109 protein-coding genes and 2 pseudogenes (1 of these 111 running past the window's edge) are annotated in these 115,343 nt (G+C 44.9%); 53 read left to right on the forward strand and 58 right to left on the reverse strand.

From position 1 onward, the window contains the following. Window positions 1-100 precede the first annotated feature (100 nt). On the forward strand, window positions 101-325 hold the full coding sequence (locus NIES593_RS05960) for a hypothetical protein (protein WP_139253637.1): 225 nt from the start codon (window positions 101-103) through the stop codon (window positions 323-325). 12 nt (window positions 326-337) lie between these two features. On the opposite strand, the gene NIES593_RS05965 is transcribed toward NIES593_RS05960, so the two are convergent. From NIES593_RS05965 to uvrC, 3 genes are all read right to left on the reverse strand, one after another. Then, entirely contained in the window at window positions 338-1,018 is a 681-nt protein-coding gene (locus tag NIES593_RS05965) for a DUF2834 domain-containing protein (protein ID WP_073598714.1), read from the reverse strand. A gap of 91 nt (window positions 1,019-1,109) precedes the next feature. Next, window positions 1,110-1,235, reverse strand: coding sequence for a hypothetical protein (locus NIES593_RS25110; RefSeq protein WP_281250703.1), 126 nt, complete (start codon window positions 1,233-1,235; stop codon window positions 1,110-1,112). Window positions 1,236-1,330: 95 nt separating this feature from the next. Next, on the reverse strand, window positions 1,331-3,238 hold the full coding sequence (gene uvrC, locus NIES593_RS05975) for an excinuclease ABC subunit UvrC (protein ID WP_175561045.1): 1,908 nt from the start codon (window positions 3,236-3,238) through the stop codon (window positions 1,331-1,333). Window positions 3,239-3,490: 252 nt separating this feature from the next. Between uvrC and NIES593_RS05980 the strand changes: the two genes are divergently transcribed. Beyond that, entirely contained in the window at window positions 3,491-4,999 is a 1,509-nt protein-coding gene (locus NIES593_RS05980; RefSeq protein WP_073598715.1) for a hypothetical protein, read from the forward strand. 357 nt (window positions 5,000-5,356) lie between these two features. Here NIES593_RS05980 and NIES593_RS05985 read toward each other — a convergent pair whose 3' ends face one another. Further along, the gene (locus NIES593_RS05985) at window positions 5,357-7,093 is read right to left on the reverse strand and encodes an Rqc2 family fibronectin-binding protein (protein ID WP_073598716.1); all 1,737 of its coding nucleotides are present in this window, start codon (window positions 7,091-7,093) and stop codon (window positions 5,357-5,359) included. 14 nt (window positions 7,094-7,107) lie between these two features. Between NIES593_RS05985 and NIES593_RS05990 the strand changes: the two genes are divergently transcribed. The 5 genes from NIES593_RS05990 (at window position 7,108) to gcvT (ending at window position 13,092) form a co-directional block, all read left to right on the forward strand. After that, window positions 7,108-8,205, forward strand: coding sequence for an AI-2E family transporter (locus NIES593_RS05990; RefSeq protein WP_073598717.1), 1,098 nt, complete (start codon window positions 7,108-7,110; stop codon window positions 8,203-8,205). Between the two features lie 56 nt (window positions 8,206-8,261). Beyond that, window positions 8,262-9,269: a CAP domain-containing protein gene (locus tag NIES593_RS05995; protein ID WP_073598718.1), complete on the forward strand. Its 1,008-nt coding sequence runs from the start codon at window positions 8,262-8,264 to the stop codon at window positions 9,267-9,269. A 12-nt stretch (window positions 9,270-9,281) separates the two neighbouring features. Next, window positions 9,282-9,911, forward strand: a complete 630-nt coding sequence (locus NIES593_RS06000) for a ribonuclease D (protein WP_073598865.1) — start codon at window positions 9,282-9,284, stop codon at window positions 9,909-9,911. A 76-nt stretch (window positions 9,912-9,987) separates the two neighbouring features. Beyond that, window positions 9,988-11,901 carry a serine/threonine-protein kinase gene (locus NIES593_RS06005; RefSeq protein ID WP_073598719.1) on the forward strand — a complete coding sequence of 638 codons (1,914 nt, stop codon included), beginning with the start codon at window positions 9,988-9,990 and terminating at the stop codon, window positions 11,899-11,901. Between the two features lie 63 nt (window positions 11,902-11,964). After that, complete coding sequence (gene gcvT / locus NIES593_RS06010) at window positions 11,965-13,092, forward strand: glycine cleavage system aminomethyltransferase GcvT (RefSeq protein WP_073598720.1); 1,128 nt, start codon at window positions 11,965-11,967, stop codon at window positions 13,090-13,092. Between the two features lie 119 nt (window positions 13,093-13,211). On the opposite strand, the gene NIES593_RS06015 is transcribed toward gcvT, so the two are convergent. From NIES593_RS06015 to NIES593_RS23180, 3 genes and pseudogenes are all read right to left on the reverse strand, one after another. After that, window positions 13,212-14,423, reverse strand: coding sequence for a M20 metallopeptidase family protein (locus tag NIES593_RS06015; protein WP_073598721.1), 1,212 nt, complete (start codon window positions 14,421-14,423; stop codon window positions 13,212-13,214). 403 nt (window positions 14,424-14,826) lie between these two features. After that, complete coding sequence (locus NIES593_RS06020) at window positions 14,827-15,087, reverse strand: hypothetical protein (RefSeq protein ID WP_073598722.1); 261 nt, start codon at window positions 15,085-15,087, stop codon at window positions 14,827-14,829. A gap of 195 nt (window positions 15,088-15,282) precedes the next feature. After that, window positions 15,283-15,582 (reverse strand): annotated as a pseudogene (locus tag NIES593_RS23180) (solute carrier family 23 protein); the annotation flags it as partial. Window positions 15,583-15,647: 65 nt separating this feature from the next. Here NIES593_RS23180 and glcD point away from each other — a divergent pair. Further along, window positions 15,648-17,129, forward strand: a complete 1,482-nt coding sequence (gene glcD / locus NIES593_RS06030) for a glycolate oxidase subunit GlcD (RefSeq protein ID WP_073598723.1) — start codon at window positions 15,648-15,650, stop codon at window positions 17,127-17,129. A gap of 154 nt (window positions 17,130-17,283) precedes the next feature. Here glcD and NIES593_RS06035 read toward each other — a convergent pair whose 3' ends face one another. After that, window positions 17,284-17,964 carry a Crp/Fnr family transcriptional regulator gene (locus tag NIES593_RS06035; protein ID WP_073598724.1) on the reverse strand — a complete coding sequence of 227 codons (681 nt, stop codon included), beginning with the start codon at window positions 17,962-17,964 and terminating at the stop codon, window positions 17,284-17,286. Window positions 17,965-18,112: 148 nt separating this feature from the next. Between NIES593_RS06035 and NIES593_RS06040 the strand changes: the two genes are divergently transcribed. After that, window positions 18,113-19,006 (forward strand): hypothetical protein, encoded by an 894-nt coding sequence (locus NIES593_RS06040; protein WP_083602358.1) that lies wholly within the window; start codon window positions 18,113-18,115, stop codon window positions 19,004-19,006. A 74-nt stretch (window positions 19,007-19,080) separates the two neighbouring features. Then, complete coding sequence (locus tag NIES593_RS06045; RefSeq protein ID WP_073598725.1) at window positions 19,081-19,368, forward strand: DUF2288 domain-containing protein; 288 nt, start codon at window positions 19,081-19,083, stop codon at window positions 19,366-19,368. A gap of 7 nt (window positions 19,369-19,375) precedes the next feature. Here NIES593_RS06045 and NIES593_RS06050 read toward each other — a convergent pair whose 3' ends face one another. The 3 genes from NIES593_RS06050 to purE all read right to left on the reverse strand — a co-directional run bounded on the left by NIES593_RS06050 (window position 19,376) and on the right by purE (window position 21,239). After that, complete coding sequence (locus NIES593_RS06050; RefSeq protein WP_217651831.1) at window positions 19,376-19,804, reverse strand: hypothetical protein; 429 nt, start codon at window positions 19,802-19,804, stop codon at window positions 19,376-19,378. 12 nt (window positions 19,805-19,816) lie between these two features. Next, window positions 19,817-20,626 carry a tetratricopeptide repeat protein gene (locus tag NIES593_RS06055; protein ID WP_073598726.1) on the reverse strand — a complete coding sequence of 270 codons (810 nt, stop codon included), beginning with the start codon at window positions 20,624-20,626 and terminating at the stop codon, window positions 19,817-19,819. A 91-nt stretch (window positions 20,627-20,717) separates the two neighbouring features. Next, window positions 20,718-21,239, reverse strand: a complete 522-nt coding sequence (gene purE, locus NIES593_RS06060) for a 5-(carboxyamino)imidazole ribonucleotide mutase (protein ID WP_073598727.1) — start codon at window positions 21,237-21,239, stop codon at window positions 20,718-20,720. A 14-nt stretch (window positions 21,240-21,253) separates the two neighbouring features. Between purE and NIES593_RS06065 the strand changes: the two genes are divergently transcribed. After that, on the forward strand, window positions 21,254-21,490 hold the full coding sequence (locus NIES593_RS06065) for a hypothetical protein (RefSeq protein WP_073598728.1): 237 nt from the start codon (window positions 21,254-21,256) through the stop codon (window positions 21,488-21,490). Window positions 21,491-21,619: 129 nt separating this feature from the next. Then, window positions 21,620-22,867, forward strand: coding sequence for an N-acetylglucosamine-6-phosphate deacetylase (nagA, locus tag NIES593_RS06070; protein WP_175561046.1), 1,248 nt, complete (start codon window positions 21,620-21,622; stop codon window positions 22,865-22,867). Here nagA and NIES593_RS06075 read toward each other — a convergent pair. Then, window positions 22,855-23,559, reverse strand: a complete 705-nt coding sequence (locus NIES593_RS06075) for a PHP domain-containing protein (protein WP_073598729.1) — start codon at window positions 23,557-23,559, stop codon at window positions 22,855-22,857. The two genes, nagA and NIES593_RS06075, sit on opposite strands and share 13 nt — an antisense overlap. 277 nt (window positions 23,560-23,836) lie before the next feature. Then, entirely contained in the window at window positions 23,837-24,538 is a 702-nt protein-coding gene (locus NIES593_RS06080; protein ID WP_073598730.1) for an HAD family hydrolase, read from the reverse strand. 334 nt (window positions 24,539-24,872) lie between these two features. On the opposite strand from NIES593_RS06080, the gene der reads away from it, so the two are divergent. The 7 genes from der (at window position 24,873) to NIES593_RS06110 (ending at window position 30,809) form a co-directional block, all read left to right on the forward strand. Then, entirely contained in the window at window positions 24,873-26,231 is a 1,359-nt protein-coding gene (gene der / locus NIES593_RS06085; protein WP_073598731.1) for a ribosome biogenesis GTPase Der, read from the forward strand. Between the two features lie 266 nt (window positions 26,232-26,497). Beyond that, a complete protein-coding gene (locus tag NIES593_RS06090; RefSeq protein WP_015142443.1) occupies window positions 26,498-26,809 on the forward strand; it encodes a TIGR03792 family protein in 312 nt (103 codons plus the stop codon). A gap of 109 nt (window positions 26,810-26,918) precedes the next feature. Next, window positions 26,919-27,281, forward strand: coding sequence for a zinc ribbon domain-containing protein (locus NIES593_RS06095; RefSeq protein WP_073598732.1), 363 nt, complete (start codon window positions 26,919-26,921; stop codon window positions 27,279-27,281). 98 nt (window positions 27,282-27,379) lie between these two features. After that, window positions 27,380-27,529, forward strand: a complete 150-nt coding sequence (locus NIES593_RS23950; RefSeq protein WP_175561047.1) for a hypothetical protein — start codon at window positions 27,380-27,382, stop codon at window positions 27,527-27,529. A gap of 170 nt (window positions 27,530-27,699) precedes the next feature. Then, window positions 27,700-28,053, forward strand: a complete 354-nt coding sequence (locus NIES593_RS06100; protein ID WP_073598733.1) for an NfeD family protein — start codon at window positions 27,700-27,702, stop codon at window positions 28,051-28,053. An 81-nt stretch (window positions 28,054-28,134) separates the two neighbouring features. Continuing rightward, window positions 28,135-29,484, forward strand: coding sequence for a flotillin family protein (locus NIES593_RS06105; RefSeq protein ID WP_073598734.1), 1,350 nt, complete (start codon window positions 28,135-28,137; stop codon window positions 29,482-29,484). Window positions 29,485-29,519: 35 nt separating this feature from the next. Next, on the forward strand, window positions 29,520-30,809 hold the full coding sequence (locus tag NIES593_RS06110; RefSeq protein ID WP_073598735.1) for a flotillin family protein: 1,290 nt from the start codon (window positions 29,520-29,522) through the stop codon (window positions 30,807-30,809). Between the two features lie 169 nt (window positions 30,810-30,978). Here NIES593_RS06110 and NIES593_RS06115 read toward each other — a convergent pair whose 3' ends face one another. Further along, the gene (locus NIES593_RS06115) at window positions 30,979-32,778 is read right to left on the reverse strand and encodes a glycosyltransferase family 39 protein (protein ID WP_073598736.1); all 1,800 of its coding nucleotides are present in this window, start codon (window positions 32,776-32,778) and stop codon (window positions 30,979-30,981) included. A 175-nt stretch (window positions 32,779-32,953) separates the two neighbouring features. On the opposite strand from NIES593_RS06115, the gene glgX reads away from it, so the two are divergent. Beyond that, a complete protein-coding gene (gene glgX / locus NIES593_RS06120; protein ID WP_073598737.1) occupies window positions 32,954-35,056 on the forward strand; it encodes a glycogen debranching protein GlgX in 2,103 nt (700 codons plus the stop codon). A gap of 79 nt (window positions 35,057-35,135) precedes the next feature. Then, complete coding sequence (gene eno, locus NIES593_RS06125; protein ID WP_073598738.1) at window positions 35,136-36,431, forward strand: phosphopyruvate hydratase; 1,296 nt, start codon at window positions 35,136-35,138, stop codon at window positions 36,429-36,431. Window positions 36,432-36,882: 451 nt separating this feature from the next. Here the strand turns inward: eno and gatC are convergent, their stop codons facing one another. Together gatC and NIES593_RS06135 are read right to left on the reverse strand one after the other, a co-directional pair. Further along, entirely contained in the window at window positions 36,883-37,179 is a 297-nt protein-coding gene (gene gatC / locus NIES593_RS06130; protein WP_073598739.1) for an Asp-tRNA(Asn)/Glu-tRNA(Gln) amidotransferase subunit GatC, read from the reverse strand. Between the two features lie 59 nt (window positions 37,180-37,238). After that, window positions 37,239-37,760, reverse strand: coding sequence for a photosystem I assembly protein Ycf3 (locus NIES593_RS06135; RefSeq protein WP_073598740.1), 522 nt, complete (start codon window positions 37,758-37,760; stop codon window positions 37,239-37,241). A 102-nt stretch (window positions 37,761-37,862) separates the two neighbouring features. Between NIES593_RS06135 and NIES593_RS06140 the strand changes: the two genes are divergently transcribed. From NIES593_RS06140 to NIES593_RS06160, 5 genes are all read left to right on the forward strand, one after another. Beyond that, entirely contained in the window at window positions 37,863-38,093 is a 231-nt protein-coding gene (locus NIES593_RS06140) for a hypothetical protein (RefSeq protein WP_073598741.1), read from the forward strand. Window positions 38,094-38,100: 7 nt separating this feature from the next. After that, a complete protein-coding gene (locus NIES593_RS06145; RefSeq protein WP_245817327.1) occupies window positions 38,101-39,216 on the forward strand; it encodes an AI-2E family transporter in 1,116 nt (371 codons plus the stop codon). A gap of 57 nt (window positions 39,217-39,273) precedes the next feature. Next, a complete protein-coding gene (locus tag NIES593_RS06150; RefSeq protein WP_073598742.1) occupies window positions 39,274-40,488 on the forward strand; it encodes a homocysteine biosynthesis protein in 1,215 nt (404 codons plus the stop codon). Between the two features lie 179 nt (window positions 40,489-40,667). Further along, the gene (locus NIES593_RS06155; RefSeq protein ID WP_073598743.1) at window positions 40,668-42,035 is read left to right on the forward strand and encodes an AAA family ATPase; all 1,368 of its coding nucleotides are present in this window, start codon (window positions 40,668-40,670) and stop codon (window positions 42,033-42,035) included. Continuing rightward, entirely contained in the window at window positions 42,035-42,832 is a 798-nt protein-coding gene (locus tag NIES593_RS06160) for a hypothetical protein (RefSeq protein WP_073598744.1), read from the forward strand. Before NIES593_RS06155 ends, NIES593_RS06160 begins: the two co-directional genes overlap by 1 nt. A gap of 36 nt (window positions 42,833-42,868) precedes the next feature. On the opposite strand, the gene NIES593_RS06165 is transcribed toward NIES593_RS06160, so the two are convergent. Then, the gene (locus tag NIES593_RS06165) at window positions 42,869-43,705 is read right to left on the reverse strand and encodes a metal ABC transporter permease (protein WP_073598745.1); all 837 of its coding nucleotides are present in this window, start codon (window positions 43,703-43,705) and stop codon (window positions 42,869-42,871) included. A gap of 64 nt (window positions 43,706-43,769) precedes the next feature. Then, the gene (locus tag NIES593_RS06170; RefSeq protein ID WP_073598746.1) at window positions 43,770-44,516 is read right to left on the reverse strand and encodes a metal ABC transporter ATP-binding protein; all 747 of its coding nucleotides are present in this window, start codon (window positions 44,514-44,516) and stop codon (window positions 43,770-43,772) included. Between the two features lie 72 nt (window positions 44,517-44,588). Between NIES593_RS06170 and NIES593_RS06175 the strand changes: the two genes are divergently transcribed. Continuing rightward, complete coding sequence (locus NIES593_RS06175) at window positions 44,589-45,638, forward strand: metal ABC transporter solute-binding protein, Zn/Mn family (protein WP_073598747.1); 1,050 nt, start codon at window positions 44,589-44,591, stop codon at window positions 45,636-45,638. 25 nt (window positions 45,639-45,663) lie between these two features. On the opposite strand, the gene NIES593_RS06180 is transcribed toward NIES593_RS06175, so the two are convergent. Next, a complete protein-coding gene (locus NIES593_RS06180; RefSeq protein WP_073598748.1) occupies window positions 45,664-46,605 on the reverse strand; it encodes an alpha/beta hydrolase in 942 nt (313 codons plus the stop codon). Window positions 46,606-46,628: 23 nt separating this feature from the next. Continuing rightward, entirely contained in the window at window positions 46,629-48,437 is a 1,809-nt protein-coding gene (gene lepA, locus NIES593_RS06185) for a translation elongation factor 4 (protein ID WP_073598749.1), read from the reverse strand. Between the two features lie 195 nt (window positions 48,438-48,632). Between lepA and NIES593_RS06190 the strand changes: the two genes are divergently transcribed. The 3 genes from NIES593_RS06190 to NIES593_RS06200 all read left to right on the forward strand — a co-directional run bounded on the left by NIES593_RS06190 (window position 48,633) and on the right by NIES593_RS06200 (window position 51,212). After that, window positions 48,633-48,860 (forward strand): type II toxin-antitoxin system CcdA family antitoxin, encoded by a 228-nt coding sequence (locus NIES593_RS06190; protein WP_073598750.1) that lies wholly within the window; start codon window positions 48,633-48,635, stop codon window positions 48,858-48,860. 267 nt (window positions 48,861-49,127) lie between these two features. Further along, window positions 49,128-50,867: an ATP-binding protein gene (locus NIES593_RS06195; RefSeq protein WP_073598870.1), complete on the forward strand. Its 1,740-nt coding sequence runs from the start codon at window positions 49,128-49,130 to the stop codon at window positions 50,865-50,867. Window positions 50,868-50,975: 108 nt separating this feature from the next. Further along, window positions 50,976-51,212, forward strand: a complete 237-nt coding sequence (locus NIES593_RS06200) for a NifU family protein (protein ID WP_015142465.1) — start codon at window positions 50,976-50,978, stop codon at window positions 51,210-51,212. A gap of 56 nt (window positions 51,213-51,268) precedes the next feature. On the opposite strand, the gene NIES593_RS06205 is transcribed toward NIES593_RS06200, so the two are convergent. The 8 genes from NIES593_RS06205 to NIES593_RS06240 form a co-directional block, all read right to left on the reverse strand. Continuing rightward, a complete protein-coding gene (locus NIES593_RS06205; RefSeq protein WP_073598871.1) occupies window positions 51,269-52,063 on the reverse strand; it encodes an ion transporter in 795 nt (264 codons plus the stop codon). 103 nt (window positions 52,064-52,166) lie between these two features. Next, window positions 52,167-53,087 (reverse strand): prephenate/arogenate dehydrogenase, encoded by a 921-nt coding sequence (locus NIES593_RS06210; RefSeq protein ID WP_217651833.1) that lies wholly within the window; start codon window positions 53,085-53,087, stop codon window positions 52,167-52,169. Continuing rightward, a complete protein-coding gene (locus NIES593_RS06215; protein WP_073598751.1) occupies window positions 53,080-53,442 on the reverse strand; it encodes a cupin domain-containing protein in 363 nt (120 codons plus the stop codon). The genes NIES593_RS06210 and NIES593_RS06215 overlap by 8 nt, the downstream gene beginning before the upstream one ends. Window positions 53,443-53,741: 299 nt before the next feature. Then, on the reverse strand, window positions 53,742-54,011 hold the full coding sequence (locus NIES593_RS06220) for a hypothetical protein (RefSeq protein ID WP_073598752.1): 270 nt from the start codon (window positions 54,009-54,011) through the stop codon (window positions 53,742-53,744). Between the two features lie 234 nt (window positions 54,012-54,245). Further along, window positions 54,246-55,157, reverse strand: a complete 912-nt coding sequence (locus NIES593_RS06225; protein ID WP_073598873.1) for an Hpt domain-containing protein — start codon at window positions 55,155-55,157, stop codon at window positions 54,246-54,248. Between the two features lie 228 nt (window positions 55,158-55,385). Beyond that, the gene (locus tag NIES593_RS06230; protein ID WP_073598753.1) at window positions 55,386-56,066 is read right to left on the reverse strand and encodes an HAD-IA family hydrolase; all 681 of its coding nucleotides are present in this window, start codon (window positions 56,064-56,066) and stop codon (window positions 55,386-55,388) included. 16 nt (window positions 56,067-56,082) lie between these two features. After that, on the reverse strand, window positions 56,083-57,276 hold the full coding sequence (locus NIES593_RS06235; protein WP_073598754.1) for an NAD(P)/FAD-dependent oxidoreductase: 1,194 nt from the start codon (window positions 57,274-57,276) through the stop codon (window positions 56,083-56,085). Between the two features lie 73 nt (window positions 57,277-57,349). Next, window positions 57,350-57,931 (reverse strand): GUN4 domain-containing protein, encoded by a 582-nt coding sequence (locus NIES593_RS06240; protein ID WP_073598755.1) that lies wholly within the window; start codon window positions 57,929-57,931, stop codon window positions 57,350-57,352. 373 nt (window positions 57,932-58,304) lie between these two features. Between NIES593_RS06240 and NIES593_RS06245 the strand changes: the two genes are divergently transcribed. The 3 genes and pseudogenes from NIES593_RS06245 to NIES593_RS25450 all read left to right on the forward strand — a co-directional run bounded on the left by NIES593_RS06245 (window position 58,305) and on the right by NIES593_RS25450 (window position 62,093). Continuing rightward, on the forward strand, window positions 58,305-59,516 hold the full coding sequence (locus NIES593_RS06245) for a methyltransferase domain-containing protein (RefSeq protein ID WP_175561048.1): 1,212 nt from the start codon (window positions 58,305-58,307) through the stop codon (window positions 59,514-59,516). 117 nt (window positions 59,517-59,633) lie between these two features. Next, the gene (gene arsS / locus NIES593_RS06250; RefSeq protein ID WP_073598756.1) at window positions 59,634-60,647 is read left to right on the forward strand and encodes an arsenosugar biosynthesis radical SAM (seleno)protein ArsS; all 1,014 of its coding nucleotides are present in this window, start codon (window positions 59,634-59,636) and stop codon (window positions 60,645-60,647) included. A 351-nt stretch (window positions 60,648-60,998) separates the two neighbouring features. After that, window positions 60,999-62,093 (forward strand): annotated as a pseudogene (locus NIES593_RS25450) (RNA-guided endonuclease InsQ/TnpB family protein). Between the two features lie 9 nt (window positions 62,094-62,102). Here the strand turns inward: NIES593_RS25450 and NIES593_RS06265 are convergent. From NIES593_RS06265 to NIES593_RS06280, 4 genes are all read right to left on the reverse strand, one after another. Then, window positions 62,103-63,698: an ATP-binding response regulator gene (locus NIES593_RS06265; RefSeq protein ID WP_073598759.1), complete on the reverse strand. Its 1,596-nt coding sequence runs from the start codon at window positions 63,696-63,698 to the stop codon at window positions 62,103-62,105. 67 nt (window positions 63,699-63,765) lie between these two features. Then, a complete protein-coding gene (locus NIES593_RS06270; RefSeq protein ID WP_073598760.1) occupies window positions 63,766-64,248 on the reverse strand; it encodes a response regulator in 483 nt (160 codons plus the stop codon). A 10-nt stretch (window positions 64,249-64,258) separates the two neighbouring features. Next, a complete protein-coding gene (locus tag NIES593_RS06275) occupies window positions 64,259-66,712 on the reverse strand; it encodes a sensor histidine kinase (RefSeq protein WP_217651835.1) in 2,454 nt (817 codons plus the stop codon). Between the two features lie 540 nt (window positions 66,713-67,252). After that, window positions 67,253-68,731 carry a leucyl aminopeptidase gene (locus NIES593_RS06280; protein WP_073598762.1) on the reverse strand — a complete coding sequence of 493 codons (1,479 nt, stop codon included), beginning with the start codon at window positions 68,729-68,731 and terminating at the stop codon, window positions 67,253-67,255. A gap of 594 nt (window positions 68,732-69,325) precedes the next feature. On the opposite strand from NIES593_RS06280, the gene NIES593_RS06285 reads away from it, so the two are divergent. Next, window positions 69,326-69,781: a hypothetical protein gene (locus tag NIES593_RS06285; RefSeq protein WP_073598763.1), complete on the forward strand. Its 456-nt coding sequence runs from the start codon at window positions 69,326-69,328 to the stop codon at window positions 69,779-69,781. Window positions 69,782-69,849: 68 nt separating this feature from the next. Here the strand turns inward: NIES593_RS06285 and NIES593_RS06290 are convergent, their stop codons facing one another. The 3 genes from NIES593_RS06290 to gorA form a co-directional block, all read right to left on the reverse strand. Further along, on the reverse strand, window positions 69,850-70,704 hold the full coding sequence (locus NIES593_RS06290) for a M48 family metallopeptidase (RefSeq protein ID WP_073598764.1): 855 nt from the start codon (window positions 70,702-70,704) through the stop codon (window positions 69,850-69,852). A 133-nt stretch (window positions 70,705-70,837) separates the two neighbouring features. Continuing rightward, complete coding sequence (locus NIES593_RS06295; RefSeq protein ID WP_073598765.1) at window positions 70,838-71,131, reverse strand: hypothetical protein; 294 nt, start codon at window positions 71,129-71,131, stop codon at window positions 70,838-70,840. Window positions 71,132-71,644: 513 nt separating this feature from the next. Continuing rightward, window positions 71,645-72,997, reverse strand: a complete 1,353-nt coding sequence (gene gorA / locus NIES593_RS06300) for a glutathione-disulfide reductase (protein WP_073598766.1) — start codon at window positions 72,995-72,997, stop codon at window positions 71,645-71,647. Between the two features lie 206 nt (window positions 72,998-73,203). Here gorA and NIES593_RS06305 point away from each other — a divergent pair, with 206 nt between their 5' ends. The 5 genes from NIES593_RS06305 (at window position 73,204) to NIES593_RS06325 (ending at window position 80,106) form a co-directional block, all read left to right on the forward strand. Further along, window positions 73,204-75,495, forward strand: coding sequence for a transglutaminase TgpA family protein (locus tag NIES593_RS06305; RefSeq protein ID WP_073598767.1), 2,292 nt, complete (start codon window positions 73,204-73,206; stop codon window positions 75,493-75,495). 124 nt (window positions 75,496-75,619) lie between these two features. After that, on the forward strand, window positions 75,620-76,336 hold the full coding sequence (gene deoC / locus NIES593_RS06310) for a deoxyribose-phosphate aldolase (protein ID WP_073598768.1): 717 nt from the start codon (window positions 75,620-75,622) through the stop codon (window positions 76,334-76,336). 234 nt (window positions 76,337-76,570) lie between these two features. Next, the gene (gene recO, locus NIES593_RS06315; RefSeq protein ID WP_073598769.1) at window positions 76,571-77,428 is read left to right on the forward strand and encodes a DNA repair protein RecO; all 858 of its coding nucleotides are present in this window, start codon (window positions 76,571-76,573) and stop codon (window positions 77,426-77,428) included. Window positions 77,429-77,469: 41 nt separating this feature from the next. Beyond that, window positions 77,470-78,888: an MFS transporter gene (locus NIES593_RS06320; protein ID WP_073598770.1), complete on the forward strand. Its 1,419-nt coding sequence runs from the start codon at window positions 77,470-77,472 to the stop codon at window positions 78,886-78,888. 60 nt (window positions 78,889-78,948) lie between these two features. Beyond that, a complete protein-coding gene (locus NIES593_RS06325; protein ID WP_073598771.1) occupies window positions 78,949-80,106 on the forward strand; it encodes a glycosyltransferase family 4 protein in 1,158 nt (385 codons plus the stop codon). A gap of 201 nt (window positions 80,107-80,307) precedes the next feature. On the opposite strand, the gene NIES593_RS06330 is transcribed toward NIES593_RS06325, so the two are convergent. Next, window positions 80,308-80,532, reverse strand: coding sequence for a riboflavin synthase subunit alpha (locus NIES593_RS06330; protein WP_073598772.1), 225 nt, complete (start codon window positions 80,530-80,532; stop codon window positions 80,308-80,310). Between the two features lie 505 nt (window positions 80,533-81,037). Here NIES593_RS06330 and NIES593_RS06335 point away from each other — a divergent pair. After that, a complete protein-coding gene (locus NIES593_RS06335) occupies window positions 81,038-81,847 on the forward strand; it encodes a squalene/phytoene synthase family protein (protein ID WP_073598773.1) in 810 nt (269 codons plus the stop codon). A gap of 75 nt (window positions 81,848-81,922) precedes the next feature. On the opposite strand, the gene NIES593_RS06340 is transcribed toward NIES593_RS06335, so the two are convergent. The 4 genes from NIES593_RS06340 to lysS all read right to left on the reverse strand — a co-directional run bounded on the left by NIES593_RS06340 (window position 81,923) and on the right by lysS (window position 86,715). Next, on the reverse strand, window positions 81,923-82,498 hold the full coding sequence (locus NIES593_RS06340; RefSeq protein WP_073598774.1) for a hypothetical protein: 576 nt from the start codon (window positions 82,496-82,498) through the stop codon (window positions 81,923-81,925). Window positions 82,499-82,603: 105 nt separating this feature from the next. After that, entirely contained in the window at window positions 82,604-83,695 is a 1,092-nt protein-coding gene (locus NIES593_RS06345; protein WP_073598775.1) for an ABC transporter ATP-binding protein, read from the reverse strand. Between the two features lie 27 nt (window positions 83,696-83,722). Continuing rightward, window positions 83,723-84,805, reverse strand: a complete 1,083-nt coding sequence (locus NIES593_RS06350; RefSeq protein WP_073598776.1) for an ABC transporter substrate-binding protein — start codon at window positions 84,803-84,805, stop codon at window positions 83,723-83,725. Between the two features lie 191 nt (window positions 84,806-84,996). Beyond that, window positions 84,997-86,715, reverse strand: coding sequence for a lysine--tRNA ligase (gene lysS, locus NIES593_RS06355; protein WP_073598777.1), 1,719 nt, complete (start codon window positions 86,713-86,715; stop codon window positions 84,997-84,999). A 240-nt stretch (window positions 86,716-86,955) separates the two neighbouring features. On the opposite strand from lysS, the gene NIES593_RS06360 reads away from it, so the two are divergent. Then, window positions 86,956-87,465 (forward strand): GNAT family N-acetyltransferase, encoded by a 510-nt coding sequence (locus NIES593_RS06360; protein WP_139253639.1) that lies wholly within the window; start codon window positions 86,956-86,958, stop codon window positions 87,463-87,465. A gap of 55 nt (window positions 87,466-87,520) precedes the next feature. Here NIES593_RS06360 and NIES593_RS06365 read toward each other — a convergent pair whose 3' ends face one another. Then, complete coding sequence (locus tag NIES593_RS06365) at window positions 87,521-88,141, reverse strand: DUF938 domain-containing protein (RefSeq protein WP_073598779.1); 621 nt, start codon at window positions 88,139-88,141, stop codon at window positions 87,521-87,523. A 56-nt stretch (window positions 88,142-88,197) separates the two neighbouring features. Here NIES593_RS06365 and NIES593_RS23955 point away from each other — a divergent pair, with 56 nt between their 5' ends. Continuing rightward, on the forward strand, window positions 88,198-88,374 hold the full coding sequence (locus tag NIES593_RS23955; protein WP_175561050.1) for a hypothetical protein: 177 nt from the start codon (window positions 88,198-88,200) through the stop codon (window positions 88,372-88,374). 10 nt (window positions 88,375-88,384) lie between these two features. Then, window positions 88,385-89,221, forward strand: a complete 837-nt coding sequence (locus NIES593_RS06370; RefSeq protein ID WP_073598780.1) for a methyltransferase domain-containing protein — start codon at window positions 88,385-88,387, stop codon at window positions 89,219-89,221. A 442-nt stretch (window positions 89,222-89,663) separates the two neighbouring features. Here NIES593_RS06370 and NIES593_RS06375 read toward each other — a convergent pair whose 3' ends face one another. The 9 genes from NIES593_RS06375 to NIES593_RS06400 all read right to left on the reverse strand — a co-directional run bounded on the left by NIES593_RS06375 (window position 89,664) and on the right by NIES593_RS06400 (window position 96,642). Then, window positions 89,664-91,190 (reverse strand): hypothetical protein, encoded by a 1,527-nt coding sequence (locus NIES593_RS06375; protein WP_073598781.1) that lies wholly within the window; start codon window positions 91,188-91,190, stop codon window positions 89,664-89,666. Between the two features lie 79 nt (window positions 91,191-91,269). Next, the gene (hisS, locus tag NIES593_RS06380; RefSeq protein ID WP_073598782.1) at window positions 91,270-92,550 is read right to left on the reverse strand and encodes a histidine--tRNA ligase; all 1,281 of its coding nucleotides are present in this window, start codon (window positions 92,548-92,550) and stop codon (window positions 91,270-91,272) included. A gap of 65 nt (window positions 92,551-92,615) precedes the next feature. Continuing rightward, complete coding sequence (locus NIES593_RS23960; protein ID WP_175561051.1) at window positions 92,616-92,786, reverse strand: DUF6887 family protein; 171 nt, start codon at window positions 92,784-92,786, stop codon at window positions 92,616-92,618. Then, window positions 92,783-92,878, reverse strand: a complete 96-nt coding sequence (locus NIES593_RS25755; RefSeq protein ID WP_425432531.1) for a DUF6888 family protein — start codon at window positions 92,876-92,878, stop codon at window positions 92,783-92,785. The genes NIES593_RS23960 and NIES593_RS25755 overlap by 4 nt, the downstream gene beginning before the upstream one ends. Further along, window positions 92,835-92,978 (reverse strand): DUF6888 family protein, encoded by a 144-nt coding sequence (locus NIES593_RS25760; RefSeq protein WP_425432532.1) that lies wholly within the window; start codon window positions 92,976-92,978, stop codon window positions 92,835-92,837. The genes NIES593_RS25755 and NIES593_RS25760 overlap by 44 nt, the downstream gene beginning before the upstream one ends. Before the next feature lie 36 nt (window positions 92,979-93,014). After that, window positions 93,015-93,521: a hypothetical protein gene (locus NIES593_RS06385; RefSeq protein WP_083602359.1), complete on the reverse strand. Its 507-nt coding sequence runs from the start codon at window positions 93,519-93,521 to the stop codon at window positions 93,015-93,017. Between the two features lie 5 nt (window positions 93,522-93,526). Continuing rightward, window positions 93,527-94,339, reverse strand: a complete 813-nt coding sequence (thiD, locus tag NIES593_RS06390; protein ID WP_073598783.1) for a bifunctional hydroxymethylpyrimidine kinase/phosphomethylpyrimidine kinase — start codon at window positions 94,337-94,339, stop codon at window positions 93,527-93,529. Window positions 94,340-94,341: 2 nt separating this feature from the next. Beyond that, entirely contained in the window at window positions 94,342-95,592 is a 1,251-nt protein-coding gene (gene ftsZ, locus NIES593_RS06395) for a cell division protein FtsZ (protein WP_073598784.1), read from the reverse strand. A 231-nt stretch (window positions 95,593-95,823) separates the two neighbouring features. After that, window positions 95,824-96,642, reverse strand: coding sequence for a cell division protein FtsQ/DivIB (locus NIES593_RS06400; protein WP_073598785.1), 819 nt, complete (start codon window positions 96,640-96,642; stop codon window positions 95,824-95,826). A 359-nt stretch (window positions 96,643-97,001) separates the two neighbouring features. On the opposite strand from NIES593_RS06400, the gene ctpC reads away from it, so the two are divergent. Continuing rightward, window positions 97,002-98,300 (forward strand): carboxyl-terminal processing protease CtpC, encoded by a 1,299-nt coding sequence (gene ctpC, locus NIES593_RS06405; protein WP_073598786.1) that lies wholly within the window; start codon window positions 97,002-97,004, stop codon window positions 98,298-98,300. 128 nt (window positions 98,301-98,428) lie between these two features. Here ctpC and NIES593_RS06410 read toward each other — a convergent pair whose 3' ends face one another. Next, the gene (locus tag NIES593_RS06410; protein WP_073598876.1) at window positions 98,429-98,698 is read right to left on the reverse strand and encodes a DDE transposase family protein; all 270 of its coding nucleotides are present in this window, start codon (window positions 98,696-98,698) and stop codon (window positions 98,429-98,431) included. Window positions 98,699-98,731: 33 nt separating this feature from the next. Between NIES593_RS06410 and NIES593_RS06415 the strand changes: the two genes are divergently transcribed. After that, complete coding sequence (locus NIES593_RS06415) at window positions 98,732-99,103, forward strand: hypothetical protein (protein ID WP_073598787.1); 372 nt, start codon at window positions 98,732-98,734, stop codon at window positions 99,101-99,103. A gap of 5 nt (window positions 99,104-99,108) precedes the next feature. Here the strand turns inward: NIES593_RS06415 and NIES593_RS06420 are convergent, their stop codons facing one another. Genes NIES593_RS06420 through NIES593_RS06435 form a run of 4 tightly spaced genes read right to left on the reverse strand, consistent with a single transcriptional unit; the run spans window position 99,109 to window position 103,304 of the window. Further along, on the reverse strand, window positions 99,109-99,891 hold the full coding sequence (locus NIES593_RS06420) for an ABC transporter ATP-binding protein (protein ID WP_073598788.1): 783 nt from the start codon (window positions 99,889-99,891) through the stop codon (window positions 99,109-99,111). Window positions 99,892-99,901: 10 nt separating this feature from the next. Further along, window positions 99,902-101,194, reverse strand: coding sequence for a response regulator (locus NIES593_RS06425; protein ID WP_245817329.1), 1,293 nt, complete (start codon window positions 101,192-101,194; stop codon window positions 99,902-99,904). A gap of 31 nt (window positions 101,195-101,225) precedes the next feature. After that, window positions 101,226-101,384, reverse strand: coding sequence for a hypothetical protein (locus NIES593_RS06430; protein ID WP_175561052.1), 159 nt, complete (start codon window positions 101,382-101,384; stop codon window positions 101,226-101,228). 42 nt (window positions 101,385-101,426) lie between these two features. Then, entirely contained in the window at window positions 101,427-103,304 is a 1,878-nt protein-coding gene (locus NIES593_RS06435) for a DNA-directed RNA polymerase subunit gamma (RefSeq protein WP_073598791.1), read from the reverse strand. A gap of 281 nt (window positions 103,305-103,585) precedes the next feature. Here NIES593_RS06435 and NIES593_RS06440 point away from each other — a divergent pair, with 281 nt between their 5' ends. Then, window positions 103,586-104,683 (forward strand): precorrin-8X methylmutase, encoded by a 1,098-nt coding sequence (locus NIES593_RS06440; RefSeq protein WP_073598877.1) that lies wholly within the window; start codon window positions 103,586-103,588, stop codon window positions 104,681-104,683. Between the two features lie 274 nt (window positions 104,684-104,957). Here the strand turns inward: NIES593_RS06440 and NIES593_RS06445 are convergent, their stop codons facing one another. Together NIES593_RS06445 and NIES593_RS06450 are read right to left on the reverse strand one after the other, a co-directional pair. After that, complete coding sequence (locus tag NIES593_RS06445; RefSeq protein ID WP_073598792.1) at window positions 104,958-106,208, reverse strand: FGGY-family carbohydrate kinase; 1,251 nt, start codon at window positions 106,206-106,208, stop codon at window positions 104,958-104,960. 67 nt (window positions 106,209-106,275) lie between these two features. Then, entirely contained in the window at window positions 106,276-106,710 is a 435-nt protein-coding gene (locus NIES593_RS06450; RefSeq protein ID WP_073598793.1) for an NUDIX domain-containing protein, read from the reverse strand. 89 nt (window positions 106,711-106,799) lie between these two features. On the opposite strand from NIES593_RS06450, the gene NIES593_RS06455 reads away from it, so the two are divergent. The 6 genes from NIES593_RS06455 to NIES593_RS06480 all read left to right on the forward strand — a co-directional run bounded on the left by NIES593_RS06455 (window position 106,800) and on the right by NIES593_RS06480 (window position 113,865). Continuing rightward, entirely contained in the window at window positions 106,800-107,744 is a 945-nt protein-coding gene (locus NIES593_RS06455) for an NAD(P)H-dependent glycerol-3-phosphate dehydrogenase (protein ID WP_073598794.1), read from the forward strand. Between the two features lie 136 nt (window positions 107,745-107,880). Further along, window positions 107,881-108,414 carry a rod-capping linker protein CpcD domain-containing protein gene (locus tag NIES593_RS06460; RefSeq protein WP_073598795.1) on the forward strand — a complete coding sequence of 178 codons (534 nt, stop codon included), beginning with the start codon at window positions 107,881-107,883 and terminating at the stop codon, window positions 108,412-108,414. Window positions 108,415-108,466: 52 nt separating this feature from the next. Beyond that, a complete protein-coding gene (locus NIES593_RS06465; RefSeq protein ID WP_073598796.1) occupies window positions 108,467-109,249 on the forward strand; it encodes a hypothetical protein in 783 nt (260 codons plus the stop codon). Between the two features lie 144 nt (window positions 109,250-109,393). Beyond that, entirely contained in the window at window positions 109,394-111,136 is a 1,743-nt protein-coding gene (mutL, locus tag NIES593_RS06470) for a DNA mismatch repair endonuclease MutL (RefSeq protein WP_073598797.1), read from the forward strand. 230 nt (window positions 111,137-111,366) lie between these two features. Beyond that, window positions 111,367-113,421: a DICT sensory domain-containing protein gene (locus NIES593_RS06475; protein WP_073598798.1), complete on the forward strand. Its 2,055-nt coding sequence runs from the start codon at window positions 111,367-111,369 to the stop codon at window positions 113,419-113,421. Window positions 113,422-113,547: 126 nt separating this feature from the next. Next, window positions 113,548-113,865 carry a DUF3067 family protein gene (locus NIES593_RS06480; RefSeq protein ID WP_015142364.1) on the forward strand — a complete coding sequence of 106 codons (318 nt, stop codon included), beginning with the start codon at window positions 113,548-113,550 and terminating at the stop codon, window positions 113,863-113,865. 10 nt (window positions 113,866-113,875) lie between these two features. Here NIES593_RS06480 and tatC read toward each other — a convergent pair whose 3' ends face one another. Further along, entirely contained in the window at window positions 113,876-114,640 is a 765-nt protein-coding gene (gene tatC, locus NIES593_RS06485) for a twin-arginine translocase subunit TatC (protein WP_073598799.1), read from the reverse strand. 255 nt (window positions 114,641-114,895) lie between these two features. Here tatC and NIES593_RS06490 point away from each other — a divergent pair, with 255 nt between their 5' ends. Continuing rightward, window positions 114,896-115,343: the 5' portion of a hypothetical protein gene (locus tag NIES593_RS06490; protein ID WP_073598800.1), read on the forward strand. Its footprint extends 248 nt past the window's final position; the window shows 448 of its 696 coding nt (coding positions 1-448); the start codon lies at window positions 114,896-114,898; its stop codon lies off the right edge, out of view.

A 115,343-nucleotide genomic window follows, 5' to 3' on the forward strand; every position in this document is an offset into this window, starting at 1 on the left:
CTGGCAAGCTTTACAGCCTTAGCGTAAGTTTCTGTACGGTTGCTACCAAAACGCCTCGATCGGCTTGTTAATCTCTATGGCAGAGTTAAGGTTAACAGCTATGGAACTAGAATTCGCTCAGGAGAACAAACCAAGCATCTGCGATCGCAAAAAAGTTGTCGCGCGTCTTTCAGCACTTGGAATATTAACTGGACTCGCCATGGGATCTTGGGCATTTGAGACGACAACCTCAACTAATCAACTGACCGATGCATGTTTTGCGTCTTATGGCAAGCAGGTAGGCGTTATTTCCTTTCATGCAATGAAAGCTTGTCTACTTCGTTAACGCGATCGCAAGTTAATTTCCGGCTGATTGCTGAGTGCTAGGAATCGTTGCGAGACTCTTATCTGGCAATGGAGGACGCAGACATAAATAAACTAATGCTCCCAATAAAGGAATGAGCGAAACTACCCAGAAAATTAGCGGATTTTTAATCTCTCTTCGGGCTAGATCGTCGTTTAATAGAGATGGAAATAATAAACAAAGAAAACAAAAATCCAAACTCATTACATGAATAAATCGACTGGTTTGCCACTGTCGAACAAAATCTCCCCAGTCTCCTTGCGAAAATCCAAAGACAAGTAAAATAACTGTTCCTATAGTCAGTATTATTCCTGTCAAACGAGAGTCTAAAATTTTAATTAACCAGTCTTTTTTTCCAGAAAATTCTGGATTTGAGTTGCGAAGTGCTAAATAGGGCAAAATGGCAAAAGCACCAACACCAAAAGATCCCAGAACAAACGGAAATGCTTTAATTTTTTGTCCTCGTCCGTCGATAAAAAGTAGACAGGCATAAATTAGAGGAAAGATTCCCATTAAGTTAAAAAGTGCAATAATTAGAGGATTAATTCCTTCCCACGCTCCCGTCGAGAGTTTGATAATTAGTTCAAAAGTATTCGGTTGGTTAGGGGGTGCCAGGAAAAATGCATAACCAATCAACCCAACCCATAGCAACCAAAAGCTAATTTTTGCAAACATTGCTTGACAATTAATATAAGGTTTTCATCTTTTTTATAGATTTATCTGCCAATAGTCCTTGAAAAGCCTAAAAGAAAAACTAGCAACTCAACTATTCCTCAGAACCGGATACATCAATTTCTGCTTTTGTGGCAGCAAATCTCTCTCGCCAAGTTCCATGTTTTTTGAGGTAATTAGCAATCGATTGTTCATCAAAAACTTGTCTTGCTAAAGCCAAATATTCTTGCTTTTCTTCATTATTTAACCATCGATCGCCATTAGCAGAGCGATGGGGATCTCCTCCAGATTCTAGGTATCAATGTATTGTTTTTTTTAAGCAGGATGAAAATAGTTATAAATTTCCTGCGCTAACTGCTGACCGATTCCAGAAACTTTCATTAATTGTTCGACAGAAGCTTCGCGAATGTAATCAACGGAATGGAAATGAGCTAAGAGTTGTTTCTGGCGGTGAAAACCCAATCCGGGGATTTCATCCAAACGCGATCGCCTGCTTTTATTTAATCTTTGTTGGCGATGGAAACTAACAGCAAAGCGGTGCGCTTCATCTCTGACTCTTCTGAGTAGTTGCACCCCTGGTTGTTCTGGATCGGTTGGTAAAGGTAGAGATTCTCGAGGAAGAAATATTTCTTCTTTTTGCTTAGCTAAACTGACTACTTTGACATCTTGTAGCAAGTTCATTTCTTGTAGTACCGCTACCACCGAAGAGAGTTGTCCTTTTCCGCCATCTATCATTACTAAATCAGGAAAATCTTCTGCATCTTCGATTGAATTTTCTCCTCCTTGATACTTGCGAAAACGGCGGCGGATGACTTCTGCTAGAGAAGCAAAATCGTCGGAGCGACCGATTCTGACATTTGGATTTTTAATATTGTAATGACGATAGTATTGCTTGGCAGGAATGCCATCGATAAATACAACCTGAGATGCGACGGCATTAGAACCCTGAATGTGAGAAATATCGTATCCTTCAATGCGTTTGGGAAAGTCAGGTAAGTCGAGAATTTCTGCTAAGTCTTGTAGGGATTGCAAATTGCGATCGGCAAAGCGTTGAGTTCGTTCTAATTCATATTTTGCATTGCGTTCCACCATCTCAATTAATTCTGCTTTCATCTGTCTTTGGGGAACGATGATACTGACTTTACGACCCTTTCTTTCACTCAACCAATCTGCTAATATTTCAGCTTCGGGTAATTGGTATTGAACGAGAATTTCGCTGGGAATTTCCACCGGATCTGCCATTTGGTAACGATCTTCTAGCACTCGTTGTAAAATAGCGCCAGGAGTTTGCGATCGCGCATCGGCAAAAAATCCCAAACGACCCACCAATCGACCCGCACGAATTTGAAATAATTGAATGCAGCAGTGTCGATCGTCGCTAGCGAGTGCGATCGCGTCCCTGGAGATGGTATCGTCGGGTAGAGAAACTTTTTGATCGGCATTGAGTGCGTCTAATGCTTTGATGCGATCGCGAATTTCCGCCGCTAACTCAAAATTCATCGCTTGCGCTGCTTTCTCCATCTGAGATGTCAGCGTATCGATCAACTCTCCCGTCCGTCCCTGAAAAACCATGGCGACTTTTTGGACGGTTTGGCGATACTCTTGGGGCGTAATTAACTGCTGGCAAACGCCGGGACAGCGACCGATATCGTAGTTAAGGCAAGGACGGTCTTTAAATAAAGGTCGGGGACGCTGGCGCAGCGGAAAGATGCGCTTGATGGTATGTAAGGTATGGCGCAATAGGCGAGTATCGACATAGGGACCGTAATATTTATCTTTCTCGTTGTCGATGCGTCGCTTGCGCGTAATAAAGATGCGAGGATAATCTTCCGACCAGGTGATGCAGACATAGGGATAGCGTTTGTCATCCTTGAGCAGCACATTAAAGTAAGGTTGGTGCTGTTTGATTAAATTTGCTTCTAGCGCTAGCGATTCCGCTTCCGTATCGGTGACGATAAATTCGATGTCCGCAACCTGCTGCACCATCGTGGCGATGCGAGGACTGAGGGGTTGCGAGTCGCGGAAATAGGAACGAACGCGCGATCGCAATTTCTTTGATTTGCCAATGTAGAGAATATCCCCCTTTTGGTCGCGCATCAAATAAATTCCCGGTTCGGGGGGGATCTCTTTGAGGCGATTTTCTAGTCTTTCTTTGTCTTTAACTAGAGTTAGTGTCTCACTCAAGGTTATTACTGTCGGATTGTAGCTAGCTACTACTACCATGATAAAGTTTCTGCATTCTCTCAACCATCTCACGTACAGTTAGTACTACTTTATACTACAAAAAAGTAGTATAAAGTAGCGATCGCCGAAGACGAAAAATCTAACAGTTAGATACAATTTCCTGGGCAAAACTGGGAACAATAAAATAGCAATGCACGCACCCGAACAAAAGAAAGAATTTAGCGTCAAGACTAGCGCATGCCTATAAGAAAGCCAGAAAAGTTCATCGTTTCTCGTTCTTAAAACAGCGAAATGAACGCTAGCAAAGAGATTTTAATCATTATCGTTATTTTGAGTCTAGCCGCCTTTGCTAGTGCGTTACTCATTACAGTGGACAGTCCTCGCACCAGAATTTTGTGTACTGCCGCGATTGTTTGCATGACGTTGGCTTACAAGCATCCTCGCCTGGGACTGTGGACGTTTCTGATCTATTTACCGTTTGGCGGCACCGTTACCTATGCTGTCGTGGATATCTATAGGGCCGTTCATGGGAGAGTCACCTACAGCAGCGATGCTTTACTGTTTCATTTGGTAAAGGATACGGTTTACTTTCCCGCACTCATTGCTCTAATTGTCTCAAGCCCATCGTTTCAGAAGTTCCAACGAATTGCTAAGCCCTTGATCTTGGCAATTGGTAGCTTGTTGGGAGCATGTTTGTTGACACTGCTATTTGTCAATCTCTCACTTCAGCTAGCGAATCCCCAGAACAACTTTTTGCTCGTAGGCGCAATCGGTTTAAAAAGCCTGATCGGCTATGTTCCTCTGATTCTTTGCGGCTATTATCTAATCCGAGACCAAAAAGACTTATTTTTTCTCAATCGCTTGTTGGTTGCTCTGACCTTAATTTGCTGCGGCTTGTGTTTTGTTCAGTTCTTTTTGCTCTCTCAAGGCATTTGTCCGGGTAATAGTCTGTTACCCGAACCCGCGTCTTCAAAAGCTAGCCTATTAGCTCGATGTTTTGTTGGCGGTTCTCTACTATACAATCCTGCCAAAGGTTTAATTCGCTTGCCAGGGACATTTGTTGCTCCTTGGCAATGGGCTTGGTTTCTTATTGCTAACAGCTTTTTTGTCTTTGGTGCTAGTTTGAGCGATCCTTCACGTTGCTGGCGCTGGTTAGGTTGGACATCGGTAGGCTTGCTTTTGGCTACCACAATTATTTCCGGTCAAAGAGCTGCCCTGCTATGCGTTCCCATTATTTTATTGGTTTTGTTTTTGCTAAGTGAGTCAAACAGAAAACAGCTTGCGCTCAAGTTAGGCATTATGGTCTTTCTCGGTTTTTTAATTTTCAACAGCATCGAGAAAGTTCAGAAAGAATGGCTCGATTTGGTCGGTCGTTGGAATTATTCTCCTCCTCCTCTATTCGTTCTCAATCAATTCCGAAACGTTCTCGAAAACTACAGCGCATGGCTGGGACAGGGTTTGGGTTTGGCGACCAATGCTGCTCGTCGCTTGGGCAACACGGTGCTAATCGAAACGTTCTACGCTAAGTTACTTTATGAAATCGGTTGGATCGGTCTCCTGAGTTTTTTGCTTGTCGTTTCTATGCTCGCGCTACTAACCTTTAGAGCCTATCGATCGCTCGAAAAACCTTCTCTACGACGTTTGGCGTTTTGTTGGTGGACATTTATTTTGTTTATCGGCTATAACACTTATTACTATCCTCTAACTGTCGATCCGGTCGCAGTTTATTTTTGGTTTATTGGCGGAGTCATGCTAAAATTACCGGAACTAGAGCGTCAGAAAAGTTTCGATCCTATCTAGTGGATAGCGATACCATTGCTAAATGCTGACTAATTGATAGTTCGTAATTCGTCATTAAAATATAAAAACATTGAATTCCTAGCTAGAATCCATTTCTATTTCCCAATTGCGAATTGTAAATTGGTCCGACACCGCGATCGCGCTTGCTTTTTCGCTCTCGCGACTTTCAGCACGGGCACCCTACCAAACTGTAAAAAAAGACCAGCGATCTCAGTCGCTGGTATCCTCTAATTTTTGTTGTTGCTCTGTCGAGGAAATCTTAGCTGCGCGTTCCCAATTCGCCAGCTATCAAGACTTCTCTATACAAATTGTAACAGGGTGCGGTTCCCTTTGTAAAAAAAGATAAATTTTTTGAACTTATGCATCTGTCGTTAGATATCGTTTTACTTTATGGGGGTATCCCCAAATTACAGTTTCATGCTTATAGACGACCATCCCTGGTTTAGCGCCTTTGGGTTTATAAACGTACTTGGGTTTGGTGTAGACTACTGGAACGCGATCGCTCTCCCGTGCCTGACTGAAATAAGCTGCCCAATTAGCTGCAAACTGTAAATCGTCTTCGTCAGGAACGGCTCCGGGTTCTAGACGCAACAAAACGTGGCTGCCGGCTATTTCTTGGCTATGCAACCAAAGGTCGTAATCCCCTGCCATGCGAAAGGTAAGGCGATCGTTCTGGCGGTTATTTCTGCCGATCCACACTTCAAATCCAGAGGGCGTGCGATAGCGATAGGGCTTGGATTCGTCGGCAGTGCTGCGGCTACGCTGTTGGCTAGCTCCTAGATAATTTTGTTGAATCAGTTCCTCGCGGATTTCCTCTAGGGTTTGTAAATCTTCTGGGTTGTTATAGCCTTCTAGTTGATGCAAACTTGCTTCTACTTGCTCTAAATACTCGATTTCGGAGCGAACTTCTTGGAGTAAGGGTTCTACCGCACCTCTGGCTCGTTTGAGTTTTTGATGCTGTTTGTAGAGAGCTTGTGCATTCTGCACGCCGTTTTTTTCTGGATTTAGAGAAATGCTGACGGGTTCGCCCGTTTCAAAATCCTCAAGGCTAATCGACGTCATCCCAGGTTGCCAGCGATGTAGATTCGCCATCAGTAAATCGGCTTGTTGGCGATAGGTATCTGCTGCATCGGATTGCTGCAAGCGTTTTTGGAAACTCTCTGCCTTGAGGCGTAGTTTCTGTAGCAAGTTGCTGACTTTTTGGTGCAATTGATGGCGTAATTGTTGAAAAGTTTCCTGTTCCAGTCGAGCCGTGTAATAGCGGTTGAGTAGAGTTTGAACGCTTTCAACAGGTTGAGTCATTCCCCACCCGAGCACCATATAGCCATCCTCCGTCCAACCGGGTTTAAAATTGCCCGTTTCTAGAATTTGCAGCCATTCTTGCCAAAAGTGAAACAGTCTTTGCCAGTCAGAGTCTGCCAACGTTTGCGTGGATCGTTCGGGTTCTAGATTGGCGGCTCGAACCATCGAACGAGCAACGGTAGGACTCAAGCCGCGATAGCTTTTGAGTAATTGCCGCTCAATTGCCCCAGGAATGAGGCTGACTCGTTCTTGCCAGCGCACCTGCGATTCGCTCAAACTCGGTAAATTTCCTGCAAGGGCGGGCGGGAGCTCGTAAGGTTGTCCAGTTTGGATGGTACGGACGCTAGATTGGCTAGCCGTCACTTGATGGGCAGCGGTAACAATCTCTTTGTTAGCATCGGTTAAGATAACATTGCTATATTTTCCCATGATTTCGACATAGAGATGCCACTGAGGAGGATCGCCGGGACGCTTGGCAAATTGCAAATCGACTACCCTCTCCCAAGGCGCGATCGCGTCTATGGCAGTTAGGGCGTAGCCGTTCAATTGATGGCGCAATTGGTCGCTAAAGGTAAACGTATCGGGAATGCGAGGGGGGGCATCTCCAATGCAGATTCTCGCCGCTTGCGGGTGCCAGCAAAGCGTTAACCAGCCTCGCTGCTTGAGAGTACGCAAGGCAAGGGCAACGGTATAGCGATCGCGCTGATAAACCTGTTCGACGCGGGCAGGCAGCCAACGGGTTCTCAGTTCGGCACAAGCAGCCGTTAAAGTAGTAAAGTCAACTGATTGCATAGGGCTTCCTCACAATGAGAGAGGATGGGTTAACGAAGGTACAAAGAGCGGTTAAAGTTCTCGAACGACTGCCTCGCTGGCTAATTTTGGGCTTGGCATTTCCGCTACTCGTTCTCAATGGCTGGGTATTTCTTGTGGTATTTCACTATTTCCAGTCTCTCATTACTATCTTTGTTACTGCCAATCTTTTGGCTTTTGTCTTGAATTATCCGGTCAATTTGCTGACCTCGCGCGGCGCCAAGCGCAATCGCGCGATCCTGTTTGTCGGGTTGTTGGCTGTATTGCTCGTTCTCGTTCTCGGTCTTACTTTAGCACCTGCGGTCATCGGACAGTTTAACGAGCTGATCGCCCGACTGCCTACCTGGATCGAGTCTAGCAGCCAACAAGTTCAAATATTCGATCGCTGGGCAGCAGGACGCAAGCTGCCGGTGAATTTGACAGGTTTGGCGATTCAACTGACAGAACGCCTCGCAGAGCAATTGCAATCTTTGACGGGTCAGGTTTTCAATGTCATTGCCATTACTATCGGCGGCGTTTTCAATTTCGTCTTTATTCTCGTAATGACTTTTTACTTGCTCCTACAGGGGGATCGGCTTTGGGATGGAATTTTTCTGTGGTTTCCTCAGCCCTACGGTTCCCTGCTGCGACAATTGTTGCGACAGAATTTCCATAACTATTTTATCGGACAAGCTTCTCTTGCCGCCATCATGGGAACGTCTATGACCATTGCTTTCGTACTGCTGCAAGTTCCCTTTGCGCTGTTGTTTGGCTTGGGCGTAGGCTTTATGGCGCTTTTCCCCTTCGGCACTGGAGTAAGTATTAGCGCGATCGGTTTGTTAATGGCATTAAAAAGTGTTTGGTTGGGATTGAAGGTGCTAGGGGTTGCCGTCGTTATTCAACAAATTATCGAAAATGGCATTGCGCCTCGTTTGTTAGGAGGATTTACAGGACTCAATCCGGTTTGGATTTTAATCGCTTTGCTAATAGGCGCTCAGGTTGCGGGAATTTTGGGACTCTTACTTGCCGTACCGCTAGCGGGTTTTTTAAAAGGTGTCGCTAGCCTGATGCGTTCTCATCTTTTGGAGGAGCATTCTCTTGAGAGTTTAAAATGAAAAATTTAAAGTGAAGAATAAATAAACAGTTTAAAAAAATCCTGAAACTTAATTGCATGAATCAGACAGTTGGCGGAATGATTTTAGGATTAGCAATGCTAACTGGGGGATTAGTGGGTTGCCAGTCTCTCGACAGTCACAATGGCGCTTCCTCGCTTCCAGCTTCTCAAAGTGCCGCGTTTGCGCTAGCCAATCCCGATTCTCTTGCTAGCTTAGAGCAAGCTATTTACGAGGAAATCAATCGGTATCGTCAAACCCGAAAGCTACCACCTCTCAAGTTAAATTCAGACATTAGTCGGTACGCCAGAATTCATAGCGAACGCATGGCCGCAGGAATTGTTTCTTTCGGTCACGATGGCTTTGAGAAACGGGTGCAATTTATCGGTCAAATCATTCCCTACGAACAAGCGGCAGAAAATCTATCGGTTAATGTGGGATATGTAGATCCGGTGAAGGTTGCCGTGCAGGGGTGGATTGCCAGTTCCGGTCATCGTAAAAATCTGGAGGGAGAGTTCGATCTCACTGGAATTGGGGTAGCTAGAAATGCAAGTGGAGAATATTATTTCACGCAAATTTTTCTCAAACAACGTTATCCGAGAGAGACGAATACAGTCGAGGCAGACAGATGGAAATCTCCCGTACTGACTAAGAATTCTCCCTTGGACTCTCCTTTGCTGATTACCATAGAACAAGAAGTTTACCGACAGGTCAATCAATACCGCCTGTCTCGCAATCTAGCTCCTTTGAGGTTGGATGCTCGACTCAGCTATGAGGCGAGACTTTACAGTCAAAAAATGGCACGGGGAGAAGCGCCTTTCAGTCATGATGGAATGGAAGAACGATTCAAGAAAGTTGGACGGATCATTCCTTACCGCAAGGCAGCAGAAAATCTCGCCGTCAACAAAGGGTTTGCCGATCCGGGATCGGTTGCTGTAGAAGGATGGATTAGGAGTTCTGGTCATCGCCAAAATATGGAGGGAAAATTCAACGTTACGGGGATTGGCGTTGCCAAAAATCACAAAGGTGAATACTATCTTACCCAGTTTTTTATTCTTAAACGGTAGAACATTTTTATGATGAGTTTAGAAAATTTTCAAGTTTGCGATCGCGATCTTCCCCAAGACACTCTATCGAAGTATCTATCGGTTGAAGCGATCGCGGTCGATACCGAAACGATGGGATTGATTCCCGGGCGCGATCGCCTGTGCTTAGTACAATTATGCGATCCGAGTGGATTTGTTACGGCAATTCGCATCGCCAAAGGACAAACGGAAGCGCCTAATTTAAAACAATTAATGGAAGCAACTAATATCACTAAAATTTTTCACTTTGCTCGTTTCGATCTCGCTCAACTTCGTTACAATTTTGGAATAGAAACCCAACCAATTTTTTGTACAAAAATTGCTAGTAAATTAGCCCGAACTTATACATCCAATCATGGATTAAAAAACTTAGTTCAAGACTTAGAAGGAGTAGAATTGGACAAAAGCTCTCAAAGTTCTGATTGGGGCAACGCAGCTAATTTAACTGAAGCGCAATTGAGCTATGCAGCCAACGATGTACGCTATTTACATAGGTTGAGAGATAAGCTGACGACAATGCTCAAACGAGAAGACCGCTGGGAACTGGCACAGCAGTGTTTTGCTTGCCTTCCTACCTTTGTTGCCTTGGATTTATTGCAATATCAGGCGATTTTCGATCATTAATAAAAAGTCATAAAATTTTTGCTTAATTGTCAGTTTTTTGTCAATTTTATGTATCGATTTATTGAGTATTTATTTAATGACAAAAACACTGTTAAATAATCGCTATCAAATTTTACAAATTCTGGGCAAAGGTGGCTTTGGCGAAACCTTTCTGGCGATCGATACCCATATGCCTTCAGCCAGAAAATGCGTTATAAAGCAGCTCAAACCTGCCATTCAAACACCTACAATCCCGCAGTGGTTACAAGAACGATTTAAGCGAGAGGCGGCAGTTTTAGAAGAATTGGGAGAAAATCATCTTCAGATTCCCCGACTATATGCCTATTTCTCCGAAGGCGGCGACTTCTATCTAGTTCAGGAATGGATAGAAGGCATGACGCTCACCCAAAAACATCAACAAAAAGGCAATTTTTCGGCAGAAGAAGTTAAAAAAATTCTGCTCGATCTTTTGCCCGTTCTGGATTATATCCACAGCCGCCGCATCATTCACCGAGATATCAAACCCGACAATATTATTCTGCGTGCTTGTGATGGCAAACCCGTTTTAATTGACTTCGGAGTCATGAAAGAAGCCGTGGCAACGGTAATTAATACCGATGGAACGACAACCTATTCCGTTGCCCTCGGAACCCCTGGTTATATGTCCTCCGAACAGGCAGCAGGTCGTCCCCTTTATTCTAGCGATCTCTACAGCTTAGGGCTAACAGCCATCTTTTTACTGACGGGGAAAACCCCACAATACTTATCTACAGACGATCGCACCGGAGAGCTGCTCTGGCGACAAGATTTACCCGATCTCGATTCTAATCTAGCCGCAGCGATCGATCGCGCTATTCGCTTTCATCCGCGCGATCGCTTTTCCTCAGCCAAAGAAATGCTTGCCGCCTTGAAAGGCAACATAAAAATGCCCAAAGCAGTTCCTGTTGACGCTTCCGAGCAGGTAAGGCAAGTCCAAACCCATCTCCAGGAAAAAACAAACCTGATGGGGGCGACTCCTTCAGCGCCAACGGAATCAGAAAACGCCTGGATGCAATCGGTGTTTGGGCTGTTGCTGTTTTCGGGAGTAATGGCGGGAGCTTTTGCGGTTGGCTATTATGCCTTTTCCCTAAGAGAGTCTTCCAATCCTTCGCCTTCCGATGCTTCGCCTTCTGCCCCATTCGACTCAACTCCCCAAACTTTTCCTCCCATTCTCTCGCCAGACTCGAAAGGAACGCAGTCTCCTACGCCGCAACCAGAGGCTACCGCTTCTCCAACCCCAGAAGTTACCCCCAACCCGAAACCGGAAGCGACAGCCAGTCCAGTACCGGAAGCTTCGCCAACCGAGGAACCGGAAGCCACTACTAGCCCCACTCCCGAAGCTTCTCCAACCGAGGAACCGGAGGCCACTACTAGCCCCACTCCCGAAGCTTCTCCAACCGAGGAACCGGAAGCCACTACTAGCCCCACTCCCGAAGCCAGTCCATCCCCTCCAGAAACGACGAATCAATCCAGTTCGCCCTCGACAGAAGCGACACCCGAACCTTCTGCCACAATTGTCCCCGAACAAACGTCTCCTCAAGAAAGTAAAAACAGTTCTTCAAATGCCGTTCCTATTTTTAACATCGGAACGCCGGAAAGTCGAATCAGAGAAATGCTCGGACAACCTATCTCAACGAGTAAGGGAATCCAAAATAACAATCATATCGTTTTATACAAAAACGTTGTGTCCGATCGCGTAGAACTGGATTATTCAGTCGATTCCAAAACCGAGCGGCTAAAACGAACCGAAGTCTCCTTTGCTCAGACAGTTGACTTGTTAACGATGAAAGAGACCTTAAATAGCTTGTTAGGGGGTAAAGCTCCAGAATCTGCCAAACAAGCTTTAGAGCAGATTTATTATCGCCAAAGCGATCGCTATTCGTTTACTGTTGGGAATTTAACAGGAACAATAGAGCGAAATCAAAGCGATCGCATTTATATGAAAGTTTGGGAAACCGATTTTCATTCTTAAGCAAAAATTCGGATTTTTCTCGTAGGATAAAGATTAATTCTTTCGCTTGGACAGTCAGAAGCCGTGGCAGAATCGGAAATCCTTTCTAACCTTTTACGTACCCCCCTGTTCGACCTCGAAGTAGAGCAGAAAGCCAGACTGACGGCTTTTGCTGGATGGGAGATGCCCGTACAGTTTAGCGGACTCAAACAAGAACACGAGGCAGTGCGGACTGCTGTGGGGATGTTCGATATCTCTCACATGGGCAAATTTGTTTTAAAGGGAAAAGAATTGCTCAAAAATCTTCAATCCTTGGTGCCCTCTGACTTGGAACGCTTGCAACCCGGTCAAGCACAATACAGCGTCCTTCTCAACCCTCAAGCTGGCATCATTGACGATATTATTTTCTACTATCAGGGCGAGGATGAAACTGGCGAGCAACATGGCGTATTAATCGTTAATGCTGCCACGACTGTTAAAGATAAAACCTGGTTGTCGGAACACCTCAATTCAACTGCCGTTCGACTAGAAGACCTTTCCCAGAATAAAGTTTTAATTGCTATTCAGGGACCGCAAGCCCTAGTCTCGCTTCAGCCTTTTGTGCAAGAAGATTTGAGTTCTCTTAAGGCTTTTGGACATCTAGAGGCAACGGTGCTGGACGAACCCGCGTTTATTGCCAGGACGGGTTATACCGGAGAAGATGGGTTTGAAGTTATGGTAGATCCAGCAGTAGGACAAAAATTGTGGCGATCGCTCCGAGAGGCTGGCGTAACTCCCTGTGGTTTGGGGGCAAGGGATACCCTGCGTCTAGAAGCGGCAATGTGTCTCTACGGGCAAGATATCGACGATAAAACGACTCCTTTAGAAGCAGGTTTAGGGTGGCTGGTTCACTTGGATAGCAAAGGCGATTTTATCGGACGGAACGTCCTAGAAAAGCAAAAGGCATCGGGGGTAGAACGCCGTTTGGTAGGCTTGCAGATGGAAGGACGACACATTGCCCGCCACGGTTATCCCGTTGTGTCTGGCAGTAAAGTCGTCGGAGAAGTGACTAGCGGGACGCTATCGCCTACTTTAGGGAAAGCGATCGCGCTTGCTTATGTTCCTACCGCTTTAAGTAAAGTCGGACAGTCTCTAGAAGTAGAAATTCGCGGCAAAACCTATCCCGCTACCGTTGTTAAAAAACCCTTCTACCGTTCTCCCAGTCGTCTTTAATATAGCAATCCTAGTTGATTCATCAAAATTGTAATGCGAGCGTCTCGCTCGCGCGGGCAAGACGCGAAGCGCCCCTCCAGCGAGAGCGAAGGATCTCCTGCACTACGTTCACAAAATGGCTACTGACAAAACTTTTCCACGCAACGGACAAACATTTCTACCCCCACTCCTAAGGCAGCTTCATCAAAATCGAAGCGAGGATGGTGATGGGGATAGGCTAATCCTTTCTCTGGATTGGCAGAACCTAAGAAGAAATAACACCCCGGTACTTCTTGCAAAAAGAAGGACATATCCTCTCCACCCATAGTTTGACACTCTGGGACTATTCCTGCTGGGGTTTCTACCACTTCTAACGCCACAGAACGCACTAAGTCAGCGATACGGGCATCGTTGATCGTGGGAGGATACAGTCGCCAGTAATCTAGCTCGTAAGTTGCGCCGTGACCGTGACAGACTCCCGCGATGATTTCATCAATGCGCTTGCCGATATAATCTTCTAAGGCAGGGTTAAAATAGCGGACAGTCCCGCTCATTCTCGCCGTATCGGCAATGACATTCAGTGCTGTGCCTGCATGGAGTTCTCCAACGGTAACGACTGCTGAATCGATGGGATTGACATTGCGGGCGACAATAGTTTGTAAAGCATTGACGATTTGAGCGCTAACGACTATCGAATCGACGGTTTGATGGGGCATGGCACCATGTCCGCCTTTACCCTGGATGGTGCAGCGAAAACATTCTACGGCTGCCATTAATGCCCCGCTACGAACGCCTATCGTGCCGAGAGGAAGATTATTCCAAAGATGCAGGCCGATAATGGCATCGACATCGGGATTTTTGAGAACTCCTTCCTCGATCATCGGTTTCGCGCCGCCTGGACTTTCTTCTGCGGGTTGGAAAATAATTTTGACAGTTCCTTTGAAGTCGTCTCGATGTTGGGAGAGATAGCATGCCGTTCCCAGCGCGATCGCAGTATGTCCGTCGTGTCCGCAGGCATGCATGATGCCGTCGTGTTTTGAACGATAGGAGACATCATTTTCTTCCTGAATCGGTAAGGCATCCATATCTGCCCGAATTGCCAACACCGGGCCCGGATGATTGCTCTCAATCGTGGCGACGATTCCCGTTTTAGCAATGCCCGTTCGATGGTCGATTCCCATTTCTGTTAGTTTCTGGGAAAGAAATTCGGCGGTTAATTGCTCTTGAAAACCCAGTTCGGGACGTTGATGAAATCTACGCCGCCATTCCACCAAACGAGTTTGCAGGGAGCGAATTTCTAAACGAATTTGAGATAGATCGATAAAGTTTGGAGTGGGAAAAGTAGAAACCATATTTTTAGAATTGATTGGTAGAGAAAAAATAAAAGTATATTGAATTAAATTGATAAGATTATTCTTAGGCTGATTTCCCCGATAGGATGTTACTTTAAAGATTTTAATTTAAATTCTAATGTGACGATCTTAGATATCTTATGGAGATTAAATTATAGCAAGCATGTCTAAAAATGTCATGGCAAACCAAGAGTGCGATCGCACTCATCAAAAACTTCTCAATGAATTGCGATCGCTTGAGATTATCATCTATCTAGTACCTTGGCAGGAGCTTTAGCACTATACGCGCAAGTAGATCGACTAGAACCCAACAATTTGTCTTCGTATCCTTTGTGCCTTGAAACCCCGTTCGCCATCGAGTACTTGTCTTTGTGGTTCATCAATCAAATCGATTAAAAATTATTTAGTTGCGTAATTCATATTCTGATAAAGTATATGCTTTCTCATTTCGATTGGATAAAGGCTTACCAAATTGAGATTCTAAAATTGTTAAAAATTCATTAGGCTTGCTATTGTCTTTAAGAATCCTAAAATCATGACTGACAATCGAAAATACTTTGAGCTTTAAGGGATTTTTCACTTGAGATTCGATCGCAGACAAAATTTTTTTAAAATCTTCAACTGTTAAACTTAGATCGATACGAAAAATTAAAAAATTAGTCAATAATTGATTTCTATTATCAATAGCACTTTTCTTCTTAATTTCCCGCTCGAGTTTCTTTGAGTGGTTGGTATTCCTGCAACGATCTGAGCTTCTGAATTTAAATTATTAGAACGACTCATGATTTTACTTGCTTTCTTTTTTTCTAGCGATCGCCTATTGTAAGTTTCCTAGCTACCGATTATATCCATAGAAAAGTAAAATTGCGACAATAACTGCGGCAAAACCCGTCCTTCCTCCTTCAGAAACACCGGCTGCCGATTCAACATAAGTAGTTACGGTAGAAGTTCCCAAAAATGCACCTACAGTAGTTCCAATCGTGTCTGCCATCAATGCTCGATTAGCGCGGGGCAATTCTCCTTTTGCATTGATATAACCTGCTTGTATTCCAACACCAGATAGCGTTCCAATCGTGTCGAAAATATCGACAATGGGAATCGCTAAGATGAGCGATCGCTCGCGCCAATAAAGTCCAAAACCCGCTAGCAGCAGAGACAATTGGTTAGGGGAATCGGGAGAAAGACTTAGAATGATAGAAAAATCTCTACAAAACGCGATCGACCATGCTACTAAGAAAAATCTTTAACGATACAGATAGTAAATGGAAACCGATTATTCAAGAATTTGAAGCTGTTCTCGGTAGAGATGGAGTAGTGCGGCGCAAAGATGAATTGCTGACCTACGAATGCGACGGATTGACGGCATACCGCCAACGCCCCGCAGTTGTCGTCCTGCCTCGCACCACCGAACAAGTCGCCGCCGCCGTCAAAATCTGCGATCGCTACAATCTCCCTTGGGTTGCCAGAGGCGCGGGAACGGGTTTATCTGGGGGGGCTTTACCCGTCGAAGATTGCGTTCTCATCGTCACCGCCCGCATGAAACAAATCCTAGACGTCGATCTAGAAAATCAGCGCGTCGTCGTGCAACCGGGAGTTATTAACAACTGGGTCACTCAAGCTGTTAGCGGGGCTGGATTCTATTACGCCCCCGATCCGTCTAGCCAGATTATCTGTTCCATTGGCGGCAACGTCGCAGAAAATTCTGGCGGCGTTCACTGTCTCAAATACGGCGTTACTACCAATCACGTCATGGGATTAAAATTAGTGATTCCCGACGGTTCGATTATCGATGTTGGCGGTTTCGTCCCGGAAATGCCGGGATACGATCTAACGGGATTATTTGTCGGATCTGAGGGCACCTTGGGCATTGCTACAGAAATTACCCTGCGAATTCTCAAAACTCCCGAATCGATCTGCGTTCTTTTGGCAGACTTTACCAGCATTGAAGCGGCGGGAAGTTCGGTGGCGGATATCATCAGCGCGGGGATTATTCCCGCTGGAATGGAAATTATGGACAACCTCAGCATTAATGCCGTAGAAGACGTCGCCAAAACCAATTGTTATCCCAGAGATGCCGAAGCAATTCTGTTAATAGAATTAGATGGATTAGAGGTAGAAGTTGCCGCCAATAAGAAGCGCGTTGCCGAAATTTGTCAAAAGAATGGGGCAAGAAATATTACTTCGGCAAATGACCCAGAAACGCGCCTAAAATTGTGGAAAGGTCGCAAAGCCGCTTTCGCTGCGGCAGGACATATCAGTCCCAATTATTTCGTACAAGATGGAGTTATTCCCCGCACTCAATTAGCCAGGGTACTTAAAGAAATCAATGCATTAAGCGAACGATATGGCTATCGCATTGCCAATGTTTTCCACGCAGGAGATGGCAACCTTCACCCCTTGGTTCTATATGATAATTCTGTGCCCGGTGCCTGGGAACAAGTCGAAAAATTAGGCGGGGAAATTCTCAGACTCTGCGTTGAAGCGGGAGGCAGTCTTTCTGGAGAACACGGTATTGGTGCGGACAAAAATTGCTATATGCCTTATATGTTTAGCGAAGTTGATTTAGAAACCATGCAATACGTGCGGGATTGTTTTAATCCGAAAGGATTGGCAAATCCCGGCAAGGTGTTTCCGACTCCTCGCACCTGTGGCGAAGCGGCTAATGCTCAAAAGATGGCGCAGTTTAAAGAAGCGGAGTTGTTTTGAAGGCAAGTCGGAAGTCGGAAGTAGAGGGAGCGTGGGGAGACAATTAACTACTAACTACTAACTACTCTAACTCTCACCAATCCAAAATCCGCCGTTCTCCCGGAAGCGGTTCCGGGAGCGTGCAGCGGCTTCGCCAAAATCGAAAATCCAAAAATCAAATAGCTGATTTGTTCGGCCAACAAATTAAATTTTCTCCTTCGATCGAAATAAGTCCTTGCCGACGCAACCTACCCATCAAGCGCGTGACAGTAACGCGAGTTGCCCCGATCGCGCTGCCGATTTGGGCGTGGGTTAATGGATAGGGCAGACAATAACCGCGATCGCTCGGTTCTCCATATTCTTCGATCGATAGTTTGAGAAAGCCTACCAATCTGTCAATGGTACGTCTTTGTCCTAACAGGCACAACCAAAGTTGTTTGCGTTGGTGCTGGTAGCGGAAAATTTCTAAAACCTCTCGGCGCAAGTGAGTCCAATTGTCTAGTTCTTGCCAATACATCCAGATGACTGCGGTTTCCTCTACATGGGCGTAGGCTTGCAGGCTAAAAGGCGACTGTACTACAATTTCAAACGGTTGACCCGCCCCGACAAACCCTAAAAAGGCTTTCTCGATGGTTTCTGAAGGCGGAGGATTTTCAGTCTGGATTGCTTGCATCGATCCGACGATGCGGACGGCACCTCGCCGTACTAAATACAACAATCCCGGACGAGTCGGAATTCTTTCGTCTTTGCTAAAAATTCTCTCGCGGTAGTGGGATTGTGCCCAGTCAATAATACCTTGCCAAGTTAAAAATGGTCGAAATTCTTGGGGATCTGGTGAGGGAGTAGACGAAGGCATAACTGGTACCAATTCGCAATTCGCTATATATAGTTAAGAATTCCCAATCGGACAATTATTTTGATTAGAATTTTTATTCATTTTTATCAAGGTCAATTATTAGATAATTCTTTTGTAAACATCAGAGATCGAGGACTTTAGAGGCTGTATGAGGTTAAATGTATCAGAAATTCATTTTTCTTGTCAGAAGTTTTCACTCGCAGTTCCTTTTTGTTTTTTATCGATAGGCAAATTACTTCGGCAAAAACTTTTTGCCCTAGCACTTTTAGAGCGAAAAAAACAAACAGAAATCATCTCGGACGATTTTTTTCCAGAGAAAATTACTTTGTATTATCTAAAATCTCAAATTGGTTATCGTAGCGCGATCGCGCTGCAATTGGCAAAAGGACAAACTCGCTCGTCTCAAGAAATTGCAGAACAATTAGTCAAGCATTTGACTATACTCGAACCAAGCGATCGCGTCTCGTTAGATTTTATAATTCGAGTTTGGGAACCCGGTTGGATCGATTTTTTCATCAGCGATCGCGCTTTAGCTCTGTGGTTGCAACAACTGCCGCAAATTTTCTATCCGACGCTTGTAAGATCGGTAAAAGAAGCAATCGTTCCTCATCTCTTTTCTAGCCAATACGCTCATGCTCGCTGTTGTTCCCGATTGCGTTTGGGACATCGGGAGGGATTAATCGAACTGCGCGAGCTAGATTTCAGTCAACCTATTTGGCAATGGAAACATCCCCATCCCATTCCTTTTCTCGCCTCCGGCAAGTTTCAGTTAGTTTGTCCGACACAACAAAATTTGATTCGTCAAATCCTCGTAGTTACAGACGCGCTGGATGGTAATGCAACAGAAAACTGGATCGAACTAGCGACTAATTTGAGCGAAGCCATTTTGGAATTTGAGCGCCGTTGTCGCATCTGGGGAGAAGTGAAGCAAGAAACGCCACAATTATCCCAAGCGAGATTGGGATTAATCGCGATCGCTCAAGTCTTGTTGCAGCAGCTTTTACAAGAAAAAATAGGTGTTTGGGCACCAATAGAACTATAATCTGTCGAGCAAAGCTTTGAGGCACCTAGAGGAAGATATACTAAACCAAAGTCGATGAAAAGGATTTTTCGATCGTGTCGGATGTAAAAGCTCAGTTAACCGAACAACTCGCCGAGATCGAATGGAGCGATCTGATTCCCCACGCTCAACGCGATGCTGTGATTGTAGTTAACGAAGAACTTTCCATCGTTGATGTTGGCGTAGCGATAGCCAATGATAATGTCGCGTTAGTTCAGCAGTGGATCGCTCAAAAGCTAATTCACAAACCCTCTTTTGACGAACTCAGCGACTGGAACAGTCAACCCGATAAAAAATTTAGCACTTTAATCGTGCAGCCTTTTGTTTTGGTGTGTGCGGCGTAGTCTTTGGTTATTTTTCTGTTTCTGTTTCTAAGCGAATCGCGTTTCCTTGGGCATCCGTCCGATAAATCCAACTGCGATCGCCGTGGGACAAAACAACTCGCCAACCTTCTACCAGTGCTTGCGTACAAATTTCATCGGGTTTAGCCAATCCCAGACAACCATCCGACCAAGTTTGTTGACGGGTTTCCACGACTTTGAACTCGTTAGGTGCGATGCGAGTTCGATTCGATAACTCTTGGCGCACTGCATCGATAACTTGGGAAGGAATGCTTTCTCTGGGTTGTTTGCTCATGAATACTTGTTGGATCGTCTCAGAGCGATCGCCTAAAGAATCTGCCAGAATAATTTGAGTGTTTCCCAAACAAAAGATATTTGCTAGCAATAGAATCGCAAACCAAAAGCGAAAGCGTATTTTTAGAGGACGGGGCGCGTGCATCGAATGGTCTCTCTACTTTAGGTTCAAAAATTTATCTAATGCTGCCACCATTTGCGGGGGCCAGCGGCGGGTAGTTTTAACCCAATTGATGTCTTGATAGCGATTGTCCATACCAACCGCTGCTACCCAGTTACTTTCTGCTTCTCCCTGCTGTCCCTTCTCCCAAAGGACTGCCGTAAGAGCAGCCCGCATGTCTGGAAACATCGGATATTTGCGGACTAAATTGCGGATTTCGCGCAGAGCTTCATCTTTTTTGCCGACTTGATAGATAGCTAGAGCTGCATTAGCGCGAGCAAAGGCAAAGTTAGCGGCTAAATTGGCTGCCTTTTGATAATCTATCAAAGCTTCTTCCCATCGTCCCAATCCGCCTTTGGCATTGCCTCGGTTATTATACGCCATGGCATCGTTGGGATCGATCTCCAGGACTTTATTATAATCAGCGATCGCTGCTTCGTATTGTCCTTTTCCTTCTAAAGCTGCACCGCGATTCAGATAGGGATCGGGTGCATTGGGTGCGAGTTCGATCGCTTTATTAAAATCGGCGATCGCTTCGTCTAATTTATTCTGGCTGACGCGGGTATTTCCTCGGTTGCTCCAAACCGCAGGATTTGTTGGAAAGTCTCTAATTAGTTGCGTCCAATATGCCTCAGCTTGGGCAAAATTCCCTTTTTCCGTAGCTTCAAAAGCTTTTTTGGCTATTTCTTCGCCCTTTTGCAGTTGTTGCTCGGTATAGCTAGGGATTTGAACTTCTTGCGCCAAAACAGGTACAGTCCAACCTAAGACGAACAGCGCGCACAATAAACTCAGAATCCAGCGAATCATTGCCCTAAAAACTTTTAGGATTTATATTAACATACTTATTTGGCTCGCCTCAGCCCTGGATAAAATGGCAACATTCGCCTTCTTTTTCGATTTAAATTTGCTCCAAATATTGCTTATACCCTAATTGCTCTAATTTAGCCTGCTTATCTAAGACTGACTGGGCTAAATTTTGACGATATTGCCGCACTTTTTTAAGTAATTCCGGGTCATGGGAAGCGAGGATTTGCACCGCTAATAAACCTGCATTTTTAGCATTGCCAATGGCAACTGTTGCAACCGGAATTCCGGCTGGCATCTGGACGATGGAATAGAGAGAGTCCACGCCTTGTAGATGTCGGCTAGGGACGGGTACGCCTATGACGGGTAAAGGGGTAAGAGATGCTACCATTCCTGGTAGATGAGCGGCACCGCCCGCACCGGCAATGATGACTCTGATGCCTCGTTGGTGGGCAGTTTGAGCATAGTTAACCATTTTTTCTGGGGTACGATGGGCAGAAACGATCGCGACTTCGCAAGCGATACCAAATTCTTCGCAAACTGCGATCGCATCTCGCATAGTAGGCAGATCGGAATCGCTGCCCATAATAATGCCGACTGATGGAGGATTACTCATAAAGGAAGGTCAATATGGCTATTCAAGCAATCGAACATCTAACAGACGAGCAAATTGACGACTTAAACCGCTTATATCAAGACGAATGGTGGAGTCGAGGCAGAAAAAGAGCCAACATTAGGCGCGTGTTACAACATTTAGATCTCATTGTGGCATTTTGTGACTCTGAGAGCAAACGACTGGTAGCTTTCTCTCGCATCCTTACCGATTCTGTTTACAGAGCGGTAGTTTTTGACGTTATTAACATTTAATTTTGCTAGTTAAGAAAAGGCAAAAAGCAGATGATAGACAAAAGTTATAAAAACGTTCTGTAAAACGTCTCTAAAAAAAACTACAATTTAGATTTGGCAATAATTATAGCCGCGTCACTTGGTAAAATAATGAGTCAATTTTCTATTCAAATCATTAACGTATCGATGCCATCTACTGCGCGTTTAGATATTGTCAACGCCCGTTTACCAGGGTATCAAGGTTTATACCAAATTCGCATTAATAATCGAGGAGTAATTGAAGCGATAATCGCTTTAGATGAGCCTATCCTACCAAGCCATGATAAAAAAGTTTTAGATGTTCGCGGAGACTGGATTTCTTTAGGGGGAGTCGATTTACAAATTAATGGTGGATTGGGCTTAGCTTTTCCCGATCTAAAAGAGACAAATCTTCCTCAGCTTCAAGCAATTTGTGATTATTTATGGCAACAAGGAGTCGATGCATTTTTACCAACTATCGTAACAACATCGGTGGAAAAGATACAGCGATCGCTTTCAGTTATCGACGATTTTATCAAGCTACAAAAAACTGAGCCAAACCTTACTTCCAGAGTGCTTGGCGCTCATTTGGAAGGTCCTTTTCTCAATTACGAAAAGCGAGGCGCTCATCCAGCCGAATATTTATTGCGCCCAATCCAAGAAACTATTGAATGGGTTTTAGGAAACTTTGCCCGCGTCGTAAAAATTATTACCCTAGCACCAGAATTAGATCCAGCTGAAGAAGTTATTCCCTATTTACGTTCTCTGGGAATTATTGTTAGTTTGGGTCACTCGACCGCATCGGCAGCAGAAGCTAAAAAAGCATTCGAGCTAGGGGCTTCTATGGTGACTCATGCCTTTAATGCCATGCCTTCTTTACACCATCGAAAACCGGGATTATTAGCAGAGGCAATTGTCAACAAAAATGTCTACTGCGGCTTAATTGCTGATGGCGAGCATGTCTGTCCGACGATGATAGATCTCTTATTGCGGGCAAGTCGCTACGAAAAGGGAATTTTCTTGGTTAGTGATGCACTAGCCCCAATCGGTTTGCCAGATGGAATTTATCCTTGGGACGAACGTCAAATAGAAGTCAAAGATGGAACGGCTAGACTCGCAGATGGAACGCTAGCAGGGACGACTTTACCGTTGCTAGTTGGGGTAGAAAATCTGGTCAAGTGGGGAATTTGTGGAGTGGGTTCGGCGATCGCGATGGCTACCGAATCTCCTAGAAAAGCGATCGGGATGCCAGGAATTTCTGTGGGACAATCGGCTAATTTACTGCGCTGGCACTGGGATAAAATTAACGCGCAATTAACCTGTAAGCGATTAAAATTCAGAATTTACAACCCACAACTCAAAACCGTTCAGATGCGTTGAAGCAAGCTCATCCCATGGGTATCGGTTCCACAAGTCGTATATAGATCGTAAATCTCGCTCAAGTACTTGACCTTTTCGGTTTCTTTGAGGCTAGCTCTCCAGGGCTTGGGATTGTTATAAGCATAGTAAGCTTCTACGCCATCGACTCCTATTTCAGCCGCAGCTGGAATGAGTTCGTCGGCAGGACGGTGATAGCGGGCAGGGTGCGCGAGAATAGTCAAGCCTCCAGCTTCGTGAATGGCAGCAATAACGCGATCGGCATTAGCATCGCTTCCCGAAGGGCGATCGCCTTGAAGATAAGGCTGCATGACTGGGCGATCGGGATCGAATCCATAGCCGAGGATATGGACTTCTGTTCCCAGCAACTGAGAAGTCACTTCTATCCCCGTCCAGAGATGGGGTAGGCGAGATTTCGGTTGTTGGGAGCGGATTCGATCCAGCCAGCGTTGAGCCACTCGATAGCCGCGAACAGAGTGATGGTCGGTAATTGCCATGCCTTTCAGCCCAATGGTGAAGGCTTGTTCCATCAGTGCTTCTGGAGTCAGTTGTCCGTCAGAACAGATGGTGTGCATGTGGAAGTTGTAGTGATAGGGGCAACTCTCCAGATGAATTGTATCCCAAACTTCTGCTAGAGCTTGAGTGTTTTGAGCATCTAGCTCGTTGATAGGAGAAACCACTAAATTCAAAGTCATAGGTTTTAGGAACGAGTCCGAGTTAGAGGTTTAATCTGACAAAAGATTACAAATTATTAAGATCAAAGATAGCAAAACTTAGAGCAAAGTGACAGCTGGGATTGTGTGGAATATCGATTGGCTTTTCAGATGAGAACTATAAGTTAATGTATCAAATGCAACAAATCAGTCTAACAGGTAATTATACTTACCATTAATCGCGAATTCGACTTGACCAAAACAATTCAAAGTTCAAAGTTCAAAGTTTAAAATTCACCAAAAAGATGAAAAATTTAGGCTAGATTTGGGGAATTCGAGCAGTTTCTAAGATTTGTCTAAAGTTTTTGATATAATTAAAGTTTTCAAAAACGCGATCGCTTCCTTGTTCAAATAATTTTTTGGCTTCATCTGCTCCAGCAATACCAATAAAAGGAATACCGAGCTTTCCTGCTGTTTTTACATCCCAAATTCCATCCCCAACAAAAACAATTTTCTTAAAATCTTTAATTCCATATAAATACTTGGCTTTTTCAACAGATTCCTTGATGATATCTTCACGGGAAAATTTATCATCGTTTGAAACAAAAGGAATCCCCGAAATTCCAACATCAGCTTTCTTGAGTTTGAGCAATGCAGGATCGCGCCAACATCCAGTGGCAATGGCAATATTCCAGTCGGGATCTGTTTTTAATTCTTGAATTATCTTGGAAGCGCCAGGAATTTCAAAAAATAAACCGGAATGGCGATCGCAAGCTTCTTTAAGCAAATGAAAAAAACGGATTTTTATTCTTGATAATTCTTTATCTGATGGAAAACATCCCAGTCGCTCTTGCAAAATTTGAGAAGCAATTCCAGAGTCGGTTACATGAGTATATTCTGCCCAGTTAAGATTAATTCTAACTATGCCAAATTCTTCTGCAAAAGCACGGATAAAACAATCTTCTTCTATTTTGTTTATATTAATCAGTGTGCCGTCAACATCAAAAACGACCAACTTCATGATTAAATAGGGAATCTAACTCGTAGAAGAATTTTAGCTCTATCCCCTATCTCAGTTATCTATTCTTTTAATTCAGTAACATTACAAAAAATTTCTTTGAGGCAATATTACTTAATATAGTGACGATCGCATTTCGTTTCTCTTCGGTAATCTTACTTAATTGAGCATAGTTACTTAGCCACTCTTGCGAACACTCTATCCCATATTTTATAGAACTCGATCGTATAGCAATCCTATTTGATTTGTGAACGTCTCTTCTAACCGCTATCATAGAAGATTGAACTTTAACTCTCTACAGAGATAAATTATTAAATTTTCTAATTGAAAAATTATTATGCCTCTTCCTATTGTTGCAATTATTGGACGACCCAATGTAGGAAAATCGACGCTAGTGAATAGACTGGCGGGCGACCAACAAGCGATCGTACACGACGAACCGGGAATCACGCGCGATCGCACCTATCGTCCTGCCTTCTGGCGAGACAGAGAATTTCAGGTAGTCGATACGGGCGGCATCGTCTTTGACGAAGACACCGAATTTTTGCCCCTGATTCGCGAACAAGCAATGCTGGCACTAGCAGAAGCTTCCGCAGCCATTTTCGTCGTAGACGGACAAAGTGGTCCTACGACGGGCGATCGCGAAATTGCCGACTGGTTGCGCCAACAATCCGTTCCCGTCCTCTTAGCAGTCAATAAATGCGAATCCGTCGAACAGGGACTCGTTCAAGCTGCCGAATTTTGGGAGTTAGGATTGGGCGAACCCTATCCCATTTCTGCCATTCACGGCAACGGTACGGGCGAATTACTCGATGACTTGATTGCCTATCTTCCCCCGACAAGGGAATTGCCGGAAGTCCCAGAAATAAAAGTCGCTATCATCGGTCGCCCGAACGTGGGTAAATCCAGTCTACTCAATGCCCTGACTGGAGAAAAACGCGCGATCGTCAGCCCGATTTCTGGCACGACTCGCGACGCGATCGATACCGTCGTAGAGAGGAATGGAAAAACTTACCGCTTGATCGACACCGCTGGCATTCGCCGCAAAAAAAATGTCGATTACGGCGCAGAATTTTTCGGGATCAATCGCGCCTTTAAAGCCATTCGCCGTTCTGATGTCGTCCTCTTCGTCATCGATGTTCTCGATGGCGTAACCGATCAAGACTTAAAACTCGCTGGACGCATCATCGATGATGGCAAAGCCGCCGTCATTGTCGTCAATAAATGGGATGCAGTCGAAAAAGATTCTTACACCATTTATGATTACCAAAAACTAATTCAAGATCGCCTCTATTTTATGGATTGGGCGGAAAAAATCTTTGTCAGCGCTATGACAGGGCAAAGAGTTAACAAAATTCTCGATTTGATAGATACCGCTGCCGAAGAACACAGTCGCCGCGTCAGTACGGCAGTAATTAATGAAGTCCTTCAAGAGGCAGTAAGCTGGCACTCTCCTCCTGCCACTCGACAAGGCAAGCAAGGAAGGATTTACTATGGTACTCAAGTCTCCACCAAGCCTCCCACTATTGCTTTATTTGTCAACGATCCCGATCGCTTTAACGACAATTACCACCGCTACATCGAAGGGCAATTTCGACAGCAATTGGGCTTCACTGGAACGCCGATTCGTTTGCTGTGGCGAGGCAAAAAAGCCCGTGAAGTAGAAGGTAGCGCCAATCGGGCAACGAGGGTATAGTTAGCACTCACTCTCAAACGACGGGGGCAGAAGTAAAAACTAACCAAACCAGTATCGCCAGAATGAGGACGAAAATTTTAACGATGAGAAAAGTTAGGCTATCGGGATAGAGAAATGAGTTCAGCATTTTGTCCTCCTTTGCCAAGCTTGCCCAAGGAAGAGGGAATAGTCTAATTCCCCTCTATCTCTATCTTGCTTGCAAAAGCAGCAAAGGAAGGATGAAATTTATTAACCTTAATGTATAGAGAGAGGTTAATTCAACGGTTATGGTCATAGAGTGGCTCAAATTTCGCGTTTCTCCCCAGTCGAGAGAAAAGTTTATTCAAAAGGACGAGGAAATTTGGACGGCAACGCTGGCTAAGTATCCCGGTTTTTTAGGCAAAGAAGTTTGGATTAATCCAAGCGCACCAGAAGAAATCGTTCTCGTGGCACGCTGGCAAACCCGCGAAGAGTGGAAAGCCATTCCTCAAAAGGATTTAGACGAAACCGAACGGCAATTCGCTCAAGCGATGGGCGAAGATAGATATCAGATGATAGAAACCGGAGAATATCAGGTCCGAAAGTTTCCAGCTAGTTAAGCATTCATTCTTATACTATTTTGGATTTTGGATTGAGAAAGACTCATCCCATAAAGGTTTTAAAAATCTATCTGTAGCCAAGATTTTTCAAATTGGTATCACTTTTCCTATGACTACTTGTCCTCGCTGTCATCAATCCGTCGATGCAAAAGCCGTTCGCTGTCCCCACTGTTTTGCCGTCCTAAAAGCCTACGGTCATCCTGGAATTCCTCTCTATCAAGCCACTGGAAAGACTTTTTTATGCGATAGTTGCCGCTATCACGAAGACGATACTTGTACCTTTCCCCAACGTCCCTACGCGAAAACCTGCACCATGTATCGGGATAAATCCGAACCAGTAGAAGCTGAGTTAAAGTTTCCTCTCTATCCGTCGGATATGTGGGGGCGGTTTAAGACTTGGTGCCGCACAAATAAAGGTTTATTGTTACTGATTGGGTTGATTGGAATTAGTATCTTGGTTGCAATAAGGTAAATCATCGCATAACTGTTTTCGTTCTTAATGCCTGCGAACGTTTAGGGTAGGGGTTTTGCAATGCTAAGCCCCTACCTCATACCATTTTTCATTCATTAATGACACAGATAGTCGATCGCCTTCACCCCCAACCCCTCTCCCAAACTGGGAGAGGGGAAAAAGATGTCGATCGCGAAAACCTGAAAATTGGTATTAGTCGTTTTGCAGATAGCTGGCTATTTATAAATTTTTGTAAAGAAATTGAATAATTTACGCGATCGCTTCCAATACACCTATAGCAAGCTCAATAGTTTGAATTTTTGCTAAAGCATTTGGCAGTTAAGAAATTCTAGATTACGATTGAAACATATTATTGCAGTATGGGTATTCAAGCAAGCTATCTATTGCCGATTTTATTTTCCAAATTAACCGCTAAAATATGAACCATCAGCTGATTGCAATAGCGATTATTTCAATCTTGATTGGAATATCGTGTGGTATTTTAATTGCTATTTTAATCAAAATCATACGAAGAAAACAAGAAGTAGATAGTCTCATCCGTCCCCGCAATATTGTCGGTTTATTTGGCACGGTAGAAGTTCCTTTCGATCGAGATAGTAAAGGAAAAATTAGAGTCAATATCAAAGGCTCGATCGTTGATTTTATTGCCATGACCGATCGACCCATAACCTTAAATAAAGGAGATAAAGTTTTCATTGTAGAAATGAAAGATAGTCGAGTCTGGGTTATTCCGGCTGAGGATTTAAAACTTGGTTACGATTCAGAAAATTAAAACTCACTCAAAAGCTTTACAGAAAAAGGAGTATTACCAGTGAAATTCAACCAGGAATTGAAATCATCCTTTGAAGAAAAAATGATAGTATTGCAACTAGCTCAGATCGAACAAAATTCGTCAATCAATCAGCCTAAAAATAGTTTTGACGGGTTATTTTTTACTAGCATTCCCATTGCTTTATTGATCTTTGGTGCTATCGGGACTGTTTGGTTTCTTAACTCATTTTTGTGTATTTGTAAGCCCAATGAAGTTGTCATTATCTGCGGTAGAAAAAGACGATCTAAAGATGGGCAAGAAGTTGGGTATCGCGTCCTTTCAGGAGGGCGATCGATTCGGGTTCCAATTATTGAAACCGTTAAGCGAATGGACGTAACGACTATGCCCATTAGAGTTGAAATTCGCAATGCTTATTCTAAGGGAGGAACGCCAATTAATATTCAGGCGATCGCTAACGTAAAAATATCTAGCAATCCTGATGTAGTTGGCAATGCGATCGAACGATTTCTCGATCGCGATCGTTCGGAAATTATTCGCGTCGCCCAGGAAACTCTAGAAGGAAATTTACGCGGAGTTGTCGCCACTTTAACCCCAGAACAAGTCAATGAAGATCGCCTGAAATTTGCAGAAAGAATTACTTCGGGAGTCAGTAGCGATTTGATGAAACTGGGCTTAGAAATCGACACCCTAAAAATTCAAAATGTCTCTGATGATGTAGATTATTTAAATTCTCTGAGTCGAGAAAGAATTGCTCAAATTATCCGCGATGCAGAAATTGCCGAATCAAACGCTCTCAGTGAAGCAGAACAAATCGAAGCCGAATGCGAAGAAAAAGCTGAAGTGGCTAAAACTCAGGATCGAATTATCATTCTAGAACAAGAAAACGACCTGCGGAAAGTTAAAGCAAAACTCGAACAACAAGCTAAAACCGAAGAAGAAATTACCACTGCCGCAGCGAAAGAAAAACGTGCCAAAGTCGAACAAAAATTGCAAGCAATACGCGCAGAATTAGAACGCCTGCGACTGGAAGCCGATGAAGTTTTACCAGCCCAAGCACAAAAACAGGCACAAGAATTGCGGGCTAGAGGCGAAGCTTCCATCTTTGAAGAAAATGCCAAAGCAGCTGCATTAGTGACGGAAATGCTATCGCAAGTTTGGCAAGAAACTGGTAGAGATACCTCAGAAATTTTCCTAATTCAGCAATTAGAAACTGTCCTAAAAGAAGCCGTCAAAATTCCCGGGCGACTGCATTTAGATAACATCAATGTTGTAGACAATGGCAACGGCAAATCGGTATCAACTCTCGTCAAAGTCTATCCAGAAATTGTCGCTCAGTTCCTAGAAAGCGTCAAACAAACCCTCGGCATCGATGTTGTTGGAACGCTGACTCGTAAAGATGAAAACGGACATCAGTTACCAGTAAATAAATAACCAAAGACAAATGACCAAGGATAAATAACAAAACTATGGATATTCTGGCAATTTTATTAGGAATTTTTGGTCTTGGTACGGGGACGGGATACTTCGTATTTCGGAACCTTTACTACATCTGCCAACCCAGCGAAGTTCTCATTTTTGCGGGTTCCAAAAAAAGAATTTCTAGCACTAAAGAGGTTGGCTATCGCTTAGTCAAAGGAGGAAGTAGCTTCCGTACTCCCTTACTAGAACAAGCTTTCCGCATGGATTTAACCAATATGATTATTGACCTCAAAGTGGTCAATGCTTACTCAAAAGGAGGAATTCCTCTGACAGTAGAAGGCGTAGCCAACATCAAAATTGCCGGAGAAGAACCGACCATTCACAATGCGATCGAACGCCTTCTCGGAAAAAGTCGCAAGGAAATCGAACAGCTAGCCAAAGAAACGTTAGAGGGCAACTTACGAGGCGTATTAGCCAGTTTAACCCCCGAACAAGCTAATGAAGATCAGATTGCTTTTGCTAAAAGCTTACTAGAAGAAGCCGAAGATGACTTAGAAAAATTGGGCTTGGTTTTAGATAGCTTGCAAATTCAGAAAATCTCCGATGACGTGCGCTATCTCGATTCCATTGGACGCAAACAACAAGCAGATTTGTTCCGGGATGCGCGAATTGCCGAGGCAAAAGCCAAGGCAGAATCGATTATCAAAGATTCTGCCAACAAGCGGGTTACTGCCTTGCGACGCATTCAACGAGATTTAGAAGTTGCCAAAGCCGATGCCCAAAAACGGGTGCGAGATGCCCAGACGAAGCGAGTCGCCATGGTTGCCGAGGTAGAATCCGTCGTCTTGGCAGAAATCGCGCGAGTGCAAGCAGAAGTTGCCGTACAAACCGAACGAATTAAGCAAGTCGAACAGCAACTACAGGCAGATATCGTTGCCCCAGCAGAAGCGGAATGCAAGCGGGCAATTGCTAAAGCCCAGGGAAAGGCAGCAAAAATTGTCGAAGAAGGCAAAGCACAAGCAGAAGGGGCAAAACGCCTAGCCCAATCGTGGCAAGCAGCGGGGACGAGTGCCAAGGAAATCTACCTTTTGCAAAAACTAGAAGTCTTGATGAAGATGATGGCAGCCAGCGTACCCGAAGTCGAGGTACAAAACGTAACGGTTATCGATGGCAACGATGGTAAGAATGTTGCCAAAATTGCCTCTTTTGCCGAACAGTTGCGCCAGGCAACAGGAGTAGACTTAGTGCAGCTGGCAAATCGGATAGCCGGGGAGAAGACTTCAAGTCAAGAAGTCTTGACGCAACAGCCTCCCAATTTTAAAACCTTAAAACCATAAGCGGGTTTAGTAGGGGTGGGTTTTGAAACCCGCCCCTGCCAAAATTAGATGATAATGTTTCAAAGCGATCGCGGGAATAGGAAAAGTTAAACTCATCCTCTTATCTTAGCACGTTCGATATCACGTATTTTGTGATTTGTCAATAGCTATTAGCACAAAGAACCAATGACTATTGACAGTAATAAAGACTGTAGTGATAGCCATAGACCTTACGTTTAAAATTGAGGTCTCGATCGCAGTTGATGGCTTTTAATGCCTCTTGAGAAGTCGGAAAATTAACCAGCCACAATTGAAAAGGACGGGCAAGTTGCGGTAGCACTTGATGAAGCGTTTGAGATGCCGTTGGGATATCTTCGTTTGTTTGGTGGGCTAAAAGAAACTGGGGAGAATCAGCAATCGAATTTGGCGACGATCGCGCCATCCGCTTTTTCATTCTCTCAAACTCCCAAGCCAATCCCATGATTTCTCCCGTTTGTTCGTGGGTTTTGTGAAGGTTGGCGATGAAGATGGGCGTATCTGGAGAGACGAGTCGATGTGCTTCGAGCATGGTAGCAACGACGAAATCGGGGCGATCGGGTTTCTGAAAACCAAAATCGCCAACAACCGTCAGTCCGCCCAATAAACTCATTAACAAGACGACGACAACGGCACCTTTGCCTTGCGCGGGAAAATAGCGAGAAAGCTTAAAAGCAAGTCGTTTCTTCGGAGATTGTTGCCAAATTTGGGCGAGTACGGCTGCCATCAACAAGATAACCGCAGGAAAATAGATAAATTGGTAGCGAGCAGCCAACGATAAATCCGTGCCCAGGATATAAGTGACGAGCAAAATTAACGCGATCGCGCCGACGATACATCCCTCGAAAATCTTCATCTCCAAACGACTTGAATGCCCCTGGATTGGCGCTCGTAAGTAGCGAGCGATCGCTGGCATCAACCAGCAGAGAAACAACAAGATAACAACAGCCGACGTTATAGTGACCGGGCGAGGCGTTCCCTCTACAGGAAGCAGAAAAAGCATCGTGATTATCCACAGCAGAAGTCGCCCGATTGGTTCGAGAAAAGCTATCCCTAAATGTTCGCCCCGATAAATCCAATCGACCAGCTTATTTTCAGGGATGGTGCGCCAAGCCGACAGCCAAACAGCGCCTCCTATCGCCGTCCCCGCCACAGCAGCGTAAATCCTCAACCAATGGGAAGGAAATAACGCCGCCCAACCCGACTTTTTAATCGTTTCTATTTTTAAATCTACCAGCCAAACTCCTATTAGAACTAGCATCTGAGCCATCAAGGTCAGGGCAAAAAAATAATGGGTAGCAATCCCCAAACTGTTGACTGCCACCCAAACCAAGACAATCCATATCGGTAAAGGAATGCGATCTCGAACGTGTCGCACGGCAACGATAAGGCAGACAAGCGAGGCAATAATCCATAGAATAGAGATGGTATAGTGGCGAGCTTCTTGCGCTAAATAGATCCCGAAAGGAGAAACAGCCATCAAAGCCGCAGCCAACTGAGCGACTAACAGCGAACGAAACGCCAGCCACCCCAAACCGAACGCAGCAGGAATTGAAACAACCCCGAATAGAGCGCTCGGCGATCGCGCCGCCCACAGAGAAACTAAACTGCCTTCACTAGAAAAAAGCTTCAGCCACAGATGGGTTAGTACGAAGTAGAGAGGCGGATGGGTACTTTCCGCCATCAAGCGATCGATAACATCTCCCGGCTGAGTCGTTCCAGTGACTTGTAGCGGCTGCAACAGTTCTTGCGCAGAAATGATGCGATCGAGAGGAACTGTCCGAAAACTATGACCTAGACTGAAAACAATCGTTGCCCATTCATCAGACCAAGGAGGCTTGAACCCCAAATGGTAAAAGCGCAATCCAGTTCCGATCGCCAGCCACCCTAAAAACAACCATATATGCAACCAAGCATTCCTATTTTTCAATCTGGACGGGGTTAAGCTTGCCATATTCCGAATCTGGGACAGAACTGTCGATCCATTGTAGAGGCTATTGATGACCCTCTCTGCGCTAAGATCGTTCCCTTGTTCCCTATCTGATTTAAGCTTTTCCTCCAATCTAAATCGGTCGAGTCTCCTTAGAATGATGGTTAGGGGACAACCCTTGTATTCGTTTTGAGAGGAAATGACTGGTTATGTCTTGCCCGGCAAAAGTTTTCCCATAGGCGCTACCGTGTATGCCGATGGGGTGAACTTTTGTATTTTTTCCAAACATGCTACGAGGATCGAGTTATTGCTATTTGACGAACCCAACGACCCAAAACCCGCCCGCGTTATCGCACTCGACCCCAAACGCAACAAAACCTTTCACTACTGGCACGTTTTCGTTCGAGGCATTGGCGCGGGACAGATTTATGCCTATCGAGCTTACGGTCCTTTTGAGCCAGAAAACGGACATCGATTTGATGGCAACAAAGTCCTGCTCGATCCCTACGCGCGGGCGATCGCGGGAGAGGAAATTTACGATCGCCAAGCAGCGATTGACAAGGGCGATAATTGCGATCGCGCCTTGCGAGGTGTCGTCTTCGATCCGAACACCTACGATTGGGAGGGCGATCGTCCCCTGCGTCATCCCTATGCCAACAGCGTTATCTACGAAATGCACGTAAGCGGTTTCACTCGCCATCCCGATTCGAGCATCGCACCAGAAAAGCGCGGGACATTTGCGGGATTAATCGAGAAAATTCCCTATCTCAAAGACTTGGGGATTACGGCAGTAGAGCTACTGCCCATCCATTATTTTGACATTGAAGATGCGCCGCCGGGACATGACAACTATTGGGGTTACAGTACCATTGCCTTTTTTGCTCCCCATCGGAGTTACAGTTCTCGCCGCGATCCTCTCGGACCCATCGATGAATTTCGGGATCTGGTCAAGGCGCTGCATCGCGCCGGAATTGAAGTGATTCTCGATGTCGTCTTCAACCATACGGCAGAGGGGAATCAAGAGGGACCGACCCTCTCGTTTCGCGGCTTAGACAACTCAATTTACTACATTCTAGAAGAGGACGATCTTGCCGAATACAGCAACTATAGCGGCTGCGGCAATACCTTTAAAGCCAATCACCCCATCGCTGGCGAATTGATCTTAGACTGCTTGCGCTATTGGGTTGCCGAAATGCACGTCGATGGGTTTCGCTTTGACTTGGCATCGGTATTATCGAGAGATACCTCTGGTTGTGCCCCGCGCGACTATCCGAAAACGCGAGAAATTCTCTGGGCGATCGAATCCGATCCGGTTTTAGCAGGCACGAAACTGATCGCGGAAGCTTGGGATGCTGCGGGATTGTATCAAGTCGGGACGTTTATTGGCTTTGCCGATTGGTTCTCCGAGTGGAACGGACCTTTTCGAGACGACGTGCGTCGCTTTGTCAGGAACGATTCGGGAACAGTTGACAAGTTAGCCCAAAGAATTCTCGCCAGTCCCGATATCTACCCACGACGGGATATCGATGTCAACCGCAGCATTAATTTTGTTACCTGTCACGATGGCTTTACTCTCAACGATCTCGTTTCTTATAACGAAAAACACAACGAAGCCAATGGGGAAAACAATCGAGATGGTTCCGATCGCAACTTTAGCTGGAATTGTGGACAGGAAGGAGAAACAGACGATCCCCAAATCCAAGCGCTGCGTTTGCGTCAGATAAAAAATCTGCTGACGATCCTATTTATTTCTCAAGGTACGCCCATGTTATTGATGGGAGACGAAGTGCGGCGATCGCAAAAAGGTAACAATAACGCCTACTGCCAAGATAACGAATTGAGTTGGTTTGACTGGAGTGCCGTCGAAAAAGAAACCGATCTATTGCGCTATGTTAAGGGACTCATCAAGTTAGTTCAGTCTTTCAAAATCTTTCAAGAGGAACGCCTTCTAGAGGTGGCGAGCGAAACTCACAAACCCCATCTGGTTTGGCATGGAGTCAAATTGGGACAGCCAGATTGGGGATATGATTCCCATAGCTTAGCGTTTACGCTGCGCCACCCAGCAGCAGACGAACGCTTGCACGTAATGCTCAATGCTTACTGGGAAGCCTTGACCTTTGAATTGCCCTTGCTGGGATACTGCGATGGCTGGCATCGAATTATCGATACATCTTTAGCTTCACCCGACGATTTGTGCGATCCCAAAACCGCGCCGCCTGTTAGAGGAGAACAATATCAAGTTATGGCGCGATCGACGGTGATTCTTATGGTCAAGCCAATCGATCGTTGCGATCTTGTCTAGTTTCAGAGAAACAATAATCAATTAGACTAGACTTTCCGCAGATGAATTAAAAAACAGTCGATCTTGGAGAATACAAGTTATGCTAAACAAACCCGAAGTCAGAATTGAGGCGATCGCGGCGAGAGAGATTTTAGATTCTCGCGGTCGTCCCACGGTTGAAGCAGAAGTCCTCCTGGAAACGGGAGCATTGGGAATCGCTCAAGTGCCTAGCGGCGCTTCTACCGGAACCTTTGAGGCACACGAACTGCGGGATGACGATCCCCATCGCTATGGCGGAAAAGGAGTTCTGCAAGCCGTCCGCAACGTCGAAGAAAAAATTGCTCCCGAACTGATCGACATGAATGCGTTCGACCAGCTATCCGTTGACCTGAAAATGATCGATCGCGACGGTTCTCCTAACAAAAAATACTTGGGAGCCAATGCAATCTTGGCGGTTTCTCTTGCCAATGCGAAAGCCGCAGCAGCTGAGTTGGAGTTGCCCCTCTACCGCTATCTGGGAGGTCCTCTCGCCAATCTCCTTCCCGTACCGATGATGAACGTTCTCAACGGCGGCGCCCACGCAGACAACAACGTGGACTTTCAGGAGTTTATGATTATGCCCGTGGGGGCGGACTCTTTCGCGGAAGCCTTGCGCTGGGGCGCTGAAGTGTTTGCGGTGCTGGGCAAGGTACTCAAGGATAAAAAATTGCTCTCTGGGGGAGTGGGCGATGAAGGCGGTTATGCGCCTAACTTGGGTTCCAACCAAGAAGCATTGGATTTATTGATGGAGGCAATAGAAAAAGCTGGCTATAAGCCAGGAGAACAAGTCGCCTTGGCGATGGACGTAGCCGCCAACGAGTTTTATCAAGACGGTCAGTATATCTACGACGGCAGCGCTCATTCTGCCCAAGACCTCATCGATTACCTGACTAAATTAGTCGATACCTATCCCATCGTCTCGATTGAAGACGGGCTTCACGAAGAAGATTGGTCGAACTGGAAGCTGCTCACAGAAAAGTTGGGATCGCGGGTTCAGCTAGTCGGCGACGATCTCTTCGTCACTAATCCAACCCGACTGCAAAAAGGCATCGATACAGGAGTCGGTAATGCCATTTTGATCAAACTCAACCAAATTGGTTCTCTCTCAGAAACCCTACAAACAATCGAACTAGCCACGCGCAAAGGCTATCGTTGCGTTATCAGCCACCGTTCCGGCGAAACGGAAGACACGACGATCGCGGATTTAGCAGTTGCTACCCGTGCCGGACAAATTAAAACGGGTTCTCTGTGCCGCAGCGAACGAGTGGCGAAATACAATCGGCTGTTGCGGATTGAGGATGAATTAGGCGATCGCGCTATTTACGCCGGCAAAGTCGGACTCGGACTGAAGCAGTAATCGGCGAGAAAGGATAATTAGTTGTCATTCCCAACGAAGTTAGAGAGACTCCGCCGTCTCACGGCGGAGCCTCAACGAACGGCTTGAGTAGGCGAACTTCTTCGCCCACCGCGTCCTCCTCTAACTTCGTGAAGAATCTACTAGAGCCTTCGCTTCACTGCCTTGCACTCGGCATGCTAGTTGAGTGACAAAACTCAAATCGCCCTCACCCCAACCCCTCTCCCGCTCTGGGAGAGTAGCTCTCAACTTAAGACTTTTGCCTGAAGTCCCTTCGCCCCTTGTGGGAGAAGGGATTTAGGGATGAGGGGACAAAGATTTGTCAGTCAACCAGATCGGTATGAGACAACGCTCTTTCGATCGGTATTCAACCTAACCTGATATAAGATACAAAAACTCCAAGATTGCATCAATCCTGGAGCTAAAATTTTATCGGGAAAATAAAATCCCCCTGCTATTGCTCATCGCTATTGAGAATCTGTGGAACTCGAAAGAAGTCTCCTTCGATTTCTGGGGCTTGTTTAAGCAGTGCTTCTCGATTGGAATATGGGATCGTCTCATCGGGACGAGCGACATTGCTGATTTCAATGGCTCTGGTTGTTGGCGGCACATTTTTGGTATCTAACTCGCTAAGCTGTTCAAAATACTCCAAAATGCTACTGAGTTGAGTCGCAAATTGCTCTTCTTCTTCAGGAGTAATTTCTAGGCGAGCTAAATGAGCAATTTTTTGAACTTGTTGGCGATCGAGCATTGTTTTGTGATTAGTTATTGGTTAGTAGTTAATCGTATTTATCGCTTATCCCTCATCTTCTAGAAATAGACATCCATTTCGGAGCGTCCTGTAGTCTTTAGCCAATTTTGTGCTTCTATGTAGTTATTGGGAGCAAGGCGAATAGCCTGTTTCCAATATTCAGCCGCTTTGTCAAAAAATGCTTCGGCTTCTTGAGGTTGTCCGGCTTCTTTGGCTTTTTCACCTTCATAGTGATAAATAACGGCAATATTGTTCAATGCTGAAGGCATGCGGGGATTGAGTTCGATCGCTTGGTGATAATACTCTAGCGCTCGATCGCGCTCTCCGTTACTTGCATAGATCAAGCCCATATTATAAAGAATGTAGCTGCGATCGGTCGGGTCTTCCTCTAGCTTGAGAGCTTCGTTGTAGTTTTCTAAAGCTTCGGCATATTCTCCTTCCGCTTGAGCGGACATTCCATCGCGATAATAAACGAAGGCTTCTTTTGCTTTTTGATTAGCCGGCAAAATTTTTAGCAGAATATCTGCCATTACTGTGAAGCTTTTGTCAATAAAATTGTCGTTGCGTTGGGTGCGTGGCATGGCTAAACGCTAATGATGAGTATTTATAGTTAATCCTAAACTAGAAATTAGCACGCGATCGCGTGCAATGGTTTAAAGTTATCTCTATTTTGTATTTGTAGAATGAATAGCCAGATAGGGTTTATTGTTAAAGTCTTAATTCTTTCCATCGCGTTGTCTGTCGCGATTAAATATGGCGGTCAAGCGCTGGCGATCGCTCCTACCCCAACCAACGTTTTATTAGGAATTTTACTGCTTCCCGCGCTCGTTGCAGTCGCACTAGGGTGGCGAGCAAGAAACGCGGTAAAGCTCAAAGATTCGTCGCCCGAAAGGATCGGTCAAAAATCGCTGTAGCTAGTCCATGGGAGAGAAAACCTTGAAGTTCGGTCAATGGCTTGGCGTTGTTGCAATCGGGATTGCCCTATACATCATGTGGCAAATTCGGCAGATCTTGCTGCTGCTGTTTGCTGCGATCGTTTTAGCCAATGCTTTAAATATTTTGGTCAAAAGACAGCAAAAATGGGGAATAAAACGAAGTTATGCCGTTGCCATCTCCGGTATCCTTCTAATGGCTGCTTCAATTGGATTTTTTTGGTTAGTCGTTCCCCCTTTTGTCAATGAATTCCAGCAGTTAGTGCAGTTAGTTCCTCAAGGGATCGAAGAGTCGATCGCGTGGCTCGAAGAATTAGGCAATCGCCTCGATCCCGAACTCATTCGAGCTTTGCCTACCATAGAACAACTAACTCAACAACTGCAACCGCTAGTCAATCAAATAGCCGGACGAGGATTGAGTTTTTTCTATACTTCTTTGGGAATCCCGCTGAGTCTGGTCTTTTTGCTAGTGCTAACTTTTATGCTGCTAGCCGATCCCCATCCCTATCGTCAAGGATTTATTCGTTTGTTTCCTTCTTTTTATCGGCGGCGAGTCGATGAAATTTTGATTCATTGCGATCGCGCTCTCAATGACTGGCTGGCAGGCATTTGCTTTAATATGCTTGCCATTGCTTTGTTGAGTTTTGTAGGATTATCAGTGCTACAAATCCCGCTAGCGCTCTCTCAAGCCACGATCGCGGGTCTATTTGCGTTTATTCCCACTATCGGTCCCGCCTTAAGCGTCGTACCGCCCATGGCGATCGCACTTTTAGACGATCCCTGGAAAGCTCTTGCCGTCCTGATTTTCTACATTGTCATGCAGCAAGTAGAAACTCAGGTGTTAACTCGCCTGATTCTCAAGCATCATATCTCCGTCTTCCCGGCGATTACCCTACTGGCACAATTGTTTTTTGCAACTGTCTTTGGCTTTTTGGGTTTATTTCTGGCTTTTCCTTTAATCATCGTCGGTCAGGTTTGGCTCAAAGAAGTTTTGATTGAAGATATTCTCGACCGATGGAAAGCAGGGGGCGTTGGGAGACAAGAAGAGGAGGAGACGGGGGGACAAGGAGACAAGGAGACAAGGAGACAAGGGGACGAGTACTAACTACTAACCACTAGCAACTGTAGGGGCAGTATCCTTTCATCCAAAATCAAATGACTGATGAGAACGATCGCAGAAATTAACGATAAAATTCGCCGTCAAGCTGCGGTGGCGTGGACGGTAGAAGAACTGAAAGCCAGAGTACAAGACATCGGCATTGCCCAAGCTTTTAAAGAAGTAGATGTCATTTGTACGGGAACCTTTGAGCCGATGGAGTCATCGGGTGCTTTGATTAATCTAGGACATACCGATCCCCCCATCAAAATCCGTCGGTGCTGGCTTGACGGCGTACCTGCCTATGCTGGATTTGGGGCGGTAGATTTGTATATCGGCGCAACGGCTATGGCAGATTACACTGGCAGCCCAGAAATGGCTGATGGAGAAAACCGGCAGGGCGCAACACTTCCAGAACGAGGTGGCGGTCACGTCATTGAAGATTTAATTGCTGGTAAAACCGTTCAATTGCGAGCGATCGGACAAGCGACAGACTGCTATCCTAGAGCTTCCTATGAAACCACTATTAGCGCTAAAACGATTAATCAGTTTTATCTGTATAATCCTCGCAATCTCTATCAAAATTTTATTGTGGGAGTCAACGGGGGCGATCGCCTTTTATATACCTATCTCGGTCCCTTACAACCCAGACTAGGCAATGCCGTCTATTCAAGCCCCGGCGCCATTTCTCCCCTTCTCAACGATCCAGATTTGCAACTAATCGGTATCGGCACGCGCATTTTTTTGGGAGGCGGGATCGGTTATGTTGCCTGGGAAGGAACGCAGCATTTTCCCTTACAAAAGCGTCTGCCCAACCGCACGCCCATTGGACCCGCTGCTACTCTCGCTCTCATTGGCGATGCCAGACAAATGAATCTTCGTTGGGTGCGAGGCTGCTATTTCAAAAACTATGGTCCTTCTCTGATGCTTGGCGTAGGCATTCCCCTTCCCGTTTTAAACGAGGAAGTCGTTCGCCATTGCGCCGTCCGAGACAAGGAGATCGTCGCGCCTGTCGTCGATTTTTCCATTCCTCGGCGCGTCCGTCCTACCTTTGGTCTAGTTAGTTACGCCCAACTCAAAAGCGGTCAGATTACCATCGAAGGAAAAACAGTACGAACTGCTCCGCTTGCCAGTATTTTTCTCTCTAGGCAAGTTGCCCAGGAATTAAAGCAATGGATCGAAGCAGGCGAGTTCATGCTTGCCGAACCCGTCGCCTCGATTCCGATGGATCGTTCTTTTTTACCCCAAGATCGCTGGGGTTCTAAAATTACGCTCGATTGACTTTTCCTCTAGTTTTTAGGGGATTCTGGGCGGATAGAATTTAGAAGACTCAAAACCTCAGTTGAGCTTTTAACTCGCCTAATGTTATGGAGACGCGATCGCGTATAGTTTTTTCGACTTTTGTTATTTCTACAGCATTATTGGGAATTATATGACTGTAGGTCGAAAAAAATGCGTTAATGATAAGAGATATCGAGTGGAATCACATTTTAGATAGTATTTCAAACGATGCACACGAAGCGATTATTCGTAATGATTTTGTAGAACCTTTTTTAACAGCACTGGGATTTACAAAAACAGAATGGTTTCCAGAGTTTATGACAGGTAAAGGAGCTGATAGCGTAGATTATGCAGCTAGAAAAAATAGTGTTGGTGATATTTTTAGAGATACAAAAACAAATCCTTATGTTCTAATTGAGGTTAAGGGACGAAGAACGGTTGCTGGAGCACAAATTAACTTAGCAAACGGAACTTCCAAATACAAAGAAACAAAAGAACAAATCAAAAGATATCTACTTTCTCCTAAATGTCAAACCGCCCGGTGGGGAATTATTACTAATGCAACGCATATTCAGTTATTCCGACGGCATGAAAAAGTTATCGTTCCCGCCACTTCTAACTATTTGATTAAAAAAGACAACATCGCTCAAATTGTCTCCCAGATTAAAAATTTAATCGATAATCCTCCTAGAGCCTTATCTGTTTGTGTTTATAACGATAAAGGTGGAGTTGGGAAAACAACAACGGTAGCTAATTTAGCGGCAATTCTTGCACATCTAGGCAAAAAAGTTTTAGTTATTGATTTCGATCCGCAACAAGGGGATCTGACGGCTTCTCTGAGAAAACAAGAAGGAAAAGTTAAATTATCTGATTGTCTAATTAACCATAAGATAGATATTCATAACACTATTCAAAAGTTCCAAGTAAAATTCAAAAATCCGCCTACGCTAAAAAATATCTTTGACTTAATTCCTTCTGACTCAGCACTTGAAAAATATATGGAGCCTGGGGAGCAAGCTAAAATCCAGGGAGGATCTGCTCGCTTAAAACGATTAATCGAACCTTTATTGGAAGAATATGATTATATTATTTTTGACTGTCCGACTAACTGGACATTTTTTAGTCAAAGTTGCGTCTATGCTTCAGATGTTGTTTTAATTCCCACACAGCATAATAATTTTGCCTCTCTCAAAAATTCTCAAAAAGTTATTCAAAAATACATTCCAGAAATACGAGATAAAAGAGATGATGGAAGACCAGTTGCTCTACCAATTTTCTTTAATCATCATAAACCTACCGATGCTGCAATGAAAAGAACGCATGATTTTATCCAATCTTTATTGACAACAAGTAGCGGTGGAATCAATAAAGACTTACTTCCTTACTACTATCCAAAAGCAAGTTTGGGTAGTTTTGATAAATCAATCTTTTCTATTCCTGAATATGCTATTGTAGCCAGCGCTGGATTTTCCGGGATTCCTGCTGCTTTAACGCATAAAATCGCACATGCATCTTATCTCGCTTTAGCTAAGGAGTATTTTCTATAATGGGTGACTTTGATAATATTGGTAAACTTATGCACTTGCCTTTAGAAGACATTAAACCAAGTGATGAATTTTTTACAGCACCTGAGTTTATTGTCAATGCGGCAGCAGCAGCAGTCAAGACAGAAGGAAGAAATTGGGTTCCTTTAATTGTTAAAGAAATTGCTGAATATCAATATCAAGTTGTCAGTAATCCACTGGTTTATGAAGTTGCACAAAAAGCTGGACTAGAAAGAGTTTGGTGCATCGTAATCGATCCAAAACCAGAAAATATAGAACAGGCAAAAATTCTAACAGGAGCAACTAAGCCTCGTGTCAATTTAAACACTGCTTCTAGAGAAACTATTCTTGCCGCGCTTAAGTATTTAATTGAAGAACCTAATAGTGCTTTAAAGGGAGTAGATGTTATCATAGCTACTCAGAAAATCGCCGAAGCGAAGCGAGAAAGCTGGAAAAATTTTAATGAGATTACTAAATTAAAATGTGGGATAACACAAGGAAAAAAATTAGAGGCTTTGAAGGAAGTATTTTTTCTTTCTCCTTCGCCAAAAGCAAAATTACCTCCTCTTCCCGAACCTGTTAGTATTAAACGCGCATCTAGAGATGAAATTTTTGAGCGTCTTAACTATTTATTTACTTGGAAGATAGATAGATTTGATACTATCAATCCAGACAAAGCAGCAGATATTATCTTTACAGCTAGCAAAAGCAAGTGGAAAAGCCTAAATCCTATATCAAAATTGAATTGTGGTCTTAATCAAGCACAAATTAAAACTTTAAAAATCGTGTTCTCCCTCTAATAAAAAAACTCTGCGTCTCTGCGTCTTTGTGCGAGATTAGGTCTTAGCTTTAGGTCGAATTAAAATTCCCTGAGAAGGACTAAATAATAATGCAACCAAAAAAAACGTAGAAGAAATCAATACGATCGCAGCTCCAGAAGGAAGATTATTATAATAACTAATATAAACTCCTACTACACTTGCAAATGATCCTATTAATGCACCTAAGATCATCATCTGGTGAAATTCTTTAACTAATAGATAAGCTGTCAGTGCGGGCCCAATTAAAAGAGATATAACGAGAATTACTCCTACGGCTTGCATGCTAGCAATAATAGTCAAGGTAATCGCTGCCATAAAGCAAAAATGGATCGCATTAATCGGCAAACCGATCGCTCGTGCTCCCATCTTATCAAACGTAAAAAATAGGAGTTCTTTATAAAACAACCAAACGACTAAAAGAATAATCGCAGCAATAATAGCTGTTCGATAAATATCATGAATGGTAACGCCTAAAATATCTCCGAAGAGAAAACTATCTAAATCTAATTTGCTCTTGAGAACTGTAATTAGTGTAATTCCTAGCGCAAAAAAAGTAGAGAAAGTTAATGCCATAGCCGAATCCACTTTGACGCGAGATTGAGCGCGAATTAAGGAGATTAAAAATGAACCCAGAATCCCCGATGCAAAAGCACCAATGAGAATATCAATTCCTAAAAAAAATGAGATTGCCAGTCCGGGAAAAACACAGTGGGCGATAACATCTCCCAGAAGTGCCATACGTTGAACGATTAAATAACTGCCTACAACTGGACAGAGAATACCAACTAGAATGCCGATCGCGATCGCGTGTCGCATGAATTCATAATTCCAGGGTTCGAGTAACCAATTCATATTGTTATTAGTTAATAGTGATTGATTAGTTTTTAAGAGAAAATACTCGCCCTCTTACTAGCTACTAACAAAACAGCGTATTATCCCAATCGGGTTGTAGCGAGTTTTGTAAATTCGTCCCATAAGCGCGACATAAATTTTCAGGGGTCATTACTCGATCTGGACTTCCATCCGCAATTAAGCCTCGATTGATCAGCAGCAGTCGATCCAACTGATTCAATGCCCCTCCCCAATCGTGGCTGCTGATTAAAAGAATTTTGCCCTCTCTTTTGAGTTGGGCAAACACCTCTAACATAATTCTCTCGGTTTTTGCATCCACTCCAGTAAACGGTTCGTCTAATAAAAATATTTCCGCTTGTTGCGCTAAGGCACGGGCAAGGAATACCCGTTGCTGTTGTCCGCCAGAAAGTTCTCCGATGCGACGGTGACGCAGGGAATACATTTCTACCCTTTCCAGCGCCGCTTTCACAATTTCTTTGGCAGCAGCGCCAGGACGACGAAACCAACCCAAATGTCGGGTTCGCGCCATCAGAACGACATTCCAGACAGTGATGGGAAAGTCCCAATCGATTTGCGATCGCTGGGGAATATAGGCAACTTTCTGTAATTGTTGGTGAAGGGGACAATTACAATAATGCACCGCGCCACTCGCTGCTGGAATCAGTCCCAGCATGGCTTTTATCAGGGTGCTTTTCCCCGCCCCATTGGGACCGATAATACCTACCAGTTGTCCCGGTTCGATGTGAAAACTAATTCGATCTAAGCCTCGCACTTCTCGGTAATTGACACTAAGTTGCCGAACATCTAACATGAAAAGTCGAGAATAATAATGATAACAAAACTCATTTTACTCGTCCCGGTTAATTAGAAGTCTTAAAAATCTATGATTCCTACCCCGCCTCAAACCTGGGCAAAAGCTGCTGTCGTTCTGGCTGTAGGATGCTTAGTTGGTTGCGGTCAATCTAAGCCCACTACTCAGACTAGCCAGATTAATCCTGCCGCAACTCCAGTAGAGGTAGAAAATACAGCAAGCGATCGCCCCAAAATCGTAGCAACTACCAGCGTTTTGTGCGATCTAACCAAACAAATAGCTAGAGATACAATCGATCTGACCTGTTTATTGAAGCCTGGAGTAGACGCTCATGTCTACGAACCCGTACCCGAAGACCGCAAGGCAATAGAAAACGCTCAACTCATCTTCTATTCAGGCTACGATCTAGAACCAGCCTTAATCAAAATTATCAAATCAACCTCTAATTCCGCACCAAAAATTGCGGTTGCCGAAGTAGCAGTTCCCGATCCTCTCATGGGCGAAGAACACGAACACGAACATCAGGAAAAAGCGCAAGGAGAGCAAGTTCCCGATCCTCACGTCTGGCATGACGCTCAAAATGGCATTCGTATGGCAGGCGTCATTCAAACTAATCTGGCTCAGTTAGCCCCTGCTAATGCCGAACTGTATGCTAAAAATGCTCAAGCACTCAAAGAAGAATTGACCCAGATTGACAGTTGGATAAAATCTCAAATTGCAACGATTCCCAAGACGAATCGGAAAATAGTCACCACCCACGATGCAATGGGATATTATGCCGCTGCCTATGGCATTCCTATTGAAGGAGCGATCCAAGGAATCAGTACAGAAGAAAAGCCTACTGCGACCCGGGTAAAAGAATTGGTCGATTCGGTTAAAGCAACTAAAGTCCCGACAATTTTTGCAGAAATTGTGGTCAATCCCAAGCTAATTCAAACCGTTGCCAAGGAAGCTAACGTTAAACTCTCAGATCGCGAACTTTTCTCCGACAGCTTGGGCGAACCGGGTTCGCAAGGCGATACCTATCCCAAAATGTTAATTGCCAATACTCAAACCATTGTCGAAGGCTTGGGCGGGAAGTTTACGCCTTTTGCAGCTCAGAATTCTAAAGAATCTGAGTAACTTAAGAATTACTGCTTCAAAAGAATTACTGCTTCAAATGTCGCTCGAAAAAATTTAACGTTATCTCCATCAGATTTGGATCGAAAGGTTCTCCATTTTGCCCTCTGTAAGAGTGTTTTAAGTTGCGATCGCGAACGTATTCAACTTTAACGCCTTTCTCCTGCAAAGCTTTGACTAACAAATCGCTTTGACTGATGGGAACGACATCATCCAATTCCCCGTGAACGATAAGAAAAGGCGGATCGCGATCGTCGATGTGAGCGATGGGATTGGCGAGAGCAGCTAATTCAGGGCGTTGCGAGACGGGACTGCCGAGTAACCGATAAACCACTTCGGTTAATTTTAGCCAGGGCTGGCCTTGGTTTTTTTCGAGAACTTCAGGAGTAGGAAATTCCGCAAACGCTCTAGGAAATTTTGTCAAGTCCGTCGGCCCGTACCAATTGCTAACTGCTTGAATTTTACTGGAGATTGGTTCGTTGCCCGTCGCGCCTTCCAAGCTGGGAACTCCAGCTGAAGTTCCCAGTAGGGCGCTCAAATGACCGCCCGCTGAATCTCCCCATGCCCCAAATCGATTGGGATCGAGATTATATCGAGTTGCATTTTTTCTTAACCAGCGAACGGCAGCTTTAACATCGTGAATCTGTGCTGGAAAGATAGCTTGGTAACTGTAACGATAGTTAATACAAGCTAAAGCAAATCCTCGTCGCGCAACCAGTTCGCCCGGACAATCTTCTTTACTTCTTTCCACCCAACCGCCCCCGTGAATGAAAATCAGAACGGGTAGAGGTTGGGTAGAGGCAACTTTGGGTAAATAGAGATCGAGCAATAATCTTCCTTGACTTCCCTCAAGCAGATAGGTGCCATATTCGAGGTCTTTTAGGACAGTAACGCGATCGCTACAACCGATCGAGAAGAATAGACCGACCGAGATTAATACAAGTAGCCTTAAGGAAAATAAAAGCTTCATCAAGTGCGCGATCTAGGTCCAAATTACTGCTCCAATCGCAACACCGCCATGAATGCCTCTTGAGGAACGTCTACGGTTCCTATCGCTTTCATGCGCTTTTTCCCCTTGGCTTGCTTCTCTAAGAGTTTCTTCTTGCGACTAATATCGCCGCCGTAGCATTTCGCCAAAACGTCCTTGCGCAAGGCGGGAATGTGTTCGCTAGCAATAATCTTACTTCCGATCGCGGCTTGAATGGGCACTTTAAACTGATGGCGGGGAATCAATTCTTTTAGTTTTTCCACCAAAGCGCGACCGACGTAATACGCTTTATCGCGATGAACGATGGTTGACAGCGCATCCACGGGATCGCCGTTGACCAGAATATCCAGCTTCACCAGAGGATTTTCCCGAAAACCGAGCAATTGATACTCCATGCTCGCATAGCCGCGCGATCGCGATTTAAGCTGGTCGAAAAAGTCTGTCACCACTTCTGCGAGGGGCAATTCATAAATCAAAGCCGTCCGAGTTTGGGTAAAGTAGCGCATATCCTTAAACGTGCCCCGACGACTTTGACACAATTCCATCAGTGCTCCGACAAAGTTTTCAGGACAAATAATTTCTACCTGAATGTAGGGTTCTTCGATTTTTTCCCGTTTCTGCGGCGGCGGCAATAGGCTGGGATTGTCAATCTCTATAACCTCTCCATCTACGGTCGTGACGCGATAGACTACCGAGGGAGCCGTCGTAATTAAGTCCAGATTGTACTCTCTCTCCAGTCTTTCCTGGACGATTTCCATATGCAACAAGCCCAAAAAGCCGCACCGGAATCCAAATCCCATCGCCGATGAGGTTTCGGGTTCGTAGGAGAGGGCAGCATCGTTGAGTTTCAGCTTTTGTAGGGCATCTCGCAGATCTTCGTATTGGTCGGCATCGGTGGGAAATAAGCCGCAGAAGACCATCGGTTTGGCTTCTGTATAGCCCGGTAGCGGTTCGGAGGCTGGGGCTTGAGCTAAAGTAATCGTATCGCCGACGCGCGCATCTGCCACGGCTTTAATTGCTGCCGCCAGGTAGCCAACTTCTCCGGCATGCAGTTCTTCGACCTGGATTTGGTTGGGAGACAGTACGCCTAATTCGTCGATTTCGTATTCTTTGCCCGATGCCATCAGGCGAATGCGATCGCCTTTTCTCACTTTGCCGTCCATAACTCGGAAGTACACGATTACTCCCCGATAGGGATCGTAATAACTATCGAAGATCAAGGCGCGTAGGGGGCGATCGACAGTATCGGTTGGCGGGGGAACCAAATGAACGATTGACTCTAAAATTTCATCGATGCCAATCCCAGCTTTTGCTGATGCTTTGATAATATTGCTGCAATCTAGACCGACAATTTCTTCAATTTCTTGCGCTACCCGTTCTGGTTCGGCACTGGGAAGATCGATTTTATTGAGAACGGGAATGATTTCGAGATTATTTTCTAACGCCAAATAGACGTTGGCTAGGGTTTGTGCTTCGACTCCTTGGGAGGCATCGACAACTAATAAGGCTCCTTCACAGGCAGCTAGAGAACGAGACACCTCGTAGGAAAAATCCACGTGACCCGGCGTATCGATGAGATTGATAACGTATTGCTGACCATCCTTGGCAGTATAGTTCATTCGTGCCGCCTGCAATTTGATGGTAATTCCTCGCTCGCGTTCTAGCTCCATATTGTCGAGGAATTGTTCCTTCATCTCTCGCTGAGCGACAGTACCAGTGATTTGTAACATGCGGTCAGCCAAAGTAGATTTCCCATGGTCGATGTGAGCAATAATCGAAAAGTTACGAATGCGAGAGACGGGAACGTCAGTCATAGAGGTCAAGTGTGATTTGAGTAGTAGTTCGTAAAAAGCAAGAATCCTTAATCTATTTTAAAGTTAAGCTTCTGGATTTTATTGTAAGCTCGATCTGCCGTGGGCGATGTCAATTATTTGCGTCTTTGGGCAGAAGCGCTATTTGAGCGAGAACGCCGACTACTACAATAGAAGAAAGAAGAATAATAATGACTTATGAACGATAATATTCATCAACAACGTTCTGCCGATAAAGTTGAAATATCAATTCATTTAGATTCAGAACTGTTGGATCAAATTCAACATCTGACAAACGATCCCAGTCGGATAATCGAAACGGCAATCAAACAATGGCTCAGAAACGAGCGCGAAGGGGATGACGACTTGGCACGTTCCTTGCGGCGCAACCCGCCCGTACCGCCTAGAGGCGAATGGAATGACTGAAACAAAGCACTGGTGCTTTCTGCTTGAGAGCAAAGATAAAATTCTTTTCTAGAGGTTAAACTAGATTTCCCGTCAATCGGTATTTAATTCCCTAAAATCTGGAGATTAGTTAAAATTTTTAACAAAGAGCTATCTACTGTTATTTTGGAAACATATTGGGGCATTTTAAAGTTGGGAGGTGTGGGATAGGCTAAGCGCGTCGCAGTCGCGAGATCGAATTTTTGAGTGCATGCCTAAGGTTTTCGTACTCTAAAACTGATGCGAACCATGAATCCTCTGCTTGATGTCGGTGCTTTTCCAAGGCAAGGAATGTCTATGAAAGCCGAGCTGGCGAAATCTAAGCCCAATAATGATTGGCAGCATTTAGGAGCCGAACTGGTCTTTACTCAAGATAGCTCTGGGAAATATCTATCTTTTTACTGGCAAGCAGCTTCAGATTATGGGATTGGGGAAGAAGAAATCGTTGGCAGCTATCTTGAAGAAACCTTAACTCCAGTTCGCATCAAAGCTTACTATGAGAGGGTTAGACGAGTATTAGAGAGAAGAGTTCCCGAACAATGCCACTGTCTGTTCCGGTATCGAGGACAAACTTTGCCTTTTGAATTGGTTATTAGCCCGATCTTACCAAAAGAAGGCAAGCCGCAAGCCGTCTTGGTCATGGGACGTTTATTGAGCGAGACAGAAATTGCCCTGACCGCCAATACCGATCTTCCTCCCCATCCAGGACCTTATCAAAAGCTACTGACCAATATCGCCCGAAAAATTCGCCGCACTTTAGATCTGGCAACGATTTGGAAGCAAACGGTCGATAGCATTGGCGAGGCGCTGCAAGTCAGCCGCTGCTTGACGCTTGCCTGCGATCCCAAACAGAGGTATCTGGATGTCAAAGCCGAATACTGCCAGCAACCGTTTAAATCGATGCTGGGATATCGTTTGGATGGCAAATCCGAAGCGTATTGGCAACAAGCTTTATGCCAGCGAGAACCCGTCATCGTCGAGCAACTCGTTGAGGACAGATTTCAAGCAAAATCTATCTTAGTCGTCTCTACCTTTTACCAAAATCAACGCAATGGGTTAATCTGTCTTCAGCAATGCGATCGCCACCGCTATTGGACTCCCGCAGAAATTGAGTTAGTCCAAGAACTCGCCGACCAAGTGGGAACCGCGATCGCTCATGCTACTCTCTACAAAGAACTCGAACAAGCTACCCTAGCGGCAGAAGAAGCCTCTCGCCTCAAAAGCGAATTTCTAGCCAGCACCACCCACGAACTGCGAACTCCCCTCAATGGCATCATCGGCTTTCTTAAGCTGATTCTCGACGGCATGGCAGACGACCCCGAAGAACAGCGAGAATTTCTTGAAGAAGCCTATAAATCCTCTCTTCATCTGCTCAATCTCATCAACGACATTCTCGATCTTGCCAAAATCGAAGCTGGCAAAATGGATCTAGAATTGGGTGCCGTCGAGCTAGATGAGTTATTGCAATCAGTAGATAACTTTACTCGTCCCCTGGCACAGCAAAAGAACCTTAGTTTCAAGATTAAACCGCCTCAAACCCTAACGCCAGTGATTCTCTATGGCAACTATCAGCGCCTGTTACAAGTGATGTTGAATTTAATCGGCAATGCCATCAAATTCACTCACGAAGGGGGAATCGTCGTGAGTGCAGAAATCTCTAAGAAGAAAGTGAAACACGACAATCAAGAGTTTCCCGGCATCGTCAAAATCAGCGTAGCCGATACGGGAATAGGCGTTTCTCTAGAAAAACAAGCCAAACTGTTTGAAAAATTCGTGCAAGTTGATGGCTCTCTAACTAAAGCCTATGGCGGAACGGGTTTGGGACTAGCTATTTCCCAGAAGCTTGTAGACGCGATGGGAGGACAGGTAGACTTTTATAGCATGGGAGAAGGATTGGGTTCGACGGTCACTTTTACCGTCCCTCTCAATCATATGCCCGTCATGAAAAGCGTTCAGTCGATCGACGATTCTTTCGATCTGGCAAGTTAAGATTTTTCTATAGAGAGAGCGCGTCCCGAACGGTTTGTCCAATTGCGATCGCCTTAACGGTAGGATAGAAGTGGCTACAATTTAAAAGTAGTGAATTGAGGTCAACGTATGTCATTAGCACTGACTCCAGATAACGTCGAGCAAGTCCTAGACGAAATGCGCCCCTACCTAATGGCAGATGGCGGTAATGTCGAACTGGTTGAAATCGATGGCCCTATAGTTAGACTCCGCCTACAGGGAGCTTGTGGTTCTTGTCCCAGTTCTACCATGACGCTGAAAATGGGCATCGAGCGCCGTTTGAGAGAAATTATTCCTGAAATTGCTGAAGTAGAACAAACTATGTAGGTTAGGTAGTTCTTTGTGAGTAGTTAGTAGTTATTAGCAATTTAACTAACTACTAACTATTTCAACCAATCTTTTAACTTCGTACCGCAGACTTTACAATAATTGGCATCAAAGTCGTGAATTGATAGTCCGCAACCCGAACAACTTTTTTGTACTTGATTGGTTGTTTTGAGTAATTGCTTAACTAACTCGCCTACCTGCCAAGGAATTAATAAAATTCCCGTTAAAATCATTAACACGGTTAAAAAGCGACCAGTCTCAGAAATGGGAGTGACATCGCCAAATCCCACCGTTGTCATGGTCACGACTGAAAAATAAAGAGCATCGAAAAAGTTTCTAAAAATAGTAGGATTGACGGAATGCTCGGCTTGATAGATAAAGCCAGAGTAAACAAAAATAATCGAAAATAAAGTTAATACTATTCTGGTAAGAATTACTCCGTCTTCTGTTTCGATTTTAAAGATAGAAATTTTAAACTCAAGAAATCTAATCAGTCGTAAAAGACGAAACCATCTAAAAATCCGAATAAATCTAATGTCCATTATCCCTATTATTAGGGGAACGATCGCAATTAGATCGAAAATAGAAAAGAGACTAAAAACAAATTTTATTTTAGAGTCAGCACACCAAAAGCGAATTGAATATTCTATCGTAAAAATAACCAAAATGGCTATATCGATGTTATCTAGCCAAATTCTTACTATTTGGGGAATGGAATAAGTTTCTGTAACAAATATAGTTAATGATAAAAATATTAGTCCTAAAATGGTTAAATTAATCGTTTTTCCTATAGGGGTTTCAATATCTTCTAAGTAATGCGAAACTGTTTTTCGCCACGAAATGAAATCCATACAAATTGTCAAAGCAGTTCGCACTAACTAAAAAACTTATGAAAATATTTTATCGTTAAGTTTAAAGATAATTTGCTAATTGCATATCGTTCAAAAATTGGTATTAGCTATTAATAATTGAACAGTGAGATGAAGATAAAAACTCAGATCGCGATCGCTGGGTTAACTCAAGAATGCTTTCAAGATTATCCCAATTTTCCCGTTTGATTGTATCAATTAAGCGATCTAACCGAGCGCGATATGAAAACAGCGATCGCAACAAATTCTCTTGATTATACTGTGCCATCATTAAACCCAATTCTGGATTTCCCCCGCCGACGCGACTGGTATCTCGAAACCCCGAACTCGCTAACTGTCTTGCCAAATTGAATACTTTTGGATCGGTTTCACTCATGCAAGCATCAATCAAAGCAGCACTAACCATGACAGGTAGATGGGAAATCCAAGCAACGGCGCGATCGTGTTCTTCTGGCATACAAGTATAAATAATCGAACCCAGCGATCGCGCTATTTCTTCAACTCGTTCGCGTGCGACTAAAGGAGTAGTTTCTGTTGGGGTTAAAACGTAAGCAGCACCGACAAATAAATCGTTTTGTGCCGCTTCAATCCCTTGCCGTGCAGTTCCTGCCATAGGATGTCCGCCAATAAAATAATCCCATAACTGGGAACATGCTTGCACGATCGGAGTTTTTACCGAACCGACATCAGTAACGATAGTTTTAGGAAGAAGATAAGGAATTAGTCGTTTGAGAGTTGGAGTAATTTTATCAATAGGCGTACAGATAAATACTATTTCTACTCCTTGCAACAGCTTGGTTTTCACTTCATCAACTTCGCTGTTCTCCGACAGGACGATATACTCATCAACTGCACCTATCTGTTTTGCTTTCTCGCAAGTCTCTTGGCGATGAGAGATTCCGAGTACGTTAAAATTGTGCGATCGCAAATCTAATCCCAACGATCCACCAATTAATCCCAGTCCGACAATTCCTACCGTTTTCATCTGTTCTGTGCTACTATTCATAAACTGTTTCGTCTTCCTTACGCCATGCTGGATCGACGATACAGATAAATACTAGCGGTTCATTTGCGCAATTGCGAATATATTGTTTGGCATTGGGGGGGATATAGACTGCATCTCCAGGTTCGACGATTTGCGTTTCCTCGCCGATGTGCATTTCTCCCTTCCCGCTGAGGATGTAATAAACTTCTGAGGTTTTTAGAGAATGGGGTGTCGAAGTTTCCCCGACGGGGACGACGGCATGAGCTAAACTGTAGCGCAGTTCTATTGGTTGCTTGTCAGGATGCAGCAATTCTCGCAGGCGAGTCTTATCTCCTGCGAGAAATTCTTCACATTCTTTCAGTTTTTGAACTAACATAACGCGCGAATTGTTGTCAGGAGTTAGTCAATGATTCATTAATCATAGTTCGGAATCAAAAAAAATAACTCACAACTTTGTTATACTAACTCCCGATTCAGCGCGCCGCCGCGCGTCTCTATTAATCTTTATATGCTGGTTGAGTAACAAAACGCAAATCGCCCTCACCCCAACCCCTCTCCCAGAGCGGGAGAGTGGCTCTCAACTTAAGATTTTGGACTGAAGTCCCTTCGCCCCTTGTGGGAGAAGGGATTTAGGGATGAGGGGACAAAGATTTGTCACTCAACCAGCTTTATATGTTACCCAGGTCGATAATCAGAACAACCGATCGCTTGTTCTGTATTAGCAAGTGTCGGTTGTACCGTACATTTGAGATGGTAATCGTTAGTAAAAAACTGACAGTTAGCGCAAGGGATTTGATGCATTTGCTTAGCTTTGGTAGCAGTATCGCGAATGATACTCCACAACGTCCAGCTTAGTAAAATAATAAAACCCCAAGCAACGAAAAAACAGATAGGAACAAGGAAAGGTTGTATGGCTTGAATTATACTGCGTAGGAGTTGAATCACTGCCGATCCTTAGCCCGAAACGTCACTTAATAATAATCGAGTCTTTGATTGATTTAAGCGCGCTTTGTGCGTTCTCGATTCTATCTTGCGATAGATAAATTTAACTTCCCTTACCTAGTATAAAAGTGAAGATTAAATTATGCTATAAAAATTGCTTCCGATGGGGCACACAGACGCGAGCGATCGCGTCCCCATCCCTTCAACCGATGTAAGCCAGTCCAATTTCACCAATACCTAACTTCCCGAACTCAGCAATTGAACGATTTGAGAGATTTGCTGTTTGTTGAACACTTTAAGCAAAGTTTTTGCTGCTGCTTGGGGATCTAGAGCGATGGTAATCTGTTGTGGAGCTTGTGAGTGAGCCACAGCCAGTTGTTGTAGCTCAGGAGGAATAGCAATTTGACTGCCTTTGCCCATCTCAAGGAGATCGCCGCCCTGTTTCAGTTCTTTGATAACGACAGGGGCAAGGATGCGATAGGGGAGTCTGGGATTGGCGATCGCGGCATCGGCAGCTTTCAGAAGCTTTTGCCAGCCTTGCTCGCCAGGAGCTAATTGTGCTAACCCGGCACAGATCTTCCGCAGTTGTTGGCGGCTAGCGGGCGTATCTTGTTGCTTGAAGAGCTGCAACATTTGCATTAGTAGGTTCTTCACCTGGGGCGCGATCGATACCTTGGCAGGAGCAGTCTGCGCTGCTGGCATTCCGTTTCTTGGGGCTGAAACGGCACCGCCGAGCAATTGTTTGAGGTAATCTTGCAGTTCGATAAACTTTGGTTCGGAGCGCGAGACGATCGCGTCGGCTTCTTCTTCTTGAAGTCCCATCGGACTTTGCAGGTGCTCGATTAAATCCTGAAGAACATCGTATCCGGTCAGGAAAAGAGATTCCAGCTTTCGATCGACCGATAGGGTATGTTCTTTGAGAACTTTAAAAGCATCTTCTAGACGGTGAGCAGTTTTCTGAATGCTGCCGTAACCTAGCATTGCTGCTCCCCCTTTAATCGAATGGGCAGCCCGAAACATTTCGTTGACTCGTTCGGGATCTTCGATGACCGAAGACAACTCCAGTATTCCACGTTCGAGAGTTTCGAGGTGTTCTTTGGCTTCTTCTATGAAATAGCCAAGAATTTTTTGCTGATTTGCGGCATCCAAGGCAGTTTCTCCCAATCTGAATAAGGTTCGCTATCGCTAGGCTACTGCCACCTTGCTCGCGATTTGAGCTAGGCTGAGATGGCGACATAACCCGATCGAAAATCTCCCAATGCTTCGCACAAAAAGCAGTTTAGGAGATCCTTAGTAATAGTATTCCCTAAAATTTCCAAAAAGTAACAGAGGATAGGGATAAATAATTTCATCATAGATTTAAAGGATTTAAAGTAACTACGGCGAGCCGCGAACTATTTCCGAAAAAGAGCGTTTAATGAGGAAGGGGGTTAGTCCTGCTGCCTTCGCTCCGTGGTAGTCTTCTTTTAAGCTATCTCCAATGTGCCATGCCTGTTGGGCTAGACAGTTATGTTTTTGTAGTGCGATCAGAAAAATTTGACTATGGGGTTTTGCCGCGCCTACTTTTGAAGAAATTGTGATACTGCTAAAAAAATCTTTCAGTTGCAAGCGTTCCATTACTGAATACAAGCGAGTATCGAAATTGGATATTATACCTAGTTGAATGCCTTTTTGCTGCCAGTGTTCCAAAGCAGGAACGACATCGGGATAGACGTACCAAGGCTGCTCTGTGGCAAAGTAGGCGTAGAGTTGGCCAAAGAAGGTATCAAAGTCAGAGAAGCGATCGAGAACGCCAGCTCCCTCAAAAGTCTCCTTGGCGATCGCTCTCCACCATTGATACTCCAGTTCGGGAATTTTGGCAGCATCGATTCCTGGAAAAGCTAGCGGACTGGCAGTTTTGAAGCTTTGGATAAAGGCTTCGTCGAGGCGATCGGGCGAGATATCTACTCCAGCTCCCCTGGCGATCGCGCTATAAACTTCGCCGACGCTTCCCTTTACACCAAATAAAGTCCCGACAGCATCTAAGAAAATGACTTTTGGTTGTTTGTCATTGGTCATTAGTCCTCCGAGCTATTCACCCTGCCAGCAATTCTATAACGGGCTGGGTTATCCAGTTAAACCCAACGTTAAGTTGGTGTTTTAGGGTTGGTAGGCGATAGAGATAAATCAAACGCCGCAGAATATAGGCTGGTATTCCTTCTAGTTTCACTCCCAAACCGCTAATAGTGGCATTATCTACTCCCAAGGTCATCATCTCGCCCATCGGGAAGTAACGGAAGGGCAATAAAGGTCGTCTGGTAATAGAAGCCCAGATATTCCAAGCGCAGAAGTCAGACTGCTGAAGGGCAGATTGAGCGGTAGCCGGAACTTGTTGTCCGGTTATATCCTGACAATTGGCGACATCGCCGAGGGCATAAATTTCGGGGCGATCGCTTGCTTGCAGAAAAGCATTTGTCGTCAACAATCCGCGTCGATCGTGCTTGAGGGGGAGTTTTTGAATCGATTCGGAAACTTGAGTTCCCACCGTCCACAAAACTATATCTACCGGAATCGTATCGATTTGTCCTTTATAAAGCAAGGAGATGGTATCCGATGTCATCGACTCGACTTCAGTTTCCAAGTCCAGCCATACCAGTCGTTTTTCTAACGCTCTCTTAGCTGCTTCTCGATTAGATTCTGGGGACGTAGCGAGAATCGTGGCTTGCTTTTCGATCAGCCGCAAGCGTCCTCTCTCTCCCAAACGATCTGCCAACTTGCAAGCGAGTTCGACTCCGCTGTAGCCGCCGCCAACGATCGCGACGCGGATCTTGTCTGCATCGGACTGTTCTAAGATTCTTAGTCGTTCTCCGAGTCGATAAGCATCGTTTAGAGTCCGAAACGGGATCGCGCGGTCCTTTGCTCCTGGGACGATATCTAGGGGGGTTTTGCCGCCGATAGCTACGACCAGTTTGTCGTAGCTTATGCTGGTTTCGTTATCGAGTTGTACTTCTCTAGCTTCAATATCGATGCCAGTGACGCAAGCTTGTTTGAAGAGGATGCCCGTACCTGAGAGCAGTTCTTCAAAAGGCGGAGCAATTTCCCAACTCTGCATTTCTCCCGTCATTAATTCGTATAACAAGGGAGAGAATAAAAAGCGATCGCTTTTGTCGATCAGAGTGATTTCCGGTTGGTGAGAATTGTCCCAGGGGAACTGGGTTAGGCGTAACGCGGTATATAACCCCCCGAAACCGCCACCAAGAATGCAGATGCGTATAGTTTGTTTGTTCATAAGACCAGGCTCAGGTGTTATATGCAAGGCGACTGTATTCAGCATAGCAAGGGAATCGCTAGCTTCAAGGACTCTATAGCCCGCAACCAATTAGTCGCATAAAGAAATGATGCGCTATCTTTGGTCTGTAGGGAGAATGCCAACAATAACCGGGAAGACTGCCAGTTGCTAAGGATTTAGAGAAATCAAATTCATCAAACTCTAGCCATCTTTTCTCGCGATACCAACCTAATTGTTTGCCCAGGCGAATTAAAATTTCGTTATTGTAGGCTCTGAGAGTATCCAGATTTCCTCCTAAGTTATGGTATAGATGTAGCTGAATGCTAAAGCCAAAAAGATCCTTACTGTATTTTCTCCAAAGGCGATCGATAATGCGAGTTCCATTACAGCAAAAGCTGTTCATATCTTCAGGAGTACAACCAGTTTGCGAATCGTTGCCTGCAATTTCTTGCATGACCCTGGTCGTCTCTAGGTCAGCGTCTTTCCACTTACCTACTTTTAGCAAATCTCGCAATTTGCCATATCGGTGTAGATCGGGAAGTAATAAACGAGTTTCCTCTAGTTCTTCTTCCAGGCGAGATATTCTCTGTCCAATCGTCGTTTCTAGTCGAGCTAAACGCGAGAGAACTTCTGATTCAAATTCCGGATCGAGCATGGGATAATTTTATGAGGTCGGTTTCTAACTACTCTAACAATCGAAAAAAGTCGAAGCAGTTGATGGCTTCTGGGAAGATTTTTCGTGCATTTTGCACTCCTATCGCGAGGATCGACTTGCGGTGCGATCGAATCCACTTGCTCAGGAATCGTCGTTTTTTGTTTCCAATCCCTTTATTTCTCAGCAATTGCTTTACTTTGAGAATAAATATTGGGATGCGGCAAATTTTTAGCTAAAAAAATCATTTTTGCTTATTTTAATCATTTTTCAAGGAATAACTGTTAAATTTTTCCAAGGTTATTGGAAAGTAATTTTAGCTTTAACCTATACTTTTCTTGATTTCATTGTAGTCAAAGTAAAAAGGGAACTCATCGTGACTGAAACCCCTATCTCTCAACAGCTGTCTCATTCTTCAACCCTAGCAGGTTATGACATCGAAAAGGCAGTTTTAGAACGCTACCGAGCTAGTGCAAAGCAACAAGAACCTAGCTTGTGTTGTCCTACAGAGTATGAAGGAAACTATTTAGATATTCTGCCTCAAGAAATTATTGAGAAGGATTACGGCTGTGGCGATCCTACTCGTTACGTTTCTGTAGGCGAGACGGTGTTAGATTTAGGTTCTGGTGCCGGAAAAAACTGTTATATTCTAGCGCAGAAAGTAGGCGCGACGGGCAAAGTCATTGGGATTGACTTCAATGATGAAATGCTGGCACTAGCGCGAAAATATCAATCTGAAATTGCCAGAAAAGTTGGATATTGTAATACGCAATTTTTCAAGGGAAAAATCCAAGATCTTAAGCTAGATTTAGAGAAAGTAGAAGCATGGTTGCAAGACAATCCGATCGCTTCTATCGAGCAATTTAGTCAATTTGATGCCCAATGCGATTGCTTGCGCGATCGATCTCCTCTCATTCATGATTCAAGTATCGATGTAGTCATCTCTAACTGCGTTCTTAACCTAGTTTGCCCTAAAGATAAACAGCAGTTATTCCAAGAAATTTATCGCGTTCTCAAACGAGGCGGAAGGGCAGTTATTTCTGATATCGTTTGCGATGAAGATCCGACTCCAGAAATCCTTAATAATCCCGAACTATGGAGCGGTTGTATTTCCGGCGCGTTTCGAGAAGATCTCTTCCTTAAAATGTTTGAAGAAGTCGGATTTTATGGTATTGAGATTCTCAAACGAGACGAAAAACCATGGCAAGTTATTGATGGCATTGAATTTCGTTCCGTCACTGTTCGTGCTTTTAAAGGAAAAGAAGGTTCTTGTTTAGAACGCAAACAAGCCATTATTTATAAAGGTCCTTGGAAACAGGTGCAAGATGATGACGGTCACACCTTTTGTCGCGGAGAAAGAATGGCAGTTTGTGATAAAACTTATCAAATTTTAACTAATCCCAATAGTCCTTATGCCAAAGATATTATTCCTGTGCCTCCCTATCAAGAAATCTCTCTAGAAGCAGCAACAAACTTTAGCTGTAAAAATAAAGCCATTCGCCATCCAAAAGAAACCAAAGGATACAACTACCATCTCACCGAAATTAACAATGATGCTGGGTGCTGCAGTCCAGGTGAATGTTGTTAACAGTTACCAGTTATCAGTCAGTCATTGGTCGTGTGTTTTTTCTTTATCTATCTCCCTTATACCCTCTGCGTCTGAAGGATCGAATTAAAAAACTTAGTAACTAAGCCAATATTTCTAATGACTCAATCAGCATCTACTTCTCAACTTTCCTTCTCAGAAATTACCCCATTTCAAAAAAAACTCAGTCACCCCTTAACCAAGCAAAAAATTACTGTTCTACAAATTAATCTAGGCAAGCGTTGTAATCTAGCTTGCAATCATTGTCATGTAGAAGCAGGACCAAAACGAACAGAAGAACTATCTTCAGAAATCTGCGAACAATTAATTGAATTAATTCATGGTTTTCCTCAAATTGAAACAGTCGATTTAACTGGCGGCGCGCCAGAAATGAACTATGGGTTTAAACCGCTAGTAGAAGCTGCCAGAAAAGCAGGAAAAGAAGTCATTGTTCGCTCTAACTTAACTATCTTTTTTGAAACTGGATATAAAGATTTACCAGAATATTTAGCCCAGTATCAATTGCGAGTTATCGCATCGCTTCCCTGTTATTTAGAAAACAATGTAGATCGACAGAGAGGTGCAGGAGTTTATCAGGCTTCAATTAAAGCAATTCAAAAATTAAATCAACTCGGTTATGGAAAAAAGCCAGATCTAATTCTAGATTTAGTTTATAATCCTCAGTTACCTAAAAATGATAATTTTTTTCTAACTTCCAATCAAGTTAGTTTAGAGCGAGATTATAAACAATATTTAGAAGAAAATTTTGGAGTCGTTTTTAATCGCTTATTCGCTATTACTAATCTTCCTATTGGCAGGGTCAAAAATCATCTCAACAATAATCATTTATATGTTCTCTATCTAAAATTTTTAGAATCTCACCATAATTCCAGTACTGTTTCTCATCTAATGTGTCGCAATCAATTATCAATTGATTATTTAGGTAATGTATATGATTGTGACTTCAATCAGATGGAAAATCTTCCAGCTACTTTACCCAATGGAGAAGCTTTAACAATAGTCAAACTATTAGAAGCAGGAAATCTCGACTTAATTCAAGAAATCAAAACCGCAGCCTACTGTTATGGGTGTACGGCTGGGAGTGGTTCGAGTTGCGCAGGAGCATTAATTTGATAGTCCGCCAGGAACCGAAGTTCCTGGCTATTAGCTTAAGTCCACTTAAGTGGACTCGATCTAGCCTAGAAGATTGGTGTTATACTTTTTTCGTTCATTAATGACAGAGATAGTCGATCGCCCTCACCCCAACCCCTCTCCCTATTTGGGAGAGGGGAGAAGAATGTCGATCGCGAAAACCTGAAAATTGGTAGAAAATTGGTATTAGTTGTTATCTTTAATGTCGGGGTGAAGACCCCCGTTACATGAATATTAACGGGGGATGAAACCCCGACCAACAAATAATCGCGTAGCACGATTGACATTTTGCTGCTGACGATCGAATAAAACTATTAGTTAAGGTCGATATAAATGTGGGTTTTAGAGGACAAAATCCGAGCCAAAGAAAACCAGTTTCGAGCAATAGACGAAGCCATAAAAACGGCTCAGTTTGTTCGGAACAAAGCTTTAAGGTATTGGATGGATACGCCTAAACAAAACAAATATGACCTGAATAAGTATAGTGCGATTTTAGCTAAAGAATTTAAGTTGGTTGACAAGCTTAATTCAATAGCTAGACAATCATCTGCCGAACGAGCTTGATCAGCTATTGCTAGATTCTACGACAATTGTAAGAAAAAGATTCCAGGAAAAAAAGGTTTTCCTCGTTTTCAAAAAGACAATCGCTCAGTAGAATACAAGCGAAGTGGATGGAAACTTGACAGCCAGACCAAAAAACACATTACCTTTACCGATAAAATCGGGATTGGTAGAGTTAAGCTGGTTGGTTCTAGAGACATTTACTTCTACAACCAAGAAGACATTAAAAGAGTCAGAATAATCCGCCGTGCCGACGGATACTATTGCCAATTTTGTATTTCTATTGATGTCAAAGAAGGCTTAGAACCAACTGGGAAAGCTATCGGTTTAGACGCAGGGCTGAAATCCTTCTAGGTTGACTCCAATGGTCAAATAGAAGAAAATCCTAAATTCTACCGACAGGGAGAAAAACGCCTTAAAAAACTACAACGTCGTGTTTCAGATAAGTTTAAGAAAGGAAAACCTGTTACCAATAACTATAAGAAAGCCAAAGCTAGTTTAGCTAAGTATCACTTGAAGATAAGTAGGCAACGTGAAGAACACGCAAAGAGACTTGCGCGTTGCGTATGCCCATCTAACGATGTAGTCGCCTATGAAGACTTACAAGTGAAGAACTTGGTTAAGAACAACAAACTAGCCAAAGCGATTAATGATAGCGGTTGGTACCAGTTCAGAAAATGGATAGAGTATTTTGGCATTAAATTTGGCAAGATAACCATTGCCGTTCCGCCACAATATACAAGTATTAATTGCTCCAATTGTGGTGAGAAAGTAGCCAAAACTCTATCGACTAGAACGCATAGTTGTCCCCACTGTGGATACATAGATTGTCGGGACAAAAATGCTCCCCCTCTCTTAGTTTCCTAGTCTTCCCTCCTAGCTGTCCAGAACTTTTTTTATGGCTGCAATCAGATCGTGGGGAGCAACGGGTTTAGCTAGATGGAGTTGAAATCCAGCTGCGATCGCCTCATCGCGGTCTTGGTCTCTAGCATAGGCTGTTAGAGCGATCGCTGGGATTTGTCCTCCTTGTTCTGGGGACAACAACCGAATTTTGCGAATTAAACTGTAACCATTTTCTTCTGGCATGCCGATATCGCTGAGTAAAACATCGGGGTGAAAAGAAGAAAAGACTTGCAAAGCGGATTGAACAGACGCGGCAACTGTAGCGATCGCGCCAGATTGTTCGAGCAAGAAGGCGATAAACTCGCTAGAATCGCGATCGTCATCCACCACTAAAATGCGGAGATTAGCGAGAGGGCTTGAGGTTTCGGGGTTTGGGGTGTCGGGCGTGCTATTTTGAGAGGTTTCTGCTATCAACAAAGGCAGTTCGATCCTAAAGGTTGCTCCTTTTTCTTCTCCTGGACTGCTTGCTGAAATAGTGCCGCCGTGTAACTCGACTAGATGGCGAACGATCGCCAACCCTAAGCCCAATCCACCAAAACGACGGGTTGTCGAACCATCAGCTTGACGAAAGGAATCAAATATGTAGGGGAGAAAATCAGCAGAAATGCCTTTACCCGTATCAGTGACGGTAATTTGGGCATAGGGTTTTGAATTTTGGATTAAGTGTCTCCCTCGTCCCCCCGTCTCCAATTTCACTTCCACCCGTCCCCCATCTGGCGTAAATTTGATGGCATTGGTGAGGAGATTCCAGACAATTTGTTGGAGACGACTGGGATCGCCAAGTACCAGGAGTGGAGTGGGGGTTTCATCTTGCTGATACTCAAAGCGCAGCTCGATCGCTTTAGCTTGGGCAGAAAGGCGCACGGTATCGATCGCGGCGGCAATAACGGCAGCGAGGTTAATGGGTCGCGATTCGAGGACGATCTTGCCTCGGATGATACGGGAGATATCGAGTAAGTCTTCGATCAGTTGGGTTTGTAATTTAGCGTTGCGAGCGATGGTTTCTATAGCGCGATCGACATTGGCTGGATCGAGTTTTTGGGTTTGTAACAGCTGCGCCCAACCTAGAATGGCGTTGAGCGGCGATCGCAACTCGTGAGATAAGATAGCGATAAATTCATCTTTGATGCGATTGACTCGTTCTAATTCTTCTTTTTGCTGTCGCAATTCTGCCTCCGCCTGCTGACGGGCGCGGCGTTCTTCGGCTTCTCGCAGAGCGCGTTTGACCGAGGGAACGAGTCGCTCTAATCGTTGTTTGAGGACGTAATCGGTTGCCCCCTTTTTGAGGGTTTCGATCGCTACTTCCTCGCCCATCGTAGCGGTGACAAAAATAAAAGGAGTCTCCGGGCTAAGCTGTTGCGCGATTTCTAATGCCGAGATCCCATCGAAACTAGGCAAAGCGTAGTCCGACAGGATCGAGTCATAGCTGTGTTGTGCTAGTGCGGTTTCAAATTCACTACGAGTTTGTACCCGAACTAGCTCGCACGCAATTCCACCTTCAGTTAGTAGAGCGTGAATTAGCTCCATATCTAATACACTATCTTCTAGTAACAGAAACCGGAGAGTCATAGCAGTTCAAAGGTCAAAATTCAAAGTTCAAAATTGATTAACTGGTCGCTGATACTCGGTCATTGTTTTAGTCTCCTCCATCTTGAATTGTTTGACTGACTCGAAACGGGGGCATCGAACCCGGCGGGGGTTCGTTGATAATTGCCCAAAACAATCCTAATCCTTTGATTGCATCGACAAATTCATGAAAGTCGATTGGTTTGACCACATAGGCATTCGTGCCCAACTCATAACAGCGAGTTAAATCGTCTTCCTCGCGCGAGGAAGTTAAGACAACGACGGGGACAGTCCGCAGGGCTTCATTTGCTTTGATATCTGTTAAGACTTCTATGCCGTCAATCTTTGGAAGCTTGAGATCGAGTAATACTACGACAGGATTTCCTTCTCTTCTTAGTCGATACAAGCCTCGACGGTACAAATAATCGAGGGCTTCTTCGCCATCTCGAACGACGACAACTTCGTTGCCTAAATTATTTTCTGCTAGGGAAGTCAGGATGAGTTCAACATCTCGGATACTGTCTTCTACCAGGAGAATTCGTTTGAGTTCCATCTGTCGTACTCTATTCTCCACTCCTGACTTCTAACTCCTTGGGTAGCGCGAAATAGAATGTTGCTCCTTCATTGACGGCACCTTCAGCCCAAACTCGTCCGCCATGACGGTGAATGATGCGTTGGATGTTTGCCAATCCCACTCCCGTTCCCTCGAATTGAGGATCGCTGTGGAGACGTTGGAATACTCCAAATAGTTTGTGTACGTATCGCATATCAAAACCAATTCCATTGTCTTTTACGAAAAATATCACTTCTTGTTCGGTCAAATGACTGCCGACAGAAATCTCTGTCTGGGGAGAGAGTTTAGTATATTTGAGTGCATTTTCGAGTAGATTTTGCCAAACCAATCGCAGCATCGAAGGATCGGCTCGCACGGTCGGTAGTTCGTCAATGTGTAAATTAATCTCTCGATTTTGCATTTCTGGTCTGAGATCGCTGAGAACTTCTGATACTAAGAAATTCATATCGATCGCCGCATAGCGCATCTCGGTTCGTCCCATGCGCGAGAAGGTGAGGAGGTCATCGATCAGTTCGCCCGCTTGTTTGGTGGTTTCTACGATGATATTCAAATAGCGTTGGCTCGTTGAATCTAGTTCGGTTTGTTGAAGACGTTTTTGCAGCAGATCGACGAATCCGGCAATATGGCGCAAGGGAGCGCGCAGATCGTGAGAAACCGAGTAGGAAAACGATTCGAGTTCTTTATTGGCAGCTTCCAGTTGTGCTGTGCGCTGTTGAACCTGTTCTTCTAAAGTGACGTTGAATTGCCGAATTTCTGCCTCAATTTGTTTGCGATTGGTGATGTCATGGGCAACAGTATAAAACAATCCCTCTTCAATAACCGGGAATGTGTTCCAAAGCAGCCACTTGTAGGAACCATCCTTACAACGATAGCGATTTTCAAAATTTAAGGTTGTAGCTCCAGTCGCCAGTTTTTGTGCTTGTGCTAGGGTACGATCGCGATCGTCGGGGTGTACGAATTCGATGTAAGGCTGGCTCATTAACTCCGTCGGCGTGTATCCCAGAAGGCGCTCGCAGGCAGGATTGAGCCGCTTAAAGTAGCCATCTATACCAGCTACTCCCAGGATATCTAGCGACAGATTAAAGAAGCGATCGCGTTCTAATTCTGCCCGTTTGCGATCGCTAATATCTAAAATAAAAGCGATCGATTCTTCTCGTTCCTCTCCCAGCAAAACGTATCCAATTAACACCCAAACGCGACGACCATCTTTGCGAATGTATTCCTTTTCGTAGGGCGTACACAGTCCTCTCACTCGTGCTTCGGCAATGCTTATTTCATCCAACGGCAGATATTCCGGCGGCGTGATTTTATCCCAACGCAACCGTCCCGCTTCCATATCCTCGCGAGTATAGCCAACAATTTTCAAAAAGGCATTATTGGCTTGATGAATCCTGCCATAGACATCGCCAAATAACAGCCCTACCAAATCCGATTCGGCAAACAATTTCAGTCGTTCTTGGGATTGTCGTAGGGCAGATTCTATCTGAGTGCGCTTGCGATCGATTCGATTTAGCGCAATGGCAGTGCGCCAAATTAGTATGAAATAAATAATGCTCAACGACACGACCAGTAAGGTGAAACTGAAGACGGGATGATAGGCACCGAGTTTTTGCCCCTGTAAGATCGACCAGCCCAAGAGCAAAGGAGTGACAATGGCGGTAGGAATGAGCCTGCGGGCAACGATACCCCCATTAAAATCGCTCGCGAGCGGTTCCATCAAGCCGCGATCGGGTCGAACAAACAGAATCCCAATACACAGCACGATAAAGGCGAGAGCAGTGTGCCATGCCATCGAAGTTGAGTAGACAAAGAACCGATGAAAGGTATCTACGCCATAGGCATAACCTGCGAGAGCAAGAAAAGCGATCGCCACCGCAACTGCCGTCAGCAATTGAGCCAGTCCATCCCCGCGGTGCGTCTGGCGAGGCAGCAACCAAAGCGCCCCACCTATCAGACAAAAACTCAATGCTGTATTGTCTTCCATGCGACCGGGATATTTAGTTTGGGAGAAAATGGGCGAATCTCGAACTAGCAACTCATCAATTCCCAGATTCCAACCAAATAGGTATTGAGCGAGGGTAAGGAGTCCGATTAAGAAAACTGCGATCGCACAGCTATCAGCAACAAGTCTTCCCATCCTTCTGTGCTTTTCTCTTCCCCCCATCTCTTTGTCTCTGTGTCTCCTTGTTTCTCCGTCTCCAAGCAAACGCCCTTCGCTTTTGACGGTTAATCCTAAGGAGATTCCTGCCAGGATAAATGCAACCGCGCTATTGGCTTTCATCGTAGATCCCATGGCAACAAATCCACTTTTGAGCCAACCAAGGAGAACTAGACAACCGACGAGCAGAGTAATGAGGCTGGCTACCAGGGGAATTGCTCGAACGACTTTGGAGTTGCACAGCGATCGCATCTTTGTCGATTGAGAGCTGTTATGGTAATTCAAAAAGAGATTTTCCGCCACAACCGAGCGATAAATTTAGAAAAGGAACTTGAGATCTAACTTAAGATAGCCGATCGAGCGATGGAAACCTACTTTAGGTAGATGTTTATAGAACTAATAGCGTATTGACACCAGAGTTATTTCACTGTGACTCGATCGCATCAAGAAATAAATTTCTTGGAACTCAAATATCAAGCTGCTAGGAAATGAATTTCCCGGCTTATAGCTCAAGTCCATTTCAACTGAGATCTTGCATCATTCTCAACAACTGCTGTTGTCATTAATTTCCTGTTAGTCGATTTTAATCGAGTTGAGCATCAATGCCTAGAACTTTAGTTCTAGGCATTAATGCTCTTCTTGCAGTCAGATAAATCTGACTTTAGCTATAAGCCAAGAAATTTATTTCTTGGTGGGAGGAAAAGCTTATCCAGTCGTATGAAAACGACTTTACCTTTACCTATGAGGCAGCAATAGAACATTGCTGACTTTTTGACATCAAAGTGCAAGTGCTTGGGCAGGGACAATGCCTGCCCAGATCGTCAATTAACTGTAACTCAGCACCCAATTAACCAGCGTCCGTACGGGAAAACCAGTCGCGCCTGCATTATTAACCCCATTTTCTTTATCGGCCCAAACTGGACCCGCAATATCTAAGTGTGCCCAGGGGGTTTCTTTGACGAACTGCTTGAGGAAGAGGGCAGCAGTAATCGACCCGCCAGCACGAGGTCCGGTGTTTTTCATGTCGGCAATCTGGGATTTGAGACCTTCAAAATACTTCTCTTCCATTGGCATTTGCCAGAACTTTTCTCCTGCTTTGTCGGAGGCTTCTTTGAGTTGATTGGCAAGGGTTTCATCCGTACTCCACAACCCAGCAATATCATTGCCAAGGGCAACGACACAGGCACCCGTGAGAGTGGCGAGATCGACGATCGCGTCAACTCCCAGTTTTTCTGCAAATACTAATGCATCGGCTAGGGTCAACCGTCCTTCTGCGTCGGTATTATTGACTTCGATCGTCTTACCGTTAGAAGCCCTGAGAATATCGCCGGGGTGCAGGGCGTGACCGCTAATCATATTTTCTGTCGCCGCACAGATGAAGTGAATCTCGACCTCTGGTTTTAGCTGCGCGATCGTTTTGGCTGCTCCTAGAGTTGCCGCACCGCCTCCCATGTCCATTTTCATGGTTTCGATGCCGCTACCCGCCCCTTTGATATTCAGTCCGCCAGAGTCAAAGGTCAGACTCTTGCCAACGATTGCTAGCTTGCGTTTGGGCGTACCCGAAGGTTTGTAGGTCAAGTGAATGAATTTAGGCGGCAAGTCCGATGCCATCGCCACGCCTAAAAAGGCTCCCATGCCCAGCTTTTCACAGTCTTCTTTTTCTAGGATTTCGACGGCTAAACCGCCCTCTGCTGCGATTTGCTCGGCAGTTTGAGCCATTGTAATCGCCGTGACGGAATTAGCGGGAGCGTTAACCAATTCTCTTGCTAATATAACTCCAGAGACGATCGCTTCGGCACGGGCAATTGCTTTATCTTGACTGCCTAACCCAATCAAATCGACAGTTTCTAGCTTGAGTCCTTTGTCTTCCACCTCCGACTTAAAACGGTTATCTTGGTGTAAAGCTAAGAGCATCCCTTCTGCGATCGCCCCAGCAGTAGCGGCTGGATCGTTATCGACAACGGGCAAGCTAATTCCCAAGGTTTTAACCTTCTCTTTTTTGGCAATCCGCGCGATCGCTGCCCCAGCTAGGCGAACCGCATTCAGTTTTAAGTCCTCGGCTTTGCCCAACCCCACTAAAATAATTTTGCGGACGGGACTGTTACTACCGACGCGCGTCACTGCTGTACTGTTGGATTTTCCTTCAAATTCCGTCTCAGAAACTAATTCTTGAATCGTCTCTACCAGTTTCTCATCTAAGCGAGCTAATTCTCCAGTTAGTTCTATATTGCTCTCAAATAGACCAATTGCTAAAGCATCGCCAGTCCAATCTAATACTGCTGTATTTGTCCCTCGAATTTGCATTCTTGTTTAGTGGCTCTCATACGACTTCCGTCTGAAATTGTAGCTTACAGAAGGTTGAGGATGCGATTTCCTGAGTCGGTGCTTTACGGAATCGTCTTGGTCAAAAACTGAGAGAAGCGTAAACCAATATTAATTAAAGAAGGCTGATTAACATTTCTTAGCGTTTAGATTGGCAACATATATTAATTTTTGTAAAAAATAATTGCAAAAGGTATCCATTTCTGGCTTGATGGTATGCAGAGGGAAACCTTGTTAACCTGTGCTTTAACCAATAAATTTAATAAAAAATTATTGGAAAGCGAAAAGTTTTTTGACCTTCTATCTTGTTTTGAGAGAGAAATCAGCAGATAATTTATAACTGCTAAAGTCGCTTTCTCGCTCGTCAAAAATATTCGAGCAAAAACAGACAGAATTAATTTTAGTTAATTCTTGTCAGAGAATTGCGGTATGTCTGCCCTTAGTTTCTCAGTTTTGCTTCAAGCGAATTTGTGTTCGATTTCTACTTCTATTTCATGTAAATTGATTTAGCAGGAACTAATAGGTTTCTCAAACGATTATTTTTACAGTTCACCTCATCAGACGGAGTTGTTGTCAATGTTTAAAAAGTTATTTGGCGGTAAAAAAGATGCTTATTTTCTTGAATTAGACGAAAGCAAAAGCCAGCAGCCTGCAAAGGATAAAGCAGAAGCAGCAGCCAAACCAGTAGAAGAGAAAAAAGCCAAATCTAGCCAAGCTAGTGAGATCAAGTCACCAAAAGCCGCACCTGTCGAAGCGAAAAAGACGAAGAAAACCTCAGTCAAGGATAATGGACAAAATGCTAAGGCTGCGCCAGAACCAGCCCCTAAAGCTTCTGCGCCTGTGGCATCCGATCCAGAAGCTATAATTAGAGCGGCAGTTTTTAAAAAAGATAGCAACGGCAAAGTCGGTTCTCAAACCGTTCAATTTGCCGATAAATACCTGATGATGCCTACTATGTCGCGCCGGAAACCCGGACCGAGTTTAGACATGTTTAAGAACATGGCACGTCAGGTCAAGGTTCCCAAAAAATGATAAGTTAATTTGAATTAACTATAAATTGCAGTGCGAGCATCTCGCGAGCGAGATGTTCGCACTACCAGTTACAGAGCAGCACGAATTCGGTTTCTGTAGGCTTGATTATCTAATCCATCGCCGGCAATGGCTTTTTTGGAATCGATCGATCGCTCTAAGACAACGATGCGATCTGATACATTGGGATGAGTACTAACAAAGGTTGGAACGGAGCTACCTTGAGCCAAAAGTTTTTTCATAAAACTCACCATGGCTGAGGGAGCGTAGCCAGCTTTTTCTAGATTGGCAAGTCCCAGTTTGTCGGCTTCAAATTCGTCTTCGCGGCTGTTGGGGAGGCTAACTGCCAATTGTACGCCTAGATTGACCAGAGTCTCTCGTTCGAGTCCGGCTGCCGAAAGCAATCCTTGAGAGATTGCCGTATCTCGCATTTGGTCGATCGCGTGACGAGCAGCGATATGACCGATTTCGTGAGCGAGGACGCTAGCTAACTCTGCTTCGTTATCTGCTTTCTGCATCAAACCACTGTTGATATAAATATAGCCTCCTGCGGTGGCAAAGGCATTGATTTGTTTGTCGTTGACGATCTGAAATTTATAGGGAATGTTAGGTCGCTCGCTCGCTGGCACGAGTCTTTGTCCGATTTGATTCAAATAGCTGTTGAGGGAGGGATTTCTCAAAATCCGAATTTTTTTTGTTTGGGTTAGTTCGCGATCGATTTGTTTGCCCAGTTCGATTTCTTGTTCGTCTGAAATGCTCGACAGTTGGATAACTTGAACTCCCCTAATTAAAATATCTAGCCAAGAGCCTCCGTAGCTTGGTTTAGGAGCGCTTAAGATTAAAGTGCCAGCGATCGCAAGCGACAGAATTATATAAATCCATCCTTGGCGAAAACGACCGAAAAAGCGATCGAGTTGTTTTAACATGGTCAACCAGGCGAAACTGTAGTGAGGAGATCGTTTTGATAAGCACTATCCGATTCTTCTAAACGGCAGAGCTTGTCTAATTCCTAGTTTAGCTAGATTGACCGGGAAAAATAGGAGCGATCGCGCAACTGCCTTATTGGCTGCGCAAATCTTGATAGAGGTAAAAGTTGTATAGATCGAACAAACACCCTACCATACCGCAGCTAAAGCCGATAGCTAGAATTCCTTGAAGGGGATACCCGCCGCCAAAAATCGCCAAAAATTCCCAAATTTGACTGGAACCGATGCGTCCGAAAGCAGTTAATCCCGGTACGTGAGCGATCGCGAACGCAGCAGCTAGTAAGGTACCGATTGCCATAATCGGTAGGATAAAGCTTAAAAGGGTGGTTAGCAGTAGAGAACGGATTAAATTGGACACTAGACTCATCTCCAAGCTAGTAAAGAGCTGCTGAGCGAGAACAGAGTAAGGTCTTTGTTCTTGCTCCTTTTTTACAATAGGTGCATTTACTTTGTCCAGGCAGAAATGTCAAAAATCTTAAATCTTTATTAAAAAACTTGGTAAAAGGCAGCTTATCGTTATCCAAAACGTATGGGGTTGTAGCTTTAGGTAAAGCAATTTTAATTGCGCTAAGCGGACATCTTAAAAGTGTTTGGGATCGTTGTGAGCAGAGTCAGAGATACTCCGCCCCCGCACGGCAAGCCTCTTCTGACTTTGTAAAACATAACGAAGAATCTGGGTTGTTAACCTAATGCATTGAGATGTTTCACTTCGCTCAACATGACACCCGCTCCTTATGGAGCAACCACTTAGCGTTTAGCCCTCTTGAGAGGGCTTAGGCTATTAGTCCGAAAATTGATTTTCGGGCTGCAATATTTTTTTATCAAGAAATGCGATCGCGTTTCCGAACTTTTGCGAATTGCGAATTGGTTTGACTGGTTTTTACCGCATGGTGACAAATTCTTCGGCGGCGGTGGGGTGAATGGCAACTGTAGCATCGAAGTCAGATTTTTTCGCGCCCATTTTTACGGCGATCGCAACTCCCTGGATAATCTCGGCGGCATTGTCGCCAACCATATGTGCTCCCAAGACTCTATCTGTATTGCGATCGACCACCAATTTCATCATCGTTTTTTCATCTTTGCCAGTCAGGGTGTAATAAGTAGAACGAAACTTAGCGCGATAGATTTTAATGGCATCATCGCCGTATTTTTCCCTAGCTTCTGCTTCGGTTAACCCTACGGTTGCTGCTTCTGGGGTGCTAAAGACTGCCGAGGGAATATTCTCATAACTCATCACGCGAGATTTGCCGCCAAAGTGGGTATCGGCAAAGGCGCGACCTTCATTGATAGCAACGGGAGTCAGATTGATGCGATCGGTACAATCGCCTACAGCATAGATATGTTCGCAAGAAGTCTGACTGTATTGATTGACCGCGATCGCGCCGTTACTCACTTCTACGCCAGCATTTTCTAAACCCAGCTTTGCCAAATTGGGTTTGCGTCCCGTTGCCGCCAAACTCACGGCATCAGCGACGACAATTTCAGAGGCATTGTCGTTTTCTATGTGTATTTTCAATCCTTCGGAGGTCTTTTCTATCGCCGTCGGCGTACTATTGGTCACGATGCGGATCCCATGCTTCTCCATCGCCTCCTGAACGCAAGACCGAAGATCTTCATCAAATCCCCGCAAAATCTTCTCTCGGCGAATAATCTGCGTCACCTCGGAACCTAACCCATTCATGATGCAAGCGAATTCTACGCCAATATAGCCACCGCCAATAATAACGATTCGTTTGGGTTGTTCTTTGAGGCGAAACATATCGTCCGAGACGATCGTATGTTCGCTCCCCGGAATATCGGGTCTGATGGGATGACCGCCGACGGCAATTAAGATCTTATCTGCCGTTACCTTAGTATCTCCAATTTCGAGCGTGTGAGGGTCGAGAAAGCGAGCATATCCTCTAAACAGTTTCACCTTGGCATTGTCTAGCATTCTTTGATAAACCCCGTTGAGGCGGTCTAATTCCTGGTTGACGGCGGCTATCATCTTTGTCCAGTCGAGGGTACTATGCACCGGACTCCACCCATATCCCTGTGCATCTTGGAAATAATCGGGGAAATGGGATGCGTATACCATTAGCTTTTTGGGGATGCAACCTCGATTGACGCACGTTCCTCCCAAGCGATCGAATTCTGCAATACCAACTTTGGCACCGTATTCTGCGGCGCGTCTGGCAGCAGCAATTCCTCCAGAACCGCCGCCGATCGCCAATAGATCGAAATCATAACTCATAATTCAATCGACTCCCTCGCTCGGTCTTTTCTAGTCTACTTTGTTAGTCTCTATTCTCTACCAGACAAAATTCTCGAACTTGAATATTGAGTAAATCAAATAAGTGATTTACATTCAAGGTATTTGCTGATAAACAAATAGCAAAAATACTGCAAAATTTAAATTAAACATATTTTGGCTTCTCCCCCCGCTTTGTTTCTCAAGCTATGGTTAATAGATCGCTACGACAGCTACCGTTTTTTCAGCAAATCCGGCAGCGACTGGAAGACATGCCGCCACCCAAGACAGAAGAATCGATTCTACTGCGGGTTTTGGTACAAGCTTTAGTCATTGTTGGAATTATTGCTACCGACATAGCTGCTGAAACTCAAATGAGTTGGTGGGCAGTACCTTTGAGTATTGTAGGGGCAACCTGGAGTTGGTATCGACGACGGAAGCGCAATATTACCGCTAAATTTTTAATTGCCATCGGAATGATGGTGGTGTTAGTCGTTTTTTTGGGAAATTTGGTCGTCAATTTAAGCGACAGTCGCATCTCCCTGGCTGAATTACTCGTTCAACTCCAAGTTTTGCACAGCTTCGATCTGCCTCGGCGCAAGGACTTGGGCTATTCGATGGTCATCGGCTTAATTTTGTTAGGGGTAGCAGGAACGGTATCTCAAACCTTGGCGTTTGCCCCTTGGCTAATCGTTTTTCTGGCGATCGCGCTTCCTACTCTAATCCTAGACTATCGCTCCCGTCTCGGTCTTGAGAAGATTAAGCTTACTTTACCTGCGTCCTCTTCTTTCTCTCCCCTTTCTCCTCAACGCCTTCTCCTTTTTCTAGTCGTCATTATCGCGGTAGGGCTAACGATCTTTGCCCTTATGCCTCGCTTTCCAGGCTATCAGCTACAAACCTTTCCCGTCAGCAGTCCGGTAGATATGCAAGATCGAAGTTTTGATGGCGAAAACCGCGATATTGTCAATCCCGGTTACGTGCGAGAAGGGAAAGCGAGAGAAACTGGCGCAGGAGGAGGCACAACCCAACAACAAGGCGCAGGTGAAATCGATCGCAAGTATTATTATGGCTTCAACAGCCAAATGAACCAAAATCTGCGCGGAGAAATGGAATCCGAAATTGTCATGCGAGTTCGTTCCCAAGCGCCCGGATTTTGGCGGGTTATGTCCTTCGATCGCTATACGGGACAGGGATGGGAAATCTCCCGCAAAGACCAACTCCAAGACATTCAGCGTTCTCGCTGGTCCTATCGGTTTTTGATTTCGCCCCCGCTAACTCGCGGCAGGACAAAACAGGTGATTCAGAGTTACACGGTGGTTTCAGAATTGCCCAATATCATTCCCGCGCTATCGTATCCAAAATACGTTTTCTTCCCAACAAAAGAGATTGCCATCGATCCTGAAGGAAGCTTGCGATCGCCAGCTGGATTGATGGAAGGAGCAACCTATACCGTAATCTCTCAAGTGCCCTACCGCGATCGTACTCTTTTGGGTCGTGCTTCAGAAAACTATCCCAAAAAGATTCAGGATTCCTATCTGCAAATTCCGCCCGAAATTAAAGACAAAATACGACAAAAAGCCGAAGAACTCCTGGCGAAATCGCCTAACTCCCTGACTTCTGCCTACGAAAAATCTCTCTTTTTGGCGCAAGCACTCAAGCAAAACTATCAAATTCAACCAGAACTACCATTTTTGGCAGAAAAAGAAGATTTAGTTACAGCCTTTCTTTTTCGCTACCAAGGCGGCTATCCCGACCACTTTTCTACGGTTTTGACGGTAATGCTGCGTTCTCTGGGCATTCCGGCAAGATTAGCGGTAGGGTTTGCGCCCGGACAGTTCAATCCGTTTACAGGATACTATATCGTTCGCAATACCGATGCCTATGCCCTAACGGAAGTTTATTTTCCCAATCACGGCTGGTTCGCCTTCGATCCGATTCCGGGGCACGAATTGATTCCCCCATCCTTTGAAGAAGACCAAACCTTCAGCGTTCTCAAACAGTTGTGGAACTGGGTAGCCAGTTGGTTGCCGTCTCCAATCGTCAGTTTTATGAGCATTTTGTGGGGCGAAATTCTTGGGGGATTCTTGAGAATTCTGGGCGGGTTGTGGCGCTTCATTTCTGGCAGTCTCATCGGCGTGCTGGTGGGTATTATTGCGGCGATCGCGTTAGGATTTTTTGGATGGCTAGGCTTCAACCAAGTGAGGCGTTGGAGGTATCGTCGTCGTCTGGCCAAGTTACCGCCAATGGAGAGGCTGTATCGGCAGATGCTGGAGGAGTTAAAGGCGAAAGGCTATCCCAAGCATCCCGCCCAAACTCCCTTAGAATACGCCCGCGCGATCGAGCAGAACTACTCTTCTGCTGCAGCTGAAATTATTGAGGAAATCTCTCAGGCATACGTGCGCTGGCGCTATGGCGAACAAGGACAAAATCTCGTTTACCTTCGCCAGCAACTCAACGTATTGATTCGGAGTTTGAGGAGAGTTACTTCAGTTGATATTTAAGTATGTATTAAGTATTTTGATGAAAATGCTCTTGTTGACAAATAACCTTCTTCTGTTTTTTCCTGCGCTAAAGCTATGTAAATTCTGCAACAATTGAACAGGGAGTCCTTTAGGAGAAGCGACGATGACTGTAGCAAGTTCGGAAATTGATATCGCCAACTATATCGACCATGCATTGCTCAATCCTACAGCTACCCCCGAACAAGTAGAACAGTGTTGTGCCGAGGCGGATCGCTTTCATTTTCCGGCAGTGTGCGTGTATCCGACTGCTGTGAGACAAGCAGCCGAACTGCTGCATGGAAAACGAACGCAAATCTGCACCGTCATTGGGTTTCCTACCGGGGCGACCACCTCAGCCGTTAAACTTTACGAAGCGCAAGAAGCTGTCGAAAATGGCGCAACCGAACTCGATGTCGTTATTAATTTAGGCTGGTTAAAAGCGGGGCGATCGGAGGAAATCTATCGTGAAATCGCTTCTATCTGCGAGGAAACTGGAAAAACGGTTAAAGCTATTTTAGAAACTGCGCTCCTTACCGAGACAGAAAAACGGCTAGCTGCTGAAATTTGTATGGATGCTGGAGTAGGATATCTAAAGACGAATACGGGTTGGTTTGGTGGGGCTACCGTTGCTGACGTTCGTTTCCTCCATAATATTACTAAAGGACAGATAGGAATCAAAGCTTCTGGGGGGATTCGCACTCTCGAACAAGCTTTAGAATTAATATCTGCTGGGGCGACTCGGCTGGGAACTTCTCGCGGAGTCGATCTCGTTCGACAGCAAGAAGAAGGAGGCGTTTTAAGAACGGAGAGCAGAGGACGGAGGACCCAGGAGAGGGAGTAGAGGGAGACAGGGGGTGTGGGGAGTGTGGGGAGAGTTGGGAGTGTGGAGAGACAATTAACGACTAACCACCTAACTACTAACTAATCCCCAATCCAAAATCTGCGTCTGAGCAGTCGCCGCACGCCGCTGGAATTGACGAAGGACTTTTCAGCAGGCTGCGTCGTCTACGGCGGAGTACCTTGCACTTCCAGCACAACGGCGACCAAAATCGAAAATCTTTTTATCCAACGGTCGATGACTCGAACTTATCAAGCCACCGGAATTATTCTTAAAGGAATGCCGCTAGGGGAAACCGATCGCCTCTTGACGATTCTTTCGCCAGAATTCGGCTTGATACGGGCTGTTGCGCCGGGGGCAAGAAAGCATAAATCGAAGCTGCGGGGCAGAAGCGAGTTGTTTGTCGTCAATCAATTATTAATTGCCAAAGGGCGATCGCTCGATAAAATTACTCAAGCAGAAACCCTAGAATCCTATCCGCGCTTGAGTCGCGATCTGGGCAAACTCACTGCCAGTCAGTACTTAGCCGAATTAGTACTCTGTCTTGCCCTCAGCGAGCAACCCCAAGCAGAACTCTACGAATTGCTCAACGAACATTTGCGCCGCATCGAACAATTTGCCAATTCTAGCAACCTCGTCGCTTATCTAGCTCAAGCCGTTTTTCACTTGCTGGCGATCGCGGGAATTGCCCCGGAAGTCCATCGCTGCTGTCTGACCCAAAAATCTCTGACTCCTCAGTTTAGCGACCCGCGTTGGCGAGTAGGATTTAGTTTTGAAAGCGGCGGACTGGTTAATTTATCCGTTCGGGGAGCGATCGCTCGAACTGCAACTCAAACTCTAACCGATGCCTCTGAGGCTTTTCTGCCCAAGGTCAATGCGAAGCTGGGCGCCTTAGAACTAAGTATACTGCAACATTTGGGAGTTAAATCCTTGCCAGATCCGTCTCAAATTCTGGCGGCAGAATCTCTGAAGCTACCGCTAGATGTAGCTTGGGTGAAGGTAGAGCACCTTTTAAGGGATTACGCTCAGTATCATTTTGGTCGTTCTTTTCGCTCTGCGAGCCTAGTCGATGCTTTATCTCCCTTAGAATTTTAACTATTCGCTTAAAATCTCTTTAGTAAAGATCTTTATCGAGAATGCAAGTCTCCGAATCGAACCAGAACGAAACTCCCTCTGACAACCCTCGCCCGTCGTCTATATCTATGGATCGCCGACCACTCTATTCATCGCGTCAACCTTCCAGTCAGGGGTTTGCCCCCGTGCTGAGAAATCCCCGCTTTTTGACTCTCTGGGGAGGTCAAATCTTTTCTCAGCTTGCCGATAAGTTTTATCTGGTGTTGATGATTGCCTTCATTGACAGTCACTTTAAAGCAGTCGGTCAACCAATTAGCGGTTGGGTATCGGCAATTATGATCGCCAATACTATTCCTGCCGTGTTGTTTGGTTCTCTAGCGGGGGTTTATGTAGATAGATGGTTTAAAAAAGGAGTCCTGGTCGTTTCTAATCTGATACGCGGTTTTCTGGTCTTAATCGTGCCGACTCTATTGTGGTTTTCTCAGGACATAAAAACCTGGATGGATTTGCCAGTCGGATTTTTAATTTTGTTGGTCGTTACTTTCTTGGTTTCTACCTTAACTCAGTTTTTTGCGCCAGCAGAACAGGCTACCCTAGCATTAGTTGTCAGAAATCGCCACCTATTGGCGGCAAATTCCCTCAATACCACGACGACAATGGCAGTCTTGATCGTGGGGTTTGCGATCGGAGAGCCTTTGTTAGCGATCGCCGATCGCCTTTTGGGAACGTCGGCGGCATCCTGGAATTTTGGTAAAGTTTTGGTCGTAGGCGGCGCATATATCATTGCCGGATTAATCTTACTCTTTTTGAGAACTGGAGAAAAATCGGAACATTTCCGCCCGGAACCCCCCCACATTTTTGACGACATTTTAGATGGCGTGCGCTACCTACAAGAAAATCATCGCGTTCGCAATGCTTTAATTCAGTTGGTCATTCTCTTTTCCGTGTTTGCTGCTTTGTCCGTTTTGGCAGTGCGGATGGCAGAAATCATTCCGGCAATGAAAGCCGACCAATTCGGTTTCTTACTGGCGGCTGGCGGCGTCGGACTGGCAATCAATGCCGCTATCTTGGCTTATTGGGGTCAACGATTTGCCAACGCTCAATTGAGCCTTTGGGGGTCGATGGGAATGGCTGCCTCTTTGATCGGTTTGTCCGTCGCAACGAAAAGCCTTTGGCTAGCGCTAGCGATGACAACTTTGTTGGGAGCTTTTGCCGCTTTGGTGGGAGTGCCGATGCAAACGACACTGTTGGCAGAAACGCCTCCCGATATGCGAGGCAAGGTTTTTGGCTTAGAAAACAATGCGGTCAATATTGCTCTATCATTACCGTTGGCTGTGGCAGGGGTCGCAGAGACGTTTTTGGGTTTGCAACCCGTTCTCTTGGCTTTAGCAGCCCTGACTGGGGCTGGAGGAATCTTAAGTTGGTATGTTGCTCGTCTGGAATCTGTAAAGTCATCTAAAGTTGACAGATGGGGAGGTTAGTTGTCAGATATTCTTAATCTTCGTTAAGGTATCTAATTTCTTCCTAAGATCGTCAACTGAATGCATATTGCTTGGCTGGGAAAAAAATCTCCCTTTTGCGGAAACGTTACCTATGGTAGAGAAGTTACCAATGCTCTGCTCGATCGCGGCTATCAAGTCAGTTTTCTTCATTTTGCTCAAGAAGAATCGGAATCTAGCGACCAAGGCTGGCCCGCTTGCCCCGAAGTCGTTCTTCCCTTTTTCTACAAGTCTCAGGTTTATACGATTCCGACTCCAAAATCGAGTAAAGTTTTAACGCAAGCGCTTGCGAAACTCAAACCCGACATAGTACACGCTTCTCTAACGCTTTCTCCTTTGGATTTTCGGCTGCCAGAAATTTGCGAAGAACTGAATTTACCTCTGATTGCGACTTTTCATCCTCCCTTTGATAGCAAGCTTCGCAACCTCAAATCTAGTACTCAGTTTTTGACCTATCAGCTTTATGCGCCTTTTCTTGCCAACTATGACAAAACGATAGTTTTTTCGCGCCTGCAACAACATTTACTCGTTAAATTAGGCGTGCCACGGGCAAAGCTGGCAGTGATTCCCAACGGCGTTGACGTACAGAAATACTCTCCGGGAGTCTCCGATCTCAAGTCTCGCTTCGATGCCGAACGCCTATTTGTTTATTTGGGTCGTATTTCTACAGAAAAGAACGTAGAAGCCCTCTTAAAGGCTTGGAAGCACTCGAATATGAATCGAGATAGCAAATTACTTATCGTTGGGGATGGACCGCTTACAGCCGCTTTAAGACCCTTCTACAATGAAGAATGCGGTATCATCTGGCTTGGATTCGTCGCTGAGGAATATCGACGCATCGAAATTTTGCGGGCGGCAGACGTATTTATCCTTCCCTCACTGGTGGAGGGATTGTCTCTCTCTCTGTTGGAGGCGATGGCTTGTGGAATCGCTTGTATTGCTACTGATGCCGGTGCGGATGGGGAAGTCTTAGAAGATGGTGCAGGGGTCATTATCAAGACTCAGGGGGTCACGACTCAATTAAAAACCCTGCTTCCACTCTTTCAAGATCATCCAGAAATTACTAAGCTGTTGGGGAAAAAGGCCAGAGAGCGAGTGTTGGAACGCTATACTCTTTGTCACAATATCACCAAGCTGGAAAAACTTTATGCTGATGTACTCGACGATAGACAATCTCGTTTACTCGACAAGTTAACTTAATTTGTTTGATAGCAAATAAGGACACGGGAGTTGATGTCGTGTCCTTGCCGCTTTTGCTTGCCCTACTCAAAAGCCTTTTTGACTTGCTAAAGCTGCGTTTGAGGAAAAATAAAAAAGAACTATCGCTTCGTTTGTAGCGCTGCGTTGTCTTTCGTCTTGTCTTGGAAACTGGCGAGATCGCCGCTATTTTTGCTTGAAATTCTAATTAATCGATTTTTCGGTTGACCAGTTGTTGATTCTGTCGAGCGCTAGAGGAATGGCAACAATTGCTAGCTTAAGCGCCCAGGGAGCAAGCAAGAGCGTTAAAAAGGAGAAGATTACGGCCGTAAACCCCATGGCTGCCTTAACAACCTCCTCTCTAGTGTTGAAACTCACAAAAGCTGCAACCGATGCGATAGCTAGAGTAATTAGTGAAAGCACAAGCATTGCAGTGTTCCTTTTGACGCATATATCAAGTGCGTTTCTTCGCTTTAAATATCGCTCGTTCTATCTCGCGTTTCGATGCTTGCCGATAGCTATAGCGATATTTTTTAAAGCCCATTTAGTAAATATATATAATTTTTTACCCAAGTGTCAATCCTTAGTCAACAAGTTTTGACTAATACAATTTTTAGTGAAATTTCCCTTGACATAAAGCTTTTTTGTGATAGATACCAAAAGCGATAGATCGGTAACAAAATTCTCGAAATGCGCTTTTAACCCAGATAGCCACTGGCAGGCGATCGCAATAGTCGAGCCAAAAAATCAAAAAGAAGTTAGGTAGGTTATAGAAAAAGTAGGCTGAAACAGTGTATGATTTGATGCTACAAATTAGCCATAAAAAAATCAAGTTTACCTATCACTCTCTTAAGATGTAAAAATTTAGCATAGTCTGAATCCATCGCATCGCGAATGTATACCCAAGCACAAGTGGGCGTGAGGAGATAACTGAATGAATTTACGCGATAATGCTCTAGAAGTTCTCAAACAAACGAGTAGAACGTTTTATATCCCTATTAACCTTCTGCCGTCAAAACTCCAGGAAGCAGTGGCTTCGGCTTATCTGTGCATGCGTGCCATCGATGAAATAGAAGATTGCCCAGAGCTAGATAATGTTACCAAAGCCAGGCTGTTGCGCGGAATTAGCCTTAACTTACAAGCTGGTACCGATGGCAGCGCGATCGAGCATTTTTCGGCTGGGTTAGCCGACTACATCCTCCTGCCGGAGGTGACTCTTCGCATTGGAGAATGGGCATTACTCGCGCCTAAAACCATCGCGCCGCGCATTTGGGATGCAACGGCAGCCATGGCAGATCGAATGGCGTACTGGGCTGAGAACAACTGGGAAATTCATACAGAATCGGATCTAGATCGCTATACTTTCAGTGTAGCTGGGGCAGTTGGTTTGCTGTTGTCGGACTTGTGGGCGTGGTACGATGGAACTCGCAGCGATCGCACCTGTGCGATCGGTTTTGGTCGAGGCTTACAGGCAGTTAACATTATCCGCAACCGCAGCGAGGATCTCAGTCGAGACGTGAATTTCTTTCCCGATGGTTGGCGCGACGAAGAGATGCATGCCTATGCGCGTCGCAACTTAAAGCTGGCAGAAGGATACACAAATGCTCTTCCTCCCGGTCCGGCACTCGACTTTTGTAAAATTCCCTTGACATTGGCTCATGGCACCTTAGAGGTTTTAGCCCTGGGGAAAGATAAATTAAGTCGCAGCGATGTCTTGACGCTTGTCGAACGGGCAACGCATTGATAAAAAAATATGAATTCTGAATTATGAATAATTGAAAATTCAGAATTCATAATATAATATAATATAATTAATTTATTATTGGTTAGTCTGTTGTAACTCGGTTAAAACTTCCTGAGCGATCTTCATGGTGAGACGTACTTTTTCAATCTCGGATAGTTCGTCCCAAGGCGCAACTTTAACGCCATTGTCGCCGCGCATGGTATAGACTAAAGGACGAGCAAAAACTTGTAAGTCTTCTTCTCCCCAGTTCGATAGTAGGGGGTTGACGCACGCTACCAAGCGCTCGATGGGAGAAAGATTTTCAGCAATAAGACGAGCGGCTTGTTCGGCGATCGCATCTATCCAATCACAGGGAACTAGATGACCGAATCTTTGCAGGATTGATTGCTTAGCTTGAAGAATTTCTGCCGATTCCCAACACTGATGCAGACAATCATAAAACTTTTCTGCTTGGGGGGCGATTTCTTCTGAATCTAGGGAGTCTAGAAGAGAAAAATTTTGTTCTAATCTTTCAAAGTAAGCTTCGGTTTCGGGTTCGGCTGGATTCCAAAGATAGCAAGCTTCATCTTGTAGCAGCACTTCTAGAAATTCTCTGGCAAAGCGATCGAGAGAATCTTCGGATTTGATATGGCGTATCGGTTGGTTAGTCATGATGGAACGAATCCTTCAGTTTTAACGATCTAGTAGCAGCTTGGCAGAAGTAACTACACGGTTATTGGCTTCGATTCCGAACTAAAGAAGAATGATTTGTTGGAACTAGAGAATCAGACGCATATTGTCTGGAGAGATATTAATTTGAACGTTTTCTCCGGGTTGATAAAAATGGATGCGACTGCGATGCAAATTTTGTTGGCGAATAGTAATTACCGTTTGTTCGGTCAAGCGAACCAAATAGCGCGTATCCGTTCCAATATAAACCGCTTCTTCTACTTTTGCCAGCCAACCGGATCGATCGCCTTCTTGGGGGGAAGAAATTGCGATTTTTTCGGGACGAATGACGATCGTAACTATCTGTCCTACTGAGAGGCGATCGCGATAGGATACTTTGATTGGCAGAGTTTCATCGACTAGGACAATGGCTTGCTCGCCCTGTTGTTCTATAATTTTTCCCGTCAACAGATTCGTTTCTCCAATAAAATCGGCAACGAAGCGGGAATTGGGTTCTTCGTAGATTTCGATCGGCTCTCCTACTTGTAAAATTTTACCTTCTGACATCACCGCCATGCGATCGGACATGGTTAAGGCTTCTTCTTGGTCGTGGGTGACATAGATAAAAGTAATGCCCACCTGCTGCTGCAAGTGCTTTAATTCTATTTGCATTTCTTTACGCAGCTTTAAATCCAAAGCGCCTAGCGGTTCGTCTAGTAGCAATACCTTCGGTTGCTTGACAAGCGCTCTCGCCAGCGCTACTCGTTGCTGCTGTCCTCCCGATAGTTGGCGAGGATAGCGTTTTTCCAGTCCGTTCAACTTGACCATTTCCAACGCCTCTGCCACTCGGCTGCGAATTTGAGCGCGAGGCAATTTTTCCATTTCTAGTCCGAAGGCAACGTTTTGGGCAACGGTTAAATGGGGAAAAAGAGCATAATTCTGAAAAACCGTATTGACAGGACGGTGGAAGGGAGGCAGTTGTTCCATCGGTTCGCCGTATATATATATGTCTCCCGACGTAGGTAACTCAAACCCGGCTAGCATTCGCAAGGTTGTCGTTTTCCCGCATCCAGAAGGTCCCAACAGCGAGAAAAACTCCCCTTGAGCAATTTGCAAATTTAGTCGGTCTACCGCCAAAAATTCCTTGTGTCGAGAACTCGTAAAAGACTTAGAAACTTCTACTAACTCAACTGCTTGCATTCTCACCCCCTATTTGAAATCTAAAATTTACCCGCCAATTTCGGCTTTGATTTCCGTCCAAGCTTGGTCGTATAGTTGATTAGCTTCGCCAACATCTTTAATAAAAGTCATTTTGTTAAATGTCTCAGCCGATGGGTAAATTCCTGGATTCTTCAAATCTTCTTTGTTAATTAAACCTTTTTCTAATGCCATTTTGTTTGGCGTAGCATATTTGACAAAATTAGAAATCCTAGCACCCACTTCGGGTTCGAGGAGAAAGTTGATGAATTTCTCGGCTAATTCTTTGTGAGGAGCGCCCTTAGCAATACTCATATTATCCATCCAAATGACCGTTCCTTCTTTAGGGATTGCATAACGGATATTCGGGTTTTCTTCCATAATCTGGAAGATATCGCCGTTCCACTCGACGGCAATATCAACTTCCCCCTGGTCGAGGAGCATTTGACCCGTATCCGGTGCAAAAGCGGCAATGTTATCTTTATGTTGAATCAGAAAATCTTTAGCTTTGTTTATCTCGTCGGGATTAGTCGTATTGGCATCGTAGCCTAGGTAGATTAAGATTGCGCCCATCATCGTTCGCAATTCGTCCATCAAGGCGACTTTTGCTTTATATTTAGGGTCAAAAACCGTTGCCCAGCTATCGATCTCGCCGCCAGTTTTTTGAATGTTGTATCCGAGTCCCATCGTTCCCCATTGATAGGGAAGACTATATTTATTTTCTGGATCGAAAGGAGCTTTAAGAAACTTCGGATCGAGATTTTTAATATTGGGGATATTGGCTAGGTTGAATTCCTCGACTAAATTTTCTTTTCCCATAATCGTTACCATGTAATCGCTGGGAAAAATTACATCATAGCCGGGATTGCCTGGTTTGAGCTTGGCATAGAGATCGTCCATGCTTTCGTAGGTGTCATATTTGACTTTGGCGCTATATTTTTGCTCAAATTCTTTAATAATTGCCGGATCGATATAGGTTGAAAAATTGTAGACACTGAGAACGTTTTCTTGGCTATTATTTCCCCCCCTAAAGTTAGATTGGTTTGCCGCACAACCAAAGGGTAAAGTTACGCCAACAATAAAGAGAAGCAGAAAGATAAATATCTTTTTCATTGATTCGCAGTTGTCAATATTATCGATTGACATGATAAAGCAAAAAGAGCTATGGCGATCGCGATCGCCCCTTAATGTCAGCAGAATTAAACTCGTTGCTAATATTAAGGAATTTTACAATCGCGATCGCAGGAGGGGCGCGAAGCTGTCTTGCTCGCACTATAATTACCTATTTGGGATGCTCCCCCTACTTATACCTCGCGATCGAAGCCAAATTTATCTCGAATTTGAGCGTTAAAATACTGACCCTTTGAAGGAGCATTTTGCAACTCCTTGTAGATTGATTCGGGAACGTCGTGATATTTGTAGATGCTGCCGCTAGCAAATTCAACTTTCAGAATTTTCTGTTTTGAATCGTAGTCGAAGGATTTAATAACGGCACTGTGAGTTTTGAGGAGTGGGAAGGCGATTACGTCGCGAATGCTAGCAGAATCGGTTAATAACATTACCAGGCGATCGATACCAATTCCTAAGCCACCAGTGGGCGGCATTCCATATTCCAATGCAGCTAGGAAATCTTCATCGACACCGTGCGCTTCTAGATCGCCTGCTGCTTTTTGGGCTGCTTGGGCTTCCAATCTTTCCCGTTGATCGATAGGATCGGTTAACTCAGAAAAACTATTCGCCGTTTCCCGTCCGACGATAAATAATTCAAACCGTTCCACCAATCCGGGTTTGGAACGATGGGGTTTGGCTAGCGGTGAAATTTCAACTGGATAATCGATGACAAAAGTTGGTTGAATTAAGCTTTCTTCTACCTTTTGTTCAAAAGCTTCGTTGAGAAGTTTTCCGATAGAATCGCAATCTTCTGGAATTTCAATGCTTGCTTTTGTCGCTGCTGTTTTTGCCTCATCCAATGTTTTAAATGATGCGAAATCTACCCCCGTTTTTTCCTGCACTAACTCGTGCATAGTTACTCGCCGCCAGGGAGTCGTCAGATCGATTTCTTGTCCTTGATAATTAATTTTTAAAGTGCCTAAAACTTCTTGGGCTACATTAGTAATAATATCCTCCGTCAGCGCCATCATATCGTTATAGTCGGCGTAGGCTTGATAGACTTCGATAGAAGTAAATTCAGGATTGTGCTTAGTAGAAACCCCTTCGTTGCGGAAAATGCGTCCGAGTTCAAATACCTTTTCAAATCCGCCGACAATCAATCGCTTCAGATGCAATTCCGTCGCGATGCGGAGGTATAAATCCATGTCTAGGGTATTGTGATAGGTAATAAAAGGACGTGCTTCCGCACCGCCTGCTTCGCTTTGCAGTACGGGAGTTTCTATTTCCAGAAATCCTTGTTGTTCTAAATAGCGACGCATCGAAGCAGTAATTTGAGCGCGACGGCGGAAGGTTTGTCTGACTTCGGGATTGACGATGAGATCGACATAACGCTGGCGATAGCGCTTTTCTGTATCGGTCAATCCATGCCATTTATCTGGCAAAGGCAACAAGGATTTCGTCAGAATTGCATATTCGCTGACATAAACAGAAAGTTCGCCTTTTTCTGTCCGTTTTATCGTTCCTTTTGTTCCTAAAATATCTCCAGTATCTGTTAGTTTGATCAGGGTATTAAAGGCATTAGGAATCTCTGCCATCGTTTCCTGAATTCTTTTTTTATCCAAATAAAGTTGAATAGTTCCTGTCTCGTCTTGGAGATTGAAAAACGCAATTTTTCCCATGATTCGACGAGCCATAATTCGACCTGCAACAGAGACTTTTACTTCGACTTCTTCTCCATTGCCAAGGTCTGCATATTTATCCTGTAATTCTGCTGCGCGATGAGTCGCTTCCCATTTATAAGCATAAGGATTCAATCCCAATTTTTTTAGTTGTTCGACTTTTTCAAGACGTGTAGCGCGAATTTCATCTAGGGTAGAATGCTGCTGTGATTCTTGGGAGCGATCTGAACTCATGGTTATCAATAGTTAACAAACTTTATTGGGAATAGATTTAACAGTTTTTTGCCTTTTTTCGGAGCAAAATGGATAATCTAATTATAGTCGATTTTTACTCCTATCGACTAAAATGCTCTGTCATTATACAGCTTCTTCTAGATAATAATTGTTCCTTTAATTTTTTGATTTATGAACGCTGATTCCGAGACCAATTCCAACTTAACATCGAATTCGCCTTGCACTATCGAAGTGTGCGATATGACGATTGACGATCTCTCGCCTGTCTTTCATCTCGGAGAAAGTTTGTTCACTAGCGAACTATATCCCTATCTCTATCGCACTTGGGATGAGTGGGAAGTCATTGGACTTTACAATACCGACCCTGAATACTGTTTAGTCGCGAAGGTAGACGGACAGTTGGCAGGTTTCATCTTGGGAACGATTATCAGCAAAGCAGCCTGGACTTACGGCTATATTATTTGGTTAGGAGTGGACAAGAATTTCCAGCGTCGGGGAGTTGCTGACAAACTGGTGGATAAATTGATAGAACGCATGATTGAAGATGGCGTTCGCTATATGCTAGCCGATACCGATCCTAAAAATGTTTCTGCGGTTAAGTTTTTTGCCCGAAAAGGGTTTGGCAATGCTCGCAAACATATTTTTATGTCGATGAATTTAAGCAAACATGAATACTATGGCAGATTAATTGCTTACGAGCGCGATAAAGCCGAACGGTCTGGATATCGTACCCCTCGCCGTCACCTTTGACGGGGGATCGGGAGACATACTTCCGAATTCTTAAAGATTTCCGACTTCTGACGATTCACCTTTGAAACACTACAGATAGATTATTAGCTGGCATGGGAATGACTTCTAATAAATTTAAGCCTTGGGCATTGGCTGCTTTGGCGACATCTTCTAGGTTGCGGACTCCCCATTCCGGATTTTGGGCGCGTAACGATCCGTCGAAGGCGAGATTGCTAGAGGATGTGTGTTCTCCGCCTCGTTTGAAAGGTCCATACAAGTAGAGAATGCCGCCGGGAGACAGCAAGCGATTTGCCCCTGCCATCAGTCCCAAACAAGCCGACCAAGGAGATATGTGAATCATGTTAATGTTAACGATTGCGTTTACAGGAATTCCTGTCTCTTCAATCGACCAAAGGGAATCTCGCGCGTCTATTTGGTATGGTGGATGTAAGTTATCCGATGGATTGCGATCGCGCCAAGCATTGATACTTGAGAGCAAAAGCGGATTGGGGTCAGAGGGAATCCATTGACGAGGACTGAGGCGCGGTGCTAAGAAGACAGCATGTTCTCCCGTTCCGCTAGCAATTTCTAAGATATTGCCACTAGGAGGTAGTACTCGCAATAAGACTTCTAGAATGGGTTCTCGGTTGCGTTGTGTGGCAGGTGCATACTGTCGTGCATCTGTCGGTGTATTCATAGGGCACTACTTTAGTCTTCGGCACTAGATAAATATAATCTTTGAATAGAGTCAAAGTGAATATAACATTTTATATCCGCGAAGCCGTTCCGACTGACCGAGAGATCTTGGTCGGTTTTATGACTCAATTACAAGAATTTGAAAGGACGCTACATTCAAACCGCAGCGATGGAACGTTGATAGGTAGCGAACACTTAGCAAACGACTGGATTAACAATTTAAATCTGGATTAACAATTTAAATATGGAAGCACAATCTAATAAAACTGAAAATTATATTCATGGTTATACAGTAGAAGAACAACAGCGTTTGATAGAGCAAGCGCTGTATTGGCGAGAAAAACTAATTCTCAGAGATGTTAATTTTCTACCAGGCGATCGCATTTTAGAAATTGGCTGCGGTGCGGGGGCAGTTCTTGGAGTGTTAGGGCAAGCTTTTCCTCAGTTGCAGTTAGCGGGGATCGATTTACAAGCATCGCAAATTGCTTATGCTAGGCAGCATTTAGAAAATCTCGGTTTATTAAATGTTGACCTGCAAGTTGGCAATGCTTCCCAGCTTCCTTGGACTGATGAGAGCTTTAATTATATTTATAATATTTGGTTTTTAGAACATATTTCTAATCCAGAACCCATCTTGCAAGAAGCATATCGCGTTCTCAAACCTGGAGGTACAATTATGCTTAATGAAACCGATTATCGGACTATTCTGATTTATCCAGAGTCAGCCGATTATCGATATTTACAAGATGCACTATGCGAACTCCTACTCGATTCAGGAGGCAATCCTTATATCGGTAGAAGGTTGGGATTACTGCTGCAAAAAGCTGGATTTAGTCGAGTCAAAAATTTACCCTGGGCTTTCCATTACTTTCAAGGAGAAAATAGTCAGAAACTACGAGATTTTATTGAATATATTTATGCTTGGCTGGCACCTACTATTTCACAAATGATTGAGAAGTTAGGAAAAGATGAAAAAAGATTGGGATCGGGCTTAGAATTTTTTCGTTCTATCCCGGATTTACAAGAAAGCGCCGCCAGTATCATCGTTTATCGAGCGTCAGCAATCAAGGTTAGTTATTAGTTATTGGTTAGTGGTTATATTAAATCCGATTGAATAACCATAAATAGCTGGTGGTATTGTGAGCATCCTGCTCGCTTCTGTTGGCGATCGCACGGCAATTTATGGTTAATTAAATGGAGCTGATATTAGAAGTCTGTCAGGGAATTAATTCCCTAGCCCAAAGCTAAAGTCGGTTAAACCAACAGACAAAAAATAATCTTTTAGTCCGCCGGGGAATAAATTATACCAATTTTCAGGTTTTCGCGATCGACATCTTTTTCCCCTCTCCCAGTTTGGGAGAGGGGTTGAGGGTGAGGGCAATCGACCATCTCTGTCATTAATGAATGAAAAATGGTATTAAGCATCTCATATATCAAGTCCATTAAAAAGGACTCAGACATTTATCCAGTCGTCTTTAGATGACTTTAAATATAAGGCAGTGATAGAACATCGAGGGGAGATTCTACTCCGAACTCACATTTGCCTCCGTTTCTTGTGCTTGCTCGGCTATAGAATTGAGGCGTAAGAGAAAACGTTCTTCTAAGTGCAAAGATTGAAAAGCTTCTTCTACCGAAAGAGTTGGTTGGCTAAGCGCTACCGAATCCGCTTTCTCTAGCATCTTTCTTTCGGAAAAGTCGAGTTGGCCCGATTCAACGGGAGTATCGTCGATCGCTTCTGGCGAGGGGGTAGGTTGAGGGTTGGGAAGGGGTGGAAGTTGAGGAAGTTTAATCTCTTCAATCGCGTCAGAGAAAACAAGCTTTGGCGGTAAAATTTGACCCGAAGGAGATTTGGAGGGTTCGAGTTTTTTGGTCATTTTACTCGGTTCGGGCAAATCTAGATTTAGCGGTGGAGTTTTGGCTTCTTCGGCAAGTAGATAGTTAATCGTGCGGGAAAGTTCCTCGGCAGAGTCGGGAAGTGCGATCGCGTAGTTAGTTGGACGTTGAACTTTTGCTGGCGCTTGCTGCGCTTCGGTAATCACGATAAACGGTTCGCGAATGGAAGCAAAACCAGCAGCCGTTTCTAAGATAACCGTTCCGATTGCAAGCGGAACATCCCAGTCGCTGGGGATTTCCAAGCAACAGTTAAAAGCATGGGGCAAAGTTGTTTCGGGAAGCGATTGAACCAGGGCGATGCAAATTTCGCCAGTTTCCGGGTTGCGAAGTTCGTAAAGCAGCTTGCCTAAAAGAACCGACTCTAGATTTTTAGATAAATTGGGGTTGAGGGCTTCAATGCGCCCAGAAATCGCGATCGCCTCTCCTTTGCCTCTGACGACCGTATCTTGCTCCAAGACGATCTGCAACTCTTGAGCGGCAATCTTAGCAAAACTGAGCCAGAGAAAGTCAGCTATCTTTACAGAATCAATCGTTTCTTCTTGGGCAAACCCCTTTGTCTCTATGTCCCCGTCTTCTGGCGATAAGGGCGCGATCGCTTCTGCTGATTTCTCCTCTTCCAAACAAACAAAGGAGGGAGATTTAAAAGAAAGAACGGCTTTTTCGTCTGTCTCATCTGAGGAAGAAGCGCCTTCTTCCAACATTGGTTCGATCTCGTTGCGCAACAGTTGTTCTAACTGCTGTAGATAGGGATTAGGGGAAGGGGTAGAGGGATGAGGAAGGAATTGAGGTTCCCAGTTGCTAGCGAGCGGTTTAGAAACGATTTTTAGTTGCATGCTCTCCTGCCAGAATTCACCCAGTAACTCGGACATTATGTCGCCACGGCAGCGGATTTCCCAACAGCCGGGCGTTAAATCGGTCAAGGGAAGAATTGTAACCAATCCTTCCGAGTTGGTGCGACGGGAATACTTATCGCAATGTTGCACAATTCGACCGTTTTCCTCAATTTGATGGGCAATGCGAATTTCGACATCGAGATTGGCGCGATTGGCGCGGGCGACAATTCGATATCTGCCTTCTTCAAGTTCTAGGGTTGGCTCTTTGACCGAAAGCCAAGCGCGATCGCCTTCTTGTTGTATGAGGAACTCCCAGCGCTTCATCAGTAATCAGGATCGGTAAAGTTACTTGCGGTCAGATTTCGCTTGCTGTTTACTGGTTGCTGTCAATGACGGTCGCTCGCTAGTTTTTGTGCCTTTCAATTTCTTGTTTTAAGTTGTCTAGATTACTGAGCAGATCGGCCTGAGCGATCGCTTGTTGAACTTGAGTTGCCATCCATTTTAATTGGACGGTGTTGTTTTGAGCTTCTGAGTCTCCTAAGACTAAACAAGCTATGGCACCGCTGCGATCGGCTCGTTTGAATTGCTTGCCAAAGGCACTGCCGCTTAAGTCTAACTCTACTCTAAATCCAACACTGCGTAACTTTTGCGCCAAAATCAAAGCTTGGGCTTCTGCTGAGTCTCCCTTCGAGACAACATAAAAATCTGGAACTAGGGCAGGTGCTGAGACGAGTTTTTGCAGCAATAAAATCAGGCGTTCCATGCCGATTGCCCAACCCACGGCAGGCGTATCGGGTCCTCCCAATTCTGCCACCAAGCCATCGTAGCGACCGCCACCGCAAACGGTAGATTGCGCCCCCAAATCGTCGGATTTAATCTCAAAAGCTGTATGGGTGTAGTAATCCAATCCGCGCACTAAGCAGTGATTGATTTGATATTCGATACCGAGATCGGTTAATAACTGCTGCACGCGATCGAAATGCCGTCGAGATTCATCGCTGAGATGATCGATAATTTTGGGTGCATTTTGAGCGATTGCTTGAGTTTTTTCATCCTTACTATCTAAAATGCGCAAGGGATTGCGATGTAAGCGTTCTTGTGAGTCTTTATCCAACTCATCTTTGTAGGGCGTGAAATAATTAACTAAAGCCTCTCGATGGGCGATGCGGTCTACCCCTCTACCTACCGAGTTAAGATCGAGTTTGAGGTTTTTCAGTCCTAGCGCTTGCAACAAGTCGGTAGCAATGGCAATCACTTCTACGTCTGCTCTAGGATCGGCACTGCCTAAAAGTTCTACTCCGATTTGGTGGAATTGTCGCTGGCGACCTGCTTGAGGACGTTCGTAGCGAAACATCGAGCCTTTATACCAAAGGCGCTGCACTCCTCCACTCGCTAGGAGTTTGTGTTCGATTAGAGAGCGAACGACTCCCGCCGTTCCTTCGGGGCGCAAGGTAATCGAGCGATCGCCGCGATCGCGAAACGTATACATTTCTTTGCCGACGATATCGGTTGCTTCGCCGATTCCTCGCTCAAATAGTTCGGTTTGCTCGAAAATTGGCGTGCGAATTTCTTGATAAAGCGCCCGGCTGAGAATTTGTGCCGCTACCATTTCTACTTGCTGCCAATAACCGATTTCTCCCGGCAGAATATCTCGCGTTCCTCGTATTGCTTGAATTGCACCCATTGGGGAATAAACCTTCAAAATTACTGATTATTTTGCTTTTTAGCTTTTTGGATTGTCTCAAGAAGTTAGGCAAAGCGATGTGGATCTTCTAAATCTTCTAGGGTTCGAGATACCAAAACTGGCTCGTTTGCGAGTTTGTCCATGTAGGCATGAAAAGCTCGTTCGTCATCTCTATGCTTAAGAATATAGGCACGAAGTTCTGTTCTACTCATCTGATGAAAGTTTGGCTGCGTCATTGAAACTCCCACTTACCATCGCTGTCTATAACAATTTCTGTCTCTTCCTCAGCCAAAATGAATATGTATCTCGTGCGTTCGTCCAGACGCACTATGAAATATGGGTCGATACATATCGGTTAATCGCTGGCACAAAATAAAGCAAACTAGAGCCTGTGCTGATGTCGGAAGAATAGCTGTTTTCTTGCTAATACGATCGTATTCTCAATTTACCCGATTTCTCGAACTTTAGCGATCGCTACTGCTGCCCAAGCGCGAATGTACGATTAAAAATGCTCCCAGACAAGAGGTGACAACAATGATAATCAGCGCGATCGCCAATACCCAACCATTCATTGTGCCGTCGCTATTCGATTGAGATGCATAACGAGAGCGATCGCTTTCTACTTCTATAATTTGTTGTTGCTTGTCATCCCCGGCGGCTGGCGATTGGGGAAGCCGTGACGGAGTCGGCACGTCATGGGAAGCGATACTCGTATCTTGAACTGCAATAACCGCCTGTAAATGCTGTGCGTAATGAATTACTCGTTCGATTTCTTGTCGAAGTTGTTGATTTTGCTTGACAAGTTCCCGATTTTGTGCATGTAAGGCTTCTTCTCGTGCTTGAGCTATCTGAAGTTCTTCTACCAGTTCTCGATAAACGGAAAGCGGCACTGAGGGAGCATAAAAATTTGAAGAGGAAGAAAGATTTTTGGCTAAGGGGTTTGGAGACTGGCTCCGCGAATTAGCTGTCATGCGTTTTAGCTATTTTTCTCTAAGCGCAACGGGAAAAAGTGCCCCACTGGACCCGTACCTCGACCGATATCGAGAGCGTACTTCAAGGCTGTCGTCACGTAATTCTTCGCCTGTTCGACTGCGTTCCAAAGATCTTTGCCCAAGGCTAAATTAGCTGCGATCGCTGCCGAAAGGGTACAGCCCGTCCCGTGAGTATTAGAGGTATCGACGGTTTCCGTCGTTAAAGTTTCCCAATGCTTACCATCAAACCAAACATCAACCCCTCGCCATTCTCCCATCATGCTGCCGCCTTTGACTAAAACTACCCCTGCTCCCAATTTATGCACCATTTGGGCAGCCGCTTTCATCTCTTCGAGGGTATTAATTTCCAAGCCGCTTAAAAGCTGTGCCTCATAGCGATTTGGCGTAACGATTAACGCTTTAGGGATTAATCGATCGCGTAAACTCGCGATCGCGTCGTCGTCGATTAATTGGGCACCCGTGCGCGATACCATCACCGGATCGACGACCAACTGCTTGAGTTGCCACTTTTCAACTTGTTCGGCGACCGTTTCAATAATCTCTCGATTTAACAACATTCCCGTTTTCGCCACATTTGCTCCAATATCGCTCATTACTGCCTCAATTTGAGCGGCAACTGCGGCTGGACTTATTGCCTCTACTCGCGTTACGCCTAAGGTATTTTGTGCCGTCACGCAAGTAATTGCGCTAGTGCCGTGAACGCAGTGAAAGGCAAAAGTGCGCAAATCCGCTTGGATTCCCGCACCGCCACCGCTATCGGAGCCAGCGATCGTCAGAGCAATTGGGATTTTACTCATCTCTAGCGTTGAAAACGCCGTTTTTGCAGGAACGGAGGAATGTCTAAACCGCCCTGCTTATTCGGTGGTGGTTCGGGTTCGGGTTGAGGTGTCGTTGGATTGACTGGATTAACGGTTGTCCTCACTTGACTTTTCGCACCAGATTGGATTTCGCCGGAAAATCCGGTCGCGATCGCCGTAATTCGAATTTCGCCCTGCATCTTCTCATCGATTACCGCCCCGAAAATAATATTAGCATTGGGATCGACGATTTCATAGATAATATCTGCCGCCGCATTGACTTCGTGCAGGGTCAGGTCGTGACCGCCAGTAATGTTTAAAATCACGCCTTTAGCGCCTTCAATCGAAGACTCTAGCAAGGGAGAAGAAATCGCTGCGATCGCGCCTTCTTTTGCTCTCGATTTGCCCGTGCCGATGCCGATCCCCATCAATGCCGAACCCGCGTCTGCCATAATCGCTCTGACATCGGCAAAGTCAACGTTGATCAGCCCAGGAATCGTAATAATATCCGAGATTCCTTGCACCCCTTGCCGCAGAATATCGTCAGCCATCCGAAAGGCTTCTTGCATGGGAGTTTCCGCATTAGCGACCGCAAGCAATTGATTGTTGGGAATGACAATCAGAGTATCGACTCTGCTTTGCAAGTTGCTAACGCCTTCTTCTGCGTGACTGTTGCGGCGACGACCTTCAAAGGTAAAAGGGCGAGTGACCACGCCAACTGTCAGACAGCCTATTTCCTTTGCCACTTCAGCGACTATCGGAGCAGCTCCCGTCCCCGTCCCTCCTCCCATGCCTGCCGTGATGAAAACCAGGTCGGTATTTTCTAGGGCATGGGCGATTTCTTCGCGCGATTCTTCAGCCGCTTTTTGCCCAATTGCCGGATTGCCTCCCGCGCCGAGACCTCTGGTCAATTTTTGTCCGATTTGTAAACGTTGGGGAGCTTCTGATTGCGATAGGGCTTGGGCATCCGTATTAATTGCCCAAAACTCAATTCCAGAAACGCCGCTTTCGATCATGCGATTGACGGCATTGCATCCACCTCCGCCAACACCGATGACTTTGATTTTGGCAACGTTACTTGGCACGATTTGGTCGCTCCTAAATTCTTCCCTAGGTTTCCCAGAAATCCGCTCGGTTCGATGCAAGGGTAACCCAGCCGAGTTGAGGGGATAGTGATTATCCTCTTTTGCTGGAGGTTCGCTAATACTATTTAAGCTCTGATGGATCGGTCTTAATTCATTATCAAGTGTCATTGCAATCGGGAAAAGTTTATACACAAATTTTAAGGATTCGACGCTTAGGAGTAAACTTATTTACTCTATTTCTAATCTTGTGAGGTTAAGCCCTCAGGTAACTTATATAACTTAACTTCTCATTTTGAAATTTATTTCTATTTTTCTTAACGTTACGCTTTTAGTCCAAAAATCTTATTTGCACTTTGTCAAGAGATTTTGCCCTGGGTTATCGGACAGATAATATTGTTATTAGTTCCTGACAGAAGAGGGATCTCGGCGATCGCTTTTTGGCGGTTTGAGTTGAATGGTAGGGAAAGCTGGATCGCTCAAATCGATATACGCCATTCGATCGCTGGGAACTCGCGATGGCAACTGGCGCATTTGAGCCAAAACCGACAATTGTTCGGGAAATCGTTCGTCGGTAAAGGAACCAAAATAAACCGTCCCCAACTCCGTGTTGAGAACGAGATTGTTAGCGTTTCGCCAATCGACTTCTAGAACTTTTACAGGAGAACGAGCGACGAATGAATATAATTGCGTCCACTGCTGGCGATAGAGATCTCGATAGCCAATCGCCCTAAGCCTTGGGACTTTCCAGTTTTGACCCGCTTGCTCGTAGAAGCTTTTAGGGATAAAAATGCCTTGGGCATCTATAAACCCGACTTCCCGACCGGATACGGCAACGGCTACGGGTTGACGTTCGGTTACTTCAACGATCAATTTAGGCGGCAGAATTTGACGAGTAATTTTAGCGTCGGCAATGGGAGGCGTGGCTTTGAGTCGGGCGATAATCTGTTGCGTGGGCAGTTGCCAGACGGATTGAGGAGTTTCCAGGGGAATCAGCTCGCGAATTTGCTCTTGGGAAACCAATCGATTTCCTACTATCTCCAGCGATTGTTTGCCGACTATCCATTGGGGCAACGTGACGATCCACAGCGAACCGCCAGCCATAGCCGCGATCGCACAAAAACGCCAAGTTGCTTGTAAAGCCTTCAATCTTCTTTTGCCTTGCAGTTTTTGCCGGCGACTTTTTAACTGCGCCGAAGAAACAGATGCTATATCTGTCATTGCTCACCTCATTTTTTTTCGAGGTCGGAGCTAACCCCTATACAATGTTTTAATTAAGCCTACCAAAAAGTTTGGTTTCCGTTAAAACTTTTCCAGACTTTTTTTAAAACGCAATATAAGATTGGAGAAACTAATGTTATAAATGGATTAAAATGTACGTCTAACAAAAAAATCTAACAAAACAAACACAATGATGTTTTACAAAACAAATTAGCGATTTGTCCGAGCTTGGGAAGCGATCGCATTTCAGTAGGAAACCATAATTGATAAGATTGTTGCGCGATTATAATTCCTACGCCAGAGTTAGCGTTAAGATCGTTCTAAAGTAGATAGTCCTCCACCAGCACACGATTAGGCTTATGGTCATTACAAAACGCGGACTTGTTCTGGGCGCTACAGCAGTCGTACTGACAACAGTCGCCGTAACGGGAGCGGGTCTTCGCCTTTCGCAAAGTCAAGCATTTTTTCAGGAAAGCCCAAAAGAGTTAGTCGATGAAGTTTGGCAAATCATCAATCGAACCTATGTCGATGGCACGTTTAATAAGGTAGATTGGCGAGCTATCCGCAACGAGTACCTAGGGAGAGAGTATGCCAACAAAGAACAAGCATACAAAGCCATTCGGGAAATGCTGGAGAAACTTGGCGATCCCTACACTCGATTTATGGATCCAGAAGAGTTCCAAAACATGCAAATCGATACTTCTGGAGAATTAACCGGAGTGGGCATTCAACTAGCAAAAGATGAGGAGACAGGGGAACTGATAGTCGTAGCCCCCATAGAAGATACCCCAGCCTACAAAGCAGGAATTTTGGCAAAAGATGTCATTGTTAAAATTGATGGTAAAAGTACTAAGGGGATGGAAGTCGATCGAGCCGTGAAGCTGATTCGAGGAAAGCCCGATACCCAGGTCACCATTACCGTCAAGCGAGGCGATCGCGAAATTGATTATCCCCTCACTAGAGCGCGAATCGAAATTCATCCGGTACGCGCTCACGTTGAAGATACGCCAGCTGGAAAAATTGGTTACATTCGCTTGACTCAGTTTAGCGCTCAAGCTAGCGAGGAAATGCGTCAGACCATTCAAAACTTTGAAAAACAAAAGGTAGTAGGTTATATGCTCGACCTACGGTCTAATCCTGGCGGTCTGTTGTACTCTAGCATTGACATCGCTCGGATGTGGCTCGATGAGGGAACGATCGTATCGACGGTAGATCGACGAGGAGAAGTCGAACGCCAACAAGCTAACGGTAGCGCTCTAACCGATAAACCTTTAGTCGTGTTAGTGGATGGAGGATCGGCAAGTGCTAGCGAAATTCTCTCTGGTGCTTTACAAGATAACAAGCGTGCCATTGTCGTGGGAACCAAGACTTTTGGGAAAGGGCTGGTTCAATCGGTACGTGGATTGGGAGATGGTTCGGGATTAGCCGTAACGATCGCTAAATATCTAACCCCAAGTGGTCGGGATATCAATAAACACGGCATCGATCCCAACGTCGTGCATGAGTTGTCAGACCAACAGCGCAAAACCCTACAGAAGGATCGCACTCAAATTGGAACGTTTAACGATCCTCAATTTGTCAAGGCGTTTGACGTTCTCAAGCAAGAGATTGCCAAAAAAACGCCAGCTCCTCAAGCGACTAATCAATCAAGCAATTAGCAACCCGATAGCGCTACACGGATGTAACGTCTGGCACCCGCACCGATCGCTGTAAGGACGGGTTGGAATCTATTGCTATTGGGGAAGAGCAAATATGTTAACAATTAATCCACTCCTACTGATAACTGTCAACGGGGTTGGCATTTGCCAGCTCGAATCAGTCCAACCCGACGAGCGATCGCTTCGTCTTGAGAAGGAAAAGGTCCCCATTTTTCTCGAACGTCTAAAACTCGGTCAAGGTTTGGCGCGACGCTCTCGATCGCAGCTGCGTTGTCTGCATCATTGTCGGCGGCAACAATTAGACAATGGCCATCTTGTGTTTTAACAATATACCAGTTAGAGATACTCTGCCGCGAGACGGCAGAGCCTCCTCTAACTTCGTGAGTTGTATGATTCATTGCTGTGAAGAATAGCAAAACGAACGACAATTAATGACTAACCTCGATCCTAACCTGAAAAGGCAAGTGCGGCGGTTGCACCAGCTAACTGTTGGCGCGAGGTGGTTGTTTGTCGCGGTTTGTTGGATGACGCTGGGGAGTTTTGGAATCTGGGGATTGCGAGAAGAAATTCCCCTCTGGCAAGAACATTTTACCTGGGTTGCCGTCCGCTACGCGATCGCTTTCAATCGCATTCCCGCTCTCTGTCTGGCTTTTTGCATCGGAGTAACGGCAGCCGTTTTAGTCTGGCAAAACAATCATCGGTTTGGCGGACTTTCTGTCCAGGAAAAGCAACGATTGGAGAAAGAGGTCAGAAAAATTCACGCCATAGGACCGCGCCATCCTTTGTGGAAGTGGATTAAATAACCGCTTTACAAACCGACGGGAGCCAGGGGACAAATTTGGAGTCCGACAGGCGTTTTGATGACCGCGACGCGAACGCCAAAAACTTGAGCGATTGTCTCTGGAATTAAAACCTCTGCTGGCTTGCCGACGGTGTAAAGGCTGCCCCCCTTTAGCAATGCCAAGCGATCGCTGTAGCGTGCCGCTAAATTGATATCGTGTAAGACGGTAATAATTGTCAGTTTTTGCTCCTCGTTAAGTCGCTTTAGTAGTTCGAGCAACTGCAATTGATAATTAATATCTAGATAGGTAGTCGGCTCGTCGAGCAGTAAAACTTTGGGATCTTGGGCGAGTGCTAGAGCAAGAAAGGCTCTTTGCCGTTCGCCGCCGGATAACTGAGTTACCAGGCGATCGCGATGGTCTTCGAGTCGGGTTTGCGCGATCGCTTCGTCCACTTTTTGTCGATCCTGGGCATCTAATTCCCATCGCCACCAAGGTTGATGGGGCGTTCTCCCCAAACTCACCAATTGATAGACGCTTAGCCCCGCAGGAATCGTTGGCTGTTGCGGTAGAATTGCCATTTTTTGGGCGACAACGTTAGGAGGTAAGTCGCGTACGGCTTTTCCATCCAAAAGAACGACCCCTCCTGTCGGGTTGAGGATGCGGCAGAGAAGTTTCAGGAAGGTCGATTTCCCAGAACCGTTGGCTCCTACCAAGCTCAACCATTCACCCGTTTGTAGTGCGAGATTGATGTCGCGAACAACTGGCTTGGTACCGTATCCACCCGCAAGATGTTGAGTTTCTATTGGCATTAGAGATCGGTTATGTTAAATATCTAAAAACCATTTTGACTAACTCTGCTTGGGTAAATGGTTTAGTCATATAATCTGTCGCTCCTGCAATTCTTGCTTTAGCGCGATCGATCAAACCGGTATTGCCGGTTACCATAACGATTGGCGTATTCTCAAACAGGGAATGATTTCTAATCAGGCGACAGAGTTTATAGCCATCGATCCCTGGCATGCCAACATCCATCAAAATAATATCGGGTTTAATGCGGATAATTTCTCTGAGCGCTTTACCTGAATCGTTAATTGCATGAACTTCGAGATCGTAATTTTCTAAAAAGCGGTTAATTTCTTTCAAGATAGTCGGGCTATCATCAATGCAAATAACTTTATAGGTTTTTTGCACTCCTGTTACTTGGGGCAAGCCAGCTAACGTAATATTAGAGAGCGTGTTCTTAGCGGAAGTTTCCTGAGTTGGCTTGACAATTGTCGGCTCGGAAACAAAAATTAGCGCAGTATCCAAGGTCGGAATTTTGGGCAGGCGATCGTAAGGAGGCTGAGGATCCCGCAAGACAACGAATTTATCTTTAATCAAAGGATAAAGCCCTTGCGCCAATCTTAGCTCATCTTTTTTAGTCAAAACCGCAAGCTGACGAAAACTAAAGCCCCTCAGAAGCTTGCTGAGTTTCTCGCCTTTGTCGGGGGGAAGTTTCTGTTGAGCGTGAGCTAGACTGACAAAATAGGGACGCTGTTCTGGCGACGAGATCGCAGAACTCATAGCTTGCCAACAGCTTAACCTTTGCTGGCATTCTTCAACAAAAGGCTGCACTTCAAAACGGCAAAACTTAGGATACTTTTCATTATTAGAAATGAATTGATAAGCGCCCTCTTGTAATAATAAGTAGGACTCAAACACTTCTTGCGTGATATTTTTAAGCAACTCGGCTGCCTGTTCTGGTTTGAGATGTTCTTGTTCGACTAGCCAACAGATCGCCAAATAATCCGGGCAAATATGGGGATTGCTTGACGATTCGGATTCAAAGTTTACTCTGGCTTGGGTGCGAACGGCGCTAGTCAGCGTGGGAATTTCGTCGCTCAAACAACGTAAATGACGTTCTAAGCGCTCGAAAGGGTCGAGAGAATGGGTAGCGTAGATTAATTTTCCCAGATTGAAATAAATCTGCCACTCTACGGAATTGTGAGAGATTCGTAAACATCCGTTAGCCTGAGAACTAGATATCTGCTCTAATAATTTGACAGGAGAAACATTTTGCTGGTTTTGACCGTTTTCAGCAGGAAATTGGTCAATTATTGCTGGGTTCATCATAGAGGAGTCCTAACGATTATTACGATTACAGCTACCGTTTTCTGTATAATTCCCTGCGATGACCAAAATCTAACAAGCACAATAAAAAAATTGCCCGCACCCAACTTTTTCCTATCTTCAAATCGGTAGGAACGCACGAGTGTCCGGCAATAGCCAATAAAAATTGGCGATCGCTAGGATACAAGAACATTCGCTCGCGATCGCCAATCACCAACAATTGAGTTTCTATTCGTTAGACTGCCAGCGCATCCTGGATAGTCTTGTTATAGATAATCCGACCCGGCGTAGTGCGAATAAATTGAGAGAGCATTTGTCCGTCAGTGCTTTCTCTGACCTTGCGCTCTCGATAGTGTTTGATGACGCTGCCATCATCGAGTTTTTCTATCTTGAGAACTTCTGTATCCGGTTCTTCCGTCTCTACTTCATCGTTATGGCGTACCCAAATATAAGCGTGCAGGTCTACATATCCTTGATCGTAAGCTTTTAAAGCATCGTCGAGGCTAGCAAAATGCCGTTCTGCACCTTTTTGAGCCTTGGGATTTTCCGCCGTCAGATAGTAGCATCCCAACACCATATCCTGTGAGGGAGCGACGATAGGACGACCCGTTGCTGGAGAGAGAATGTTATGACAAGCCAGCATCAGTAGGCGTGCCTCAGATTGAGATTCCAGAGACAGAGGAACGTGAACCGCCATTTGGTCGCCGTCGAAGTCAGCGTTAAAAGCAGGACAGACCAACGGATGTAATTGAATGGCACGACCTTCTACCAAAATCGGTTCAAATGCCTGAATCCCCAAGCGGTGAAGGGTTGGGGCGCGGTTGAGTAAAACTGGGTGTCCCGTAATCACTTCTTCCAAAACGTTCCAGACGCTGGGATCGCCTCGTTGAATCAGCTTCTTCGCCGCCTTGATATTGTTGACCATTCCCAGCTTGATGAGGCGATGAATCACGAAGGGTTGAAAAAGTTCGATCGCCATTTCGCGAGGCAAACCGCACTGATAAATTTTCAGTTTGGGACCGACGACGATCACGGAGCGACCGGAGTAGTCAACCCGCTTTCCGAGTAGGTTTTGACGGAAACGGCCTTGCTTTCCTTCGATAATGTCCGAGAGCGATTTGAGGGCGCGATTGTTTGCCCCGACAACGGTACGACCGCGCCGTCCGTTGTCTATAAGAGCGTCAACCGCTTCCTGTAGCATCCGCTTCTCGTTGCGGACGATAATTTCTGGCGCGAGGATTTCTTGTAAGCGCGAGAGGCGATTGTTCCGGTTAATCACCCGTCGATAAAGATCGTTGAGATCGGAGGTAGCAAAGCGACCGCCATCGAGTTGCACCATCGGACGCAGGTCGGGCGGAATTACGGGAATCACGCTTAGCACCATCCATTCCGGTTTAGATCCGGTGGCGATAAAGTTGTCGATCACCCTCAGGCGTTTGATGAGCTTCGCCCGTTTTTGTCCTTTGCTCTCGATGATTTCTTCGCGCAGTTTTTCTGCGACCTCTTCTAAATTCATTTCTTGGAGTAGGCGTTGAATTGCCTCAGCACCAATACCGACTTCGATATTGTAGAGTTCGGAGTCTTCGGCATAGATTTGCTCCTCAATCTCTAGCCATTGATCTTCGGTGAGCAGTTGTTTGTAGGTGAGGTTAGCGGCATTGCCAGGGTTGAGAACGACATAGGCATTGAAATAGACAATCTGCTCTACATCTCGCAAAGGCATATCCAGCAGGATGCTGAGATAGCTGGGAATGCCTTTAAGATACCACACGTGAGTGACTGGAGCTGCTAGCTTGATAAAACCCATGCGGTGACGGCGGACGCGGGACTCGGTAACTTCTACTCCACAGCGTTCGCAAACGATACCCCGGTGACGCACTCGCTTGTACTTACCGCACCAACACTCCCAGTCTTTGGACGGACCAAAAATGCGTTCGCAAAAAAGCCCGTCCATTTCGGGTTTTAGGGTTCGATAGTTGATAGTTTCGGGTTTAGTGACTTCTCCGACGACCACGCCATTGGGTAAGGTTCTTTCTCCCCACTGACGAATCCGCTCTGGAGAAGCCAACCCAATCTTAACGTAGTCAAACCGTTGTTCTACTTGAGTTCTCATTACTGTTCTTTCTGTTGTTGAGATTCTAGTTTGAGGCTGTGAGAGCAATTGAAGGAGCGTCGCGACTTCTGCGAGCTTTGCTGTTAACTAATAATTAAACTGAGTTCAGAGCCAACCACAAATAAATAGCCTATAAACTTAACATAGGATCTAAAATTATACAATTAATTCTTTCCAAATGACAGAAGCGATCGCCCCATCAATCAAAGCAAAAAAAATCGACTTGGCTTGCGATCGCGTTACCGATGAAGCGAAAATTCTACGAACATACTAACATTGGCATGAGCGATCGATATTTAACCATCAAAGACCTGACAGAAGCCGTTGGCGGCGGGTTAACTCCTCGGATGGTGCGACACTATCATGCCTCTGGATTGCTACCAGAAGCCAAGCGCAGCGAGGGTAATTACCGACTCTATAGTTCAGAAGACGTACAGCGCCTCCAGCGCATCATGGCACTGAAACAACAAGGATTTCAGCTATCCCACATTCGCAAATTATTAGAAGAGGAATCTTCTGAGGGTGATACTCTCAGTTCGATCCTACAACAGCAGTATCAGTTAGTCATCCAAAAATTGACGCGATTGCGGCGCACGGCATCGGCGTTAGAGAGATTATTGGGACGCGATCGCCATTGTCAACAAGTGCAAGCAGAAGCTCTCGCCCAACTGCGACACTTAGAAATAGAAACCGCCGACGGACTCGATACTATCGAAAAGCTGTGGCAGAGTTGGGACGTTGCCGCAGATAATCATCCAGAAGTTTTTAGCGAATCGCTGCAACAATTATTACCCGATTTATCCAATCGTTCTGAGATTGAAGTCGATTTGCTCTCAAAATTAGTCTTAGCCAGCGGCGATGTCAGTTTGGTCAACTTCGTGCGAGTGGGACAAGATGCGATCGCAGCGGCACGCGATCGCCTCAAAACTGGCTGTCAAGTCGTGAGCGACGTTTCTGTCGTTGCTCGCGCGCTCGATCGCGTTCGCCTACAACATCTCAATTGCACCGTCGAAACCCTGATTTCCAACCCTCACGTTATCAGTGCTATTGATGCCGAAACCCAATTCTGGCGAGAGCAACAGCAATTAAATCCTTGGCAATTCGAGCCGGGATGCATTTTAGTCATCGGCTATGCGCCTTCGGTTCTTCTATCTGCCTTAGAAGCGAGCAAACGAGGAATATTACAACCTGCTTTAGTCATCGGCATGCCTATCGGCTTTAGCCACGCTCCTGCTGCCAAGCGCCGTTTAATGCGCTCTAGCTTTCCTTACATAACGATTGAGGGATCTTTGGGAGGTGGTTTACTAGCGGCAACTGCTCTCAATGCCTTAGCTGAATCTTTGCTAGAAAAGCCGGATTGTCATTGCTATCTCAGCTAAAGCAGTAGGATCCCCGCGCTCTTCCGGAGGTGAGCGTCGGGAGGAAGGCTCCTCCGGCGGAGGCACGGAGCCGGACAATTGATTATCGGACATACTGACAACCGCACCTGATTCGCTCATTGAGTTTACCTTACGAGGATCGCGCCATGTAAAGGATAGAAGAGAAGGATCGGAGGTAAAAACGTTAATATCCATTAAAAAATCGCGACATAGGGAATTGTTGCGCTTCCCAAAAAGGCGATCGCTATTTTAAGTTTACTGAGTTAGTCTCGAATTAAATACTTTTTTTTGCAAGTAATGCAGTTCCGTAAGCCGCTTCTGCATAGTCAGAGGAGACGACGGGAACTTGTAAATAACGTTGGCGAATCTTTCTCCAAGTCGGATTTTTTGCCCCTCCTCCCGCCGTGTAGACGTAACAAAGTGGAGTTGCCCCTAGTTCTTGCAACCGTCGATATCCGAGCGCTTCGATTCTTGCTATGCTTTCCAATAAGCCGTGTAAAAATTGCACGGGATCTGCGGGACGAGGTTCCAGTTTTGGCGGCAATTGGGGATCGTTAATCGGAAAGCGATCGCCCGGTTTAAGTAGGGGATAATAATCTAAATGACTTGCTCGATCGGCATCGATTTGACTACTAAATCTTTCTAATTCTTCATTGCTAAAAAAGTATCGCAAGACTGCCCCACCTGTATTAGATGCGCCTCCAGTTAGCCATAAATCTCCGAATCGATGGCTATAGATTCCATATTGAGAATTTTCTACGCGAGTATGACTTAATAATTTCAACACCAAAGTCGAACCGAGTGAAGTGACTGCCTCGCCGGGATTTGTCGCGCCACTGGCAAGAAATGCGGCAATACTATCAGTTGTCCCAGCACAAACGAGACAATCTTTTCGTAAATTAAAACGATAGGCAATCTCTTTTTTGACTGTATCTATAAGCGTTCCTGGAGACAACACTTGCGGCAATAAATCTCGGATTGGTAATTCTTCCAACCAGTTTGGATAACATAAATTTTCCACGTCGTAACCGAGTTTTAAAGCATTGTGATAATCGCTAATGCCTAATTTTCCATGCAACAAAAATGCCAGCCAGTCAGCTTGATGTAAAAAGTAAGAAGCTTGAGAGTAAATCGGTTGTCGATACCACCAAAAAAGTTTTGCCAAACTAGAGGTAGCACTTAAAACTAGATGATTGGGAGGGGCAATGGCTGCTAAATTTTCTAGGACGGTGATTCCTCGCCCATCGTTATATAAAATAGGATCGTTAATGGGGTTTCCTTGCTTGTCGCACAGTAGTACTGTAGAGGACGTTCCATCGATCGCGATCGCTTGAATTTCTTGTCTAATCTGGAGAGGAATTTTCTCGATTAAAGCGAATAAAGTCTGCTGCCAGCAAGTTGCTAAATTGTTTGAGGACGATTTCTTAAAAGTTTCTTGAATTTCTGAGCAAATATTTTCTCGCGAATCGATGACAATTGCTCTTGCACCAGAGGTACCAAAATCAATTCCTAAGTAAAAGCTCATATTATTATTAGTAAGTTTGTTAAAATTTCACGCTCTAGACGCAGAGGGGCAGAGGAAAACGCTAAGATTAGTTTGAAATTTGAGGGCGAATTTTGTAGTGACGGTAATGCCAATAATCTCGAAGGATTTTGTCATGATCGAAACAAAGATTTTCTGGTAGATTCCAAAGATCGAAAATGCCAATATTTTTAGCATCATCCGCTGCTTTGGGGTTGCCTTTAGCTGTAGCGATAAAAACGACGCTTAAAGTATGTTGGCGCGGATCTCGGTTAGGATCGGAATAGACTTGAAATTGTTCGATGAGTTCGACCTCTAAACTGACTTCTTCTTTTGCTTCTCGTCGTGCTGCTGTTTCTGCCGATTCTCCATAGTCCACGAATCCACCAGGAATTGCCCAGCCATAGGGAGGATTTTGACGTTCGATTAAAACAATCGGTCGATGAGGGCGATCGATTAGTTCGATAATAATATCAACTGTTGGTGTAGGATTGCGAAATGTCATCTAAATTTTGAAGTCTAAATGCAAATTTTTAATAACCTTTTTTAACTCTATCATCGTTTTAAAAATAAATAATAAAAAAACAATAACTAATGACCAATAACAAACAAAAAAAATTAACAATTATAGGTGCAGGGGTTTGGGGTTCGGCTTTAGCAACTTTAGCCAAGCGAAATCAACATTTAGTTCGTTTATGGTCGCGTCATAGTACAGAAAGTTTGGAAGCAGTTATCACTGATGCCGATATTATTTTATCAGCCGTTTCTATCAAGGGAGTTAGACCTACAATTGAAAAACTGCAAGCTTTAACCTTACCCGAAAAAGTGATTTTAGTAACAGCGACTAAAGGGTTAGATCCGCTTACAACTCTCACGCCTTCTCAAATTTGGCAAGAAGCTTTTCCAAGTCATTCTATTGTTGTTCTATCAGGACCAAATCTTTCTAAAGAAATTCAACAGGGTTTACCAGCCGCAACGGTTGTTGCTAGTAATAATAGATCGGCAGCCGAAATCGTACAAGCGGTATTTGCATCGGAGAATTTTCGAGTATATGTTAATAGCGATCCGCTAGGAACGGAATTAGGTGGTACGCTAAAAAATGTAATGGCGATCGCGGCTGGTGTTTGCGATGGTTTACAATTGGGAACGAATGCAAAGGCAGGATTAATGACGCGGGCGTTACCAGAGATGATTCGCGTGGGAACTTATTTAGGTGCTAAAGCTTCAACCTTTTTTGGATTATCTGGTTTGGGAGATTTAATGGCAACTTGTAACAGTCCTCTTTCAAGAAATTATCAAGTCGGTTATGGACTCTCTCAAGGGAAATCTTTAGAAAAAATTTTAGAAAATTTGGAAGGAACTGCGGAAGGAATTAATACGACTGAAGTTTTGATAAGAATTGCCCAAACAAAAGAAATTTATGTTCCTATTTCCCATCAAATTTATCGACTCCTCAAAGGAGAGATAACTCCTCAAGAAGCTGTTAAAGCTCTTATGGAACGCGAACCAAGATCGGAATTTCATGGCTTAGAAATATAATCAAAAAATGTAACAAAAATTATTGGTTACAATTCTCGATCCGAAAATTGCTGATAACATTGTATAAATAAAACGAACAAGAAGATCTCTAAATATTCACGTTGTCTCGATCGTGACTGAAATTAAGGCTATCAAAATGGATAACTACGACAGTCGCAAAGTAGCAATTCAAGTTGTGGGTTTACCCAATCAAACTCTGAAGCGAACAAGTAACTATACCGTTATCGTTCCCTATTATCGCTTTAGTCAGACAATTCAACAAATTTGTCGCACTGGAGGGCGAATTGTTGATATAACCTTGCATTCTTCATCCTTGATTGCTACAAAAACAGCAGAAATATTGCCAGAGACTAAAACAGGGTTCTCTCAAACATTAGCTTCCGCTGAAATTAGTGAATCCGAATCGATCGCAACGTCTGAACCTCAAAGAGAAACCATCGCACCTAAAGATAGTCAGGCAGAAATAACCCCTGCACCTGTAGAGTCAGCGACGACGCGATCGCAAATAACAACTTCTAAAGTTGTACGATCGCCAAGAAAAACTACTCAAGCTCGCAGAAAAAAATCCCAAATTGATTCAGCCAAATATTTAAAAAAGACGATGAGAAACGCCGCAAAAATTCGAGGCAAAAAGGAGCGCAAGAAATCGAAACCTTACTTGTTTAATTAATTAACCAAAAGGAATAGGCTAATAATTGGCATGTGTTTTGAGGAGAATCTCAATGGCAAAAAGAAGACGTAAAATTTCTCCACAATCTATAGAAAGAAAAGAAAATTTAATTATAGAAAAAGAAGAAAATACAGCGATCGCGGTAGAATCTTTTCCAGAAAATGTTAAAAAGACTACTCTAGCGATATCTTTAGAAGACTACAATTCTCTGCAAAATAAATTAAACAATAAGGAAACTAAAATTGCAGAATTAAAAGAAAAATTAGAATCGCTACAAGAACAAACTGAAAAGCAAGCCAAAGACATAGACAAAAAAGACAAACAACTTCAGGAACTACAAGATAAATTAGTAAAACAAAAAGCAAAAATAGAAGAACGAGAAGAAGATTATCAAGCTCTGCGCAAAAAAGCCAACAAAAAAGAAGAACGAATAGCAGAATTACAAGAAAAGCTTGCCGAGCAAACTAATAAGAATCAAGCCCTCCAAAATAATATTCATGAATTAGAGCAGAATTGGAAACATTCCCAATCTCAAGCAAGCGAGCAGCTAAAAATCACTCACTCTCTCCAGCAGCAATTAGATACCAAAGAAAAACAACTAAAAGAACTGCGCGTTCGCTTGGCACAACAACAAAGTCAAATCGACGAGCAAATTCAAAAATTTTACGATCGAGAGCGACAAATCGCAGAAAAAGAAAGAAATCATTTCCACCTAGAGCAAGATTATCAAGAGCAAATTGCCGCCCTACAAAAACAAATTGTTTGGCAAACTAGCGTAGCGGCTATTGGAGAGGCGCATTTAAATAAATGGCGCAAACATAATTTTTCTAGCTAATTTAAATTGTTTGAGTCATATAAGGCTCACTTTGCTCTGTTTTAATAGGCAAACAAAATTTCTCTGCGATCGCGAATTAGTATGCAATAAATTGTGCTTCGGGATTAGAATGAGTCTGAGCTAACCTTCTTTGCAACCGAGACAATGTCGCTCGACGTTCAAACGCTGCCTTCAGATGTCATCAATCTGATTGCTGCTGGAGAAGTAATCGATTCTTTTGCAGCCGTCGTCAGGGAATTAGTAGAAAATTCTCTCGATGCAGGAGCAACTAGAATCGTTATTTCGCTCTATCCCAACCTGTGGCGCGTACAGGTAGCCGATAACGGCACAGGAATGTCTTCGCCCGATTTACAGCTCTGTGCGAAGGCACATACAACCAGCAAAATTCGCAGTACGGAAGATTTGCGGAAAATTACGACGTTAGGATTTCGAGGAGAAGCGCTACACAGTTTAGCCCAAGTCGCCGATTTAGAGATCGCTAGTCGCTGGGCTTCAGATCCAGATGCACCCGGCTGGCAAGTTGTCTACAATCGACAAGGAGAACCGGACAAAATAGAAACGATCGCGATCGCGCCCGGTACGATTGTTACGGTTGCCAATCTATTTGGAAGTTTGCCAGTTCGCCGTCAAGGATTGCCTCCCCTGGCGCAACAACTCAAAGCCGTACAAGGATTGATTCAGCAAATAGCACTTTGCAACCCCAGCATTACCTGGCAAGTGCGACAAGACGAAAAACCTTGGTTTAACATTAGTTCCGGCAAGAGCGCCCAACAGATTCTACCACAAATTCTCAAGCCAATTAAGATAGGCGATTTGCATAGCTTGAATTTAGAAGTAGAAGCCCCTCGCAACTCCAAATCCCAAATCGAATTAGTCTTAGGATTGCCCGATCGCTGTCATCGTAGAAAGCCCGATTGGGTTAAAGTAGCAGTCAATGGACGAATGGTACGATCGCCCGAACTAGAACAGACTATCCTAAGCGCCTTTAGTCGAACCTTACCGCGCGATCGCTTTCCCGTCTGCTTCGCTCACCTAACAGTTTGCCCCAGCCAAATTGACTGGAATCGTCATCCGGCAAAAGCAGAAATTTATCTGCATTCGATGGAATTTTGGCAAGAACGAGTGGTTGGCGCGATCGAACGAGCAATGCAACTAAGTTCCGCCAATCTTCCCGCAACAGTCCATAATCGACGGATCGGTCAACTGATTAAAGCGGCTGAAGCCAAAACTAACTACCAAATTGATTCGCCATCCAAAATCTTAGCAACGCAGTCGTCGCCAGAGACTGAAAGCAAACCCCAACCTAATGGCAACCCCAATCTAAAACCCAAACATCAAATTAGTTTGATGGAATTGCGAGCCGTCGCTCAGGTTAATAAAACTTATATCGTTGCCGAACACTCCAGCGGGGTATGGATAGTCGAACAGCACATTGCCCACGAACGGATTTTGTACGAACAACTGCAAGATGATTGGAAGCTGGTGCCCCTACAAACCCCCATCGTTTTGAGTCAGTTAACCTCGGCACAAGTAGAACAACTCCAACGGCTAGGATTACGGGTAGAACCGTTTGGCGAGCAATTATGGGCAATTCGCAACGCCCCAGAAATGCTAAGCAAACGCGACGATTGTGCGGATGGACTTTTAGAACTGAGTTTGGGAGGAGACTTGCAAGCGGCACAAGTAGCGACTGCCTGTCGCAGTGCCATTCGCAATGGCATGCCCCTGAGTTTATCCGAGATGCAAACGTTGTTAGATCGCTGGAAAAGTACCCGCAATCCGCGCACTTGCCCTCACGGACGACCGATTTATTTATCTTTAGAAGAAGCTTCTCTAGCTCGTTTCTTTCGTCGTCATTGGGTAATTGGAAAAAGCCATGGAATTTGAGCCAAACCGATCCCCACGCTGGGATTGTACCGTCTTTGAAAGCTCGGTTAGGATCGATTGATTTACGGGATGGGTAGCTCACGAGTTAAACTCATACTAGAGGTCTACTTGTATAACCTTTATCGGAAACAAAAAAACAAAGCAGGCGATCGCTCCGCTTCCCTAAGCTGCCTCTAGAGCGTGTCTGCTTGTTTCTCTGGTAGCCGTAATCGCAAAAGCAAAAACGCTTGATGAGCATCCAAAAGTCTGTACTAGCAGAACTGCTGCAAGCCCTTCCTAATTGGCGACCCCAGATGTACTTCAAGGCATCTCTAACCGCGCTTTCTCACGCGATGGAAGATCGGGTACTGGTGGGAGAAGATCGACCTTTAGCGATCGCAAGCTTTCAACGAGAGCGTTTTTATCGCCAAGAAGCCCATCGATATCGACGCATTGCCCAGAAGACCGACCAAGTATACGTTCTTTGCGCCCCAGAAACCGACTTTAAGAACAGTTCTGGACTCTACGAAACCATCGCCTTTGAACCAACCGACAGCTTAGCTCGGGAATGGCATTTGGTCGTCATTGGAGAACAGTATTCTAGCTGTTTGATCTGTCGCGAGAGAACGACAACCCTAGATGGAGAAAATCGGGGTTCTGCGATGGACAACAGCCGCCGTTTTGAGGGCATTTGGACTTTCGATCGCCAAGTCAGTCAAGAAGCCGCAGCGATTTTGTTAGATCGCATTTTAGCCTACCGACCCGAACTGGCAGAAAAAATCGAGCGAGCGCGACATCTCTATTTGCACTCAGAAGTCAGGAGCCAAGATTCAGAATGGAGCTTTCAAGCCGACCCATTCGTTCAGAGATTGGTCACCTATTTACAAGCCGGCCAGTATAAGTTAATCAAAGCCAACCGCTCGCTCGCCTCCAAAGAACATAAAGAACGGCTGATTAACTCGGTCACGGCAGCGATTCGGCGTTCCCTAGACCCGCAACAGATTCTGCAAGTGGCTGTTCAAAAATTAGGAGAAGGACTTGGAGTATGTAGATGCATTATCTATCGCTGCGACGAATCCGATGCTACTGCCAAGATAGAACACGAATTTTTGAACGCAGGCATTACCTCTATCAAGGGACAAGCTTGGCCCCTCAAAAACAATCCCCTGTTTGAGGAAGTTTTGGAATTGCGCGAATCGATTAGCATTGATGATGCTTTCCACGACCCTCGTATCGTCGAGCGAGCTAACCCCAATGCTCCCGATGGTTCTTTACAGAAAATTGTGAAAAATTGCTCGATTTTTTCCTGGCTGTTGGTTCCCATTCTCTACCAAGGTAGATTGCTGGGAATGGTCGAGTTACACCACTGCGGTCCGACTCCCTCGGCTTGGAAGAGCGAAGATATTGCCCTGGTAGACGCGATCGCAACTCAAGTCGGCGTTGCCCTCATTCAAGCCGAAGCCTATGCCAACTTGCAAGATCTTAACGAGCAGCTAGAAGCCCTCGATCGCACTCGTTCTAACCTAGTCGCCATTACCGGACACGAACTGCGCACCCCGCTATCGACCATTCAAGTGTGTCTAGAAAGTCTTGCCAGCGAGCCAGATATGTCTCCAGAACTGCGTCAAGTCATGCTCAATACCGCTCTGGCAGATGCGGAACGCATGCGCAAACTCATCCAAGACTTTCTCACCCTCTCCCAGCTTGAAAGCGGTCGCGTAGAGTGGCACCCAGAACCGTTATCTCTCAATGAATGCGTCGAGTTAGCCCTCAGCCATCTCCATGCTCGTAACGCCAAGAACGATCTCCCGAAGATTAGCAATCTCGTGCCCCAAAACCTACCGTTAGTAGAAGCCGATGGGGAATGGTTGGTTGAGGTCTTGACAAAATTACTCGATAATGCATGTAAGTTCACTGGTTCTGACGGTCAAGTAACTGTAGAAGTCAGTCGCCATAGCCCTCAAAGTCTAGAAGTTACCATCGCGGATACGGGTCGCGGCATCGAACCCAATCGCTTAAAAACCGTGTTTGACCGCTTTTATCAAGAAGAAGGCGCTTTGCGACGCAGCGTCGGGGGCACGGGATTGGGCTTAGCCATTTGCCGCCAAATCGTCAACGGTTGGGGCGGAGCAATCTGGGCAGAATCAGAAGGAAAAAACCACGGCAGTCAATTTCACTTCACCGTCCCCATCGTCAGCGAATCTTCTTCGAGTAAAAAATCGCAAGACGTTAACGGGCAATCTTCCCAATCCTCGCCATCTCAAAAGCAACAGAGATCCCCTAGAAAGAGGAGTAGAGGAAAATGAGGAAGAGTTCTCACCAAAGAGGACAATCTGCGATCGCTCGCGAGGTTTTCTAAAACTCCCATCCCAAAAGCTTTAAGATTAAAGAAAATTTTAAAATTTAGCGCGATCGCTCGCTTCGGATTCACGATGACGGGACAAGAACTTCAACAACTTTTGCTCGCTAAGTGGGGGCATTCCTACGATGTTCGGCTACGACGGATTAAGGGCAGAATTTTTGTCCAAGTTATGTGGAAATATCTCGAACAGGTATCTTTCCCGATGTCAGAGCAAGAATATCTCGAACATCTCAATGCTATAACGAGTTACCTTGAGGCTTGGGGAGGAGTCGAGCAGGTCAAAACTTATATCTACAGAACCCGCGAACGTCCCCGACTCGGTAAACCAGTGAGCATTCCTATCGATTTGGGCGATCGCGCTTCAGAATGGATTCTAGATGAAACTTAAATTTCTCCACTCAGCGTCCGCTTAACTTAACCATCCCAACCCCGCCAAAATACAGCCCCAGAACCGCACCCGCCAGAAGAGATTGAGTCAAGGGGTCGGTAGAAGGAGTCAGCACCGCACCTAAAACGACTGCCCCTAGAACGACATAACGCCAGCCAGACAGCATTTGCTTGGAAGAAACAATGCCCAAGTATCCTAATATTAACTGGATTACCGGAATTTGAAAGGCTAGTCCGGTGCTGAACATTAACAGCAAGACAAATTCAAAATAGCGATCGATCGACCACAATTGTTCGACGACATCGGCACCGTAGCTAATAAAAAACTTTAGTGCAGCAGGGATAAGAGCTAAGTAAGCAAAGGCAAGTCCCGCAAAAAATAAGACGCTCGACCCTAATACAATGGGTCCGAGAAGGCGACGTTCGCGCCGGGTCAATCCTGGCAAAACAAATTGAATAATTTGGTAAAGGATAAATGGACTGGCAACTAATATGCCGCTGTATCCAGCAACTTTGAGAGAGACAAAAAAGAATTCTCCGGGGGCGAGTTGTAAAAACTTGACATCTCCCGCCGGAACTTCCAATAGTTGAACCAATGGCTTAACGAAGATAAAACAGCCAGTTACCCCGATCGCTACGGCAATTAAAGCATAGAAAATTCGCTGGCGTAATTCTTCGAGATGATCGAATAACGACATCTCTACCTCATCGGGAATCTCGTCGAGATGTTCGTCAGTCGTGTTTTTAGGTGGGGTTTCCAGTTCTGTAGAAGCCATGTTCGCTCTAATCCAGTCCAAGGGCTGTTAACCATTTTATCGATAGTTGGGTTTTGGAAGTAGCCATCGCTTCTCGATTGCTTGCTCTTGTCATCTTTGGATAACGCGATCGAGCCATTGAATCTTAGAATTTAAATTTTTATTTCCTAAGACCGATGTTTGCAACTGCGATCGCTTTTTCTTAAGTAACAAAATGTGTATAATTGTAACAATAGTGAAGAAAATATAAAATTGTCTATCGAGCTATTAGCCTAAATGACCTTTTTCAATCCAACCGAACCCATTCTTCGTCCCAAACAATATGCATTAGATTATCAGGATCGCCAAGGACTCTTGCACGTTCAGCTGAAAATTAAAAATAAAACCCTAGTTTCTAATATTTATAATCGTATCGATCAAGTTTTTGGACTCTGGGGTTTAATATCAGCTGCAGTCTTTATTACTGCTCAATTTACTCCCATTAGTTGGGTAACGCAAGCGATTGTTTGGTCGGTTTTAACAGTTGGGGGAACTCTAGTTACTATCGGACTAACTCACTTTTGGGTAGCAGTAGAACGCTTGCATTGGGTGTTATATGTCTGGGTGATTTTAATGCTGGTAGGTGTTGCTATTACTGATTTGGGTATCTTTTTAGGGTGGGGTCAGGTGTTAATGCATCTATCTCATCTCTGGTTGGGATTATGCGCCATAGGATATTTCTGTA

Origin of the sequence: Hydrococcus rivularis NIES-593, assembly GCF_001904635.1 — a bacterium.
In the GTDB taxonomy this organism is placed as follows: domain Bacteria; phylum Cyanobacteriota; class Cyanobacteriia; order Cyanobacteriales; family Microcystaceae; genus Hydrococcus; species Hydrococcus rivularis.

Coding starts and splice junctions, on each gene's coding strand:
- NIES593_RS05960 (WP_139253637.1), top strand. CDS start 101: ATGGAACTAGAATTCGCTCAGGAGAACAAACCAAGCATCTGCGATCGC.
- NIES593_RS05965 (WP_073598714.1), bottom strand. CDS start 1,018: ATGTTTGCAAAAATTAGCTTTTGGTTGCTATGGGTTGGGTTGATTGGT.
- uvrC (WP_175561045.1), bottom strand. CDS start 3,238: ATGGTAGTAGTAGCTAGCTACAATCCGACAGTAATAACCTTGAGTGAG.
- NIES593_RS05980 (WP_073598715.1), top strand. CDS start 3,491: ATGAACGCTAGCAAAGAGATTTTAATCATTATCGTTATTTTGAGTCTA.
- NIES593_RS05985 (WP_073598716.1), bottom strand. CDS start 7,093: ATGCAATCAGTTGACTTTACTACTTTAACGGCTGCTTGTGCCGAACTG.
- NIES593_RS05990 (WP_073598717.1), top strand. CDS start 7,108: ATGAGAGAGGATGGGTTAACGAAGGTACAAAGAGCGGTTAAAGTTCTC.
- NIES593_RS05995 (WP_073598718.1), top strand. CDS start 8,262: ATGAATCAGACAGTTGGCGGAATGATTTTAGGATTAGCAATGCTAACT.
- NIES593_RS06000 (WP_073598865.1), top strand. CDS start 9,282: ATGAGTTTAGAAAATTTTCAAGTTTGCGATCGCGATCTTCCCCAAGAC.
- NIES593_RS06005 (WP_073598719.1), top strand. CDS start 9,988: ATGACAAAAACACTGTTAAATAATCGCTATCAAATTTTACAAATTCTG.
- NIES593_RS06015 (WP_073598721.1), bottom strand. CDS start 14,423: ATGGTTTCTACTTTTCCCACTCCAAACTTTATCGATCTATCTCAAATT.
- glcD (WP_073598723.1), top strand. CDS start 15,648: ATGCTACTAAGAAAAATCTTTAACGATACAGATAGTAAATGGAAACCG.
- NIES593_RS06035 (WP_073598724.1), bottom strand. CDS start 17,964: ATGCCTTCGTCTACTCCCTCACCAGATCCCCAAGAATTTCGACCATTT.
- NIES593_RS06040 (WP_083602358.1), top strand. CDS start 18,113: ATGAGGTTAAATGTATCAGAAATTCATTTTTCTTGTCAGAAGTTTTCA.
- NIES593_RS06050 (WP_217651831.1), bottom strand. CDS start 19,804: ATGCACGCGCCCCGTCCTCTAAAAATACGCTTTCGCTTTTGGTTTGCG.
- NIES593_RS06055 (WP_073598726.1), bottom strand. CDS start 20,626: ATGATTCGCTGGATTCTGAGTTTATTGTGCGCGCTGTTCGTCTTAGGT.
- purE (WP_073598727.1), bottom strand. CDS start 21,239: ATGAGTAATCCTCCATCAGTCGGCATTATTATGGGCAGCGATTCCGAT.
- NIES593_RS06065 (WP_073598728.1), top strand. CDS start 21,254: ATGGCTATTCAAGCAATCGAACATCTAACAGACGAGCAAATTGACGAC.
- nagA (WP_175561046.1), top strand. CDS start 21,620: ATGAGTCAATTTTCTATTCAAATCATTAACGTATCGATGCCATCTACT.
- NIES593_RS06075 (WP_073598729.1), bottom strand. CDS start 23,559: ATGACTTTGAATTTAGTGGTTTCTCCTATCAACGAGCTAGATGCTCAA.
- NIES593_RS06080 (WP_073598730.1), bottom strand. CDS start 24,538: ATGAAGTTGGTCGTTTTTGATGTTGACGGCACACTGATTAATATAAAC.
- der (WP_073598731.1), top strand. CDS start 24,873: ATGCCTCTTCCTATTGTTGCAATTATTGGACGACCCAATGTAGGAAAA.
- NIES593_RS06090 (WP_015142443.1), top strand. CDS start 26,498: ATGGTCATAGAGTGGCTCAAATTTCGCGTTTCTCCCCAGTCGAGAGAA.
- NIES593_RS06095 (WP_073598732.1), top strand. CDS start 26,919: ATGACTACTTGTCCTCGCTGTCATCAATCCGTCGATGCAAAAGCCGTT.
- NIES593_RS23950 (WP_175561047.1), top strand. CDS start 27,380: ATGACACAGATAGTCGATCGCCTTCACCCCCAACCCCTCTCCCAAACT.
- NIES593_RS06100 (WP_073598733.1), top strand. CDS start 27,700: ATGAACCATCAGCTGATTGCAATAGCGATTATTTCAATCTTGATTGGA.
- NIES593_RS06105 (WP_073598734.1), top strand. CDS start 28,135: ATGATAGTATTGCAACTAGCTCAGATCGAACAAAATTCGTCAATCAAT.
- NIES593_RS06110 (WP_073598735.1), top strand. CDS start 29,520: ATGGATATTCTGGCAATTTTATTAGGAATTTTTGGTCTTGGTACGGGG.
- NIES593_RS06115 (WP_073598736.1), bottom strand. CDS start 32,778: ATGGCAAGCTTAACCCCGTCCAGATTGAAAAATAGGAATGCTTGGTTG.
- glgX (WP_073598737.1), top strand. CDS start 32,954: ATGACTGGTTATGTCTTGCCCGGCAAAAGTTTTCCCATAGGCGCTACC.
- eno (WP_073598738.1), top strand. CDS start 35,136: ATGCTAAACAAACCCGAAGTCAGAATTGAGGCGATCGCGGCGAGAGAG.
- gatC (WP_073598739.1), bottom strand. CDS start 37,179: ATGCTCGATCGCCAACAAGTTCAAAAAATTGCTCATTTAGCTCGCCTA.
- NIES593_RS06135 (WP_073598740.1), bottom strand. CDS start 37,760: ATGCCACGCACCCAACGCAACGACAATTTTATTGACAAAAGCTTCACA.
- NIES593_RS06140 (WP_073598741.1), top strand. CDS start 37,863: ATGAATAGCCAGATAGGGTTTATTGTTAAAGTCTTAATTCTTTCCATC.
- NIES593_RS06145 (WP_245817327.1), top strand. CDS start 38,101: ATGGGAGAGAAAACCTTGAAGTTCGGTCAATGGCTTGGCGTTGTTGCA.
- NIES593_RS06150 (WP_073598742.1), top strand. CDS start 39,274: ATGAGAACGATCGCAGAAATTAACGATAAAATTCGCCGTCAAGCTGCG.
- NIES593_RS06155 (WP_073598743.1), top strand. CDS start 40,668: ATGATAAGAGATATCGAGTGGAATCACATTTTAGATAGTATTTCAAAC.
- NIES593_RS06160 (WP_073598744.1), top strand. CDS start 42,035: ATGGGTGACTTTGATAATATTGGTAAACTTATGCACTTGCCTTTAGAA.
- NIES593_RS06165 (WP_073598745.1), bottom strand. CDS start 43,705: ATGAATTGGTTACTCGAACCCTGGAATTATGAATTCATGCGACACGCG.
- NIES593_RS06170 (WP_073598746.1), bottom strand. CDS start 44,516: ATGTTAGATGTTCGGCAACTTAGTGTCAATTACCGAGAAGTGCGAGGC.
- NIES593_RS06175 (WP_073598747.1), top strand. CDS start 44,589: ATGATTCCTACCCCGCCTCAAACCTGGGCAAAAGCTGCTGTCGTTCTG.
- NIES593_RS06180 (WP_073598748.1), bottom strand. CDS start 46,605: ATGAAGCTTTTATTTTCCTTAAGGCTACTTGTATTAATCTCGGTCGGT.
- lepA (WP_073598749.1), bottom strand. CDS start 48,437: ATGACTGACGTTCCCGTCTCTCGCATTCGTAACTTTTCGATTATTGCT.
- NIES593_RS06190 (WP_073598750.1), top strand. CDS start 48,633: ATGAACGATAATATTCATCAACAACGTTCTGCCGATAAAGTTGAAATA.
- NIES593_RS06195 (WP_073598870.1), top strand. CDS start 49,128: ATGAATCCTCTGCTTGATGTCGGTGCTTTTCCAAGGCAAGGAATGTCT.
- NIES593_RS06200 (WP_015142465.1), top strand. CDS start 50,976: ATGTCATTAGCACTGACTCCAGATAACGTCGAGCAAGTCCTAGACGAA.
- NIES593_RS06205 (WP_073598871.1), bottom strand. CDS start 52,063: ATGGATTTCATTTCGTGGCGAAAAACAGTTTCGCATTACTTAGAAGAT.
- NIES593_RS06210 (WP_217651833.1), bottom strand. CDS start 53,087: ATGAATAGTAGCACAGAACAGATGAAAACGGTAGGAATTGTCGGACTG.
- NIES593_RS06215 (WP_073598751.1), bottom strand. CDS start 53,442: ATGTTAGTTCAAAAACTGAAAGAATGTGAAGAATTTCTCGCAGGAGAT.
- NIES593_RS06230 (WP_073598753.1), bottom strand. CDS start 56,066: ATGACCAATGACAAACAACCAAAAGTCATTTTCTTAGATGCTGTCGGG.
- NIES593_RS06235 (WP_073598754.1), bottom strand. CDS start 57,276: ATGAACAAACAAACTATACGCATCTGCATTCTTGGTGGCGGTTTCGGG.
- NIES593_RS06240 (WP_073598755.1), bottom strand. CDS start 57,931: ATGCTCGATCCGGAATTTGAATCAGAAGTTCTCTCGCGTTTAGCTCGA.
- arsS (WP_073598756.1), top strand. CDS start 59,634: ATGACTCAATCAGCATCTACTTCTCAACTTTCCTTCTCAGAAATTACC.
- NIES593_RS06265 (WP_073598759.1), bottom strand. CDS start 63,698: ATGACTCTCCGGTTTCTGTTACTAGAAGATAGTGTATTAGATATGGAG.
- NIES593_RS06270 (WP_073598760.1), bottom strand. CDS start 64,248: ATGGAACTCAAACGAATTCTCCTGGTAGAAGACAGTATCCGAGATGTT.
- NIES593_RS06280 (WP_073598762.1), bottom strand. CDS start 68,731: ATGCAAATTCGAGGGACAAATACAGCAGTATTAGATTGGACTGGCGAT.
- NIES593_RS06285 (WP_073598763.1), top strand. CDS start 69,326: ATGTTTAAAAAGTTATTTGGCGGTAAAAAAGATGCTTATTTTCTTGAA.
- NIES593_RS06290 (WP_073598764.1), bottom strand. CDS start 70,704: ATGTTAAAACAACTCGATCGCTTTTTCGGTCGTTTTCGCCAAGGATGG.
- NIES593_RS06295 (WP_073598765.1), bottom strand. CDS start 71,131: ATGAGTCTAGTGTCCAATTTAATCCGTTCTCTACTGCTAACCACCCTT.
- gorA (WP_073598766.1), bottom strand. CDS start 72,997: ATGAGTTATGATTTCGATCTATTGGCGATCGGCGGCGGTTCTGGAGGA.
- NIES593_RS06305 (WP_073598767.1), top strand. CDS start 73,204: ATGGTTAATAGATCGCTACGACAGCTACCGTTTTTTCAGCAAATCCGG.
- deoC (WP_073598768.1), top strand. CDS start 75,620: ATGACTGTAGCAAGTTCGGAAATTGATATCGCCAACTATATCGACCAT.
- recO (WP_073598769.1), top strand. CDS start 76,571: ATGACTCGAACTTATCAAGCCACCGGAATTATTCTTAAAGGAATGCCG.
- NIES593_RS06320 (WP_073598770.1), top strand. CDS start 77,470: ATGCAAGTCTCCGAATCGAACCAGAACGAAACTCCCTCTGACAACCCT.
- NIES593_RS06325 (WP_073598771.1), top strand. CDS start 78,949: ATGCATATTGCTTGGCTGGGAAAAAAATCTCCCTTTTGCGGAAACGTT.
- NIES593_RS06330 (WP_073598772.1), bottom strand. CDS start 80,532: ATGCTTGTGCTTTCACTAATTACTCTAGCTATCGCATCGGTTGCAGCT.
- NIES593_RS06335 (WP_073598773.1), top strand. CDS start 81,038: ATGAATTTACGCGATAATGCTCTAGAAGTTCTCAAACAAACGAGTAGA.
- NIES593_RS06340 (WP_073598774.1), bottom strand. CDS start 82,498: ATGACTAACCAACCGATACGCCATATCAAATCCGAAGATTCTCTCGAT.
- NIES593_RS06345 (WP_073598775.1), bottom strand. CDS start 83,695: ATGCAAGCAGTTGAGTTAGTAGAAGTTTCTAAGTCTTTTACGAGTTCT.
- NIES593_RS06350 (WP_073598776.1), bottom strand. CDS start 84,805: ATGAAAAAGATATTTATCTTTCTGCTTCTCTTTATTGTTGGCGTAACT.
- lysS (WP_073598777.1), bottom strand. CDS start 86,715: ATGAGTTCAGATCGCTCCCAAGAATCACAGCAGCATTCTACCCTAGAT.
- NIES593_RS06360 (WP_139253639.1), top strand. CDS start 86,956: ATGACGATTGACGATCTCTCGCCTGTCTTTCATCTCGGAGAAAGTTTG.
- NIES593_RS06365 (WP_073598779.1), bottom strand. CDS start 88,141: ATGAATACACCGACAGATGCACGACAGTATGCACCTGCCACACAACGC.
- NIES593_RS06370 (WP_073598780.1), top strand. CDS start 88,385: ATGGAAGCACAATCTAATAAAACTGAAAATTATATTCATGGTTATACA.
- NIES593_RS06375 (WP_073598781.1), bottom strand. CDS start 91,190: ATGAAGCGCTGGGAGTTCCTCATACAACAAGAAGGCGATCGCGCTTGG.
- hisS (WP_073598782.1), bottom strand. CDS start 92,550: ATGGGTGCAATTCAAGCAATACGAGGAACGCGAGATATTCTGCCGGGA.
- NIES593_RS23960 (WP_175561051.1), bottom strand. CDS start 92,786: ATGACGCAGCCAAACTTTCATCAGATGAGTAGAACAGAACTTCGTGCC.
- NIES593_RS06385 (WP_083602359.1), bottom strand. CDS start 93,521: ATGACAGCTAATTCGCGGAGCCAGTCTCCAAACCCCTTAGCCAAAAAT.
- thiD (WP_073598783.1), bottom strand. CDS start 94,339: ATGAGTAAAATCCCAATTGCTCTGACGATCGCTGGCTCCGATAGCGGT.
- ftsZ (WP_073598784.1), bottom strand. CDS start 95,592: ATGACACTTGATAATGAATTAAGACCGATCCATCAGAGCTTAAATAGT.
- NIES593_RS06400 (WP_073598785.1), bottom strand. CDS start 96,642: ATGACAGATATAGCATCTGTTTCTTCGGCGCAGTTAAAAAGTCGCCGG.
- ctpC (WP_073598786.1), top strand. CDS start 97,002: ATGGTCATTACAAAACGCGGACTTGTTCTGGGCGCTACAGCAGTCGTA.
- NIES593_RS06410 (WP_073598876.1), bottom strand. CDS start 98,698: ATGAATCATACAACTCACGAAGTTAGAGGAGGCTCTGCCGTCTCGCGG.
- NIES593_RS06415 (WP_073598787.1), top strand. CDS start 98,732: ATGACTAACCTCGATCCTAACCTGAAAAGGCAAGTGCGGCGGTTGCAC.
- NIES593_RS06420 (WP_073598788.1), bottom strand. CDS start 99,891: ATGCCAATAGAAACTCAACATCTTGCGGGTGGATACGGTACCAAGCCA.
- NIES593_RS06425 (WP_245817329.1), bottom strand. CDS start 101,194: ATGATGAACCCAGCAATAATTGACCAATTTCCTGCTGAAAACGGTCAA.
- NIES593_RS06430 (WP_175561052.1), bottom strand. CDS start 101,384: ATGTTCTTGTATCCTAGCGATCGCCAATTTTTATTGGCTATTGCCGGA.
- NIES593_RS06435 (WP_073598791.1), bottom strand. CDS start 103,304: ATGAGAACTCAAGTAGAACAACGGTTTGACTACGTTAAGATTGGGTTG.
- NIES593_RS06440 (WP_073598877.1), top strand. CDS start 103,586: ATGAGCGATCGATATTTAACCATCAAAGACCTGACAGAAGCCGTTGGC.
- NIES593_RS06445 (WP_073598792.1), bottom strand. CDS start 106,208: ATGAGCTTTTACTTAGGAATTGATTTTGGTACCTCTGGTGCAAGAGCA.
- NIES593_RS06450 (WP_073598793.1), bottom strand. CDS start 106,710: ATGACATTTCGCAATCCTACACCAACAGTTGATATTATTATCGAACTA.
- NIES593_RS06455 (WP_073598794.1), top strand. CDS start 106,800: ATGACCAATAACAAACAAAAAAAATTAACAATTATAGGTGCAGGGGTT.
- NIES593_RS06460 (WP_073598795.1), top strand. CDS start 107,881: ATGGATAACTACGACAGTCGCAAAGTAGCAATTCAAGTTGTGGGTTTA.
- NIES593_RS06465 (WP_073598796.1), top strand. CDS start 108,467: ATGGCAAAAAGAAGACGTAAAATTTCTCCACAATCTATAGAAAGAAAA.
- mutL (WP_073598797.1), top strand. CDS start 109,394: ATGTCGCTCGACGTTCAAACGCTGCCTTCAGATGTCATCAATCTGATT.
- NIES593_RS06475 (WP_073598798.1), top strand. CDS start 111,367: ATGAGCATCCAAAAGTCTGTACTAGCAGAACTGCTGCAAGCCCTTCCT.
- NIES593_RS06480 (WP_015142364.1), top strand. CDS start 113,548: ATGACGGGACAAGAACTTCAACAACTTTTGCTCGCTAAGTGGGGGCAT.
- tatC (WP_073598799.1), bottom strand. CDS start 114,640: ATGGCTTCTACAGAACTGGAAACCCCACCTAAAAACACGACTGACGAA.